We start from the raw sequence: 81,561 nt of genomic DNA on the forward strand, positions 1-81,561 counted from the left end.
CTTCCAGAGTGGAAGGGTTCCGACACCCTTACCGACGATGAATGAACTCCAATCGACTTACGTCGACTGTTGTGTCACTCAACAAGGTGAGGAGCATCAGTGGCGCGTTCGCTCGCCTCGGTCAGTGACCCGGCGGCGCCGCGCTCAGTGGTCGGGTTATAGGCCCCCCCGCCCGGGATTGTCAACGCCCATTGTCAACAAATCGTCGCACGGTGGATCATCGAAAAAAAATCCCGCGATTCCAGTCAATTAGAAGGGCCGCCAATGGCCGGATCAAAGCTGCACCGCAAAAAATCTCGAAAAAAGTTTGCCCGCCGGCCGGCTCCGGAGGGGGCTTTGGACGCCTCTCCAGGCACCCTCCCCCTGCGTCCTTCCAGACGCCCCCGGGGCCGGACAGGCGGAGGCCCATCCAGGCCGGACCGAGCCCTCGTCCATGGCAGACGAGCCCCATCCAAGGCTGGACCGAGCTCCACCCCAGGCCAAACCTAGTCCCCCGGACCCGGCCAGACGGGCTTCTTGCGCCCGGCCGTTCAGGAAACTTTTTCCATATTAGGCGCCGTACTAGAGCCACAATCCCGCGGCGTTCTGGTACAGACAAGCTTGAATCGCGGGATGCCAGTGGGGGCTGCCGGCGATTTTCATGGGGTCAGAGGAAGGCATCTTGCAGATGACGCGGCCTTCCTTCGACATTCGAGAGACATCGAGAGACCTTTACCCGTCCAGCTGTTCGTAATTTCGGCCGGCCCCATCGAGGGCCTTCTGAGCGCGGGCGCCTGTGCGGCTTGCCTTTTCCGGCGATCCCCCTTCAAGAGGGCGGCCAGGAAGGGTTCGAAAGCAGGCATCTTGGGTCGTTGATTGGGGGACTTGGTTTGAACCACAGGACGTCGCGCGGCGCTTACGGGCGTGAGACCGGGATCATCGATCTCGGCCACGAGCCGCCGCTGTCCGTCGATGGTTCCGAGGCCGCCGTCATCGATCGCCGCCGCGTTTCCGTGCAATGGTTCAGCGGGACAATTCTGACCGGACTCTGCGGCGCAGCCCTGATCGGCGGCGCCGTTTTCGCTTCTCTCGACGGTGAGATGACCTTCGCCAAGGTGCCTGAGCGCGTCGAAGGCGCGCTGCGCGGCGCATTCGGCGCGGCCGATCGCGCCGCCACGCTGCACAAGAGCGACCGCCTGCCGCCGCCGAACGAATCCACGGCCTCGCGCAACATCGTGCGCGTCTCCACCGTCGCCCGCGTCGGCAACCGCGACGTGATGCGAGTGCGCCCGTTCGTCCGGATCGCCGGCAATCTGTCGATGACGACGAGCGATCTGTCGGCGAAAATCCCGCCGTTCAACGCCCAGCGCCTGCTCACCGATGTCGGCTCCGATCCGAAGACCGCGGCGGAAGATCCGAACAATCCCGAAGCCGTCGAGCCCGATGCCGAAGTCTCCTTCGTCACCAAGGACCTGTCGCCGGTGCTGCCGAAGGCCAAGATTTCCGCCGTGGTGGCGCTCGACGACATCCTGATGCGGGTGCGCGACGCCGCCAACTGGCGCGGCAATGGCGGGGTGCGCTACGCCTCGCTCGCCAATGCCACCGCCGACGTCTCCGGCGCGACCGGCCCCTCCGACATGAAGATGGCCTACGCCACCGAAGCGTCGGCGTCCGATCCCTATGCCGGCTTCGAGACGCGCGTGGTGCCGGAAAACGTCACGCTGCTGCCGAAGACCAAGGAGCAGATCACCGGCGGCAATCCCAACGGCGAACGCGTCCACGTGGTCAAGAAGGGCGACAGCGTCGGCTCCGTCCTGCGCGATCTCGGCGCGACGGCCGAGGAGATCAAGGCGATCACCGCGACGCTCGGTCCGCGCGGCCGCGACGGCGGCCTGAAGGAAGGCGAAAAGCTCCGCATCCTGATGGCGCCCGCAAGCCCCGGCGCCCGCCTCCAACCCTATCGCGTCGTGGTTGCAAACGACACCATGGTCGAGGCGATCGCGGCGCTGTCCGATCTCGGCAAATACGTCGCGGTCGACGTCTCCAGCATGAACACCGTCGCCGATGCCGCGGCCAGCGCCAACAGCGACGACGATGACGACGATGACGGCACCGGCGTGCGGCTCTACCAGAGCATCTACGAGACCGCGATGCGCAACAAAGTCCCGATGCCGGTCATCGAGGACATGATCAAGATCTACTCCTACGACGTCGATTTCCAGCGCAAGGTCGCGCCGGGCGATTCATTCGACGTGTTCTACGCCGGCGAAGAAGAGGGCACGACGTCGAACGAAAAGAACGACGTGCTGTTCGCCTCCCTCACGGTCGGCGGCGAGACCAAGAAATACTACCGCTACCAGAGCCCCGACGACGGCGTCGTCGACTACTATGACGAGACCGGCAAGAGCGCGAAAAAATTCCTGGTCAGGAAGCCCGTCAACAACGCGATCATGCGCTCCGGCTTCGGCGGCCGCCGCCATCCGATCCTGGGCTATGTGAAGATGCACACCGGCGTTGACTGGGCCACCTCCTACGGCACGCCGATCTTCGCTTCCGGCAACGGCGTGCTCGAGAAGGTCGGCCCCGAAGGCGGCTACGGCAAATATATCCGCATCAAGCACTCCAACGGCTACGAGACCGCCTACGGCCACATGTCGGCCTTCGCCAAGGGCATGGAGATCGGCAAGAAGGTGCGGCAGGGTCAGGTGATCGGCTTCGTCGGTTCGACCGGCCAGTCGACCGGCCCTCACGTCCACTACGAAATCCTGGTCAACGGCCGCTTCGTCGATCCGCTGCGCGTGAAACTGCCGCGCGGCCGTTCGCTGGAAGGCACGGTGCTCGCGGGCTTCGAGAAGGAACGCGACCGGCTCGACGCCATGATGAGCGGCCGCAACGGCGCCATCGCCCGCATTTCGGACGCAACCGGCGGCCCGTTGCAGGTCACCAACCGCTGATCCCTAACCGGCCGAAATCGACCGGACATCTCTGGAAAACATGATCTGGATGCGACGTCGTTTCACGGCGTTACAACGTCAAGTTTCGTTTGCCAAAGCGGCATCAAGGCATCGCGCGCGGGAGCGACGGCAGGCTGATCGTGGCGGAAGTGGGCGCCAGGCGACTAATCGAGATCGCGCCGGACAGCGGCAAGGTCACCGAGATCGCTGCCAATCTTCCGATCGGGCTGATGGGCGCACCCGGGGGCCTGCCCAGCAACATCCCGACTGGCGTCGCCATCGGCGCCTCCGGCGTCATCTACTTCTCCTCCGATATCGAGAACGCGATCTACAAGGTCACCAGGAAGTAGCGCGGAGGAAACCAGCCCGGTGGAACCGGCACACGCGTTTCCCGGTTAAATGCTGACGGAAGCCGACCAACAGGAGGATCCCCATGCGGCGCCTCTCACGCGACGATGTCGTCAAGACCGTGGATCGAGCCGACGAAGTCACCATCGCCCAGATCATCGGAACCGGCGCGACGGTCGAGGAACTCGCCGAAGCCCAGGCCTGGCTCGCCAATGACGAGCCGATGATCAATGATTTGCGCCCGCTGGCGCACGGACGCGTGCGCGAGCTTGTCGACATCCTGTCGGAGCTCGATGAGGACAGCGACGAGCAAGGTCCAGCCGAACCCGGCTCAACATCCGCGGTCAACTAGAGCGAACCTCGTCAAAGCAATTCGCCCCGGAGAGTTGGCCTCTCCGGGGCGATTTTTCGTTTTGCAGTGAGCGCGACGATCAGTTCAATTTCCGCTTCGACACCGGCGCCTCGAACTGGGCGATCTCCGCGGTCTGCGGCGCGTTGCCGTTGAAGGTCAGCACGTTGCCTGCGGCGGAGATCGCGACCGTGTCGCCGTCCCTGATATCGCCAGCCAGAATCATTTCGGCGAGCGGATCCTGCACGTAGCGCTGGACCACCCGCTTCAGCGGCCTTGCGCCGTAGGCGGGATCCCAGCCTTTGGCAGCGAGCCAGTCGCGGCCGGCGGCATCGAGCGTCAGCACGATCTTGCGATCGGTCAGGAGCTTTTGCAGCCGGGCGAACTGGATCTCGACGATCCGGCCCATCTCGCTCCTCTGCAGGCGGTGGAACAGGATGATCTCGTCGACACGGTTCAGGAACTCGGGCCGGAAATGCCCACGCACCATTCCCATCACCTGTTCACGCACCGCTGAGGTGTCTTCGCCCTCCGGTTGATTCACCAAATACTCCGAACCGAGGTTCGAGGTCATGATGATCAGCGTGTTGCGGAAATCGACGGTGCGACCCTGGCCATCGGTCAGGCGGCCGTCGTCGAGCACCTGCAACAGGACGTTGAAGACGTCAGGATGCGCCTTCTCGATCTCGTCGAACAGCACCACCTGATAGGGCCGGCGCCGCACCGCTTCGGTGAGCGCGCCGCCCTCGTCATAGCCGACATAGCCGGGAGGCGCACCGATCAGCCGCGAGACCGAGTGCTTCTCCATGTACTCGGACATGTCGAGGCGGACCATCGCGGTCTCGTCGTTGAACAGGTACTCCGCCAGCGCCTTGGTCAGCTCGGTCTTGCCGACGCCGGTCGGCCCCAGGAACATGAACGAGCCGGTCGGCCGGTTCGGGTCCTGCAGGCCCGCACGCGAGCGGCGCACGGCGGTCGCGACCGCACGCACGGCCTCGGCCTGGCCGACGACGCGCTTGCCGAGCTGCTCCTCCATCTTCAGGAGCTTCTCCTTCTCGCCCTCCAGCATCTTGTCGACGGGCACGCCGGTCCAGCGCGACACCACCTGCGCGATGTGGTTGGCGGTGACCGCCTCCTCCATCATATCGCCGGAGCCCTCACGCGCCTCGATGTCCGCGAGCTGCTTCTCGAGCTGCGGGATCCGGCCATAGGCCAGCTCGCCGGCCTTCTGGAATTCGCCGCGTCGCTGTGCGTCGGCGAGATCGACACGCAGCGCGTCCAGCTCTGACTTCAGCTTCTGGGCGTTGGAGAGCTTGTTCTTCTCCGCGCTCCAGCGCGACGTCAGGGCCGCGGATTTCTCTTCGAGTTCGATGAGCTCCTTCTGAAGCCCCTCGAGACGGGTCTTGGAGCCGAGATCGCTCTCCTTCTTGAGAGCTTCCTGCTCGATCTTGAGCCGGATGATCTCGCGGTCGAGCGAATCCAGCTCTTCCGGCTTGGAATCGACCTGCATCTTCAGCCGCGCGGCCGCCTCGTCCATGAGGTCGATCGCCTTGTCCGGCAGGAAGCGGTCGGTGATGTAGCGGTTGGACAGCGTCGTCGCCGCCACGAGCGCGGAATCGGTGATCCGCACGCCATGGTGCTGCTCGTACTTATCTTTCAACCCGCGGAGGATCGAGATGGTGTCCTCGACGGAGGGCTCGCTGACGAAGATCGGCTGGAAGCGCCGCGCCAGCGCCGCATCCTTTTCGACGTGCTTGCGGTACTCGTCGAGCGTGGTGGCGCCGATGCAGTGCAGCTCGCCGCGCGCGAGCGCGGGCTTGAGCAGGTTGGATGCGTCCATCGCGCCGTCACCCTTGCCGGCGCCGATCAGCGTATGCATCTCGTCGATGAACAGGATGAAATTGCCCTCGCTCGCGGTGACTTCCTGGAGCACGGCCTTCAGCCGCTCCTCGAACTCGCCGCGGTACTTCGCACCCGCAATCAGCGCGCCGAGATCGAGCGAGAGCAGCTTCTTGTCCTGGAGGGTCTCGGGCACGTCGCCGTTGACGATGCGCAGCGCGAGGCCCTCGGCGATGGCGGTCTTGCCGACGCCGGGCTCACCGATCAGCACGGGATTGTTCTTGGTCCGGCGCGACAGCACCTGGATGGTGCGGCGGATCTCCTCGTCGCGGCCGATGACCGGGTCGAGCTTGCCGTCGCGCGCAGCCTGGGTCAGGTCGCGGGCATATTTCTTCAGCGCGTCATAGGCGTTCTCGGCGGTCGCGGAGTCCGCCGTGCGGCCCTTGCGCAGCGCCTCGATCGCAGCATTGAGATTTTGCGGGGTGACGCCGCCCTTGGCCAGGATCGTGCCGGCCTCGCTGGTCTTTTCCAGCGCAAGGCCGAGCAGCAGCCGCTCGACGGTGACAAAGCTGTCGCCGGCCTTCTCGCCGGCCTTTTCGGCGGCGTCGAAAGTGCGGGCGAGCTCGGGCGCCAGATAGATCTGGCCGGCGCCGCCGCCGGAGACCTTCGGCACCTTGTTGAGGGCGTCCTCGGTCGCCTTCAGGATGGCGCGGGAATTGCCGCCGGCGCGGTCGATCAGCCCGGCAGCGAGGCCCTCATTGTCGTCCAGCAGAACCTTCAGGACGTGCAGGGTCGAAAACTGCTGATGCCCCTCGCGTACCGCAAGCGATTGCGCGGACTGAACGAAGCCCCTGGAGCGTTCGGTGTACTTGTCGATGTTCATGTCTTTTCTTTCCCTCGGCCTGCCCCTGGAGCCCTCTAAGGCACTCCAAACGGCATCTTCATTGGGTTTCCGCTGGACGCGTTGACGTTCCTCAACCGGCAGCGGTCGTTATCAGCCGGCGCTGGCGCCGGCCTGACCCAGATGTGGGAAGCTTGGCCTCGGATCGGAAGAGGCGCGTTCACAATTTCGTGCACGGGTCCGCCTGCTTGGCGCCAGCAGGTCGAATCCCTTAAGTAGCGACATGACAGCCAGCCAGACCGCCGAAATCACCGGCCTTTACCGTTACCCGATCAAAGGCCTGACGCCGGAATCCCTGCCCCGGGTCCCCCTGCGGACCGGCCAGACCCTGCCCGCCGACCGCCGCTACGCCATCGAGAACGGACCGAGCGGCTTCGATCCGGAGGCGCCGGCCTGGAAGCCGAAAATCCAGTTCCTGATGTTGGCACGCAATGAGCGGCTGGCGTCCCTCGACAGCCGGTTCGAGGACGCGACCAACCGCCTGACCATCCGCAAGGACGGCCAGATCGTCGCCAGCGGGAACCTCGAGACCACTGCCGGGCGCGCCGCCATCGAGGATTATTTCACGGAGAATTTTCAGCCGGAGCTGAAGGGCCCGCCAAAAGTTCTGTCCGGCCGCGACCACAGCTTTTCCGACGTCGCCCGCAAGGTCGTGTCGATCATCAACCTCGGCAGTGTCCGGGCGATCGAGACCATGCTCGGCGGCGCCGCAGTCAATCCGCTGCGCTTCCGCGCCAATCTCTACGTGAAGGGCTGGCCGGCCTGGTCCGAGCTCGAGCTCGTCGGCGAGACGCTGGCGATCGGCGAGGCCCGGCTCAAGGTGGTCAAGCGCATCGTCCGCTGCCCGGCGGTCAACGTCGATCCCAAGACCGCGCAGCGCGATCTCGAGATACCGCCGACGCTGTCGCGCAATCTCGGCCACATGGATTGCGGCATCTATGCCGAGGTCATCGCCGATGGCGAGATCGGCGTCGGTGACGCGATCGCGGTGGAAGCGCCGAAGCTGGTGTGAGCCGTCCGCCGCTGCCGTAGTGTGGGCAAAGCGAAAGCGTGCCCACCACTCCGGTCCATCTAACTCCGTTGCACCGCCGGTGGGCACGACGCTTGCGCGCCTTTGCCCACCCTACGGCTCCGTCGTCAGTTCGGCATCACATACGCATAGATCCGGCCGCGCGAGACCGGCGCCTCGCGAACACGATTGCCGTTGTTGCCGGAAATCATGATCGGATTGCCCTGCGCGTCCACGCCGGTGATGATGCCGACATGGCCGCCCCGGCGACCGCGCGACATGACCGCGATGGCGCCGACCTGCGGACCGGAGACACGCGTGCCGTAGCGCGCGAACGAGCTCGCCATGTCGGAGCCGGTGCCCTGATGGCCGGTGTGCTGCAGCACCATGTTCATGAAGCGCGCGCACCACAGGCTGCCGCGCCCGGTCGGATTGCCGCCGATATAGCGACGCGCCTCGGACACGAGGCCGGATCCGCCGCCGAAGCCGCCACCGCTATTGGCCATTCCAGGATTGGTCATTCCGTTGTTGGCCATGCCGCCGACATTGGCGTTCGGATTGTAGCTCGCCTGGGTGTCGGCGAAGCCGCTCGCCTGCAACTGCGCCGCGCCGCGCTCGAAGCGCGAGCTGCGGGCATGGTGGCGATAATGACGGTAATGATGATGTCTGGCGTGATGCACGTAAGCGTGCCGCTCTGCGCTATGACGATGATGCGGCCGCGCTGAGGCCGGAGAAACGAACGCGGCAACCGCCGCGAAGAAAATCGCCAGCGCGACAACACAACGCGACAGGCGAGACGCAAACAACTCCAACATACTTCATCCTTCTTGACACCCCACTTCCCCAATCGGCCCGTGCGATGGCCGGCATCCGTCTGGCCGTTAAGCCGCCGGATGTGGCGAGAAAAAGACGCCACGCCCGCGAATAGCTGCGATGATTTTGTGCCGGTGCTGGCTTGAGGCTGCCGCATTGCGGACAACAACGTTAACTGCAATTCTCCAAAGGCGGCTTGAAGAGAGGGAAACAGTTAATGCCCCACGCCACGACCAGAGACGACGTCCGCATCTATTTCGAAGAAGCGGGTCAGGGAACGCCGATTATTTTTCTGCATGAGTTCGCGGCCGACTACACCAATTGGGAGCCGCAGATGCGCTACTTCTCGCGCAGCCATCGCTGCATCACCTATTCCGCGCGCGGCTACACGCCGTCGGACGTGCCTGATGGCGAGGTCTACACCTACAAGCATTTCTACACCGACGCGCTCGCGGTACTCGATCATCTCAAGATCGAGCGCGCGCATCTCGTCGGCCTGTCGATGGGCGCCTATTCGTCACTCCAGATCGGGTTGAACGCGCCGCAGCGCGCGCTGTCGATGACGCTGGCCGGCGTGGGCTCAGGATCGGAGATCGAGAATCTCGACAACTGGCGCAAGCAGTGCCGCGCCAACGCCGAGCAGTTCGAGACGCTCGGCTCCGCCGAGGTCGCAAAGGTCACGCGCGAGGCGCCGAGCCGGATTCCCTTCCTGGTCAAGGATCCGCGCGGCCATGCCGATTTCTACGCCGCACTGGCGCGCCACGATGCCAAGGGCTCCGCGAACACGATGCGCGGCTTCCAGGGCGGCAGGCCATCGATCTTTGCGATGACCGACGCGATCAGAGGCGTAGCGACACCGGCGCTGATCATCTGCGGCGACGAAGACGATCCCTGCGTCGGAGCAAGCCTGTTCCTGAAGAAGCACCTGCCCGCGGCGGGCCTCGCGATGTTTCCGAAATCCGGCCACGTGCTCAATCTCGAAGAGCCCGCGCTGTTCAACGAGAGCGTGGAGCGGTTCGTGACGCTGGTGGAAGCCGGGCGCTGGCCGGTGCGCGATCCGCGGTCGCTGGCGGCGCATTAGACTGCCAGCCGCTGTCATTCCGGGATGCGCCGACAGGCGCAGGCCCGGAATGACGGCAGCTACTTCCCCTGCCCGCGCGTGAGCAAGAACACACCCTGCTCGCCGAACATGTTCCACACCCACCACGGCAACCGCAGCCGCAATGGACGGCCGTAGAGATCCAGCGCCTCGGCGCGCTCCATCTTGACGTCGATCGCGTCGCAGAGCTCGACGAAATCCTTGATGGTGCAGAAATGGATGTTGGCGGTGTCGTACCAGGTCGCCGGCAGATTCTCGGTGCGCGGCATGTGGCCGCCGACCAGGAGCTGGAGCCGCATCTTCCAGAAGCCGAAATTCGGGAACGACACGATGGCGCGGCGGCCGATGCGCAGCAGATTCTCCAGCACGACCCGCGGCTGCCGCGTCGCCTGCAGCGTCTGCGACAGGATGACGTAATCGAAGGCGTCGTCGGGATAATTGACGAGATCGGTGTCGGCATCGCCCTGCACCACCGCGAGGCCCTTGGCGACGCAGCGATTGACGCCCTCGCGCGACAGCTCGATGCCGCGCCCGTCGATGCCGCGGGTCTCCAGAAGCTGGAGCAAATCGCCCTCGCCGCAGCCGACGTCGAGCACTTTCGAGCCGGGCTTGACCATCTCGGCGACCAGCAGATGATCGGCGCGAAACTGGCCTGACTGCTCCGTCGCAACGCCGCCCAGCGGCAGCACTTCCTGCACAGACATCGCTAGCCGTCCTTGTCAGTCAATCCTGCCGGTGAGCCCGCGCGCCTTCCCTGCCGATTGCAGGAAAGCACGGGCGATATCGAAGAATTCTGGCACGTCGAGCAGGAAGGCGTCATGGCCGCGATCGGTCTCGATCTCGGCGAACGACACCCGCGCGCTCGACGCGTTCAGCGCATGCACCAGTGCGCGCGATTCCGCGGTCGGGAACAGCCAGTCGCTGGTGAAGGAGACCACGCAGAAGCGCGTCTCGATGCCCGCGAACGCCTTCGCCAGCACGCCGCCATGGTCGCCGGCGATGTCGAAATAGTCCATCGCACGGGTCAGATAGAGATAGGAGTTGGCGTCGAACCGCTCGACGAAGGACGAGCCCTGGTAGCGCAGATAGCTCTCGACCTGGAAGTCGGCGTCGAACGAGAACGTCGGCAGCTCGCGGTCCTGCATGCGGCGGCCGAACTTGCGATGCAGCGCGGCGTCGGAGAGATAAGTGATGTGCGCGGCCATCCGTGCCACCGCAAGTCCGCGATGCGGATGGATGCCCTGATCCGTGTAGCGGCCGTTGTGCCAGTCGGGATCGGCCATCACGGCCTGGCGGCCGAGCTCGTGGAAGGCGATGTTCTGCGCCGAGTGCCGTGTCGAACAGGCAATCGCCAGCGCGGAGTACACGCGCTTGGGATAGGCCGCGGTCCATTGCAGCACCTGCATGCCGCCCATCGAGCCGCCGACCACCGCGAACAACGTGTCGATGCCGAGCCGGTCGATCAGCATCGCCTGCGCGCGCACCATGTCGGGAATGGTGATGACGGGGAAATCCAGGCCCCACACCTTGCCGGTCGCGGGATTGATCGAGGCCGGCCCGGTCGAGCCCATGCAGCCGCCGATCACGTTGGCGCAAATGATGAAGTAGTGCTGAGGATCAAGAGGTCGGCCGGGACCGACCAGCGTCTCCCACCAACCCGACTTGCCGGTGACGGGATGCACGTTGGCGACATGCTGATCGCCGGTCAGCGCATGGCAGATCAGCACCGCGTTGGAGCGATCAGCGTTGAGCTCGCCATAGGTCTGGTAGGCGATCTGGAACGGGGTGAGATCGATGCCGCAATCGAGCCGCAGCGGCTGCTCGGCGCCGAACTGCGCGACCTGCGAATTCGGATGATCCGCCTCATGCGACCGGTCGTCGGCACTGATCGCGGGACTCGGCACAGACTTGACGCCACCCATCTCTGACATCGCCCTCGTTTGCGATCAGACGTTCGATCGCAGTGACATCAGGCCATGAAAAACCCGGCCTGAACGATAGGTTCGGCCGGGATCGAAAGGGTCCCCGGCCTGTTTAGCGAGTTTTTTAACGTGGCTGCAAGCCGGCCGGCTCAAATGACCACGGAACAGGCAAAACCTACTGTCTTGGGCGGTTTTCGTCAAGTCGCGGTCCGGATTAGCCAAATTCGTCTCTGTCACATCAGCCCAAAAGGACGTCATTTCTCTTTGCTTTCGCCGCCCCGACTGCCTAATCAGGATATCGATCGCAGCGGATCCGAACCTACCAGCTTGCCTGGCCGATCCGCATTGGAACGCCTCTCAACAGTCCAGTCAGATATGTCCCACCGTCCGCCCGCGCCACCATCGCTCCAGGAATTGCGCAAGGAGATCGACGCGATCGACGAGGGCATGCATCGTCTCCTGATGCAGCGCGGCGACATCATCGACCGCCTGATCCAGGTAAAGCAGACCCAGGAGGTCGGCTCGGCGTTCCGCCCGGCGCGCGAGGCCGCCATGATGCGTGACATCGTCCAGCGTCATCGCGGCATCCTGCCGCTCGACACGGTCGAGAGCATCTGGCGCGTCATCATCTCGACGTTCACTTACGTCCAAGCGCCGTTCTCCGTGCATGCCGACATCTCGGTGAGCGAGCCGGCGATGCGCGATTCCGTGCGCTTCCATTTCGGCTTCACGGTGCCTTACGTCGCGCATTTCAGCGCGCAGGCCGCGGTCGAAGCGGTGGCGAAGTCCAAGGGCGATCTGGCGCTGGTCTCGGCGACCTCGAGCCGCACGCCATGGTGGCTGGAGCTGGAAGCGGACGGCGCACCGAAGATCATCGCGCGGATGCCCTTCGTCGAGCGCGCCGACCATCCGGCCGCGCTGCCGGTGTTCGCGATCTCCCGCGTCGCCGACAGCGCCGTGGTGACGGAGGTCGAGACCTTCAGCGTGCGCGTGTCCGGGTGGAACGCCGAGGTCGCGCGGGCGCTGTCGCCGCTCGCCGAGATCGTGGCAGTGCCCGATACCGCCTTCGACGGCGCAGCGCTGCTGGTCTCGGTCACGAGCGCGACCAGCATCGACAAGATCAAGGCTGCCCTGATCGAAGCGGGGGCCTCGGTGCGCTCCACGGCCCTCGTCGGCAGCCACGCAACGCGCTATACGGTGCCCTCGACCGGGTCGAAATCGTAGATCGCGAACCGCCTAAAGCTACTTCCGGAGTTGAAGATGTCCCGCCCCGTGCCGAATCCCGGCATTCTCGATATTGCGCCCTACACGCCCGGCAAGAGCCCGGTGGCTGAGCCGGGCCGCAAGGTGTTCAAGCTCTCGGCCAACGAGACGCCGTTCGGGCCCTCGCCCAAGGCGATCGAGGCGTTCAGGAACGTGGCGGCGCATCTGGAAGACTATCCGGAAGGAACCTCGCGCGTGCTGCGCGAAGCGATCGGGCGCTCTTTCGGGCTCGACCCCAACCGCATCATCTGCGGCGCCGGCTCGGACGAGATCCTCAATCTGCTCGCCCACACCTATCTCAGCCACGGCGACGAGGCGATCTCGACCACGCACGGCTTCCTGGTCTACCCGATCGCGACCATGGCGGTCGGCGCCAAGAACGTGGTCGCGCAGGAGACCAACCTCACCTGCAATGTCGACGCCATCCTCAAGGCGGTGACGCCGAAGACAAAGCTGGTCTGGCTCGCCAATCCCAACAATCCGACCGGCACCTATGTGCCGTTCGACGAGGTCAAGCGGCTGCGCGCCGGCCTGCCGTCGCACGTGCTGCTGGTGCTCGATGCCGCCTATTCCGATTACGTCTCGCGCAACGACTACGAGATGGGGATCGAGCTCGTCGCCACCACCGAGAACACCGTGGTGACGCACACCTTCTCCAAGATCCACGGCCTCGCCGCGCTGCGCGTCGGCTGGATGTTCGGTCCGGAGCACATCATCGACGCGGTCAACCGCATCCGCGGTCCCTTCAACGTGTCGACACCGGCGATGTATGCCGCGGTCGCAGCGATCGAGGACACTGCGCACCAGGCGATGTCGAAGCAGTTCACCGAGACCTGGCGCAACTGGCTCTCCGAGGAGATCGGCAAGCTCGGACTGAAGGTGACGCCCGGCGTCGCCAATTTCGTGCTGATCCACTTCCCGGAAAATGGCAAGACCGCGGACGAGGCCGACGCGTATCTTACCAAGCGCGGGCTGGTGTTGCGCGCGCTGAAGAACTACCGCCTGCCGCATTCGCTGCGCATGACCATCGGCACCGAGGAGGCCAACCGCCTCGTCGTCGAGGGCCTGCGCGACTTCATGGCCGGCAAATGAGCACCACACCGCACTTCCAGCGCGTTGCGCTGATCGGCTTCGGCCTGATCGGCGGCTCGATCGCGCGCGCTGCGAAGCTCCAGGGCTTGGCCTCCGAGATCGTCACCACCGCGCGCTCGGAGAAGACGCGCGCGCGGGTGCTGGAGCTCGGCATCGTCGACCAGGTCGTGGCGACCAATGCGGAAGCGGTGAAGGATGCCGATCTCGTCATCCTCTGCATTCCCGTCGGCGCCTGCGGGCCGGTGGCGCAGGAGATCGCTGCGCATCTCAAGCCGGGCGCGATCGTCTCCGACGTCGGCTCGGTCAAGGGCGCGATCGTCAGGGACATGGCGCCGCATCTGCCGAAGACCATTCATTTCGTGCCCGCGCATCCCGTCGCCGGCACCGAGCATTCGGGTCCCGATTCCGGTTTCGCCGAGCTCTTCATCAACCGCTGGTGCATCCTGACGCCGCCGGAAGGCGTCGATGCGGCGGCCACCGATCGTCTGCGCGCGTTCTGGGCGGCGATGGGCGCCAAGGTCGAGATCATGACGCCGGATCATCATGATCTCGTGCTCGCGATCACCAGCCACCTGCCGCATCTGATCGCCTACACCATCGTCGGCACCGCCGACGAGCTGGCGCAGGTGACGGAGTCCGAGGTCATCAAGTTCTCGGCCGGCGGCTTCCGCGACTTCACCCGCATCGCAGCGTCCGACCCGACGATGTGGCGCGACGTCTTCCTCGCCAACAAGGAAGCCGTGCTGGAGATGCTCGGCACCTTCACCGAGGATCTCGCCAAGCTCACCCGCGCGATCCGGCGCGGCGACGGCGAGGCGCTGTTCGACCACTTCACGCGCACGCGCGCCATCCGCCGCGGCATCGTCGAGATCGGCCAGGATTCGGCAGCGCCGGATTTCGGCCGGCCGCATGCGCAGCTCGGCAAGAAGCCGTAGCACCCCTCTCGCCTTCGTCATTGCGAGGAGCGTAGCGACGAAGCAATCCAGACTGTTTCCGAAGAGGAAGAGAAAGTCTGGATTGCTTCGCTTCGCTCGCAATGACGGGGATCAATACAGCGGCGGGATCTGCCCGACCTTGACCGGGCCGAGCAGCACGGCACCGTCGACGAACTTCAGCGGGAAGCTCCTCGCCTTCTTGCCTTCAAGCGTGCTCTCGGTGCCGATCGAATTGATGCCGGCCGCAACGCCGGCATTGGCGTTCTGCTTGATGACCTTGCCGAGGCCGGGAACGGCGCGGTCGAGGGCGCCGAACAGATTGTTGAGGTCCTGCGACTTCACGCCCGGCGCAACGCGGTCGAGGGTTGCCTGCGGCACCCCCTCCTCCAGCATCTTCTCGATGCCGAGCGCCGGGATCACGCGCTCGAGGCCGGTCACGGTCATCTGCAATTCGCCGTCGAGTCGGCCATTGGCCGAGAGGCCGAGCGTGCCGGCCGCAACCGCGATCATCTCGCCCTGCTGGACGCGCGACTGCACGATCTCGATGTGACCGCCGGCGGCCTGGATCTCGCGGAAGCGTTGCGGCCACGGCTTTGGGGTGAGGTCGGAGAGGCCCGTGATCTTCGCACGCGTATCCGCCTCGAACGGCTCGGCGAGCAAGGGATGAACGCCCTGGATGCTGCCCTGCGCGACGTGCAGCACGGTCTCGATCACAGGATGATCCGACCGCGACCCGTCTGCGAGGCGACCGTGCAGCTCGACCTGCTTGGCGCGCGCGAGCGGCACCTGCACGCTGCCGTCGAGACGATTGATGACGGGATCGTCGAACACGATGGAGGCGCGATCCGGCACCGCCGGCAGGCCGAACACGCTGCTGCGGCCCTTGCTCCAATTCACCACGAAGGTGTTTTGCGTGACGCCGTCGGTGAGCGTCGCCGGCGCGGAGAATTCGGCGATGACGCGCTTGGGATCGTAGACCTGGGCGACGACCAGGATGTTGTCGAGCTTCGCCGTGAACGGCGTCTTGCTGGCGTTCTGCGACACCAGGGCGACGCTGGCGCCGGAGCACTGGACCTCGAAGCGGAACGGGAAGCCGGCGATCGAGCGCTTGGCGCAATCATAGATGCGGCCGGACTTGGCCTCCTGCGCCCGCCAGGCGTCTGCGGCGATTTCGGCCTGCGAGGCCGCATAGAACCAGAAACAGCTCCACGCGACGGCGAGGATCAGGAGGATAATGGGGGCGATGAAAAGGCCCCAACGGGGGCGGCGGCCTGTGGCAACGGTCATATCTGACATGCGGCGACCCTTTGACCCCAGATTTTGTCAAATGTAAGCGGGGTTCGGCCGCGCCGAAAGGCCGAGAATTCGCTTCGCTTGGGGGCGTCGTTCTGGTAGCCGTGCCCGAAATGTCGGAAATCACCCTCCCCTCCGTCACCACAGCCAAGGGCGACCTCTGGGTGTTCGGCTATGGCTCGCTCATGTGGCGGCCGGGCTTCGAATTCAGGGAACGCGTCCCGGCGCGGCTGGTCGGCGAGCACCGCGCGCTGTGCGTCTATTCCTTCGTGCATCGCGGCACGCCGGAGCAGCCGGGCCTGGTGCTCGGGCTCGACCGCGGCGGCGCCTGCCGCGGCATTGCTTTTCGCGTCGCCGAGAAGGACCGCGCCGACGTCGTCGCCTATCTGCGGGCGCGCGAGCAGGTCACCTCCGTCTATCGCGAGGTGATGCGCTCGGTGTGGCTTGAGAACGATGCGCGACAGCGCGTCTCCGCGCTCGCCTATGTCGTCGATCGCGGCCACGTCCAGTATGCCGGCCGGCTGTCGCTCGCCGACCAGCATCGCCATGTCGTCCAGGGTCATGGCCAGTCCGGCGCCAACCGCGACTACGTGACGGCAACGGTGAAGGCGATCGAGGCCGAAGGTTTTCGCGACACGCAATTGCATCAGCTCGCGACCATGCTGCACGGTGATGCGCATTCGCTGCACGCGCCGGCTCCCGCAGAAGATCGAGAGAACCGCTAGCTCTGCGACGGCGCGTAGCTCGGCGACGAGCCGATCAACTGCTCCTGCTCTTTCCGGCCCGCTTCGACGAGGCGGCCGGTCGCGTCTTCGATGGCGGTTTGCACGCGCGAGAGAAACTCGTCTTTCGGAAGGCCTGATGGCAGCGGATCGAGGAACTCGACCACCAGCGTGCCGGGATAGCGCATGAAGGTGCGGCGCGGCCAGAACAGGCCGGAATTGAGCGCGATCGGCAGGCACCGCACGCCGCAGGACGAATAGATCTGCGCAAAGCCGGTCTTGTAATCGGGCGCGGCGCCGGGCGCCCGGCGTGTGCCTTCCGGAAAGATCACGAGCTGCCCGCCTGCGCGCACCGCGTCGCGCGCCCGCCGCGTCATGTCCAGCAGCGCCTTCACGCCGGCCTTGCGGTCGATCGCGATCATTCCGGTCTTGACCAGGAACTGGCCGAAGACCGGGATCTGCATGAGCTGACGCTTGAGGATGAAGATCGGACGGTTGAAGAAGCCCGGCAGCACGAACGTCTCCCAGAACGACTGATGCTTCGCCGCGATCACCAGTGGCCCTGCCGGAATCTTCTCCAGCCCACGGAATTCGACCTTGATGTTGCAGATCACGCGCATCAGGAACAGCGTCGCCTTCGCCCACCATTGCGCGATCGTCAGCATGGCGCGCGGCGGCAATGCGAAGGTCGGCAGCGCCACGATCGCGAGGCATACGAGCACGGCGTAGAACAGCACGTTGAACAGGAGCGAGCGCAGGAAAATCAAAAACATCGATGGTCCGATCAATTGGCCTGTGCCGTGGCGGGCCGCTTCGGCGCCACGCCAGCAGGCTGCTCCGACATCTCGGGGGAAAGGTCAATCCCGAAATCCTCCAGCCGCACCCTCAGCTCGGCGGCGATGTACTTGACGTATTCGGACAAGAGCAGCCGCAAGGTGGAGGCCGAGGTCCACCACGGCTCCTCACGCCATTTTTCGCCGACCACCGCGAACGGGATCAGCGTGGTCTCGGGCATCGCATGCGAGAACTCCACCAGCGCGCGCGGCATGTGATAGTTCGAGGTGACGACGATCAGCGATCTGAAGCCGCGCCCCTCGGCCCAGCGCCGCGCTTCCGCCGCGTTGCCGCGGGTCGAGACCGCAGTGCGGTCGAGATCGACACAGCAATGCATGAAGGACTGGTTCTCCGGCAGCGTCCGGGAAATGTCGCTCGCCGTCGAGGTCGGGTGCACGCCGGAGATCAGGAGCCGCTTGCCGTAGCCGGCCGCCAGGAGCTCCATCGCATCCGACACCCGCGAGGAGCCGCCGGTCAGGACCACGATGCCGTCCGCCTTGCGGTCCGGCGCGATCTCGGCGCCGCGCAATTGCGCCAGGAAGGCGATGAAGCCCGCCGCCGCGCCGACGAAGACGAACGCGATCGTCGATACCAATGCCGCGCGCAGCCAGCCGCGCGGCAATTTCGGCGATCGATCGTCGGTCGGCAAGGTCATATGATGTCGGTGATCCCTTCCCCGGATGATTTTAGGACGTTTTGAGGCGAAGTGGAGTCCGGTTTATCGGGCTCAATCGACATCATTCAGCGTCGCGAACAGCGTCTGGCGCGAAGCAACCGCGGTGATGGCGCCGATCAGCACCGCCTGCACCGCGAGCACGATGTAGCCCGACGGCCGCAGCGAAAAGGTGCCGAGCAGAGCTGCGAACTGGTCGCCGACGGGGGTCCCGGAAAACCAGCCGGCGATCGACTCGGAGAAGCCGAACACCAGCATGGCGGCGCCGCCGCCGATCACGCCACCCTCCAGGCCCAGCCTGAGGAAGTGACGCAGGAAGCGGTTGGCGATGTAACGGTCGCCGGCACCGACGAAATGCAGGACCTCGACGATCGGTTGGTTCGCCGCCATGGCGCCGCGGGTCGCGAACGAGACCGAGATGATGGTCGCGATGATGACGAGGGCGAGGATACCGATGCCGGCGAGCACGGTGGCGTTGGTCATCGAGCGCATCCGCTCGATCCAGGCGCGGTGATCGTCGACGCTGGCGCTTGGGGCGGCCTGGGTCACGCGCGCGCGCAAGGCGCCGAGATCGAGCGGCGTGCCGGGCTGCACGCGCGCGATGATCATCCGCGGCACCGGCAAATCGTCCATCGACAGGCCGGTGCCGAGCCAGGGCTCGAGCAGCTTGCCGCTCTCGTCCTTGGTGAACGGCTTGACCTCGATGATGCCGGCCTGCGCGCGGATGGCCTCCGTCACTGCCGCCGTGTCGCGATCGAGATCGCGGCCGGTCTGCGGGCGGACCTGGATGGTGATTTCGCTTGCAACGTCCGACTGCCATTCCGCGGCGGAGGCACTGACGAGCAGCACCGTGCCCGTGGTCATCGAGGCGAGGAAGGTCATGATGGCGACGACGGCAACCAGCGCGCGGCCGTGGATCGAGGCGCGCGGCACGATCGGCGACATGTTGCGCGCCTTGGGCGGAAGCTGCGGACGCTCCTGTCCGAGATCTACCAGCACGCCGCGGTCGTCGGGCCTACTCATAGACGTGCAGCCGCCCCTGGTGCAGCACGAAGCGTCGCGCCTCGTACTGGTCCATCAGGCCGATGTCGTGGGTGGCGATGATGACGGCGGTGCCTGATTTGTTGAGCTCGATGAACAGCCTCAGCAGCCGGCGGCCGAGCGTCGGATCGACGCTGCCGGTCGGCTCGTCGGCGAGCAGGAGTTGCGGCCGCGAGATCACGGCGCGCGCGATCGCCGCGCGCTGCTTCTCGCCGCCGGACAGGATCGGCGGCAGCGCGTCCATGCGGTCACCGAGGCCGACCCAGCGCAACAGGTCGATCACCTCCTTGCGATAGCTCGACTCGCTGCGGCCCATGACGCGGAACGGCAAGGCGACGTTCTCATAGGTCGTCATGTGGTCGAGCAGGCGGAAGTCCTGGAGCACGATTCCGATGCGCTTGCGCAAATCCGCGATCTCGTCCTTGCCGAGCTGCGAGATGTCGTGGCCGAACAGGTTGACGAGGCCGCGCGTCGGCCGGTGCGACAGGAACAGCAAACGCAGCAGCGAGGTCTTGCCGGCGCCGGACGGGCCGGTGAGAAACTGGAAGGAATGCGCCGGAATCTCGAAACTGAGGTCGCGCAGAATCTCCGGCCCCAGTCCGTAACGCAATCCGACATTTTCGAACCGAACCAAGCTCAGCTCCGTTCGAGAGGGGGCGCGGGCCGCGCTGCTGCGCTCCGCCACACGCGATCAACGGGTTTTGCGACCGTTATGGTTTCCGGTTCGTTAACGGTCGCTCTGTAGCATCTGGGATGCCCGGTTCTCCGCGACCGAAGCATCGTCAAGACCAGTCCGTGCATCAAGGCTCGTGTCCATGCATATCGTCTGCCCCCATTGTACGACATCCTACGCCATCAAGCCCGCGAGCCTGGGGGCGAACGGACGAACGGTCCGCTGCTCCCGCTGCAAGGAGACCTGGGTCGCCTATGCCGAGGATGCCATCGAGGAGGCGTCCGTCCCGGCCATGGCGGCCGCCAGCCAGGCCGACGACCAGTCCGACCTCGCCGATCAGTGGAACTCCTACGCCAGGGACGACGGCGCCGCTGACACGCCTGTCGTCGACAGCCCCTCGATCGCCAGCGACTGGCCGGCCGAGGACGCCCAGGCGACCGAGGACGAATGGTCAGCGGCGGCCCGCGCCGCCGAGGATGACGTCGTCGGCGCGCAGCACCAGTCTTGGTTCCGCAGCCTGTTCAGCCGCCGCGGGGCGCGGGTGAGGCGTCAGGCCCCCACCGAGGCTCCGCGAAAATCCCATTTCGGTCTGCCGACCGCCTGCGCCGCCATGGGCGCGCTGGTGCTGGCGCTGGTCATCTGGCGCGGCGACATGGTCCGACTGCTGCCGCAGACGGCGGCGTTCTACAAGATGGTCGGACTCGAAGTTAATTTGCGCGGGCTGGCGTTCAAGGACGTCAAGCTCTCCAGCGAGACCGTGGACGGTAAGCAGGTGCTGGTGATCGAGGGCGTGATCGTGGGTCAAAGCAAGAAGCCGCTCGATATCCCGCGGCTGCGCTTTGCGGTGCGCGACGCGCAGGGAGCGGAAATCTACGCCTGGAACACCGTGCTGGAGCAGACCGTGCTGCAGCCGGGTGAGCGCGCCTTCTTCCGCTCGCGCCTGGCCTCGCCGCCGCCGGAGGGTCGCAATATCGACGTTCGCTTCTTCAACCGGCGCGACATTGCCGGCGGCAGCGTATAATCGATTTTGCATATCCCGCACGGGAGGCTGGTCCCAAGATTGGTCTCAAGGTTGGTCTCATGCCGAAAATCCTGATCGCCGACGACGAGGACTCGATGCGCCAGCTGGTTGCGCGCGCTATCGCCATGGACGGCCACGAGACCGTCACCGCGCAGGACGGCGCCGAGGCGCTGGAAATCCTGACCCGCGAGAACGGCGCGTTCGATCTCCTGCTCACCGACATCCAGATGCCGGTGATGGACGGCATCGCGCTGGCGCTCTCCGCCGCGCGCGATTTCCCCGACCTGACCATTTTGCTGATGACCGGCTTTGCCGACCAGCGCGAGCGCGCCTCGAATTTGAATGCGCTGGTGCATGACGTCGTGACCAAGCCGTTCTCGGTGGCCGACATCCGTACGGCGGTCGCGGACGCGCTGGCAGCGAAGAAGGCGTAGCGGCACGGCGTATTCCGCTGTCATGCCCCGGCCTTGACCGGGGCATCCAGTACGCCGCGGCCTCTCATTCAATCACAACCGTTTCTGGAATACTGGATCGCCCGCCTGCGCGGGCGATGACACCGAGTGTGACGTCAAAAATCCTTCAGCAGACGCTCGAGGTAATCGAGCTCGATCTGCGGACGCGCGGGATCGCTCAGGCGGCGGCGGAGCTCTTCGAGGATGCGGCGCGCGCGCTGGGCATCGATCTCGCCGGGAATCTTGACCGTGTAGTCGTCGCTGTATTCCTTGCCGCGCAGTGGCCGGCCCAGCGGGTCGGTCCGTTCGCCGCCGCTCTGCTGGCGGCCGACAGCCTGACCGGGGCCGTCACCGTCGCCCGGATCCTGGCCTTCGCCGTTCTGCTGCCCGCCGAGCGCGTCGGCGAGATCCTGCATGCCCTTGCGCAGGGCGTCGATGGCCTTGCCCTGCGATGCCGTCGCACCGTCGGCATCGCCCTCGCCGATCTGATTGCCGGCATCTCCCATGGCGTTCTCGGCGGCGTCGAAGCCGTCATCGCCATCCTGGTCGCCGTCCTGACCCTGACCTTGGCCCTGCTGACCTTGTTGGCCCTGCTGCCCCGGCTGTTTCTGCCCGCGCTGGCCTTTCTGGCCATCCTGCTGCAAGCCCATCTCGGCGAGCTTCTTCTTGAGGGCCTCCAGCCGCTTCTTCAATTGCTCCTGCCGGCCCTGCGTATCCTGCGACCCTTCGCGCGACGCCGAGGGATCGTTCGGATCGGGATAGAGATACTTCTCCATGTCCCGGATCGCCCGGGACTGCTGGCCAATGCTCTCGTCCGAGTTCTTGTCCTTCAGGTTGTCGGCGGATTGCTTCATCGACCGCTCGGCGCTGTCGAGCAGTGCATCCAGACTCTTTTGGTCGGCGCGCGACGACTGGGCGAGGCCAATCGAAGCCGTGGAACAGGACAGCATAAGCACGAGACAAGCCGTGGCGAGCCTTCCGCGCGCGACCTTGCCGTTCTGCCAGATTGAGGTGTGTTTCATGAGCTATCTCGCTCCCTGGGATTCACGCCAGGTCCTGAGCTCTTCGCGCAAGGCGTCCTGCTGCCTTGCCAGGTCCTCCAGCTGATCGCTGGTCGCGCCGCGCGTCTTCTGCCGCAGCTCTCTCGATTTGCGCAGGATCTCCGCAACCTTGGGCGGCAGAGGCTTGGTACGTTGGCCGCGCTTGGAGTCCTTGCTCTGCCGGTCGGTTTCGTCGCGAAGCGCGTTCTGCTCCCGGAGCAGGTCGTTCAGCTCGCGCGCAATCTCGTCCATCTCTTTCTGCTCGGCGCTGGGCGGCCCCGGAGGATTTTCCAGCGCGCGGGCCAGGCGGTCCAGCTCGCGCGCCGCCGCTTCGCGATTGCCGCGCTGGATCAGCCGCTCGATGCGCTTCATCTGGTCGTCGAGGCCGATGGCCGGCCGCGCCAGCGGATTGCTGCGCATCTGCTGCGCGTACTGGCGCATGTAATTGTCGAGCGCGGTCCGCAGATTGTCCATGAGCTTCTTGAGCTCTTCGTCGCTGGCGCCGCGCTGAAGCGCCTGCTTGAGTGCGTCCTGCGCCGCGCGCAACGCCTTGGCGACGTCGCTGATGTTGCCGTCCTCGATCGTCACCGCAAGCGCCCACAGGCTCGCCACGACCTCACGCAGGGAATCGTCGGTGCGCGCCGCCTCGAGCTGGCGTGCGACGCTGTGCAGACCGAGATACTGCCCGGCTTCCGGCGTGAACATCTCGGGCGCGATCATCAGCGCGTCGAGCGCGGCGTAGACGTCGGAATTCTTGTTGGCGTCGAGCGCGAGGATGCGGCGCTGCTCGATCAGCGCGCGGGCGAGCGGCTTGGTGAACAGCCGGCCCGGCAAGCGCATGTTGAAGGGCTCGCTCTTCGCCTCGTTGCCGGCCTCGTCCTTGGCGGTGAGCGTCAGCGTCACGTCCGCACCGGAATAAGGATCCTCGCTGAGGTCCTTCACGGTCTGGCCGACGCCGTTGCGGGTCCGCGCATTGGGCAGGGTCAGCGCGAATTGCGGCGGCTGGAACAGCGGCCGCGCGGCCTTGCCGTCCGCGTCCTTGGTTCCGTCCTTGTCTTCGGTTGCGCGCGGAACGAATTGCGCGGCGGCGCCCGTGACGCCGTAATCGTCCTCGATCTTGTAGGAGAGCTGCAACGCGCCGTAGGCCTGACGCTCGGGATCCTTGGCGAGCGCGATCGTCGGCGGGCGGTCGGGCGTCGCCGCGAAGGCCCATTGCGGCTGGCCGGAGGGCGCGCGGACATGCGCGGTGCCGTCGCCGGTGATGGTAAAATGCTTCTCGTTGGTACCCTTCGGCGCGGCCTCGCTGGGCGCAACCTCCTTGAGGCCGCCGGAGGTGACGACATCGAGGCTGCTACCGGAGGAGCGCACGATCAGGGTCGAGCCGGCCGGAACTGCGAGTGGGCCGCTGGCAGGCAGCGCTGCGGCCTCCTTGTTGGCGGCCGACAGGATGACCGGCGGCTTGCCGGTGTAGAGCGGCGGGGTGATCCAGGCATCGACGCGGACGTTGGTCGGCGCCAGCACGCCGTTCCAGTCGAACGCGGCACCCAACCGCATCGCGCGTTCGTCGCCGGCGGCGAAGAAGGTCGCGACCAGCATCACCATGACCAGCGCGCGTAGCGCCCAGGGATCGTGCAGGGCGAGGCGCGGATGCGGCAAGCCGGCACGGATGCGCTTGAGCGAAGCCAGCGTGCGCTCGCGCTGCGCCTGCCACAGCGCCAGCGCAACCGGGTCTTTCGAGCTCAGCGTGTCCGTCAGCGTCGTCGCCGGGCGGTGACGGATACCGGAGCCACGGTCGAGCCGGCTCAGAGCCTCGTCGCGGCCCGGCCAGCGGAAACGAAGCAGCGGGACCAGAGCGGCGATTGCGGCGCCGGCAAAAACCACGAGACCGATGGCACGGATGACGGACGGCAGCGCCAGCCAGAGGCCGGCCCACGACACCACAAGGAACAGGCCAACGACAGTCAACACCCGCGCCAGATGTGGCCAGGCACGTTCCCACGCGATGGCATAAATAGCCCGATCGAGGGCCTGCGTCAGCTTCAGCCGCGACAGAGCGTCGCCATCGCGGATCGGGTCTGACGGGTCGGGGGTGACGCCGTTCAATCAATTCTCCAGGTTGCCCGGTAGAGAAGCGTATCACAACGGCAGCACTGAGGCATCCGTTCCGGTACGGGAGAGACCCCTTTTCCCGCATAACACGAGGACGTGACTGGCCGGGCGCAACCCCGTAATTTCCACGCGCCATTCCCAAGGGAAACGCAAGGGAAATAGAGGGAACGCCATGGACAAGAAGATGCACGACAAGGGCCTGGAAGTCCGCAAAGCGGTGCTGGGCGAGGCCTATGTCAACAATGCCCTGAAGAACGTCGACGATTTCAACCGTCCGTTCCAGGAGATGCTCAACGAATATTGCTGGGGCACCGTGTGGGGCCGCGAGGAGCTGCCGCGCAAGACCCGCAGCATGCTCAACATCGCCATGATCGCGATCCTCAACCGCCAGCACGAGTTTCGCGCGCATCTCAAGGGCGCGCTGACCAACGGCGTCTCCCGCGACGAGATCCGCGAGATCCTGATGCAGGTCGCGATCTATGGCGGCATGCCGGCCGCAGTCGACAGCTTTCGCATCGCGCGCGAGGTGTTCGCGGAGATCGACAGCAAGGCGTGAGGCCGACCTCTCTCCGCCGTCGTCCCGGGGGGTGCCGAGCGCGAGCCCGGGACGACGAGCGGAGAATGATCGCCGTTTCACATCCAACGAACAACGAAGAAGAAAGAAGGAAACACCATGCACATCGGATTCATCGGCCTCGGAAACATGGGTTTCCCGATGGCGCGGCGGCTGATCGAGGCGGGGCACAAGCTCGTCGTGTTCGACACGCGCAAGGAGGTCGTCGACAAGCTCGTGGCGCGCGGTGCCACCGCTGCAACCTCGCCGAAGGACGTTGCCGACCAGGTCGAGACGGTCATGGCGAGCCTGCCCTCGCTGCAGGCGTCGCTCGAGGTCGCCACGGGAGCAAACGGCGTGATCGAAGGGAGCCGCGCCAGACGCTTCATCGATCTCTCCACCGTCGGCTCGACGATGGCGGCGAAGATCCACGGCCTGCTGGCAAAACGCGACATCGTGCAGATCGACTGCCCCGTCTCCGGCGGCGTCGGCGGCGCCGAGAAGGGCACCCTGGCGGTGATGGTCTCAGGGCCCAAAGCCGAGTTCGAGCTGCTCAAGCCCGCGCTCGACGTGATCGGAAAAGTGTTCTTCATCGGCGAGAAGCCGGGCGCGGCGCAGACCATGAAGCTCGCCAACAATTTCCTGTCGGCGACCGCGATCGTGGCGACCTCGGAAGCGGTGGTGATGGGCGTCAAGGCGGGGCTCGATCCCGCCGTGATGATCGACGTCATCAATGCCGGCTCCGGCATGAACACCGCGAGCCGCGACAAGTTTCCGCGCTCGGTTTTGCCGCGAACGTTCGACTTCGGCTTCGCCACCGGATTGATGGTGAAGGACGTGCGGCTGGCGCTGGAGGAGATGAAGTCGCTCGGCCTGTCGATGGAGGTCGCGGACGCGGTCGGACGGCTATGGGAGACCGTAATCAGCGCGGAAGGCGCCGAGTCCGATTTCACCGCGGCGATCAAGCCGATCGAGAAGAAGGCGGGGGTTGTGGTTGGCGGCGCGAAAGGTGGATTGGCCGGGAAGTAGCGCCACACACTCAGCTCGTCGTCCCGGGGCGCGCGAAGCGCGAGCCCGGGACCCATAACCACAGGCTGATATGGTAACGGGGACTCGGAGTTACAGCTTAGCCAAACAACCACTTCTTGTGGTTATGGGTCCCCGCCCCCCGTGCGCAATTGCGCACTAGGCGGGGACGACAGCGAGGATGAGGCGCGGCCTTACCGCCCCTCAATCCCTCACAACCACGGCGCCGGCGTGTCCATCGCGATCAGCTGCTCGACCTCGATACGCGGGCGCACCACGGCGTATTGATCGCCCTTCACCAGCACTTCCGGCACCAGCGCCCGCGTGTTGTAGGTGCCGGCCTGCACCGCGCCATAGGCGCCCGCGGTCATGATGGCGATGAGATCGCCAGGCTTCGGCGTCGGCAGCGTGCGATCCAGTGCGAGATAGTCGCCGGTCTCGCAGACCGGGCCGACGACGTCGGCCATGATCGTGGCGGCGCCCGCGGCCGGCTGCGTCACCGGCAGAATGTCGTGATGCGCCTCGTACAGCGTCGGGCGGATCAAATCGTTCATGGCGGCGTCGATGATGACGAAATTCTTGCCGTCGCCGTGCTTCACATAGATCACCCTGGCGACCAGGATGCCGGCATTGCCGACGATCATGCGGCCCGGCTCGAACATCAGCGTGCAGCCGAGATTGTGGCTGACGCGCTTGACCATGGCGGCATAGGCGTCGGGCGCCGGCGGCGCCTCGCGGTCCATGTAATAGGGAATGCCGAGGCCGCCGCCGAAATCGACATGCGAGATGTTGTGGCCGTCGCTGCGCAGCGTCTGCACGAATTCGGAGAGGATACGGAACGCGGTCTCCATCTTGGAGAGATCGGTGATCTGGCTGCCGATATGCACGTCGGTGCCTGTGACCTCGATGCCCGGAAGTTTTGCAGCGCGCGCATAGACCTCGCGGGCATAGGCGATCGGAATACCGAACTTGTTCTCGGACTTGCCGGTCGAGATCTTGGCATGCGTGCCGGCATCGACGTCGGGATTGACGCGCACAGAGATGCGCGCGGTCTTGCCCATCTCGGTCGCAAGCCGCGACAACAGCTCGAGCTCGGGCTCGGATTCGACGTTGAGGCAGAGGATGTCGGTGGCCAGCGCGGCACGTAATTCGGTTTCGGTCTTGCCGACGCCGGAGAACAGGATCTTGCTGGCGGGGATGCCGGCGGCCAGCGCGCGCTTCAATTCGCCGCCGGAGACCACGTCGGCGCCGGCCCCGAGCTTGGCCAGCGTGCGCAGCACCGACTGGTTGGAATTCGCCTTCATGGCGTAGCAGACCAGCACCTTCTCGCCGGCGAAGGCGTCGGCGAAGACGCGGTAGTGCCGCTCGAGCGTCGCGGTCGAATAGCAATAGAACGGCGTACCGACGGTTGCGGCCAGCTCGGACAGGTTCACGGCCTCGGCGTGCAGCACGCCGTTGCGATAGTCAAAATGGTTCATGGCGTCGGCTCAGCTATCCCGGCTCATTTTTTGCCGGGAGGTTCGTCCAGGAGCGGGTCGAGGATAAACGATTTCTTCTTGCCCTTGGCGGCGGCAGGCGCTGCGTCCGCACCGTAGCCGGGATTGAACACGCTCGGCGTCCTCTGGGCTTCGGTCTCGGTGTCGGTTGGAGCTGCGACATTGGCCGTGGATGCACTGGAGGCGGTCGGCGGCAGATCCAGCGGGCCCTTGCGGCCGCAGCCGGCAAGCGCGAGCGCCGTCAGGCTCAAGACAATGATGGCCCACCCCGAGCCGGCCGGGCGAAACTTTGACGTCACGACGAAATCCCCACTACGCGGGCCGCACCATACAGAGATTGGCACGCTCTGGCGAGAGCCGGATGACCATGAAACATAAGCGAAATTTTGCCCTCAGCCCAATTTTCGCTCTTTTTCCAGCCGCTTCGCCCAGGCCTTGGCCTGCGACGCCACGTTCTTCGGCGCGGTGCCGCCGTAGCTGGTCCGGCTCTTCACCGACGATTCGACCGAGAGCACGCCGAGCACGTCCTTGGTGATTTTTGGCTCGATCGCCTGCATCTCCTTCAGTGGCAGCTCGTGTAGCGCCACGCCGCCCTCGGCGGCCTTCGCCACGATACGGCCGGTGACGTGGTGGGCGTCGCGGAACGGCATCTTCAGCGTCCGCACCAGCCAGTCGGCAAGGTCGGTCGCGGTGGCATAGCCCTCGCCCGCCGCCGCCCTCATCTTCGCTTCGTCGGGCACGAGATCGCGGACCATGCCGGTCATGGCGCGGATCGCGAGCGACAGGGCAGCAAAGCCCTCCATCGCGCCCTGCTTGTCCTCCTGCATGTCCTTTTGATAGGCGAGCGGCAGGCCCTTCATCACGATCAGGAGGCCGTTGAGCGCGCCGATGACGCGGCCGGTCTTGGCGCGCACGAGCTCGGCGGCATCCGGGTTGCGCTTCTGCGGCATGATCGAGGATCCCGTGGTGAACTTGTCGCTGAGGCGGATGAGACCGACCAGCGGCGAGGTCCAGATCACGATCTCCTCGGCAAAGCGCGACATGTGCACGGCGCAGATCGAGGCCGCCGACAGCGTCTCCAGCACGAAGTCGCGATCGGAGACCGCATCGAGGGAATTCGCCATCGGGCGGTCGAAACCGAGCGCCTTCGCGGTGGCGTGGCGATCGATCGGGAACGAGGTGCCGGCGAGCGCGGCGGCGCCGAGCGGCGATTCATTGAGCCGCTTGCGGGCGTCCTGGAAACGACCGCGGTCGCGCGCGGCCATCTCGACATAGGCAAGCAGATGATGGCCGAAGGTCACGGGCTGCGCGGTCTGCAGATGCGTGAAGCCGGGCATGACGGTCGCGGCATGTTCGAGCGCGCGATTGACGAGCGCGGCCTGGAATGCGGCGAGCGCGGCATCGGTCTCGTCGAGAACGTCGCGGACATAGAGACGGAAATCGGTCGCAACCTGGTCGTTGCGCGAACGCGCGGTGTGCAGCCGGCCGGCGGCGGGGCCGATCAGCTCGGACAGGCGGCTCTCGACGTTCATATGGATATCTTCGAGCGCGCGCTTGAACGTGAAGCCGCCCTTGCCGATCTCTGACAAAATCGTGTCTAGACCCTTGCCGATATTTTTCGCATCAGAGCCCGTGATGATGCCCTGCGCGGCAAGCATCGCGGCGTGCGCCTTGGATGCGGCAATGTCCTGGGCAAAGAGGTGACGATCGACGTCGATGGAGACGTTGATCTCTTCCATGATCTCATCGGGGCGCTCCGAGAACCGGCCGCCCCACATCTTGTTGCTCATGATCCCCTGCTCACGCCTTGCTTGCCGCTGCTGCCGCACGTTTGCTGGCCGGAGCCAGCCGTATTAAGAGGCCCCTGATAGCCATATCTGCGACCGGATGACAAACGATATGCTCGACAAGACGCCCTCCGCCACGCGCCGGATCCCCCTCGTCATCGCCACTGTGGCGATCGGGGGGCTGGCCGGCTTCGCCGCGCTGTACGGGCTGGGCCTGAACCGGGCGCCCTCAGGCGATCCGGCCTGCCGGGCCGCGGTGGCAACGGCGCAAAAAATCGCTCCCCTCGCCCATGGAGAATTGGCCGCCCTGACCGTGGCGAGCGCGCCGCTAAAACTGCCCGACCTTGTCTTCGAGGACGCTGACGGCAAGCCGAAGAAGCTGTCCGATTTCCGCGGCAAGACGCTGCTGGTCAACCTCTGGGCCACCTGGTGCGTGCCCTGCCGCAAGGAAATGCCGGCGCTGGACGAGCTCCAGGGCAAGCTTTCGGGCCCGAATTTCGAGGTGGTGGCGATCAACATCGACACCCGCGACGCCGAGAAGCCCAAGACGTTCCTGAAAGAGGCCAATCTGACCCGGCTCGGCTATTTTAGCGATCAGAAAGCCAAGGTTTTCCAGGATCTTAAAGCCATAGGCCGGGCCCTGGGCATGCCGACCTCGGTGCTGGTCGACCCGCAGGGCTGCGAGATCGCGACGATCGCGGGGCCGGCGGAATGGGCGAGCGAGGACGCGCTCAAGCTGATCCGGGCTGCGACGGGCAAGGCCGCCGCGTCGCTCTAGGCGGTGTGTCTTAAGCGGTGACGTTGAGGTTGCCGCCGACGCCGGCGCCGACATTGGCGAGCGAGGGCTGACCAGCGCCGAGCAGCGTCAGGACGGTGGATTTTTCCGCGTCCGCATTCTGCTTCATCAGCGTCGCCGTGATATTCGACTGCAGCGCGCCTTGCTGAGCGGCCAGCATGGTGCTGACCATCGCCATCATGTCCATTACGCAAACCCTCTTACCGGGCGCAGCCTAGGGGCGATGGGTTAATGCGACATGAATTGTCACGGTGCGGATGCGCGGCCGGAGGGCGAGAGCGCCGTAGGGTGGGCAAAGCGGCTTGTCCGCCGTAGCTCGAAGAGCGAAGGCGGAAGCGTGCCCACCAATTTCCACCGCATCATTGGAGAGATGGTGGGCACGGCGCTTTGCGCCTTTGCCCACCCTACGGCACCGGAAATTGGATCAGCGCGTCGGAACCGGCTTGGCGCCGCGGTAGTCGTAGAAGCCGCGCTGGGTCTTGCGACCGAGCCAGCCGGCCTCGACGTATTTCACCAGCAGCGGGCACGGGCGATATTTGGAGTCGGCGAGGCCCTCATGCAGCACCTGCATGATCGACAGGCAGGTATCGAGGCCGATGAAATCGGCGAGCTCGAGCGGGCCCATCGGATGATGCGCGCCAAGCTTCATCGCCGCGTCGATGGCCTCGACATTGCCGACGCCTTCATACAGCGTGTAGATCGCCTCGTTGATCATCGGCAGCAGGATACGATTGACGATGAAGGCCGGGAAATCCTCGGAGACCGCGACCTGCTTGCCGAGCTTGGAGACGAATTCCTTGGACGCCTCGAAGGTCTGGTCGTCGGTGGCGATGCCGCGGATCAGCTCGACCAGCTCCATCAGCGGCACCGGATTCATGAAGTGAATGCCGATGAAGCGCTCGGGCCGGTCGGTGGCGGCGGCTAGCCGCGTGATCGAGATCGAGGAGGTATCGGAGGCGACGATCGCCTCCGGCTTCAGCACCGCGCAGAGCTCGTGGAAGATCTTGCGCTTGACCTCTTCCTTCTCGACCGCGGTCTCGATCACGAGGTCGCAATCGGCGAGGTCGTCGAGCTTCTCGGCGAGCTTGATGCGCGCCATCGCCTTGGTCTTGTCGTCCTCGCTGACGGCCTTCTTGGAGACCTGGCGCGCCAGATTGCCATTGATGGTGGCCATGCCCGACTTGAGCCGGTCGGCCGAGACGTCGTTGAGCACCACGTCGAAACCGGCCAGCGCCGCGACATGCGCGATGCCATTGCCCATCTGACCCGCGCCGATCACGCCGACCTTCTTGATCACTGCCGCCATAATGTCATCCACCGGAACGGCGCGCAGATCGCGCCTGCCTCATCCCCCGAGCCGGGAGGTCCGATTTAATCAGAAACTCGATTAGATCAGAATCCTGGCTCGAAACCTAGATTGGATCGCTTCCCCGGCGTGCCCCACGCCAAAGAAAACGCCTTGAAAAAGAAAAACCGGCCGGAGTGTACCACTCCGGCCGGTGTTTTTAGCGCGTTTTTACTTGCCGAGCTTGGCGAGCGCTTCGGTGAGCTCAGGAACCGCCTGGTAGAGGTCGGCGACCAGGCCGTAATCGGCGACCTGGAAGATCGGCGCGTCCTCGTCCTTGTTGATCGCGACGATCACCTTGGAGTCCTTCATGCCGGCCAGATGCTGGATCGCGCCGGAAATGCCCACCGCGACATAGAGCTCGGGGGCCACCACCTTGCCGGTCTGGCCGACCTGCCAGTCGTTCGGCGCATAGCCGGCATCCACCGCCGCGCGCGAGGCACCGACGCCGGCACCGAGCTTGTCGGCGAGCGGCTCGATGTACTTGGCGAAGTTCTCGCGGCTCTGCATGGCACGGCCACCGGAGACGATGATCTTGGCCGAGGTCAGCTCGGGGCGGTCGCTCTTGGCGACTTCCTCGCCGACGAAGGACGACAGGCCCGGATCGGCCGCCGCAGCGACGTTCTCGACGGCGGCGCTGCCGCCTTCACCCGCCGCCGCAAAGGTCGAGGTGCGCACCGTGATGACCTTCTTGGCGTCCTTCGACTTCACCGTCTGGATGGCGTTGCCGGCATAGATCGGGCGCTCATAGGTGTCGGGGGCGACCACCTTGGTGATCTCGGAGACCTGCATGACGTCGAGCAGGGCTGCGACACGCGGCATCACGTTCTTGAAGCGCGAGGTCGCGGGCGCGACGATCGCGTCATAGCCGGAAGCCAGCGAGACGATCAGCGCGGCCAGCGGCTCGGCAAGATCGTGGGCGTAGGTCTCGCCCTCGGCAAGCAGCACCTTCTTCACGCCGGCAAGCTTGGCGGCGGCATCCGCCGCAGCCTTGGCGTTCTGGCCGGCCACCAGCACGTCGACATCCGCGCCGAGTGCGGCAGCCGCGGTCAGGGCCTTGTTGGTCGCGTCCTTCAGCGACGCATTGTCGTGTTCGGCAATCAGAAGCGTCGTCATCAGAGCACCCCGGCTTCGTTCTTGAGTTTCGACACCAGCTCGGCGACGTCCTTGACCTTGACGCCCGCCTTGCGGCCCGCCGGCTCCGTCGTCTTGAGAACCTCGAGACGCGCGGCGACGTCGACGCCGTAATCGGCGACGGTCTTCTCCGCGATCGGCTTCTTCTTGGCCTTCATGATGTTGGGCAGCGAGGCATAGCGCGGCTCGTTGAGACGGAGATCCGTGGTGACGATCGCCGGTCCCTTCAGCTTGACGGTCTGCAGACCGCCGTCGACTTCGCGGGTGACCTTGAAGTCAGAACCTTCGACCTCGAGCTTCGAAGCAAACGTCGCCTGCGACCAGCCGAGCAGCGCGGCCAGCATCTGACCGGTCTGGTTGCTGTCGTCATCGATCGCCTGCTTGCCGAGAATGATCAGGCCGGGCTGCTCTTCGTCGGCGATCTTCTTCAGAATCTTCGCGACCGCGAGCGGCTCGACGGTGCCATCAACCTTCACCAGGATGCCGCGGTCGGCGCCCATGGCGAGACCGGTGCGGATCGTCTCCGAGGCCTGCGCCGGTCCAATGGAAACCACGACGACCTCGGTGGCCTTGCCGCCTTCCTTCAGGCGCAACGCTTCCTCGACCGCGATTTCGTCGAACGGGTTCATCGACATCTTCACGTTGGCGAGTTCAACGCCCGATCCATCGCCCTTGACGCGGACCTTGACGTTGTAATCAACCACCCGCTTTACCGGCACCAAGACCTTCATCGATCCTCTTTCACTCAATTTGGGAGGGGGGTTATCAACTGGCGCGGAACCTAAAGGCCTGATCCGGCCCGGTCAACGCGCGACAGGGCCAAATTTTAGACCTTAGAAATATCGACCTCAATGGGTCAGCGATTCTGGCCCGGAACCCAGAGCACGTCGCCGGCACCATTATCGTTGGCGGCACGGCTGGCAACGAACAGGAAGTCCGACAGGCGGTTCATATACTGGATGCCAGCAGCGCCCACGGGCTCGCCGGGCCGGGCCGCCAGTTCCACCATCACGCGTTCCGCCCTGCGGCAAATCGTACGGGCAACGTGGAGGTAGGCGGCGGCCGGCGTGCCGCCCGGCAGCACGAAGGAGGTGAGCGGCGCCAGCTTGTCGTTGAGCGCGTCGATGTCGCGTTCGAGCCGCTCGACCTGGCTTGCCACCACCCGCAGCCGCTCGGCCTTGCCTTCACGCTCGGGCACCGCGAGGTCCGCGCCGAGGTCGAACAGATCATTCTGGATGCGGCCGAGCATCGCGTCGAACTCGGACATGTCATGGGTGTGGAGCCTGACAACGCCGATCGCGGCATTGGTCTCGTCCACGGTGCCATAGGCTTCGATGCGCAGATCGTATTTCGGACGGCGCTCGCCCGTTCCGAGCGCCGTCGTGCCGTCGTCACCGGTCTTCGTATAGATGCGATTCAGCGTGACCATTTTTAACGCCCCATCGCCCAGACCGAGAGCATGGCAATCACGATCGCCACGAACTGAAGCAGCACGCGCCAGCGCATCAGCTTCTGCGAGGTGTTTGGCGAGCCGCCGCGCATCATGTTGACGAGACCGAGCAGCAGCACCACCGCCACGGCGCCGGCCGCTACCGGCAGGATGAAAGTACTCAGGAGAGATGCCATTTGGGGTAGATAACACCGTGCTTGCGGATGCGCCATGGTGCCGCGGCAGCCGCCGCCGTCATTCCGGGGCGATGCGAAGCATCGAGCCCGGAATGACGGCGGGGGCGCTTCGCGATCTGGCTTTTAGGTCAATAATATCAGATGGTAGTGCGATGATTTCTGGTCTGCGCCAATTGCCCGGCTTTTTCGCCTCTCCCCGCGCACGGGGCGAGCGAGCGGCACCTGTCGTGTAGGTGGGCGCGTGAGGGCAATCCGCACCATCTACGTCGTCGTGGAAGACGCCTTCTACACCTTCCTCGCCGACGACGGCTGGGCGATCGCGAGCCATATCGCGCTGTCGACGCTGATGGCGCTGTTCCCGTTCCTGATCGTGCTGACCTCGCTCGCCGGCTTCTTCGGCTCCAAGGAACTTGCCGATCAGGCCGCAAGCCTGATGCTTCAGGTCTGGCCCAAGCAGGTCGCCGATTCGATCTCGGGGGAAGTCCACGACGTTTTGACCACGACCCGCACCGGCGTGCTGACGATCGGCGCAGCGCTGTCGGTGTATTTCGCCTCCAACGGCGTCGAGGCGCTGCGCGTCGCGCTGAACCGCGCCTATGCGGTGGTGGAGATGCGGCGCTGGTACTGGCTGCGCCTTGAATCGATCGGCTACACGCTGGTCGCGGCCTTCACCGCGCTCGCCATGGCGTTCCTGATCGTGCTTGGCCCGCTCTTCATCGAGGCGGCGCGGCGCCATATCCCGCTGGTCGTCGAGTCGAACGAGAGCATCCTCACCTGGCTGCGCTACGGCATCACCGTGGGTGCGCTGGTGGTGGCGCTGATCATCCTGCATGCCTGGCTGCCGGCGGGACGGCGCACCTTCCTCCAGATCCTGCCCGGCATCGTCTTCACCATCGTGGCGTCGCTGATCTCGGGCATCGTGTTCGGCCAATATCTGGCGCGCTTCGCCAACAACTACGTGACGATGTATGCGGGGCTCGCCTCGGTGATCATCGCGCTGGTGTTCCTGTATTTCATCGCCGCGATATTCGTCTACGGCGGCGAACTCAACGCCGCGATCATCAAGTCGCAGCTTCCTCACGGCGTTTCGCTTCAAGCAGCGCAGTCGCTAAAGCGCGCGGAGACACAGGCTTGACCAGGAAGGCGTCGGCGCCGGCCTCGCGCGAGGCCGCCTCGTCCTCGCCACGGCCGGACACGCCGATGATGGGGATCTGAGCCAGCGGCGCCGGCATGGTCCGGATCCGCCTGATGGCCTCGACGCCGTCGATGCCAGGCAGCACCATGTCCATCAGCACCGCATCGAACGCGCCCTGCGCGAGCCGGTTCACCGCGTCCTCGCCGCGCCCGATGAACTCGGCATGGTGGCCGAGCTCGGTCAGGATGGTGTTGAGCACGACGCGGCCGAACGGATTGTCCTCGACACTGAGCACGCGCAGCGCGGCTATCGCATCCGCCTCGGCTTCGCCCTTCGACTTGCGGGACTTGCGCGATTCCGTCGCGTCGAGCGACATCGTCAACGTGAAGGTGGCGCCGCCGCCGCGCCGCGGTGCGACCGTGATGTCGCCGCCCATCGCGCGCGCCAGTTGCTTGACCGAGGAAAGGCCCAAGCCGGCGCCGCCGAAGCGCGAGGCGATGGTGACATTGGCCTGGGTGAAGGGGCGGAACAGCCGCTTGATCTCGGCCATGGTCAGGCCGATGCCGCTGTCGGACACCGCGAAGGCGACGCCGACCTTGCCCTTCGCCTTGTCTCTGGCCTTGCCTTTGGCGGGACGCCAAGGCGCGACCGCGAGCGCGACACCGCCCTGCTCGGTAAATTTGACGGCATTGTCGATCAGGTTCTCGAGCGCGGCGCGCAGGCGGACGGAATCGCCGACCACCAGCCCCGGCAGCTTCTCGGAGATATCGACCTGGGCCTGGAGGCCCTTGGCCGCGGCGCGTCCGGCGAGCGAATCGCCGGCGCTGCGGGCGAGCGCGCGCAGATCGAACAAGTCCTGCCGCAAGGCACTTCCACCCTTGCCCGCCCCCTTGCCGGTCCTGGCGGCATCGACGAACAGGGTGGCAAGGCTCGCCAGATGCTCGGCACCGGCCTTGATGGTGTCGGCCCAGCGCCGCTCCCGCTCGCCGAGATCGGAGGTGGCGAGCAGGTCGCTGATCGCGAGAATGCCGGTCAGGGGGGTACGGACCTCATGGGCGAAGGCGGCGAGCGCGGCCTGGACCACGTCCGGCGCCACGGCCTTGGCGCTGCGCTTGCGCAACCGGCCGGTCGCCCCGGACCGCTTCCGAGGCGGTCGCCTGGACGTTCGCGTGGTGCGCGCTGAGCGCGTTTTCGCCGCCATGAATCCCTTCGAAGGGTCCCCTTCGATCCCCAGGCTCTCAAGCAAGCATCGCACGGCGGAACCCCTGGAGTCACGGCGGCGTTTCGCTAACCCCCAGAGAAACTTAACCTAATCCCACCAACCGGCGGATGCCGGCGGGCGTGGCGCCGGCAGCGCGCAGCTCGCGCAGGCCGGTCGAGCGACCCGATTTCGACAACTTCCGGCCCGCCTCGTCCAGAATCAGCGCGTGGTGGCGATAGGCGGGTTCCGGCAGATCGAGCAGGACCTGGAGCAGGCGGTGAACCGAGGTGGCGTGAAACAGGTCCTGCCCCCGCACGACCTCGCTGATGCCCTGGAGCGCGTCGTCGACGACGACGGACAAATGGTAGCTGGTCGGCGTCTCCTTGCGGGCCAGGATGACGTCGCCCCAGGCCTCCGGTCGCGCCGCGACGATGCCGCGCTCGCCATCGGGCCCCTCGCCAAGCTCGTTCCAGGTCAGACCGGCAACGTGTCGGCAGGCGGCCGCCATGTCGAGCCGGAGCGCGTAAGGCACGCCAGATGCAATGAGCCGGTCGCGCTCGCCGGCCGACAGCGATCTGGCGTCACCCGGATAAAGCGGCGCGCCATCGGGATCGCGCGGCCATGGCCCGGCGGCCTCGCGCGCGGTCACGAGCCTGGCGATCTCCGCGCGGCTTTCGAACGCGGGATAGACGAGACCAAGTGCAGAGAGTTTTTCGAGCGCGGCGCGATAAACCGCGAGATGCTCCGACTGCCGCCGCACCGGCGTTTCCCAGGCGATGCCGAGCCAGGCGAGGTCGTCGTAGATCGCCGTCTCATATTCCGGCCGGCAGCGCGTCGCGTCGATGTCCTCGATCCGCAGCAACAGCCGCCCGCCGGTCTCGCGCGCGCGGTCGAAATTGAGCAGCGCCGAATAGGCGTGGCCGAGATGCAAGAGGCCATTCGGACTGGGGGCAAAACGGAAAACGGGTGGCGCCATGCGGTGAAACTCGTCATGGCCGGGCATAGCCGTCCGAAGGGACGGCGTCGCTTCCGCTCGCCTATGTCCCGGCCATCCACGTTCTTCGGTGCGATACAGCGATCGTGTCAAGTCGTGGACAGATACGAACACTGTCACCCATGCTAGACATGTCGTGTGGTTAGAGAGACGTGGATGGCCGGGTCAAGCCCGGCCCTGGCGCCGGAGAGAGTTTGCCGACCCAAATGACCATCCACCTCGAAACCCAGTCCGATCTCGAAGAGGCCGTCCACGCGCTGATCAAGCGCGACCCGCGCCTCAAGCCCGTGCTCGAGATCGCCGGCATGCCCGCCTTGCGGCGGCGTGAGCCGGGTTTTACGGGGCTCGCCCACATCGTTTGCGGGCAGCAGCTTTCGACCGCGAGCGCCGCAGCGATCTGGGGGCGGCTGTCGGCCGCGTTCGATCCGTTCGACCATGAGGCCGTGAGCCGCGCCCGCACCGACCGGCTGGGACGGCTCGGCCTGTCCGCCGCCAAGATCAAGACGCTGAAACATCTCGCGCGCGAGATCAATGCGCAGCGGCTGAACCTCGACGTGCTCGCCGAGGAAGACGCCGAGGCCGCGCACCATACGCTGATCGCGCTGCCCGGCATCGGTCCGTGGACGGCCGATGTCTATCTGCTGTTCTGCCTTGGACACGGCGATGCCTGGCCGGCCGGCGACATCGCCGTGCAGGAGGGGATCAAAGTTGGCCTGGGGCTCAAGGCGCGGCCGACGGAAAAGCAGATGGCGCCACTCGCCGAACCCTGGCGTCCCCTGCGCGGAGCAGCCGCGCATCTGTGGTGGAGCTATTATCGCGTGATCAAGAAGCGCGAAGGTGTCATCGCAGGTCAGGCCTGACGACGACAGATAGGTCGTGTCCCGGACGCGGTGCGGCACGAAGTGACGCACCGCAGAGCCGGGACCCATGGGCTTGGCGAGTTGGAGCATGGGCCCCGGCTCAGCAGCGCATCACTGCGTGCTGCGCTGCGTCCGGGGCACCAGGCCCCCTAGCCTCGCAGCCGCTCGCGATCGGCGCGGGCGCATTCGGCCACGAAGTCGACGACGGCCCGCACCGCGGACAACTCGACCAGATCGGGATGGGCGAGCAGCCAGAGATCGGCGACGCTGACGAGTTTCTGCGGCGCGACGCGCACGAGGTCCGGATAGCTCTCCGCGACGAAGCAGGACAGCGCAGAGATTCCGATTCCGGCGCGCACCGCCGCCAGCATGTCGCCCTGCGACGAGCAGCGCATCACCATGGTGCCTTGCCGGGTGATCGCATCGCTCCAGCGCGCCAGCTGCGCGTTCGAATCCTGGTCGGCGAAGCCGATGACGCTGTGCCCCTTCCACTCGCTGCTCCGCTCCGGCATGGACCGGCCCGCGGCATAGTCGCGCGAGGCATAGAAGCCGGTGCCGAGGCGGCCGACCCTGCGACCGACCAGATTTTCCTCACCGCTGTCGACCGGGCGCAGCACGACGTCGGCTTCCCGGCGGCGCACGCTGGCCGGAAACGGATGGGTGATGATCTCGAGCCGAATGTGATCATGTGCGCTGAGAAAAGAGCGCAGCCGCGGCATCAGCCAGTGCGAGGCCAGCGTTGCGCCGATCGACAGCTTGACCGTGCCGCGCGCCTTACGCCCGCCGGCGCCTACGGCGGCTTCGGCGCGGAGCGCGGCAGCCGCCATCGCCTCGGCATGCTCTCGCAGCGTACGTCCATCGGCGGTAAGCACGAAGCCATCGGCGGCCCGCGCCAGCAGCTTGGTGCCGAGCTGCGCCTCCAGCGCCGCGATCTTGCGGCTGACGGTCGGATGGCTGGCGTGCAGGCGCTTTGCCGCCGCGGTGAAGCTGCCGGTGTCGGCGACCGCGACGAAGGTCTTGCAGAGATCCCAATCCACCGCCGGCTCCGTACAAATGTGAATATCCGCTTGTTCAATATTGAACGATCCCCTGCGCGCCGTCCAACCCTATAGTGGGGTCAAACACGCAAGCGGCGGACACCCCGCCGGCGCGACAATCGACATGGAAGCGCTCACCCCGGCCGGCAGGCCGTTGACGCGCGTCGTCAGGAGGATCGGATGGCACTGCCCGCTCTGCTCAAGAACAATCTGGAGCTGCCCGTGGTCGGCTCGCCCCTCTTCATCGTCTCCGGGCCGGAGCTGGTGATCGCCCAATGCAAGGCCGGTGTCGTCGGCTCGTTTCCGGCGCTCAACGCCCGTCCGGTGGAAAAGCTCGACGAGTGGCTGAGCCGCATCGAGGACGAGCTCGGCGAATACAAATCGCGCAATCCCGGCAAGAAGGTCGCGCCCTACGCCGTCAACCAGATCTGCCATGCCTCCAACGACCGCTTGATGAAGGACATGGAAACCTGTGTGAAGCACAGGGCGCCCATCATCATCACCTCGCTGCGGCCGCCCGCCGAGATCGTCGAGGCCGCGCACTCCTATGGCGGGCTGGTGTTCCACGATGTCATCAACGTCAAGCACGCGCGGAAAGCCGCCGAGCAGGGCGTCGACGGCCTGATCCTGGTCTGCGCCGGCGCGGGTGGGCATGCCGGCATGCTGTCGCCTTTCGCGCTGGTGCGCGAGGTCAAGCAATGGTTCGACGGCGCGATCCTGCTGTCGGGCGCAATCAGCGACGGTTTTGGTATCGCCTCCGCGCTGACGCTGGGCGCTGACCTCGCCTATATGGGCACGCGCTTCATCGCGACACAGGAAGCCAATGCCGACGAAGCCTACAAGTCCGCGCTGACGCAGCACGCCGCGCACGACATCGTCTACACCAACCTGTTCACCGGCGTGCACGGCAACTATCTCGGCCCCTCGATTGCCGCCGCCGGGCTCGATCCGGACAATCTCCCGGTTGCCGACAAGACGAAAATGAACTTCGGCTCCGGCGGCAACATGAAATCCAAGGCGTGGCGCGACATCTGGGGCTCGGGCCAGGGCATCGGCCAGATCCTGGATGCGCCGCCGGTGGCCGAGCTGGTCGACCGGATGAAGGGCGAATTCGATCAGGCCCGGCAGGATTTCCTGATGCGCGCCAGCGCCTGACGGCTTGGTCCGACAAGAAAATTGGACTGACAAGACAAACGGGAGGACATCATGAAGCTGACAGCCGCGCTGACAGGCCTGTCTTTGCTGACGCTTGCCGCCGGCAGCGCCGGTGCGGACGAGATCCGGATCGGGCAGACCCTGCCCTATAGCGGTCCGGCATCCGGCTTCGGCGCGATCGGACGGACGCAGGAGGCGTTCTTCGAGAAGGTCAACGCGGAGGGCGGCATCAACGGCCGCAAGGTCAAGTTCATCACGCTGGACGACGCCTACTCGCCGCCGAAGACGGTCGAGCAGACCCGCAAGCTGGTGGAGCAGGACGAGGTGCTGATGATGTTCGGCTCGCTCGGCACCGCCACCAACAGCGCCGTGCAGCGTTACCTCAACGCCAAGAAGGTGCCGCAGCTGTTCGTGCTCTCGGGCGCCACCAAATGGGCCGATCCGCAGAAGAATCCCTGGACGATGCCAGGCATGGCGGCCTACGAATCCGAGGGCGTCGTCTATGCCAAGTATATCTTGCAGGCCAAGCCCGACGCGAAGATCGCGATCCTGTCCCAGAACGACGATTTCGGCCGCGACTATGTCGCGGGCTTCAAGCGCGCGCTCGGGCCCAAGGCCGCAAGCATGATCATCGCGGAGGCGAGCTACGAGACCAGCGCGCCGACGATCAGCTCGCAGCTCTCGACGCTGAAAGCGTCAGGCGCCAACGTGCTGTTTGGCGTGGTGCTCGGCAAGTTCACCTCGCAGATGGTCAAGGGTGTAGCCGAGATCGGCTGGAAGCCGGAGCTGTTGTTCGTGCCGACCTCGGCCTCCTCGATCTCGTTCCTGGAGCCGGCGGGACTGGACAATGCGGTCGGGCTGATCTCGTCGAGCAACCAGAAGGACACGATGGACCCGCAATGGGCCGACGATCCCGGCGTGAAGTCATATTTCGCGTTCATGAAGCAATACATGCCGACCGCGGATCTCTCGAACTCCAACTACGCCGCGGGCTATCACTATGCCACGCTGCTGATGACGGTGCTGAACGCCTGCAAGGACGATGTCAGCCGCGACAACATCTTGAAGCAGGCCGCGTCGCTGAAAGAGGTGAAGCTGCCGCTGCTGTTGCCCGGAATGAGCGTGTCGACCGGTCCGGACGACTATCTGCCGTTCCAGCAGCTGCAGCTCCGCCGCTTCAACGGCAAGAGCTGGGTGCCGTTCGGCGGCATTCTCGATGACCGGTAGAGGACATCCCATGATCATCAGCGGCGAGCGCAGGATCGATTATGCAGAACTCCATGCGCGGATCAGGCGGGCCGCAGGCGGGATCAGCGCGCTCGGCGGGCGCGAGGGCACGCCGGTCGCCATGATGCTGCGCAATGACTTCGCCCTGTTCGAGGTGGTCGCGGCTTCCGCCGCGCTCGGCCGACCGGTGGTGCCGATCAACTGGCATCTGAAGGCTGCCGAAGTCCGCTATATCCTGGCCGACAGCGGCGCCGACATCCTGATCTGCCATGCCGACCTGCTGCCGCAGATTCGCGACGGCCTGCCGGAGGAACTGGCGCTGATGGTCGTGCCGACGCCGCCGGAGATCGCCGGCGCGTTCGACATCCCCGCTGCACTCGCAAAGGTGCCGGACGGATTGACCGATTGGGACAAATGGCGGGACAGCCAGGCGGAACTCACCCAGCCGCCACGCCGCAGCGCGCCGATGTTCTACACGTCGGGCACGACGGGCATGCCGAAGGGGGTGCGGCGCATGCCGATGCGCCCCGAGCAGGTCGCAGCCTCCGAGCGCGTCGGGGCGATCGCCTACGGTGTGAAGCCGAACGAGGATCAGGTCGTGCTGATGAACGGCCCGATGTACCATTCCGCTCCGCACTCCTACGGCATGCTAGCCTATCGCAGTGGCTGCACCATCGTGCTGGAGCCGCGCTTCGATCCCGAAGACCTGCTGCAACTGATCGAGCGCCATCGCGTCACGCACATGCATATGGTTCCGACGATGTTCGTCCGCTTGCTGCGGCTGCCCGACGACGTGAAGCGGCGTTACGACCTGTCGTCGCTGCGCTTTGTCGTTCATGGCGCGGCGCCCTGCCCGCCCGACGTGAAGAAGGCGATGATCGATTGGTGGGGTGGCGTCATCAACGAATATTTCGGCTCGACCGAGACCGGAATTCCGGTGTGGCACTCCGCGGCGGAGGCGCTGAAGAAGCCCGGCACCGTCGGCCGCGCCATCGAGGGCGGTGTCGTCAAGATCTTCCGCGCCGACGGCAGCCCGTGCGACGTCAACGAACCCGGTGAAATCTACATGCGGCAGGCCTCGGTGCCGGATTTCGACTATCACGGCAAGGCCGAGGCCCGCGCCGAGGCGGGCCGCGACGGTCTCGTCAGCGTCGGCGACGTCGGCTATCTCGACGAGGACGGCTATCTGTTCCTGTGCGACCGCAAGCGCGACATGGTGATCTCCGGCGGCGTCAACATCTATCCGGCGGAGATCGAGAATGCGCTGATCGGAATGCCCGGCGTGCGCGATTGCGCGGTGTTCGGTATTCCCGACGCGGAATTTGGCGAGCGGCTCTGCGCCTATGTCGAGCCGGAGCCGGGCGCAGCGCTCTCGTCCGCGGCGGTCCACTCGTTCCTGCGCGAGCGGCTTGCCAATTTCAAGGTGCCGAAGGACGTCGAATTCCGCGACGCGCTGCCGCGCGAGGCGACGGGAAAGATCTTCAAGCGCAAGCTGCGTGAGCCCTATTGGGCGGGCCACGCACGCGCCGGCGCGTAACGAACGGCTGCGAACGGCGTTTTAAACTATGTTGCTGTTGCAAAAAGATCATGGGTGAACGATGAAATGCCGGCGCAGACAGAGCCCGGATCAAAGCCATGACATCGATCGACTTCGTCGTTGCGAAAGATAACCTCGACCAGTGCAAGGTGGTCACGACCGAGCTTCCCGGCGCGGATACGCTGCCGCCTGACGCCCTGCTCGTGAAGGTCGACCGCTTCGCCTTCACCGCCAACAACATCACCTATGCGGTGATGGGCGACGAGTTGAAATACTGGCAGCTCTTTCCCGCGCCGAACGGTTTTGGCAACATTCCGGTATGGGGCTTTGGCGAGGTGCTCGCGTCCAGTCATCCGAACATCGCCGTGGGCGAGCGCCTGTTCGGCTATTTCCCGATGGCGACGCATCTCGTCATCGAGGCGACCGACGTGAGCAAGCGCGGCCTTCGCGACGGTGCCGCACACCGGCAGGGCGTGGCGCCGGTCTACAACGCCTATGCCCGCGTCAGCGGCGATCCCGCTTACGCCGGCCGGAAGGGCGATTACCAGGCGCTGCTGCGGCCGCTATTCATGCTGTCGTTCCTGGTCGACGACTTTCTGGCCAAGAACGACGATTTCGGCGCCCGCACCGTGCTGCTCTCCAGCGCCTCGAGCAAGACCGCGTTCGGCCTTGCGCATCTGTTGCACGCGCGCGGCCGCAAGGTGATCGGGCTGACGTCCGCCGGCAATGTCGACTTTGTCTCGTCGCTCGGTTGCTGTGACGAGGTCGTCACCTATGACCGCATTGCGTCGTTGCCATCGGGCGCGCCGATCGCCTTCGTTGACATGGCCGGCAACAGTGCGCTGCGCGCCGGATTGCATCGGCACTTCGGCGACCGGATGAAATGCTCCGTACGCGTCGGATTGACGCATCGCGCCACCGAGCCCGACGAAGGCGAGCTGCCCGGTGCAAAGCCGCGCTGGTTCTTCGCGCCCGACCAGATCCGCAAGCGCGCCAAGGAATGGGGCCCGGGCGGCATCGAGCAGCGCTTTGGCGCGGCATGGTCCGGCTTTGCGCCGCTCCTGGAGAGAAGCCTGACCGTGGTCGAGAGCCGCGGACCCGACGCGGTGCGGCAGGTGTTTCTCGATACGCTGAAAGGGCGTATTCCGCCGGAGCAGGGCCACATGCTCTCTCTGCTCGGGTAAACCGCTTTCGAGGCTCCTCGAACCGGTATAGCGTCAACCTCAGAGGAAACGCCGCGAAGACGGCCACGAGGTCGCGCATGCTGGACAAGACGAAGGATATTTCCGTCTCGGCGCAAGCCTGGCTCGATGAGTTCGAGCGCTCGCTCGGCAAGCCTGATCCGGCCGCACTGGACCATCTCTTCCTCGCCGACAGTTTTTGGCGCGATGTGCTGGCGCTGAGCTGGAACCTGCAAACGATCGCGGGCCACGACCGGATTGCCCAAGCGCTGAGGGCGCTCGCGCCACGGGCGGCGCCGACCAGCTTCACGATCGCGCCCAACCGCGCGGCGCCGCGCTGGGTTACGCGCGCCGGCACCAGCAATATCGAGATCATCTTCAATTTCGAGACCGTGATCGGTCGCGGCAGCGGCATCGTCCGGCTCGTGCCCGATACCGCCGATGGCGACCGGCTGAAGGCGTGGACGCTGCTCACCGCGCTCGATGAGCTCAAAGGCTTCGAGGAGCAACTCGGCACGTCGCGTCCGCGGGGGCAGGCCTATTCACGCGATTTCCGCGGGCCGAACTGGCTCGATTTGCGTAACGCAGCCCGCGACTACGCCGATCGCGATCCTGCCGTGCTGGTGGTCGGCGGCGGCCAGGCCGGCCTTGCGATTGCAGCACGGCTGAAGCAATTGAAGATCGACACGCTGATCGTCGATCGCGAGACGCGGATCGGCGACAATTGGCGCAAGCGCTATCACGCGCTGACCCTGCATAACCAGGTGCAGGTCAATCATTTGCCCTACATGCCGTTCCCGCCGAACTGGCCGACCTACATCCCGAAGGACAAGCTCGCCAACTGGTTCGAAGCCTATGTCGACGCGATGGAGCTGGATTTCTGGACCGGCGCCGAGTTCGAGGGCGGCAGCTATGACGACGCGAAGGGCTGCTGGACCGTCACGCTGCGGCGCGCCGACGGCAGCAAGCGCACCATGCGGCCGCGCCATGTGGTGATGGCGACTGGCGTCAGCGGCATCGCGAATGTGCCTGATATTCCGACCCTCGCCAATTTCAAAGGCACGCTGCTGCATTCGAGCCGCTACGAGGACGGCGAGAACTGGACCGGCAAGCGCGCCATCGTGATCGGCACCGGCAACAGCGGCCATGACATCGCGCAGGATCTCTGCTCCAGCGGCGCCGAGGTGACACTGGTGCAGCGCTCGCCGACGCTGGTCACCAATATCGAGCCGTCGGCCCAGCTCGCCTATGCGACCTACAACGAAGGCACGCTCGAGGACAACGACCTGATCGCGACCTCGATGCCGACGCCGCTCGCGAAGAAAACCCATGTGATGCTGACCGAGCAGTCGAAGGAGCTCGACAAGGAGCTGCTCGACGGCCTGCGCAAAGTCGGATTCAAGCTCGACTTCGGCGAGGCCGGCACCGGCTGGCAGTTCAAATACCTCACCCGCGGTGGTGGCTATTATTTCAATGTCGGCTGCTCCAACCTGATCGTCGAGGGCGCGATCGGGCTCAGGCAGTTTGCAGACGTCGAGAGCTTCACGGCCGAAGGCGCACGGATGAAGGACGGCGCGACCATTCCGGCCGACCTCATCGTGCTCTCCACCGGCTACAAGCCGCAGGAATATCTGGTGCGAAAACTGTTCGGCGACGGCGTCGCCGACCGCGTCGGCCCGGTCTGGGGCTTTGGCGACGGCCTGGAGCTGCGCAACATGTACGCGCGGACGAAGCAGCCCGGCCTGTGGTTCATCGCCGGCAGCCTCGCGCAGTGCCGGATCAACTCGAAATATCTCGCGCTCCAGATCAAGGCGATCGAGGAAGGGATTTTGGGGCGTGAGGCGGGCGCCGCTTAAGCCTCGTCATTGCGAGCGCAGCGAAGCAATCCAGGATCTTTCCGCGAAGACAGTCTGGATTGCTTCGCTGCGCTCGCAATGACAGTGTAGAGACGATCGCGCCGCTGAAACGAAGAAGAGGAAAAACAAATGCCTGCCATTCTCGGCACCAGCGAGCACCGCTACCGCGTCGTCGACAATTTTGCGAAGCTGCCCGACGGCTGGACGCTGACCGACGTCGCCTCGGTCGCCGTCGACAGCAAGGACCGCGTCTACGTCTTCAACCGGGGGGGCCATCCGATGGTGGTGCTGGATCGCGAGGGCAATTTCCTCCGAAGCTGGGGTGAAGGCCTGTTCTCCCGCGCGCACGGCCTGCACATCGATGCCGACGACAATCTCTACTGCACCGATGACGGCGACCACACCGTGCGCAAATGCACCACCGACGGCAAGGTCCTGCTGACGATCGGCATCCCCGAGAAGCCGTCGCCGTTCATGAGCGGCGATCCGTTCCATCGCTGCACCCATACCGCGCTGTCGCCGAAGGGCGATATCTACGTCTCCGACGGCTATGGCAATGCGCGCGTGCACAAGTTCACGCCGGACGGCAAGCTGCTCAAGAGCTGGGGCGAGCCCGGCACCGATCCCGGCCAGTTCAACATCGTGCACAACATCGCCGCCGACGCCGACGGTTTTGTCTATGTCGCCGACCGCGAGAACCATCGCGTGCAGGTGTTCGATGGGGAGGGCAGGTACGAGACGCAGTGGAACAACCTGCACCGGCCCTGCGCACTGTGCTGCTGTGGTGGCGGCAAGAGCCCGACATTCGTAATCGGCGAGCTCGGCCCGGGCCTCGCCGTCAACCGCAAGGTGCCCAATCTCGGCCCGCGGCTGTCGATCGTGGACGCACAAGGCAAACGCATCGCGCGGCTCGGCGGCGAAGAAGGGCCGGGTGTCGCCAGCGGAAAATTCCTGGCTCCGCACGGCATCGCGCTGGATTCGAAGGGCGACATCTATGTCGGCGAGGTCGGCGTCACCGACTGGAAGACGAGTTTTCCGGACCAGGAGATGCCGGCCGTGGTGCGCGCCACGCGGTGCTTGCAGAAGCTGGAGCGGGTGCGGGAATAGTTGGGCGGGCGAAGCCGCGATGCGCTGTCGGGCCGACCCTGCCTCCCCCCGGCGTCGTCCTCGCCCCCCAAATCACGGCGGTTTTGAGCGCTTTGCCACCCCGCCGCCGCATTGCGTGCATCTGAATAAGTCGCTCAACGGGCTTCACAATCCCGTCACGCTGCATGTAGTATGTCAGTACATGCTGCTTCGCAGCGTATATTGGAGGCCAGGAGCGTTACTTGAACGCACATGTCTCGCAAGGCAGTTGGCCGGTGTTGGTGCTGAATGCGGACTTCCGGCCGCTGAGTTACTACCCGCTGTCTCTCTGGTCGTGGCAGGACGCGATCAAGGCGGTGTTCCTCGACCGCGTCAACATCGTCGCGCATTACGATCAGGCGGTCCACAGTCCCACGCTGCAAATGCAGCTGCCCAGCGTCGTCTCGCTCAAATCCTTCGTCAAGCCGACCACGCATCCCGCGTTCACCCGATTCAACGTCTTCCTGCGCGATCGTTTTGCCTGCCAATATTGCGGCTCGCCCGAAGACCTCACCTTCGACCACATCGTCCCGCGCAGCAAAGGCGGCCAGACCACCTGGGAGAACGTGGTCGCGGCGTGCTCGCCCTGTAATCTGCGCAAGGGTAATCTGACGCCGGCGCAGGCAAAAATGTTTCCGCGCCAGAGCGCGTTCGCGCCGACCGTGCACCAGCTCCACCGCAACGGCCGCCTGTTCCCGCCGAACTATCTGCACGACAGCTGGCTGGATTATCTCTACTGGGATACGGAGCTGGATCCGTAGGGCGACGCTGTTCGCGCTCGGCCGTTCGTGCGACCTGCTGAAATCGAAAGATCGAGGACCCGTCGGGTCCTCGGTTCGTTTTATCGAACGTCACGCATTCTGCGCCAGCGAATGAGCCTCGATTCGTTGGCGGATATCGGGCGAATTGATCAGGTCGAACGGCTCCATGAGTTGCACGACATCCGAGAACGCGCGCTGGACCACCGGATCGGCCACGACAGCCCGGAATAGAGCGGCTTCGAACTGCCGGCTTTCCTCGTACCGCTCCGGGCGCTCGCCGCGCGTGGTTGGATAGGCGAAGTCAGCGTTCACGCCCATGTTCCAGGGTGCCTGAAGCAGCGCGCCCACTTCGGACATGAACCCAGCCTGGAGGGCCTCGATCGGGTCCGCCTCCCCGGCGACGCGATCCAGGATCTCGCGCAGCAACTTTGCCTCTCGCGCGGCGACCGTCATGCCCTGCCCGTAGACCGGATTGAACCGGCACAGCGAGTCCGCCACGGGGAGAATCCCGCGCGGCAGCCGCTTGAGCCGTTCAAAATGCCGCCAGCGGCTCGCGTCAAACACGAAATGCCGGAGGCCTCCGGGTGGCAAGAGCTTGTAGACTGCGTTGTAGATCGCCGGCGTCTTCAATTGGCGCGCAGCCGCAAGATAGTCCTCCCACGTGCCGGGGCAATTCGTCGCGCCGTGATGGGAGATCGATGTAAACCAGCGCCCGCCTTCGAGAGGAATGATCAAGCCGGCTGTCGCCGACGCGGCGGGATCGGGCAACGTGACCAGATTTTGCCAGTCGAACGAGGTTCGCCCCGGCCGCAGAACCGCGGTGGTGTAGCTGATGTCGACGCCCACGACGGTCTCCTGCGGCCGCTCCCAGCCAAGCACATCGAGCAGGCCGAGCGTCGGCGCGCCGCGGCCGGATGCGTCCACCACGAGATCCGCCTCGATCGCCGCACCAACGCCTGCGTCGTTCTCGAACTTCACCATCGGCCGGGTTGCAGCCGGCACAATCTCCATCACGCGGCTCTGCGATTGCACTTTGACATTGGCGATCGCAGTCACCTTTCGGCGCAGCGTATGCTCGATCAGCGGCCGCGAGCCGCACAGCAGCGACGTCCCGCAGTCGCGCCTTGGCAGCGCGCCGACATCTGGCCGCTCGTACTGGACGTCCTTGAAGACATTCACGGGAACTGCACCGGCGGCGGCAAGATCCTGCGCGAAACCCGGGAAAAGGGAGTCGAGGGCCTGCAGCCCACCGGCCAGAAGAAGATGCGGATGCCGATCCTGGGGAACGCCGGCGCGGGACATGATCGAAGCCGGCAGGACATCGCGTTCGAGAATGACGACTTCCTGGAAGGCGGAAGAAAGCGCACCGGCGGCAGACAATCCTCCAATCCCCGCTCCGATGACAACCGCGCGTTGCCCAAAATGACGGCTCATACTTATTCCTTTGGTTCGATTCACCACCTTTCTGTGCGTGGACCGCACTACGGGAATGTTTCCAATCGCGGGATCTTTGTTTCGATTGCAACGGAGCGGCCGCGATGCCCAAGCGTTACGACAGAACGCCGCGTTCAGCTGCGGTACTCGCCAGACTCGATGCGGCGCAATCTCTTAGGTTGCAACACCATGTTCTGACACGTTCTCGCCACGGATCATCGGTATTCGACCAAAATCGGAATACCGGGAAAGTCGCGATGGGTGCATGCAGCTGGTTCAGAGTCGCATTGTTTGTTCTCGCGTTCACGAATGGCGCGACTGCACAGGACATGCCGTCGGAGCTTACGCCTGTCGGCAAGGCCGTCCTTCAAGCCGAGATCGCGGCCAAGGACCGCTCGGGATCCGGCAAGCCGGTGGACTCTCCGTTGGCCGTGTGCACCTTCCCGGGCGGCCTGTGCGGCGCGGTTCGGCCTGACGGTTCGGTGGCCGTGCCGCCGCGATACGATTGGGTCGGCGACTTCTCGGACAAACGCGCCGCAGTTCGCAGCGGAGGACTGTACGGCTTCGTCGACGACGAGGGGCACGAGGTCGCCGCACCGCAATACGGCCTCGTGGACGACTACAAGTTTGGCTTTGCGCAAGTCGAGGTCGGGGGCAAGTCGGGCCTGATCGATCGTGACGGCAAGATGATCTTCGCGCCGACATACGGCTTCATCGAGGCGATCGGTCCCGACCGCTTCCGCGTGTCGGATTTTCCGCGACGCGGCGGAACCATTGGCGCCGAGGATTTCTCGGGGATAAGGACCACCTACACCTCAAACAGCGTCAGTGTCTCCGCCCCCTTCGAATTCAAGACGAATGGCGTGATCGATCTCTCCGGACAATGGATAGAACCGGCGGCGCCGCCATCGCGCGAATTCGACAAGACAAGTCCATCAGTTCGCTGGGTCGAAAGAGGCGGATTGTGGGGGTTGTTGCAAGCCGATGGAAGCTGGCTGGTCGAGCCGAAGTTTCAGCGGGCGGAAGCCCTAAGTGACGGCCTGGCGCGCGTGACTCTCAGCAGCAAGGTTGGCTTCATTGATGGCACAGGGAAATTCGCCATCGAGCCCGTCTTCGACACGGCCTGGCCGTTCAGGCTCGGCGTTGGGCGCACATCGGCAGAACGAGACGGCAGCTTCGGCGTGATTGACAAGTCCGGATCCTGGATATTCCAAACCAGTCACCAGCAAATTTATCTGGCGATTGCCCGTAACGAAGGCTCCTCCGAGGTGCCGTACGGATGGCACTTCAAGCAGGCGGACCACTGGGGTCTTCTGGACCTCGACGGCCGTACTGTGCTCGACGCAGCGTTCGATCAACCCGTCCAGCATTGTGAAGACAAGCGGCTGATCGCCTACAAGAACAAGCAATGGCTGTATTTCACGGAAGGCGGAAATCCTCTGCAACCTCCTGGAAGCCGGTTGATCGATGCGACATGCGGCGCCGCACCGCCGTACACCCTGCAAACCGGAGACACGTTCCAGCTTGTTGACGCACGCTTGCAGCCTATCGCGCCGATGCAGTTCGAGGCAGTCGTGCGAATTGGACGGGATGCCAGGAATGCCAAAGTCGATGGCAAATGGGGACGCATCAGGTCCGACGGGAGTTGGCTCGTCGAGCCCCGATTCGACTACCTTTCGACCAATCCCGATCCCTTTGTCGCGTCCATTGACGGTAAGCGCGGCGTCATGAAATCGGATGGGACATGGCTGATCGAGCCCAAATTCGACGCCGTTCGAATCCGACAAGACGGCACCGTCTTTGCTTCGACCGACGGAGCGACAGGCATCATGCGGCTCAAGGATCAATCCTGGGTCATGCAACCTCGCCCGGGCGTCATGTGCGATATCAGCAGCGCGCTCATGTCGCAGGCTGGCGGAAAGCGCGTGATCCTGTCTCCCGCCGGCGAGGTTTGGATCGACGCCGATGCCGAGCGCGTCGGCGCCAATCTCGACTTCGGACTTCTGACGTTCTTGAGAAACGGCAAATGGGGGCTGGTCGACACGGCAGGACACGTGATGGTCGAGCCGCAATATGACGAACCCGTCTATTTCGCGCCACGCAATCGTGGCATCGCCTGGGCCAGGCAAGAAGGTAGATGGTGCCCGATCGACCGGCGCAACCATTCGGTCCCGGGGATCGCATGCTCCGATGTCAATCCCGCGCCATCCCTGGCGCCCCCGTTCGAATGCAAGATCGAGCCGTAAGTTCGATGTGCGCAAGACGACGATAGAAGCGTCGCCTTCGGCTCACACCCCGATCGCATTCCGCATCACCACGTCGCGATAGAACGCCGCGCTCAGCTTCGGCACGCGCGCTTGGGTCTCGAAGTCGACCCGGTAGAGGCCGAAGCGCTTGCCGTAGCCGTAGATCCACTCGAAATTGTCCATCAGGCTCCACAGGAAATAGCCGCGAATCGGCACGCCCTCGGCGATCGCACGCTGCATCTGGGTCAGGTAATTGCGCAGGAACATGATGCGGTCGAGATCGTAGACCTGGCCGTCGGCGGAAATCTTGTCCTCGGACGAGGTGCCGTTCTCGCTGATATAGATGGTCTCGATGTTCCAGATTTTTGCGGCGAGACGCGGGGCCCAGTAGATCACCTCAGGGCCGACCCGCAGCCATTCCGAGTTCATGCGCGGGAACGAGGTTGGGAACGGCAGCACGCGGACGCCCGGCGCGCGATCAGAGGCCGTGACGTAGTATTGCGGCGCGTAGATGTTGAGCCCGACGAAATCGTTGGGCGTGCCGATGATCTTCAATTCCTCAGGGGTGAATTTCGGCGCATCCGCGCCGGCATAGGCGAGGAAGCCGTCGGTGTACTTGCCCTCCAGCACCACGCCAAGAAAGCCGGCGTTGAGCTCACGCGTCGCGATCTCGGCGGCGCGGATATTTTCCGGCGTTGCGATCGCGGGCACGCAGGCCGCGATGTTTTCGGCGGCACCGACGCGGGTGCCGGCGCGGCCCGACGCGCGGATCGCCTGCACGGCAAGCCCATGCGCCAGCGCGACGTGATGGCGCGCCTGGTTGAGCTGCGCCGCCGGCAGCTTGAGGCCGGGCGCGTCGATGCCCCAGCCATAGCCGAAATTTACGAAGCGCCCGACCTCATTCACGGTGAAGATGGTTTTGACGCGATCGGTCAGGCGCGCGGCGACATAGGCGGCGTAATCTGCAAAAGCCTTCGACGTGTCGCTCGACTGCCAGCCGCCGACGCGATCCTGGAGCACCTGTGGCAGGTCCCAATGATAGAGCGTCGCATAGGGCTCGATGCCGTTCGCGAGCAGCTCGTCAACGAGCCGGTTGTAGAAATCGAGCCCCTTCGGATTGGGCTGGCCCGATCCATCCGGAAACACCCGCGGCCACGCAATCGAGAAGCGGTAGGCCTTGACGCCGAGCGCCTTAATCAGCGCGACGTCGTCCTTGTAGCGGTGATAATGCTCGTTGGCGCGGTCGCCAGTCGAGCCGTCCTCGATCTTGCCGGGCGTGTGGCTGAAGACATCCCAGATCGATTGGCCGCGGCCGTCCTCATCGACGGCGCCTTCGATCTGGTAGGACGAGGTCGCTGTGCCCCACAAAAAGTCCTTGGGAAAGGGCGCGTGGCGATCGGCCGATGCGGGCGTCTCATTATCTGCAGCCTTGTTATCCGCAGCCTTGTTATCTGCAGCTTTGGCACCCGCCGCTGCACCAAGCGCGGCGAGCCCCGCGAGCTTCGCAAGATCGCGCCGCGAGACATCAGCTGACATCGCTATCTCCGAGCCTGCTCCATGTCGATCTGATAGGCGGAAATCCGGTCGATCTCGAATGCGACGGTGGGCGGTGATTCCGCATCGACCGGACCGACACCGAGAAAGAATTTCGATCCGATCGCGAGATTGACGATCATGTACATGGGATCGTCGAAGCCGATCGGCACCTTGATGTCGGAGACCGGCTTGCGGTCGATGAAATAGACCAGGCGATCCTCCTCCCACAGCACACCGTAATTGTGGAACACGCTGGAGGCATCGCCGACCGCATAGTCAAAGCCGCAGGACTGAATCTTCTGGGTCGACGGAATCCGCCAATGCGTCGTCATCACGAGATCGCCGGGCCGTTCGCCCCGGCCTTCCAGCACGTCGACCTCCGGCGGCCAGCCGCCGTCGTCCGCCAGCATCCAGAACGCCGGCCACACGGCGTGACCGACCGGCACCTTGGCGCGGATTTCGAAATAGCCGTGCTTCTGCGCGAACGTGCCCTGCGTGGTCAGGATTCCCGAGATGTACTCGTTGTTGAACAGAACGGACTTCAGTTCCGGCGGCGTGCGGCTGGCGACGATCGAGAGCACACCGTCTTTCACCTTGAACGGATCGAGCCCAAGCGGCATCCCCGCACGCCCCGAATAGCGCGGATCGACGTAGATCTGCTGCTCGCCATTGGCGCTGGTCTTGCGCTTGAAGTCGGAGCCGTCACCGCCCCAATAGCGCGCTTCCGGCCACGCCGCACCGCCGGCGTAATGCGGCACCCAGCGACCTGTCGCAAGCGGATGCTCGTCAAAGTCATCGTTGAAAGTCCGGCGCAGCGGCAGGAACGCGAGCAAGGCGGGATTGACCGTCTCAAGCTTGCGGCACTCGATCATGGAGGGATCGGTGGTCACTTGCAGCGTCATCGTGCCGGGCGCAGCATCGAGATCGTCCTGCGCGACGCCCGGCGCAGGCACGGCAGACAGGCCGATCGCAACCAGAGCGCCCTTCGTCCAACTGTCGATCATCACCGCACATCGAACTTGGCAGAAAGCTTCGCAGGATATGCGCAGGTTAGCTCGCCTGTCTTCGAGCGGGCAAGCACGGCCATCTGTGCCGGCGGGCGATTTCGAAATGGTCATCTCGACATCGCATTCGGGCCGGCCGGGAATCGCGTCACCCCGGCGCAAGATCGGCGGTTAACCGGGCCAGTTCCGCGCGCCCGGCTCCGCCAGAGGGGCGCCGGCGCCAAATCCTTCCGCATTCGTTACCGTCCCTTAAGCCTCCGATGGCAGTTTGGGCGGGATCCGCGGCCCTGCCCGCCCAACCGCCGATCCATCAGGTCCAAGGTCGTCGCTCATGTTTGCCGAGACGCTGGAAGCGGTTCAGTCCTCGCCGTCGAAGCGGACTGCCTATATCCGCTACGTGCTGGCGGCGCTGGCGTCGATCGCCGTCTTCAAGACCTTCTGGTTCGCACGTTTCGGCGGCTGGACGGATCGCGAGCTCGCCGATTTCGATGCCTTTCACATCGTCGCGCAGCACGTCTGGCGCGGCGATCTCGACCAAGTCTATCATTTCGATGCCCTGCTGAAGATGCAGATGGAGGCCGCCGGCGGCGCCACCGGTTTCATGCCCTGGACCTATCCGCCGCAATACGACCTCCTGCTCGCGCCGTTCGCATTCCTGCCGGTCGGCGTCGGTTATCTCCTCTTCACCGCCGCGACACTTGCGCTCTATCTCGTGACGCTCCGGGCGATCGCCGACCGGAATTTCGCGCAGGTGCTGGTGATCCTGTTTCCGGCGATGGCGATCACCATCGGCTGCGGGCAGAACGGCTTTCTGACGGGGGCGCTGATCGGGCTCGTCTGCCTCAACGTTGAGCGTCGTCAGCTGTTGGCCGGCCTCGCGCTCGGCGCCATGGTGATCAAGCCGCACCTGGCGATTGCCGCCGGCGTCTATCTGCTGGTGACGCGGCGCTGGATTGCGCTCGGAACGGCCGCGGCCGTCGTATTGACGAGCTCACTGCTCTGCACGCTCCTCTTCGGGTGGCAGATCTGGTTCGCGTGGCTCGGAGCGATCAGGGAATCGGCGGGCTATCTCGAGCAGGGCTTCTACCCACTCTTCCGCATGATCTCGACCTATGCGGCGCTGTACAAGGCCGGCCTTCCCGCAAGCGCCGCCTTCTGGGGACAGACGGCCGTTGCCGGGCTGGCCTTGTTCGCCGTCCTTCTCGGTGCGGCGCGGGGCGCTTCACCGGCCTTCACGCTCGGTGCCGCCGTAATGGTATCCGTGATGATCAGCCCCTATGCGTATGATTACGATCTGCCGATGGTCGGGATCGGCCTGGCCCTGATGCTGCCCGATCTCGCCAGGATGGCGAGCCCGCGCGAGCGGAGCGTCATATACGGGCTGATCCTGTTCGCCGGAGCCTATGGGCTGTTGCAATCGGGGCGGCTCGCAGTGCAATTCGGGCAGAAGGCCGATCCCGACCAACATTTCGCGCCCGCCCTGGGCGGCTTCGCCCTGATGGCGCTCCTGGTCCTGCTGCTGCGGCTGCTGTGGCGCGGGACGCAGTCGGCGCCCATCCTGTCGCAGGCCGCGGAATAACGCCTCTACGCCCGCTGCAACGCCAGCGTCACGCCGCCGAGCGTGAGCGCCATCGCCGCCCATTCGCGCAGGCCCAGCGGCTCGCCCAGGATGACCGCGGCGGAGACGACGCCGATCACGGGGACGATCAGCATGCCGGTCGAGGCGGAGGTTGGCGGCAGGCGGCGCAGCGTCTCGAACCAGGTGACGTAACAGACGCCCATCGGCACCACGTCATATAGACGAAGCAGCCGAGTCCCAGCGGGGTGATCGCGGTGATGTCGGGATGCTCGAACAGGATACCGAGGATCAGCATCGTGGCGCAGCCGAGCCCAACCTGCCAGGCGACGACCACGAGCGGCGGCATCGGCAGCGGCTTGCGGTTGAGCACATTGCCGAGCGCGAACAGGATGGCGCAGAGCAGTGCGAGCGCAATGCCGAGCAGCTTGTCGGCGCCGAACGCAAAGCCGTTGCCGCCGAGCAGCAGCGCGACGCCGGCGACACCGAGGACGAGACCCAAAATATCCCGCATGGTCGGCCGCGTACCCAGCACCGGCCAGGCGAACAGCATGGCCCAGATCGGCATCGTATAGGCGAGCAGAGCCCCCTCGCTCACGGTCACATATTTCATCGCGACCGTGCCGAGCCCCATCCAGGCAAGGACGTTGGTGAGGGTCGCAAACAACAGCCGCGGAATCGCCTCGCGCGGAACGGCGAAGGATTCCTTCCGGCTCAGTGCCAGCGCGCCGAGAATGAGCGAGGCGCAGACGCCGGCCAGCCCGCGCGCGAACAGCGGCGGCCATTGCTGGAGCAGCAGCTTCATCAATGGCCAGTTCAGCGCCCAGCCGAACGCCGTCACGCCGAGGCAGAGAGAGCCGATCGTCCTGTCGCGCCGCGCCGTATCCATGGACAGCGCTTAGCAGGCGGGTGCGGCGCACTCCACCTCGGCTGGCGCATGCGGGCCATGGCGGACGATGGAACCCGGAACGCCGGTACCCGTTCAAATGGGAGCGGGTGGCGGTGGTGCCGCAACGCAAACGAGGGAGACGTACCATGCCCACAGCCGAGTCGGATCACGTCTACAAGATCCTGGAGCTGGTCGGATCATCCGAGACCTCGATCGAGGATGCGATCAAGAACGCGATCAGCCGCGCCGCCAAGACCGTTCGCGAGATGAAATGGTTCGAGGTGGTGCAGACACGCGGTCACATCGAGAATGGCGCCGTCCGCCACTACCAGGTGACGCTGCGCGTCGGCTTCACGCTGATGGACTGACGCGGCAGACGCCGCACGAAACATCACGCCGCGGCGGCGTAGTTAACATCCGACGATGAGAGTCGATCAAAATATCGACGATCTCCTCCGGCTGACTACGGACGCGCAAAATCATCGCGGAAGTTGCAACAGGCCGTTAAGACCAAAGTGAGAGGTTTGCTCCGATTTGGAGCAAGCCGATGGTCACGGACCGCGAACTCGGCAAGACGCGCCTTCCGCTCTGGGCGGCGGGATTCGTCGTGCTGATCTGCGTGGCGATCCTCGGCTTGAGCGTCTGGCGCGAATGGGAAACGCACAACGCCGATCTCAGGAACGCCGAGATCGACGTCGCCAACCTCGCGCATTCGCTGGTCCAGCACGCGGACGACACGTTCGAGCTCGCCGATACGATCCTGGTCGGACTGGTCCATCGGCTCGAACTCGACGGAACCGGCCCGGACACGATCGCGAAGCTCCAGACTTACCTGCCGACCCGCAAATCATCGGAGCGCATCCGCGGCATCTTCGTCTATGACGAAACCGGCCGATGGCTTGCCACGACCGAGCATGTCGACTTCTCCAAGCTCAACAACAGCGATCGCGAATATTTCCGGCAGCACCGTGATTCCCCGGCGAAGGACACGCTGATCGGGCGGCCCATCAAGAGCCGCGCCGGCGGCCAGTGGATCATCACCGCGTCACGCCGGATCAACCACCCCGACGGCAGCTTTGCCGGTGTCGCGCTGCTCACGATCGACGTCGCCTATTTCGCGAAATTCTACGAGCGCTTCGACGTCGGGTCGAACGGCTCGGCATCGCTGCTCAACGACGCCGGTATCATGCTGGCGCGCAGCCACGACGAGAGCGGCGCCTTCATCGGGCGCGACCTCTCCAATGCGCCGCTGTTCAGGGAATGGAAAAGTCGCCCGGCGGCTGCGGTCTACTATTTCAAGTCGCCGCTCGATGGCGTGCAGCGGCTGAGCTACTATCAGCGCAGCAGCCGCTATCCGCTGATGGTGCTGGCGAGCAAGTCGCAGGACGACGTGCTGGCGCCCTGGCGACGCGCGGCAGCCGCACGCACGGCCTTCGTGCTCGGCCTCGTCGCGCTGATCGCGGTGATCGGCTTCTACCTGGTCCGCCAGCTCTGGCAGCGGCAGCGAATGGCGCAGGCCCTAGTCGCGAATGAAGCCCATTTCCGCCTGCTCGCCGAGCAATCCAGCGACATGGTATCCCGGATCGGGCTGGATAACCGGCTGCTCTACGTCTCTCCCTCGTGCGCGCGCATCACCGGCTGGTCTCCCGAGGAGCTGCTCGGCACGTCGGCGGTGGCCGGTATCCACGCGGACGACATGGAGCGGGTCGAGCAGGCTATCGCAGCGCTGAAGAACGGCGAGGCCGAGGAAGCGCGGTTCGTCTATCGCCAGCGCCATCGCGACAAGGGCGATATCTGGGCCGAGGCGGCCTTGCACGTGACCCGAGCCTCCGACAGCGGCGAGGTCGACGGTGTCGTCGCGGTCGTGCGCGACATGACCGAGCAGAAGGACTTGCAGGACAAACTGGCATCGCTCGCGACCACCGATGGCCTGACCGGCCTTGCCAACCGCCGCGCGTTCGACGAACGCCTCGCGGAGGAATGGGCGCGCGCCCGGCGCGACGGCACGCAGATCTCGCTCCTGTTGATCGACGTCGATCAGTTCAAGAAATTCAACGATCATTACGGACATCAGGCGGGCGACGGCTGCCTGCGCGCGCTCGGCCGGATCCTGTCCGCTCAGGCCAGGCGCCCGGCTGACCTCGCGGCGCGCTACGGCGGCGAGGAATTCGCCGTTCTGTTGCCGAACACCGGCCCGGATGGTTGCGCCGAAGTCGGCGAAGGGATTCGCGAGGCACTGCACGACCTCGCCATGCTGCATGCGCAGAATCCGCCCTCCCGGCTGGTTACGGCAAGCATCGGCGCTGCGACAAGCCTTCCATCTCAGACCGCGCTGGACTGCAACACGCTGGTCGCCGGCGCCGACCGCGCACTCTACGCCGCCAAGGACAGCGGCCGCGACCGTATGGTGATGTCGGGACAGGTCGTGCCCTGGCCCGCGAAGAGCGCGTGACGAATCCTGCCAGGCGTAGCGAACGCCGCCCTTTCCTGCGTAGCTGGCAAGCGCGGCTAACGCGGTGTGCACATGCGGCACGTCGGCGCGCGCCAATTCCTGCCCACCATCGCTTGCGCACTGATTTCTGAATGGCTACATCCCGAGGCGATGTTGGGGGGCCGCCGGACTTCGACGATCGGGTCCATGCGGCACGGCCTCATCGTGGGGCAATGCAGACGAGACGGCCGTGAACGAGACCATGCCGGCGGACATCCCGGGGCGCGGGGTGGACGCGCTGAGACAGTTGCGCGCCATGACAGCCGACATCTGCGATGTCGTTCCGCTCACCACGGAGGACGACTTCCATGTCACCACCGTGACGATGATGACCCGCAATGCGTTGCTGGTCGATACCCGCGCGACCGATCAGGAATACGACCGGACGCCCGCGCACGTCGCCCGCGGTGCGATGGACCACTTTCAGATCACCTTGTGTGTCGAAGGCGAGATGCGGTTCAGCTCGGGCCGGCGCGAGGTGACGATGGGGCCCGGCGCCATCTGCCTGATCGACATGGCGCAGCCGAACCGGACGGTGTTGCGCGGCGGCGGCAGTCGTACCCGCCTGATGGCGATCATCCTGCAACGCGCCATGCTGGCACCACGGCTTGCTCATCCGGATTCGGCGACGGCTACCTTGCTGCCGTCAAACCATCCTCATACGCGCCTGCTTGCCAGCCATTACGCGGCGCTTACGCTGCCACCCGAGCCCGAGGCGGGCAGCGCCGAGGCTACGATCGACGCGATCGCCGACATCGTTGCCGCGGCCGCCGGCGGGACCGCCGACATTGCGGCCGGAGTCGAACGCGCCGAGCGGCATCTTTATCTTGCGGTGATCAAGCGCCGCATCGCGGATAATCTCGAGACCGACGCGCTCACCGCAGACGAATTGTGCCGCCACTTCCAGATCTCGCGCGCGACCCTCTATCGGCTGTTCGAGGCGGATGGCGGGCTCTCGCACTATGTGAGGGAGCAGCGCCTCAATCTCGCTTTCCGCCAGCTGATATCGCCGTCCGCGGAGGACACGCGGCTGATCGACCTCGCCGTCGGCATGCGCTTCAGCAGCGATTCCACATTCATTCGCGCATTCCGCCGCAAGTTCGGCTTGACGCCGGGCGAACTGAGGGAGCTGGCCGACAATTGGCTCCGCGAGACCGGTGCGGTCCCGACCATCGACACGGTGCTGCATCAACTGGCCCGCCGCCGCACCTCGTAGCCATGAAGCTGCTACGCTCGACACCAGTATCGCAACGTCCGGCCTTTGTGCCCGGATTTGTCGCCCGCGTTCCAGTGGGATATGACTTTGAGCACGGCCGGATGTTTCGGTCCGGCCGGGAGCGTTCCCGTGCCTGACGAGATCAAGCTTGTCCTCTTTGATATGGACAATGTCCTCTGCGAATACGACAGAGGAAGGCGCGTCGCGTTTCTGGCGGAGCTTGCGGGGACCACCAGTGAGTTCGTCTACAAGGCGATCTGGGAGAGCGGATTCGAGCTTCTAGGCGACTCCGGCACCCTCGATGCCGCCGACTATTTGCGGGGATTTGGCGAGCGCATCGGCTATCCCCTGTCGCTCGATGAGTGGGTGGAGGCACGCCGCCGTTCGATGAAGGCCGATCGCGCGGTGCTGGAGATTGCCCGCCGCCTGCATGAAACCGTCGATGTTGCCGTCCTGACCAACAATACCACGCTGGTCGCCGACCATATCGACACGCTGCTGCCGGAACTGCGTCCGCTGTTCGGCTCCCGCATCTACACGTCGGCCCGGTTCAAGGCGGCCAAGCCGGACCCGCGCTGCTATCGCCTCTGCCTGTCGGAGCTACAGAGGACGCCGCAGACCGTTCTGTTCGTCGACGACCTCGCGGCAAATGTCGCCGGCGCGCGGGAAGCGGGCCTCTCCGCGCATCATCACACGTCGGTGGAGGCTTTCCGGCAGGCCCTTTCGGCGCACGGCCTGCTCAGGGACGGATGAACGGGCGCACCGCCTCGCGCGACGTCAGGCGAGGTGGCACGCCACGAAGTGCCCGCCCGCCCCTTCCTTCAGCTCGGGTGCGCTTTCCGCGCAGCGCGGCTGGGCGATCGGGCAGCGGGTGTGGAAGTGGCAGCCGGATGGCGGCTTCATCGGGCTCGGCACGTCGCCCTTGAGGCGAATGCGTTCACGCTTCAGCTTGGGATCGGGCACCGGCACCGCCGACAACAGCGCCCTGGTGTAGGGATGCTGCGGATTGCGGTAGAGATCGCTCGCTTTCGCCAGCTCGACGATCCGGCCGAGATACATCACGGCGACGCGGTCGGAGATGTGCTCGACCACCGACAGGTCGTGCGCGACGAACAGATAGGTGAGGTTCAGCTCCGCCTGGAGATCCTCCAGCAGATTGATCACCTGCGCCTGGATCGACACGTCGAGCGCGGACACCGGCTCGTCGCAGACGATCAGCTTCGGCTCGACCGCGAGCGCCCGCGCGATCACGATGCGCTGGCGTTGGCCGCCCGAGAATTCGTGCGGGTAGCGGCGCATGTGCTCGGCCTTGAGGCCGACCTTCACGAGCAGGCTGGCGACGCGCTCCTCGCGCTCCTTGGCCGACGACCCGAGCTTATGGATGATCAGGGCCTCACCGAGGATGGCGCCGACCGTCATGCGCGGATTGAGCGAGGCGAACGGATCCTGGAACACCAGCTGCATGTTCCGCCGCATCGCGCGCAAATCATTGCCGCTGAGCTGGCGCACGTCCTGGCCGTCGAACACGACCTCGCCGTCGGTCGGCTCGATCAGGCGCAGCACGCAGCGGCCGGTGGTGGACTTGCCGCACCCGGATTCGCCGACGAGGCCGAGCGTCTCGCCGCGGTTGACCGAGAACGAGACCCCGTCGACCGCATAGACGCTGCCGACCTGGCGCGACAACAGGCCGCCGTGCACGGGGAAATATTTCTTCAGGCCGCTGACGCGGAGCAAGGGCTCGGTCATGCCGTGCCTCCCAACTGCGTATCTCCCAAATGACAGGCCATGCGGTGGCCGGGCGCGATCTCGCGCAGCAGCGGCTCCTTCTCGGTGCAGACGTTCATGGCAAACTTGCAGCGCGGGGCGAAGCGGCAACCGACCGGCGGATTGATCAGGATCGGGACCGAGCCGCCGATCGCTTCGAGCCTTGTCTTGTGCTCGCTGTCGAGATCGATGCGCGGGATCGAGCGGATCAGGCCCTGTGTATACGGATGACCGGGATTGCCGAAGAGGTCGTCGACGAGCGCTTCCTCCACCACCTTGCCGGCATACATCACGACGACGCGCTGCGCGGTCTCGGCGACGACGCCCATGGCGTGGGTGATCAGCATCACCGCCATGCCGAAGCGCTCCTTCATATCCTGCAGGAGGTCGAGGATCTGCGCCTGGATGGTGACGTCGAGCGCGGTGGTGGGCTCGTCGGCGATGATCAGCTTCGGCCTGCAGGCAAGCGCCATCGCGATCATCACGCGCTGGCGCATGCCGCCTGAGAACTGATGCGGATAGTTGTGCACGCGGCCTTCGGCGTTGGGGATCTGCACCAGCTTCAGCATCTCGATGGTGCGCTCGAGCGCCTGCTTCTTCGTCACCGCTTCATGGCGGCGCAGGCTCTCGGCGATCTGCTCGCCGATGGTGAGCACCGGATTGAGCGAGGTCATCGGCTCCTGGAAGATGAAGCCGATCTCCTTGGCCCTGATCTCGTCGAGCTGACGGCTCGTCAGCGGCACGAGATCGCGGCCCTCGAAGATGATCTGGCCCGCCGCGATGCGGCCCGGCGGCATGGCGATCAGCTTCAGGATCGACATCGCGGTCACGGTCTTGCCGCAGCCGGATTCGCCGACGACACAGAGCGTCTCGCCCTTGTTGATGGAGATGTCGACACCGTCGACGGCCTGCAGGATGCCGTCGTCGGTCGAGAAGTGGGTTTTCAGCCCTTTGATTTCCAGCAGCGGCGCCATCAGATCACCCGTCGCGCATCGAGCGCGTCACGCAGGCCGTCGCCGATGAAGTTGATGGCGACCACCGCGATGAAGATCGCGCCGCCCGGAAACAGCGCCCAGTGCGGGCCGATGTCGAGGAAATCCTTGGCATCGTACAAGAGCCGGCCCCAGGTCGGCGTATCCGGCGGGAAGCCGAGGCCGAGGAAGGACAGCGTCGATTCCGCGATGATGGCGGCAGCGACGTCGATGGTGCCGGCGATGATCACGGGACCGAGCGCATTGGGCAGGATGTGCCGCACCACCTGGCGCACCGGACTTGCGCCGAGCGCACGGGCGGCCTCGACGAACTCCTTCTCGCGGATCGACAGGAACTGTGCGCGCACCAGCCGCGCGACCGGCATCCAGCGCAAGCCGCCGATCACGAGCACGATCAGGATGAAGATGCCGCCCTCGGGACCGAACATCTGCTTCAGCCCGTCGCGGAAGAGATAGATCAGCAGCAGCAGCAGCGGAAGTTGCGGCAGGGACAGGAAGAGATCGGTGAGCCACATCAGGCCGTGGCCGAGCGCGCCGCGCGACATGCCGGCGAGCGCACCGATCAGGACACCGATAAAGACCGAGACCAGCATCGCGGCAAGGCCGACCGCGAGCGAGATGCGGCCGCCATAGATCATGCGGGCCAGGATGTCTTGCCCGAGATCGTCGGTGCCGAACGGATGGGCAAGCGACGGCCCCTGCATGCCCGCCACGATATCGATGTCGTCGATCTTGACCCGCCAGACGAAGGGGCCGGCCACCACCGCCAGGATCAGAATGAGGAGCAGAAACGCACTGACCACGGCGAGCTTGTGGCGGCTGTAGCGCCGCCACATCTCGCGCCAGGGCGAGTAGACGCGCCGCTCAGCGGAGGGAGATGCGAGGGTCAAGCCAGCCATAAAGGACGTCCGCGATGAGATTGAACAGCACGACGAGGCACGCGAAGACGAAGGTAACGGCCATCACCACCGGCGTGTCGTTGGAAAGGATGGAGGAGATCAGCAGCGAGCCGATGCCGGGGATGCGGAAGATCTGCTCGGTGACGATGGCGCCGCCGAACACGGCCGGCATCTGCAGCGCAATCAGGGTGACGACCGGGATCATCGCGTTTCGCATCACGTGCTTCACGATGACCGTGGCCTGTCCGAGGCCCTTCGCGCGCGCCGTGGTGACGTAGTCGAGCCGGATCACGTCGAGCATCGCCGAGCGAACGAAACGCGTCATCGACGCCGCCTGAAACAGACCGAGCACCGCCACCGGCATGATCGCCTGCCGGATCATCTCCAGCACCCAATGGATGCCGGTGCCCTTGATGTCGGTCGTATAGACGAAAGGCAGCCAGTCCAGCGTAACCGAGAAGATCAGGATGAACAGAATGCCGGTGAAGAAGGTCGGCAGCGAGAAGCCGACGAAGGCGAGCGTATTGGCGATCTGGTCGAACAGCGAATAGGGCTTTGTTGCCGCATAGACACCGACGGGGATCGCGATCAGCAGCGCCAGGATCTGCGCCGAGCCGATCACGTAGAGCGTCGCCGGCAGACGCTGGAGGATCAGCGTGTCGACATTCATCCGGCTGACGAAGGAGAAACCCCAGTCGCCGTGCAGCATCGCGTTGAGCCAGTGCAGGTAACGGAGGTGGATCGGATCGTCGAGGCCGAACTTGGCCCGAAGTGCGGCCTGCACCTCGGGCGGGACGTTCGGGTTCGTCGCCAGTTCCGAGAACGGATCGCCTGGCGCAAGCGCCAGCACGACGAACAGCACAACCGAGATTCCGAGAAGACTCGGAATCGCGATCAGGAGGCGACGCAGGACGTACTGACTCATAGGGAAAGACCCCGTCTAGAGCTGGGGGATCATTCCTCGCGGTACCAATCGTGCAGATTGTCGGTTTCGTTGGCCCAGCCGCTGATGATCGGGCGCAGATTGTTGGCTGCCGCTTCCACCTTTAGGCGATGCTGCGCCGGGATGAACACGGTGTCCTGGAACATGAGGTCGTTGGCCTTGATATAGTGCGCCGCGCGCTTGACCGGATCCATTTCGCCTTCGGCTGCTTCGATCGCTGCGTCATAGTCCTTGTTGACCCAGCGCGGGAAGTTCGTGCCCTGCCACTTGTTCTCCTTCGTGGCGACGTTGGTCGACAGATAGCGGCGCATATGCTGAGACGGATCCGGCTGGCTCAGCGGGATCTGGAACATCTGGAGATCGGCGTAGAAATGCGCGTAGGTGTCGGGGTTGGCGACATCGGAGGAGAAGAACACGGACGCCACCACCGACTTCAGCTCGACGTCGATGCCGGCCTTCTGACAGGCCTGCTTGACGATCGCCTGGGTCTTCTGACGCGGTCCGTTGATCGAGGTCTGGTACAGAAGCTTCAGCTTCTTGCCGTCCTTCTCGCGGATGCCATCCGCGCCGGGCTTCCAGCCGGCGTCGTCGAGCAGCTTCGAGGCCTTCTCGATGCTGAATTCCCAGGTCGTGTTCTTGGAGACGAACTTCTCGGGACCGTTGAGGAAGTTGGCGGTGGTGCGGCCGGCGCGGCCGTAGATCGCCTTCTTGATGGACTCGCGGTCGACCAGCATCGACAGCGCCTTGCGTACCGCCGGATCGGAGAACAGCGGATGCTTGGTCTTCATCGAGGAGCGCTCGCCATCGACCTCGGTGTTCGGATCGGTGAAGTTGAGCGCGATGAATTCGGTGTCGCCGCCCACGGCATAAACGGTCTTGCCCTTGCCGCCCTTTTCGAGGCGCAGCAGCACGTCGTCCTCGACCTGGATGTTCCATCCGAAATCATATTCGCCGGTCTGGATCACCGCGCGCGCCGCAGAGACGGCGTCGCCGCCGCCCTTCATCTCGACCGTGTCGAAATAAGGCCGGTTCGGCATGTGGTAATCGGGATTGAGCTGGCCGCGGACGAGATCGCCCGGCTTGAACTCGACGAACTTGTAGGGGCCAGTGCCGACCGGCGAGAGGTTGGTGGGCGCTTCCCGCGATTTGGACCCCTTGTAGTCGGCGAACAAATGTTTGGGGATGATGGTGTTGGGAGCCCCGACAAAGGCGTCGGCCCAGAACGGCGTCGGCTTGTTAAAGAGGATGCGAACCGTGAGGTCATCCACCTTCTCGACCGTGATGTCGCGGAGCGTCGCGATGGTCAGGGCGGAGGTCGCCGGATCCCTGGCATATTCCCAGTTGAACACGACGTCATCGGCGGTGAACGGCTTGCCGTCATGCCATTTGACGCCTGGTTTGAGCTTCCAGGTCACCGACTTGCCGTCGGCGGCGAGGCCGCCGTTCTCGATCGAGGGAATTTCGGCCGCCAGAACCAGCTTCATGTTGCCGTCGGGATCCCAGCAGGCGAGGGGCTCGTAGAACAGGCGCGCGCCGTCCTGGTCCTTGGTGCCGGTGGCGAAATGCGGATTGAGCAGGGTCGGCCCCTGCCACCACAGCAGCTTCAGCGCACCGCCGCCGCCGCGCTTGGTCGGCTTGTAGGTCTGGGCACCTTCCGCCATGGCGACGCCGCCGAGCGCGAGGATCTGGTTGGCGAGGGGGGCGGTGAGGCCGACCGCGGCCATACGCATGATGAAGGCACGGCGGTCCATCCGGCCGTCCTTCACGTCACCGATCATCGAACGCAGTTCTTTATCCAGCATGGTTGTCCCCCGTCTGGTTCCCGTATGGATGCAGGCAGCCGCACCGCGGCCGCCGGGTTTTTGCTGGCGGTAGATGGCACACCGAATAGGCCGCGCGTCAACTGCGACCATGTGTATGCAAACGGTGTTCTGGCTGTCTGTTGGGCAAAACTCTGTTCCGCAGCCCAAGCGTTCGGCAATCCGGCGCTAAATCGCGCCGGAATCCACGTTGCACTGCGGAAAATTTGTTCGCGGCATCAGACGAAGTATCGAGGCGAAATTCTACGCCACGGACATGGTCAGCGGCGGCGCGACGTGGTCCGGCAGCGGGCAGACATAAGGTGTCTTGGCGGTCCGCTTCTGCAAGTCCGCTTTCGCGGCCTTGATCAGCTCCGGATCGGTCAACGCCTTGATGCCGATCCCGGCCATCGCCTTGGCCGCCTGCACCATGGCCTTATGAGCGTGTCCGCTCTTGCCCTGCGCCACCACCTGCCAGGTGTGGAACGGCGTGCCGATTGCAACCGTCGGTGCGTGAACCTGCACGGTCGGCACCACCCAGCTCACGTCGCCGACGTCGGTCGAGCCGACCAGCGGGTTGCGCTTGGCATCGAGCGGCACCAGGAAGTCGGCCAGCGGCCGATCGGTCGGCTCCATGCCGATCGCGTAATAGACCGACGCGATGTCCTTGTCGCTGAGCGTCGCGCGGATCTGGCTGGCAAACCCCTTGTCGGCGTCGTCGAAATGCGGCGGCCCCAGCTCTTCCATCACCCGGTGCAAGGCCTGCTCCAGCGGCGTATTCGGCAGGATGTTGGAGACCGCGGAGATGATCTTCATCTCGACCTTGGTCTCGGTCATCAACGCTGCGCCTTCTGCGATCTTGCTGACGCGTCCGACCAGCTCGTTCATGCCGGGCAGATCGCGGGCGCGGATCGAATAGCGCACGCGCGCATGTGCCTGCACCACGTTGGGAGCGATGCCGCCGGTGTCGAGCACGGCGTAATGCACGCGGGCGTCGCTCGGCATATGCTCGCGCATGTAGTTCACGCCGACATTCATCAGCTCCACCGCGTCGAGCGCGGAGCGGCCGAGATGCGGCGAGGCCGCCGCGTGCGACGTACGACCGGTGAAGATGAAATCCGCACGCGTGTTGGCGAGCGACGGCGTTACCGCGACTTCCCAGAAGCTATGCGGATGCCAGGTGATGGCGATGTCGGCGTCTTCAAACACGCCCGAGCGCACCATGAAGGCCTTGGCTGCGCCGCCCTCTTCCGCCGGGCAGCCGTAATAGCGAACGCGGCCGGGCACCTTGTTCTCGGCGAGCCAGTCCTTCATCGCGGTCGCGGCGAGCAGGGCCGCGGAACCAAGCAGGTTGTGGCCGCAACCATGGCCATGGCCGCCGGTCTCGACCGGACGGTGCTCGGCGACGCCGGCCTCCTGGCTAAGGCCCGGCAACGCGTCATATTCACCCATGAAGGCAATGACCGGACCGCCCTCACCCCACTCGCCCATCACCGCGGTCGGGATGCCCGCGACGTTCTCGGTGACGCGGAAACCCTGGTGGCGGAGCTCGGCGAGATGCTCGGCGGCGGACCGCGCCTCGGTGTAGCACACCTCGGGCATGCCCCAGACCCTGTCGCTGAGGTCGATGAAACGCGCCTTGATCGTGTCGACGCCACGCCAGATGTCGCTGCGGTTATCCATGCTTCGGTCCGTGATCTCTTGGTCAAACGAAGCGGCAATGGTTAGCAGCTTCATTGCACCCCGCCTAGCACGTCGCGGGACAGCAGCCATGCGGCCGGTGCTGGATCGCGCGGCCGCTTGCCACCTGTGCGGGCGTCCTGTGCCTGTCGAAGATTTCACGCGGCGATCTCCGGAATAGTTGGGAACGAGGCTTTCAAGACGGCCTCCTCCAGCCTAAATTATGAGTGCTTCGCGCGTCGTTCCGCCGGCCAAGGCGGAGCAATGCTCTCAGCCAGGAGAACTCCATGCCCGCCCTGACCGAATGGAGAGTGCCGCCGGCCAATCAGCCGCGCGCGAGCGACTACGGTTTCGATCTCGACCGCTCGCTCGCGTCCGTCGTCGGCCTGCACGCCATCATCCCGCCCGACGCCTTCAGTGCCGAAACGCTGGGCACCGAACGCGCCGGCAACGGCGTCGTGATCGACAACGGGCTGGTGCTCACCATCGGCTACCTCATTACCGAGGCGGAATCGGTGTGGCTGCATCTCGCCGACGGGCGCGTCGTCGAAGGGCATGCGCTCGGTTTCGATTCCGTCACCGGCTTCGGCCTCGTGCAGGCGCTCGGTCAGCTCGACGTCGAACCCTTGCCGCTCGGCAACTCGGCGAAAACAAGGGTCGGCGACCGCGTCGTGGTCGGCGGCGCCGGCGGGCGCACCCGATCGGTCGCGAGCCAGATCGTGGCCAAGCAGGAATTCGCCGGCTATTGGGAATATCTGCTGGACGAGGCCGTGTTCACCTATCCCGCACATCCGAACTGGGGCGGCACGGCGCTGCTCAACGAGCGCGGGGAGCTGATCGGCATCGGCTCGCTGCAGCTCGAACGCGAACGCGAAGGCAAGGCCGAGCACGTCAACATGATCGTGCCGATCGACCTGTTGAAGCCGGTGCTCGACGATCTGCGCAAATTCGGCCGCGTCAACAAGCCGTCGCGCCCCTGGCTCGGGCTCTATTCGACCGAAATCGACAACCGCCTGGTGGTGATCGGGATTTCCACCAACGGCCCGGCCGCGCGCGCGGAGCTGAAGACCGGCGATGTCATCCTTGCGGTGGACGGCCAGGAGGTGACGAGCCAGACCGCCTTCTACAAGACGATGTGGGCGCTCGGCGCCGCCGGCGTCGACGTGCCGCTGACCGTGCATCATGAAGGTGTCACCTTCGACGTCACGGTGACGTCGACCGACCGCTTCAAGCTCTTGAAGGCGCCGAAGCTGCACTGACGAGATCGAACCGACATCAGGCAAGGAAAGCGGCGATGAGCGAGGCCGTCGTTGACGACATCGTGACCGTGCTGCCGCCGCTGCTCAACGCGCTGGAAGCACTCGGCTTCTTCACCCGGAATCTGCATCCGCCGGCCTTTGCCTCGGTGATGAATGCGATCGGCGCGCCCGACGCGGCGCTGCAGGCGGCGCACGCTGCGATCGGCGCCTGGCCCGAGCAGTTCACGGGGCTGCGCGAGCGGCTCGACCGCGCCTGCAACGAGACGCTCGCCGCCTTTGCCGGCATACGCGAGGTCGAGCGCGGCAATGGCGATCTCGTCGCGGTCTTCCGCGCGCTACGCCATCTGCCTCGTGCGCAGGAGGCGCTGTATCCGCTGTCGACCCAGTTTCCGCCGGTGAGCAGCTTCTTCCTCAATGCCGCCAATCGCGAGAATGACGATCTGCTGGCGCGGCTGGAAGCCGGCGCGGGCGAACACACCGGCATCTTCCACGACCACAACGAGCCCGGCAGCCGCGGCGGCTTCTCGGTCTATGTGCCAGAATATTATTCGCCGGAGCGCGCCATGCCGCTGGTGATGGCGCTGCATGGCGGCAGCGGCAACGGCCGCGGTTTTCTCTGGAGCTGGCTGCGCGATGCCCGCAGCCTTGGCGCGATCCTGGTGGCGCCGACCGCGACCGGCCCGACATGGGCGCTGATGGGCGACGATAGCGACACGCCGAACCTCATGCGCATTCTCGATACGGTGCGCAGCCGCTGGACCATCGACGGCTCGCGCCTGCTGCTGACCGGCATGAGTGACGGCGGCACCTTCTGCTACGTCACCGGGCTCGACGGCGCCTCGCCCTTCACGCATCTCGCGCCGGTGTCGGCGACCTTCCATCCGCTGATGGCGGAGATGGCGGACGCCGTGCGCCTGCAGGGGCTGCCGATCTTCATCACCCACGGCAAGCTCGACTGGATGTTTCCGGTACAGACCGCGCGCCAGACGCAGGCGGCCCTCTCCGCCACCGGCGCCGATGTCACCTATCGCGAGATCGACGACCTCAGCCACACCTATCCGCGCGAGATCAACGCAGAGCTGCTGGAGTGGCTGAACCGCGGATGAACGGGTCGTCCTTATCTGCGCCGTACTGCCGCGGAACCATCACTCCGGGCCGACGTTATCGCCCGTCACCGGAGGTTCGCAGATGCAGACGTTTTTCGGAATGATTTTGGGCGCGCTGCTGCTCGGTTGCGGCGTGTACGTCTATGACTCCATGCAGACGTCGTCGGTCGCCAATGGCGAGGTCGCGACGTCCAATCGCACCATCGTGAACTGGGACGTCGCCAAGGCCGATTGGGATGCGCTGCGCGATCGCGCGCACAAGGACTGGGTCCGCATCTCGTCGAAGTAACGACGCCGTATCACGAACAAGGCGCCGTCGCGGGTCCGCGGCGGCGCCTTTGTATTGACGGCGATCGATGCGGTCGCGTCAGTTCATCTTGGCCTTGCGGGCATCGGCGATGACCTGCTCGAACTCGGTCATGCTGAGCACGCCCGGCACGCGATACTTGCCGACGATGAAGGAGGGGGTACCGCTAAAGCCGAAGGCTTCGGCCTGCTCGTTGTTGCGCTTGAGGACGGCGTCGATGTCCTTGGCACGGTCGGTGAGATCGCGCTTCAGGCGGTCCATGTCGACGCCGGCGGCCGCGAGCAGCTCGTTGATGCGCGGCTCTGTCAGGCGCGAGCTGACACCCATCATGGCATCATGCGCCTGATGGTATTTGTCCTGGAATTTTGCCGCGAGCGCGATCCGCGCCGCGGTGACCGAGACCGGCCCGAGGATCGGCCAATCCTTCATCACCAGCCTCACCTTGCCGTCGTCCTGGACCACCTGGCGCAGCTCCGGTTCGAGCTTGCGGCAATAGGGACAATTGTAGTCGGACCATTCGATAATGCTGATGTTGCCGTCGGGATTACCGGCGACGGGAACATCGGGGTCGCGCAACACCTTGGCTTCGGTCAGCACCTCGTCATCGGCGGCGGCCGCGCGCGCAGAGGTGATCCGACCTGCCGCAAGGGCACCAGCCCCGATCAGCGTCAGCGCCGCACGCCGCGTCGCCACGAGGCCCTTGTTCCTGAATCCAGCCATATCTCGTCCCGTTTCGGTCCCATCGCTGCAAATACGGTTCGCGACCGGGACCTGTTACGCGTCATATAGAGCGTTGCGGGCGCGATGTCATCGCCATGCTATGCGCGGATCGCCGCCGGCGCTGGCGAAGCCGCCGCGCGGGGCAGCATCGCCATCAGCGTCCCGGTCATGGTGGCGATCAGCGTGGTGTTACCCTCGTGCTCGGCAAAGGCCCGGGCCTCGCAGAAGGTGAGCGTGCGGCCGGGCTTGACCACCTCGGCCTTGAAGACGAAGCGCGTGCCGCGGGCGGGTGCCAGCAGCGTGGTCTTGAACTCGACGGTCAGGATGTCGGCCTCGCGCGGCATCAGGGTGAAGGCGGCGACGCCGCAGGCATTGTCGAGGCCTGCCGTGATGATGCCGGCATGGACAAAACCGTTCTGCTGCGTGAAGGCCGCCGAATGCAGCATGGCCAGTTCGACCTCGCCCGGCGCGAGGCGGACGATCACGATGCCGAGCGTGCGCATCGCCGGCTGGCCGTCGAACATGGCAATGGTAGCAGCGCGATAGCCCGGATTTTTCGGCTCGAACGCGGCCATGGCTCAGGCCTCGGCCGGCTCGGCAAGATGCTGCAGAGCGACCGCGCGGATCGCATCCGTGAATGGCGCCGACTTCCGCTGGCTGCGGTCCATGTGCACGCCGGTGATGTCGCAGAACGCGGCGATCTCGCCGGTCTCGGCATTGGTCATGTCGTGCCGGAAGCGGATCGACTTGTCGCGGACCTCCAGCAAATGGCTGCGGATCTCGACGATGTCGCCGGCAAGCAGCTCCCGCCTGTAGGTGATGTTCTGCTGCACGGCGGCCATGCCGCGGCCGGAAGAGCGCAGATAGCTCGGCGTCAGCCCGAGGCGGGCGAACAGATTCCAGTTGGCCTCGTCGAACTTGCCGACATACCACATGATGTTCATGTGACCGACATGATCGCACTGCCACGGATAGACCGTGCCGCGATAGGTCGCCTCCTGCATCGCAATTCCTCCTGCTGTTTTTCCACCCTCTGATCATTGATACGGTAGCGTATCAGCGCCTCCTCGCGTTAGCAATACGGCACCGTATCAAGAACCGGTGAGGCTTCCTTCATGAACGACGGCAAGGGCGATGTCTGGGTCGAGGCAGGGTTTACCGAGCTTGCCCGCTCGGGGGTCGAGGGTGTCAGGGTCGAGGTGCTCGCCAAGAATCTCGGCGTCACCAAGGGCGGCTTCTACCGCCGCTTCGCCGACCGTGCCACGCTGCTCGATGCCATGCTGGAACGCTGGCGCGAGGGACGCGCGGCGTCGATCGCGCAGCAGACAAGCCTCGATGGACAAGAGCCCCGCGAGCGGCTGAAGGCGGTGATCCAGCTCTATTCCGAGCGGCTCAATCCGGAGGGTATGGCGATCGAGCTCGCGATCCGGCAATGGGCCCGCTCGGACGAAAACGCCGCCACGGCAGTCGCGAGCGTGGACGCGGCGCGGCTCAAGCACGTCGCCGAGCTCTACCGCGCCACCGGCCTCGAGGCCGAGGCGGCCGAGGCGCAGGCCTTCCTTTTCTATTGCTTCATCTTCGGCCAGAGCTTGCTGTTCGTCGAGCGCGGTCCGCGCAAACGCTCGCAGCTCGTGGCGAAGTCGGCCGAGAAGCTGTTGGGCTAATGGCCGGAGCTTTGCTCCGGCCATCGCATCATGTCGAAGCTCAGGCGGCGCCCTTCAGCTTCTTGTTGCACTCGCTGTAATAGCCGCCGCCCTTCTCGATCCACTTCATGCCGCCATTGCCGTTGGTGGTCTTGTTGGCGTTGTACTGGTCGACGCAGGTGTGGAGGCGCGCCTTGCCGGCGGTCTCCTTGGCGTATTTCGGATCGACGGCGTTCGGATAGATCGCAGGTCCGGCCGGCAGGGTTGGCGCGGCAGCGGGGGCCGCCTCCTTCTTCGCCTGCTTCGGCTCGGCGGGAGCGGCGGGCGCAGCCGGAGCAGCGGCGGCCGGCGCGGCGGCAGGCGTCGCATCCGCTCCGCACTGGGCCTTGCGGAAGTCATTCCACTTCGTTGTGCCAAGCGAGCCGTCCTTCTTGGCGGCCTGGTATTTCGCACTGCACTCCTGCGAGGTCAGCGCCTGCGCCGGCGCGCTCGCGACCAGCGCGGCAAAGCCCGTCAATGCAACCGCACACAGCAATTTTGATTGAATGGTCATCCTTGGTCCTCCTCCTTGGTCTTCCCCGACGGAAGCGAAACGAGGATTGCTATCCTAGCGTGCCGCCCGGCCGCGACAAGGAAGCGATGGCGCCTGCCGCCAAAATATAGTGATCCCCCCGGTTCGGATTATTCATGTCGCGTTCAGCAAGGCGAGCCGACGTTCCCAACCCTCCGCAATCTCGCAAGAGTGCACCACCATGACCTTCACGTCTCGCCTCGCCATCGTCGCCCTGACCTCCCTGCTCGCCACCGGCACCGCCTTCGCGCAGACCGCCGCGCCGGCTGCCAAGACCGACGCCAAGACCACAACTGCCGCCGCCCCCGCCGACAAGAAGGCGTCGAAGGAGCGCTCGGCGGAGTCGCTCGAATGCTCCAAGCAAGCGGACGCCAAGGCACTGAAGGGCAAGGAGCGCAAAAAATTCCGCCGTGAGTGCATGAAGGAAGCGAAGGCCGGCACCGCCGCCCCCGCCGCCGACAAGAAGTAAATCCGTCACACTACGGCTCGCGAGCATCCGTGAGAGGCGCGCGCATTGCGGCATGACGAGGCTGCAATTGTGCGCCTCTCGTTGATTTGCGATAAGGTGGCGTGAAGCAAATCACCGCCTCCCTGCCGTTCGAATGGCCAAGCCGTGCCAAGATCTTGAGCACGGTGGAGACGCTCGTCATCGGCACCGCCGGCGGCCTCGTGTTTCTGGTCGCCGGACTTCCCGGGGGACTGATCTCGGGCTCGATGATCGCGGTCGGGATCGCCGCGATCGCCGGCCGCCAGCTGGCACTGCCGCCGATCCTGACCCAGACCGTGCTGGTGCTGCTCGGCATTTCACTGGGCTCGGTCGTCTCGCGCCACCTGCTGCAACAGGTCAGCGCCTATCCCCTCACCATCGGCCTGCTTGCGCTCGCGACCTTCTGCTCGACCTTCGGCTCGAGCTATTACCTCCAGCGCATTCATGGCTGGGACCGCACCTCGGCCTTCCTCGCCGGCAGCCCCGGCGCGCTGTCGCAGATCACGATCCTGGCGGTCGAGCGCGGCGCCGACCTGCCCGGCATCGCGGTGGTGCAGACCCTGCGCGTGATCATCCTCACCGCGGCGCTGCCGATGGTGCTCGCGTTCGCGGGCGTGGCGCCCTCCGTCGCGCCGTCGCTGACGACGACGATCGCCTCGCCGCTCGAGCTCGTGGAGCTGGTCGCGGCCTCGCTGGCCGCGGCGCTCCTGCTGCGGCTGATCAAGTTTCCGGCGAGCTGGATGTTCGGCGCGATGATCGCCTCCAGCGTGCTGCATGGCGCAGGCTGGGTCGAGGGCGGCCTGCCGAACTGGGTGCGCGGCGTGGCGCTGATCGGCATCGGCGCGCTGATCGGCAGCCGTTTCGCGCGGATGCGGATCAAGACGCTCGCCGGCCACATCCATGCGGCGCTGGGCTCGTTTGCCGTGGCCATCGCCGTCTCGGCCATCTTCGTCGGCATCGTCGCGCTCACCGCGCAGGTGAAATTATCGGATGTCGTCGTCGCCTTCGCGCCGGGCGCGATGGATGCGATGCTGGCGCTCGCGCTCACGCTGCACATCGACCCGATCTTCGTCGGCGCCCATCATTTGTCGCGCTTCGTGTTCGTGACGATCGCGACCCCGGGCATCGTGCACCTGTTCGGCCGCACGCAGGACGATGTGGATGATTAGCGAAGCGCCGCAGTCGTAGCGGAGCTCCGGTCTCGTAGGATGGGCAAAGGCGCGCTAGCGCCGTGCCCACTATGCTCCCGCAATATCGCTAAAAATGGTGGGCACGCTTCCGCCTTCGCTCTTCGAGCTACGGCGGACAAGTCGCTTTGCCCACCCTACGGCAGCTTACCTAACGCCTCGCCGTCCGCAAAAATCCCCACGCCGCGATCGCGGCCATCAACAGCGAGATCAGCACGTTGTAGCCGGCGAGCGAAAGGCCGAGAAACCGCCACTGCACCTCGTCGCAGCGCACCACCTTCACGGTATCGAGCTTGGACAGAAGGTCGGCGGCATTGCCGAGATTGATGACGGGACCGGAGCAATCGGTCGGGCCCTTCCAGAAACCCCATTCGACGCCGGAGTGGTAGGTGCCGAGGCCGGCATTGGCGAGTGTCGCCAGCGCGAGGATCGCAAGGCCCGCGAGCAGCAGCGGCCGCGGCGCCCCGCTCCGCGCCGCAAGCGCCGTGAGCACACCGACCGGGATCGCGAGATAATAGGCGTAGCGCTGCTCCAGGCACAGCGGACAGGGCAGGATCTCCAGCACGAGCTGGAAGAACCAGGCGCCGGCGATGGTCGCGGCGGCAATCAGCGTGACGAGCACCGAGGCGGTCAGCGCGGGACCGGTCCCAGCCGGCCTGAATGCAGGTATTGCGGCACTCTGGGTCGTCACGGCAGCCTCTTCCGGATGGGTCGCTTTCTTAAGGCTCTAACCCCGGCCCAGGCGGCTGTCGAGAACGGCCGGGATCACTTTGGCGCGGGTTGACCCTGCCCTGTCCATGGCTATAGTCCGCCCGCTTTGCGAGGCCCTTTTCCAGGGGCCGACCGGGAGCCCCTGTGGCGGAATTGGTAGACGCGCTCGACTCAAAATCGAGTTCCGCAAGGAGTGCTGGTTCGATTCCGGCCAGGGGCACCAGTCGAGCATCCGTCCCCATCCGCCAACGTTCACTTTACTCTACAATAAAAGGCACAAGCCGCATTTTGGTTTGCGTAGCCATTCGTCTATTTTTGCTGGCATCCGGCCGATTTGTTGGTATCTTTGTTGGTAGATCCTAGGGGTGTTGGTATCGCGATTTTTGGGGGAATCGAACCCTTGCCGGCCAAGAATGACACCTATTTTCGGCACCTGAAACCAGTCGAAAGTGACTACAAGCGATCCGACAGTGGCGGGCTTTTCATGCTCGTCACCAAGACCGGATCGAAGCTCTGGCGCTTCAGCTATCGCTTCGATGGCAAGCAGAAGCTGCTCGCGCTTGGCCAATATCCCACCACTGGTCTCGCGGACGCGCGGATCACGCGCGACCAAGCCAAGAAGCTCCTCGCTGAGGGTATCGATCCCTCCGTCGACCGCAAGGAAGAACGCCGAAATGCTCGGATCGCACGTGCCAATACGTTTGAAGCCGTGGCCAAGGAGCTGATGGAAAAATTCGAGGCGGAAGGAGATGCCTCGACCACTCTGAAGAAGAAGCAGTGGCTCCTAGACTTCGCCAACAAAGAATTCGGTAAGCGGCCGATTGCGGAGATCAAGGCTCCTGAAATCCTTGACGCATTGCGGAAGATCGAAAAACGCGGCCGGCATGAGACCGCGACTCGCACGCGGAGCACAGTGGGCGCCGTATTTCGCTTTGCTATCGCAACAGGTCGGGCTGAACGGGACCCAACCGCCGACCTCCGGGGCGCGCTGATAACCCCAACAGTCACCCATCGAGCAACAATCGTCGAACCGAGAGCTGTCGGGGCGTTACTGCGGGCAATTGATGGTTTCGAGGGGCACGCTGTAACGAGGCACGCCCTAAAGTTGGCACCGATCGTCTTTGTGCGACCTGGTGAGCTCCGTCAAGCTGAATGGGCTGAATTCAATCTGGCCGACGGCGAATGGCGTATACCTGCGAAGAAGATGAAGATGAGACGGCCGCATAGGGTGCCGCTGGCGCCTCAAGCGCTCGCTGTTCTTTGCGAACTGCAGGACATCACTGGTGGATCAAGATACTTATTTCCGTCCGTGCGATCCTGGCATCGTCCCATTAGCGACAACACGCTCAACGCAGCCCTACGCCGACTGGGATATGAAAAGACCGAGTTGACGGTCCACGGCCTGAGATCCACCGCGTCAACGCTTTTGAATGAAAGCGGAAAATGGCATGCGGATGCGATCGAGCGTCAGCTTGCGCACCAGGAGGCGAATGAAATCCGTGGCGCTTACACTCACGCTGCAGAATTTTGGCAAGAACGCGTACGAATGATGCGCTGGTGGGCAGATGAGTTGGATCGGCTGAAAGACATTGGTCGCATCGTCAAAATGAGCGCCTAACGAGAAGCCAGCAATCGGTTACTCCGACATAGTCGTGTCCAGAAGCGCGAGAAGTGATCGCACCATCACCAAGCGCCGGCGTCCGATCGTTGTAGTGACGAGTTGGCCAGATCCGATCAATTCGTAAAGCTTTGTGCGTCCCAAGCCTGTTGCCTCGCAGGCTTCGTCGATCGTACAGCTGAGCCGCTCGGCAAACGGGAGCGACCTTGCCTCGCGACCATTCGTAGACGAGACAACGCCTTTCGCCTGTCCTCGTCTTTCGTTCTCCAATTGATCGCCCGTCATAGACTCTCCTTGTCGCGAAAAAGTCGCCTGGTCGCAGCGTGATGTAAGACAGCGCCGGATGAAACAAAGTGCAGGAATCAAGAAACTTCAATAGACTCACATTTGCAAAGATGAACGACGGCCATTTCAATCCAGTCGTTCACATGCTCGTCAAGCTGTGGCAAATTTGGACGCACGTGACGAAGCCGTACAAAAAGCCGTGAGCGGTCAAGGGCGATATTGATCCTGAGAAGAAGTGCTATTGCTGAGCCTGAAGCGGTCCTCGTCTGCCCCGTCAATTGACCGCTCATAACGGTGGTTGCAGGTTCGAGTCCTGCCGGGCCCACTAAGAATATCAATATCTTGCTTGCTCTCCGCTGCCCTCAGCGCGACGAGCGCACCAGAAACCGCACCAGATACATCCACTATTCGTTCACGCGCGAGTTCACGAAGGCGTCGAGCAAGCTCCTATGCCGGCGAGAGGATACGGCAGTGCATCCACGTTCCTCGCCTTTCCGGCCGACGGAAGCGATCTCTGCATTTGGTGATGATGTCGGTTATCTCCGGTAAAGCGGAAGTTAGCCACAACGTTAATCACGTCCGCTAAGGGCCGATTGTGTTGCAAAAGTCGAAAGTTGCAGGGCTCAAGATTTTTCGCGAAAACACTAAGCAGCGAGCGATCGCTGATTCGTATGACCTCAATCGCGCTACCGAAGTCGCCTGTGAATTTTGCGTGAGGCCGTGAGGTCCCCCGCATCTTGTACGCGAAAGTCGCGCCCACGGCCCGCAGAATTTTGGTCATCGGCGAAAATCGACTTTTGCAACAATATCGGCCAGAAGCGGAAGCACTCCACTGAGTGAGATTTCGCTTCCAGGTGTAGTCTTCAGCTTCGGGCCGAGGTTGCAGGCAATCAGGTTGAGGAGGAAGTCGGTGGCGACGCGAGCGAGGCCTCGATGTTTCGTCATTGCTCGCCTCGTGCTAGACTTTGCCTGCCCGATCAGGGAGAACAGCCATGACCGCCGAGTTCGATGAAGACCGCTTCAATATGGCTATCCGTAAATTTCTGAAGCGTGTCGGAGTTACATCGCAGCGTGAAATTGAGAACCTAGTGCGTAGCGGAGAGGTGAAGGGTGGCAAGCTCAAACTGCGAATGACCTTGTCCGCGGAGGGGACGCCGCTGAACCATGTGGTCGAGGAAACAGTCGCGCTCTGACGATTGTCCCGGCTGTGGGAAGCCATGGCCCTGATCCTCACGAAGGCTACCATTGCGGTCGCCGGCCGAACGTCGCCTTCGGGTCAAGCTCGGAAGTCGGCGGGTCCATGGTAGATGGTCTGCTCTGCCACTGTGAGCGGACATCACCGGATCCGCGGTTCAGGTCCGAGTTGGGTCACACGGCGACATGCCGAGTTCGCGCCACGTGACGGCTACATGCCGTAGCCTGCTCTTCCTGGCGCGGCTCCGAGACCCATCAATTCCCAATAGCGCAACAGCACGGCTTCGCGTAGCGCACGGCTTGAGCTCAATACGGAGCCGACTCCTAAGACGATCAGCAGCAAGCCCAACCAGGTCACCGCCCAGCCCCTCCCCTCATCGCCGGCCCCCCTAGGGCCCATGCCCACCGGCAGAACCGGGGGCATCGAGGCGGCAGCGGCGTCACTCGCAGCCGCAAGAAGCTTCTCTACGTCAACTTGGGGCGGCACGGAGAACTCCGACGTGAGCTGGTTGGTACGCCGATGCAGGTCGGGTACCGCTGGTATCGGGGCCGTCGTGCTCGTTCCAAGTTCGGAAGCAGCCTCAGCTACTTTCAATTCAGGGACAGGGGGCTGAGACTGCTCGGCCGGTCTGGGCCGCAGCAACTCTGCGCGCGCGTCAACGACCGGGCTCCGCTTACGACTAGCCACGGGATCTTTAGCTATGCGAGAACGAACGGGCTTCTTCACCGTCGCAATGCCCTCGGCCAGGAACCAACATTTGCGGCGACCATCGACTCGATAGACCCAATGCTGGCCATCGGGGACCGAGTCGCCGGGCCGCGCCAAGCATTCCGCTCGCGCCGGATCGGTCGGAGCACGTGCGCGCGGAGCGATATTGAACAAGTCGTCAAGAGGGTCGGAGGACGCGGGCGTCGTTGAAAGAATTCCAGCGAGAGCAAAACCAGCGAAGCAAAATCTCAAATAACCGGACATCGAAAACTCCCGGTTTGTCGCCCCCACCCCCTCGACCCTTCGCGCCGACATGGCGGCCATACGGCTCAAAACTGGCGGCGCAAGGGATTCATTGTGTTCGTGACTAGTCCCGGTCCTAACCAGCCGCAGCTGCGAAGTGCAGCAGCCTGCCAAATCTCTTTCGCCGCGGCGCTCGGACCGTGGCTTACGACCGTGGAAGAGCTGAGAATTTGGCCGATCAATTGCCATATCCCTTTGCTCGCGCGGAAGAATGCGGCCGGGGTGCGAAGGAGTTCGGCGAAGTCGTGAGAAAACCATAGACCTGATGCGGCCCTGGCACCGGCTTCGACTTCGTGCCGCGATCACCGTTGAACGTGGTCCAGATGCCAGCGAAGGCGAACAGCGGTCGATCGTCATTGAGTGCGAACCAGACCACATCCTTTTTCTTGGTCTCCGGGTTGGGCTCCGGCGCGTACTCGGCGAAGCTGTTGAACGGGACAAGGCACCGGTTCTCCGGCTTGAGCCAGCCTCGCCAATGTGGTGACGATGTGTTGCGGATGTTGGTGACCGGCGGGCCACCTGTGCGGAGGGGCGGCGGCATGCCCCAGCGCATCAGCACCATTTCGCTTCCGACATCGGTGTTGCGGATCACTGGAGCCGGATAGTCAGGAAAGACGCCCGGCATCGGCGCGAGGTTGCCGACGTAGCGCTTGACGAAACGAAACAGCGCAGCGATGGCGACTTGGTTCGTGGTGATGCTGTAGATGGGGTGATTGCGGTTGCTGCTCGAAAGGCTCAGCCTGGAAGGGAAGCCGGCGAGCCGGTGGCAGCAGGAGCGGGAACATGAAGCACTATGTCG

The 81,561-nt window shown here is 64.8% G+C and carries 75 protein-coding genes, 1 tRNA gene, 3 pseudogenes and 1 riboswitch; of the genes and pseudogenes, 39 read left to right on the forward strand and 40 right to left on the reverse strand.

Annotated elements, in window-relative coordinates:
* Positions 1–869 precede the first annotated feature (869 nt).
* From CT676_RS32995 to CT676_RS33005, 3 genes and pseudogenes are all read left to right on the forward strand, one after another.
* Positions 870–2,933: a M23 family metallopeptidase gene (locus CT676_RS32995; RefSeq protein WP_085401948.1), complete on the forward strand. Its 2,064-nt coding sequence runs from the start codon at positions 870–872 to the stop codon at positions 2,931–2,933.
* 104 nt (positions 2,934–3,037) lie between these two features.
* A pseudogene (locus CT676_RS33000) lies at positions 3,038–3,283 on the forward strand (hypothetical protein); the annotation flags it as partial.
* Between the two features lie 83 nt (positions 3,284–3,366).
* Positions 3,367–3,633 carry a hypothetical protein gene (locus CT676_RS33005; protein ID WP_071909352.1) on the forward strand — a complete coding sequence of 89 codons (267 nt, stop codon included), beginning with the start codon at positions 3,367–3,369 and terminating at the stop codon, positions 3,631–3,633.
* 79 nt (positions 3,634–3,712) lie between these two features.
* On the opposite strand, the gene clpB is transcribed toward CT676_RS33005, so the two are convergent.
* Positions 3,713–6,352, reverse strand: coding sequence for an ATP-dependent chaperone ClpB (gene clpB, locus CT676_RS33010; RefSeq protein ID WP_085401946.1), 2,640 nt, complete (start codon positions 6,350–6,352; stop codon positions 3,713–3,715).
* Between the two features lie 241 nt (positions 6,353–6,593).
* On the opposite strand from clpB, the gene CT676_RS33015 reads away from it, so the two are divergent.
* On the forward strand, positions 6,594–7,382 hold the full coding sequence (locus CT676_RS33015; protein WP_085401945.1) for an MOSC domain-containing protein: 789 nt from the start codon (positions 6,594–6,596) through the stop codon (positions 7,380–7,382).
* Between the two features lie 125 nt (positions 7,383–7,507).
* On the opposite strand, the gene CT676_RS33020 is transcribed toward CT676_RS33015, so the two are convergent.
* On the reverse strand, positions 7,508–8,194 hold the full coding sequence (locus tag CT676_RS33020; RefSeq protein WP_063985774.1) for a TIGR02594 family protein: 687 nt from the start codon (positions 8,192–8,194) through the stop codon (positions 7,508–7,510).
* Between the two features lie 215 nt (positions 8,195–8,409).
* Here CT676_RS33020 and CT676_RS33025 point away from each other — a divergent pair, with 215 nt between their 5' ends.
* Entirely contained in the window at positions 8,410–9,273 is an 864-nt protein-coding gene (locus CT676_RS33025; RefSeq protein WP_085401944.1) for an alpha/beta hydrolase, read from the forward strand.
* 59 nt (positions 9,274–9,332) lie between these two features.
* Here CT676_RS33025 and metW read toward each other — a convergent pair whose 3' ends face one another.
* A complete protein-coding gene (metW, locus tag CT676_RS33030; RefSeq protein ID WP_014491669.1) occupies positions 9,333–9,995 on the reverse strand; it encodes a methionine biosynthesis protein MetW in 663 nt (220 codons plus the stop codon).
* 15 nt (positions 9,996–10,010) lie between these two features.
* Positions 10,011–11,213 (reverse strand): homoserine O-acetyltransferase, encoded by a 1,203-nt coding sequence (locus CT676_RS33035; protein ID WP_085401943.1) that lies wholly within the window; start codon positions 11,211–11,213, stop codon positions 10,011–10,013.
* 91 nt (positions 11,214–11,304) lie between these two features.
* Positions 11,305–11,384, reverse strand: a riboswitch (SAM riboswitch).
* A gap of 204 nt (positions 11,385–11,588) precedes the next feature.
* On the opposite strand from CT676_RS33035, the gene CT676_RS33040 reads away from it, so the two are divergent.
* Genes CT676_RS33040 through CT676_RS33050 form a run of 3 tightly spaced genes read left to right on the forward strand, consistent with a single transcriptional unit; the run spans position 11,589 to position 14,503 of the window.
* A complete protein-coding gene (locus CT676_RS33040; protein ID WP_085401942.1) occupies positions 11,589–12,437 on the forward strand; it encodes a chorismate mutase in 849 nt (282 codons plus the stop codon).
* A gap of 36 nt (positions 12,438–12,473) precedes the next feature.
* Positions 12,474–13,568 carry a histidinol-phosphate transaminase gene (locus CT676_RS33045; RefSeq protein ID WP_063986730.1) on the forward strand — a complete coding sequence of 365 codons (1,095 nt, stop codon included), beginning with the start codon at positions 12,474–12,476 and terminating at the stop codon, positions 13,566–13,568.
* Positions 13,565–14,503 (forward strand): prephenate/arogenate dehydrogenase family protein, encoded by a 939-nt coding sequence (locus CT676_RS33050; protein ID WP_014491665.1) that lies wholly within the window; start codon positions 13,565–13,567, stop codon positions 14,501–14,503. Before CT676_RS33045 ends, CT676_RS33050 begins: the two co-directional genes overlap by 4 nt.
* Positions 14,504–14,614: 111 nt before the next feature.
* Here the strand turns inward: CT676_RS33050 and CT676_RS33055 are convergent, their stop codons facing one another.
* Positions 14,615–15,799, reverse strand: coding sequence for a DUF2125 domain-containing protein (locus tag CT676_RS33055; protein WP_085401941.1), 1,185 nt, complete (start codon positions 15,797–15,799; stop codon positions 14,615–14,617).
* A gap of 110 nt (positions 15,800–15,909) precedes the next feature.
* Between CT676_RS33055 and CT676_RS33060 the strand changes: the two genes are divergently transcribed.
* Complete coding sequence (locus tag CT676_RS33060; protein ID WP_028147288.1) at positions 15,910–16,521, forward strand: gamma-glutamylcyclotransferase; 612 nt, start codon at positions 15,910–15,912, stop codon at positions 16,519–16,521.
* Here CT676_RS33060 and CT676_RS33065 read toward each other — a convergent pair.
* From CT676_RS33065 to ftsE, 4 genes are all read right to left on the reverse strand, one after another.
* Positions 16,518–17,291 (reverse strand): lysophospholipid acyltransferase family protein, encoded by a 774-nt coding sequence (locus CT676_RS33065; RefSeq protein WP_085401940.1) that lies wholly within the window; start codon positions 17,289–17,291, stop codon positions 16,518–16,520. The genes CT676_RS33060 and CT676_RS33065 overlap by 4 nt on opposite strands.
* A gap of 11 nt (positions 17,292–17,302) precedes the next feature.
* The gene (locus tag CT676_RS33070) at positions 17,303–18,007 is read right to left on the reverse strand and encodes a YdcF family protein (protein ID WP_085401939.1); all 705 of its coding nucleotides are present in this window, start codon (positions 18,005–18,007) and stop codon (positions 17,303–17,305) included.
* 72 nt (positions 18,008–18,079) lie between these two features.
* A complete protein-coding gene (locus tag CT676_RS33075; protein ID WP_063985782.1) occupies positions 18,080–19,048 on the reverse strand; it encodes an ABC transporter permease in 969 nt (322 codons plus the stop codon).
* A complete protein-coding gene (gene ftsE / locus CT676_RS33080; protein ID WP_014491659.1) occupies positions 19,041–19,700 on the reverse strand; it encodes a cell division ATP-binding protein FtsE in 660 nt (219 codons plus the stop codon). The genes CT676_RS33075 and ftsE overlap by 8 nt, the downstream gene beginning before the upstream one ends.
* 181 nt (positions 19,701–19,881) lie before the next feature.
* On the opposite strand from ftsE, the gene CT676_RS33085 reads away from it, so the two are divergent.
* Positions 19,882–20,760, forward strand: coding sequence for an MJ0042-type zinc finger domain-containing protein (locus tag CT676_RS33085; protein ID WP_085401938.1), 879 nt, complete (start codon positions 19,882–19,884; stop codon positions 20,758–20,760).
* A gap of 59 nt (positions 20,761–20,819) precedes the next feature.
* Positions 20,820–21,194, forward strand: coding sequence for a response regulator (locus tag CT676_RS33090; protein WP_028147294.1), 375 nt, complete (start codon positions 20,820–20,822; stop codon positions 21,192–21,194).
* A 134-nt stretch (positions 21,195–21,328) separates the two neighbouring features.
* On the opposite strand, the gene CT676_RS33095 is transcribed toward CT676_RS33090, so the two are convergent.
* The gene (locus CT676_RS33095; protein WP_071909343.1) at positions 21,329–22,234 is read right to left on the reverse strand and encodes a DUF4175 family protein; all 906 of its coding nucleotides are present in this window, start codon (positions 22,232–22,234) and stop codon (positions 21,329–21,331) included.
* A gap of 3 nt (positions 22,235–22,237) precedes the next feature.
* The gene (locus CT676_RS33100; protein WP_085401937.1) at positions 22,238–24,355 is read right to left on the reverse strand and encodes a TIGR02302 family protein; all 2,118 of its coding nucleotides are present in this window, start codon (positions 24,353–24,355) and stop codon (positions 22,238–22,240) included.
* A 178-nt stretch (positions 24,356–24,533) separates the two neighbouring features.
* Here CT676_RS33100 and CT676_RS33105 point away from each other — a divergent pair, with 178 nt between their 5' ends.
* Both CT676_RS33105 and CT676_RS33110 read left to right on the forward strand, forming a co-directional pair.
* Positions 24,534–24,917 (forward strand): carboxymuconolactone decarboxylase family protein, encoded by a 384-nt coding sequence (locus CT676_RS33105; RefSeq protein ID WP_135216223.1) that lies wholly within the window; start codon positions 24,534–24,536, stop codon positions 24,915–24,917.
* A gap of 117 nt (positions 24,918–25,034) precedes the next feature.
* A complete protein-coding gene (locus CT676_RS33110) occupies positions 25,035–25,943 on the forward strand; it encodes an NAD(P)-dependent oxidoreductase (protein ID WP_085401936.1) in 909 nt (302 codons plus the stop codon).
* Positions 25,944–26,152: 209 nt separating this feature from the next.
* Here the strand turns inward: CT676_RS33110 and lysA are convergent, their stop codons facing one another.
* From lysA to argH, 3 genes are all read right to left on the reverse strand, one after another.
* Complete coding sequence (lysA, locus tag CT676_RS33115; RefSeq protein ID WP_085401935.1) at positions 26,153–27,418, reverse strand: diaminopimelate decarboxylase; 1,266 nt, start codon at positions 27,416–27,418, stop codon at positions 26,153–26,155.
* 23 nt (positions 27,419–27,441) lie between these two features.
* The gene (locus CT676_RS33120) at positions 27,442–27,735 is read right to left on the reverse strand and encodes a lipoprotein (RefSeq protein WP_063985789.1); all 294 of its coding nucleotides are present in this window, start codon (positions 27,733–27,735) and stop codon (positions 27,442–27,444) included.
* Between the two features lie 93 nt (positions 27,736–27,828).
* A complete protein-coding gene (gene argH, locus CT676_RS33125; RefSeq protein ID WP_135216224.1) occupies positions 27,829–29,226 on the reverse strand; it encodes an argininosuccinate lyase in 1,398 nt (465 codons plus the stop codon).
* A 109-nt stretch (positions 29,227–29,335) separates the two neighbouring features.
* On the opposite strand from argH, the gene CT676_RS33130 reads away from it, so the two are divergent.
* Positions 29,336–30,001: a TlpA disulfide reductase family protein gene (locus tag CT676_RS33130; protein WP_063985791.1), complete on the forward strand. Its 666-nt coding sequence runs from the start codon at positions 29,336–29,338 to the stop codon at positions 29,999–30,001.
* A 10-nt stretch (positions 30,002–30,011) separates the two neighbouring features.
* Here the strand turns inward: CT676_RS33130 and CT676_RS33135 are convergent, their stop codons facing one another.
* From CT676_RS33135 to CT676_RS33160, 6 genes are all read right to left on the reverse strand, one after another.
* On the reverse strand, positions 30,012–30,206 hold the full coding sequence (locus tag CT676_RS33135; RefSeq protein WP_014491648.1) for a hypothetical protein: 195 nt from the start codon (positions 30,204–30,206) through the stop codon (positions 30,012–30,014).
* A 237-nt stretch (positions 30,207–30,443) separates the two neighbouring features.
* Positions 30,444–31,325, reverse strand: a complete 882-nt coding sequence (locus CT676_RS33140) for a 3-hydroxybutyryl-CoA dehydrogenase (RefSeq protein WP_063985792.1) — start codon at positions 31,323–31,325, stop codon at positions 30,444–30,446.
* 210 nt (positions 31,326–31,535) lie between these two features.
* Positions 31,536–32,480, reverse strand: coding sequence for an FAD-binding protein (locus tag CT676_RS33145; RefSeq protein WP_063985793.1), 945 nt, complete (start codon positions 32,478–32,480; stop codon positions 31,536–31,538).
* A complete protein-coding gene (locus CT676_RS33150) occupies positions 32,480–33,229 on the reverse strand; it encodes an electron transfer flavoprotein subunit beta/FixA family protein (protein ID WP_071909337.1) in 750 nt (249 codons plus the stop codon). Before CT676_RS33150 ends, CT676_RS33145 begins: the two co-directional genes overlap by 1 nt.
* Positions 33,230–33,354: 125 nt before the next feature.
* Entirely contained in the window at positions 33,355–33,927 is a 573-nt protein-coding gene (locus CT676_RS33155; RefSeq protein WP_085401934.1) for a cob(I)yrinic acid a,c-diamide adenosyltransferase, read from the reverse strand.
* A gap of 2 nt (positions 33,928–33,929) precedes the next feature.
* A complete protein-coding gene (locus tag CT676_RS33160; protein ID WP_085401933.1) occupies positions 33,930–34,124 on the reverse strand; it encodes a twin transmembrane helix small protein in 195 nt (64 codons plus the stop codon).
* A 241-nt stretch (positions 34,125–34,365) separates the two neighbouring features.
* On the opposite strand from CT676_RS33160, the gene CT676_RS33165 reads away from it, so the two are divergent.
* Positions 34,366–35,259, forward strand: a complete 894-nt coding sequence (locus CT676_RS33165; protein WP_085401932.1) for a YihY/virulence factor BrkB family protein — start codon at positions 34,366–34,368, stop codon at positions 35,257–35,259.
* On the opposite strand, the gene CT676_RS33170 is transcribed toward CT676_RS33165, so the two are convergent.
* Both CT676_RS33170 and gluQRS read right to left on the reverse strand, forming a co-directional pair.
* Complete coding sequence (locus CT676_RS33170; RefSeq protein ID WP_085401931.1) at positions 35,186–36,460, reverse strand: ATP-binding protein; 1,275 nt, start codon at positions 36,458–36,460, stop codon at positions 35,186–35,188. The genes CT676_RS33165 and CT676_RS33170 overlap by 74 nt on opposite strands.
* A gap of 103 nt (positions 36,461–36,563) precedes the next feature.
* The gene (gene gluQRS / locus CT676_RS33175) at positions 36,564–37,436 is read right to left on the reverse strand and encodes a tRNA glutamyl-Q(34) synthetase GluQRS (RefSeq protein WP_085401959.1); all 873 of its coding nucleotides are present in this window, start codon (positions 37,434–37,436) and stop codon (positions 36,564–36,566) included.
* A gap of 224 nt (positions 37,437–37,660) precedes the next feature.
* On the opposite strand from gluQRS, the gene CT676_RS33180 reads away from it, so the two are divergent.
* Positions 37,661–38,314 carry a DNA-3-methyladenine glycosylase gene (locus tag CT676_RS33180; RefSeq protein ID WP_085401930.1) on the forward strand — a complete coding sequence of 218 codons (654 nt, stop codon included), beginning with the start codon at positions 37,661–37,663 and terminating at the stop codon, positions 38,312–38,314.
* A 149-nt stretch (positions 38,315–38,463) separates the two neighbouring features.
* On the opposite strand, the gene CT676_RS33185 is transcribed toward CT676_RS33180, so the two are convergent.
* Positions 38,464–39,351 carry a LysR family transcriptional regulator gene (locus CT676_RS33185; protein ID WP_085401929.1) on the reverse strand — a complete coding sequence of 296 codons (888 nt, stop codon included), beginning with the start codon at positions 39,349–39,351 and terminating at the stop codon, positions 38,464–38,466.
* A gap of 180 nt (positions 39,352–39,531) precedes the next feature.
* Here CT676_RS33185 and CT676_RS33190 point away from each other — a divergent pair, with 180 nt between their 5' ends.
* From CT676_RS33190 to CT676_RS33220, 7 genes are all read left to right on the forward strand, one after another.
* Positions 39,532–40,506: a nitronate monooxygenase family protein gene (locus CT676_RS33190; protein ID WP_085401928.1), complete on the forward strand. Its 975-nt coding sequence runs from the start codon at positions 39,532–39,534 to the stop codon at positions 40,504–40,506.
* Positions 40,507–40,557: 51 nt separating this feature from the next.
* Positions 40,558–41,733 carry an ABC transporter substrate-binding protein gene (locus tag CT676_RS33195; protein WP_085401927.1) on the forward strand — a complete coding sequence of 392 codons (1,176 nt, stop codon included), beginning with the start codon at positions 40,558–40,560 and terminating at the stop codon, positions 41,731–41,733.
* Between the two features lie 10 nt (positions 41,734–41,743).
* Positions 41,744–43,270: an acyl-CoA synthetase gene (locus CT676_RS33200; protein ID WP_135216225.1), complete on the forward strand. Its 1,527-nt coding sequence runs from the start codon at positions 41,744–41,746 to the stop codon at positions 43,268–43,270.
* Positions 43,271–43,368: 98 nt separating this feature from the next.
* The gene (locus tag CT676_RS33205; RefSeq protein ID WP_135216226.1) at positions 43,369–44,454 is read left to right on the forward strand and encodes a DUF2855 family protein; all 1,086 of its coding nucleotides are present in this window, start codon (positions 43,369–43,371) and stop codon (positions 44,452–44,454) included.
* A 77-nt stretch (positions 44,455–44,531) separates the two neighbouring features.
* Positions 44,532–46,307, forward strand: coding sequence for an NAD(P)/FAD-dependent oxidoreductase (locus tag CT676_RS33210; protein WP_085401924.1), 1,776 nt, complete (start codon positions 44,532–44,534; stop codon positions 46,305–46,307).
* Positions 46,308–46,436: 129 nt separating this feature from the next.
* Positions 46,437–47,414 carry a peptidyl-alpha-hydroxyglycine alpha-amidating lyase family protein gene (locus CT676_RS33215; protein ID WP_135216227.1) on the forward strand — a complete coding sequence of 326 codons (978 nt, stop codon included), beginning with the start codon at positions 46,437–46,439 and terminating at the stop codon, positions 47,412–47,414.
* Positions 47,415–47,635: 221 nt separating this feature from the next.
* Positions 47,636–48,193: an HNH endonuclease gene (locus tag CT676_RS33220; protein WP_063985805.1), complete on the forward strand. Its 558-nt coding sequence runs from the start codon at positions 47,636–47,638 to the stop codon at positions 48,191–48,193.
* A 90-nt stretch (positions 48,194–48,283) separates the two neighbouring features.
* Here the strand turns inward: CT676_RS33220 and CT676_RS33225 are convergent, their stop codons facing one another.
* The gene (locus tag CT676_RS33225) at positions 48,284–49,675 is read right to left on the reverse strand and encodes a squalene monooxygenase (RefSeq protein ID WP_244623343.1); all 1,392 of its coding nucleotides are present in this window, start codon (positions 49,673–49,675) and stop codon (positions 48,284–48,286) included.
* Between the two features lie 56 nt (positions 49,676–49,731).
* Between CT676_RS33225 and CT676_RS33230 the strand changes: the two genes are divergently transcribed.
* Positions 49,732–51,873 carry a WG repeat-containing protein gene (locus CT676_RS33230; protein WP_135216228.1) on the forward strand — a complete coding sequence of 714 codons (2,142 nt, stop codon included), beginning with the start codon at positions 49,732–49,734 and terminating at the stop codon, positions 51,871–51,873.
* A 42-nt stretch (positions 51,874–51,915) separates the two neighbouring features.
* On the opposite strand, the gene CT676_RS33235 is transcribed toward CT676_RS33230, so the two are convergent.
* Together CT676_RS33235 and CT676_RS33240 are read right to left on the reverse strand one after the other, a co-directional pair.
* Positions 51,916–53,409, reverse strand: a complete 1,494-nt coding sequence (locus CT676_RS33235) for a GH1 family beta-glucosidase (RefSeq protein WP_135216229.1) — start codon at positions 53,407–53,409, stop codon at positions 51,916–51,918.
* 2 nt (positions 53,410–53,411) lie between these two features.
* Positions 53,412–54,413: a glycoside hydrolase family 16 protein gene (locus CT676_RS33240; protein ID WP_085401919.1), complete on the reverse strand. Its 1,002-nt coding sequence runs from the start codon at positions 54,411–54,413 to the stop codon at positions 53,412–53,414.
* A 331-nt stretch (positions 54,414–54,744) separates the two neighbouring features.
* On the opposite strand from CT676_RS33240, the gene CT676_RS33245 reads away from it, so the two are divergent.
* On the forward strand, positions 54,745–55,992 hold the full coding sequence (locus CT676_RS33245) for a glycosyltransferase family 87 protein (protein WP_085401918.1): 1,248 nt from the start codon (positions 54,745–54,747) through the stop codon (positions 55,990–55,992).
* Between the two features lie 5 nt (positions 55,993–55,997).
* Here the strand turns inward: CT676_RS33245 and CT676_RS33250 are convergent.
* Positions 55,998–56,878, reverse strand: a pseudogene (locus tag CT676_RS33250) (DMT family transporter).
* Positions 56,879–57,024: 146 nt separating this feature from the next.
* Here CT676_RS33250 and CT676_RS33255 point away from each other — a divergent pair.
* The 4 genes from CT676_RS33255 (at position 57,025) to CT676_RS33270 (ending at position 61,338) form a co-directional block, all read left to right on the forward strand.
* Positions 57,025–57,246: a dodecin gene (locus CT676_RS33255; protein WP_085401916.1), complete on the forward strand. Its 222-nt coding sequence runs from the start codon at positions 57,025–57,027 to the stop codon at positions 57,244–57,246.
* A 179-nt stretch (positions 57,247–57,425) separates the two neighbouring features.
* The gene (locus CT676_RS33260; protein WP_085401915.1) at positions 57,426–59,330 is read left to right on the forward strand and encodes a diguanylate cyclase; all 1,905 of its coding nucleotides are present in this window, start codon (positions 57,426–57,428) and stop codon (positions 59,328–59,330) included.
* A 229-nt stretch (positions 59,331–59,559) separates the two neighbouring features.
* Positions 59,560–60,585 (forward strand): helix-turn-helix domain-containing protein, encoded by a 1,026-nt coding sequence (locus tag CT676_RS33265; RefSeq protein WP_085401914.1) that lies wholly within the window; start codon positions 59,560–59,562, stop codon positions 60,583–60,585.
* Positions 60,586–60,666: 81 nt separating this feature from the next.
* Positions 60,667–61,338 carry an HAD family phosphatase gene (locus tag CT676_RS33270; protein WP_085401913.1) on the forward strand — a complete coding sequence of 224 codons (672 nt, stop codon included), beginning with the start codon at positions 60,667–60,669 and terminating at the stop codon, positions 61,336–61,338.
* 24 nt (positions 61,339–61,362) lie between these two features.
* Here CT676_RS33270 and CT676_RS33275 read toward each other — a convergent pair whose 3' ends face one another.
* From CT676_RS33275 to CT676_RS33300, 6 genes are all read right to left on the reverse strand, one after another.
* Positions 61,363–62,331 (reverse strand): dipeptide ABC transporter ATP-binding protein, encoded by a 969-nt coding sequence (locus tag CT676_RS33275; RefSeq protein WP_071909320.1) that lies wholly within the window; start codon positions 62,329–62,331, stop codon positions 61,363–61,365.
* On the reverse strand, positions 62,328–63,323 hold the full coding sequence (locus CT676_RS33280) for an ABC transporter ATP-binding protein (RefSeq protein WP_014491616.1): 996 nt from the start codon (positions 63,321–63,323) through the stop codon (positions 62,328–62,330). Before CT676_RS33280 ends, CT676_RS33275 begins: the two co-directional genes overlap by 4 nt.
* Entirely contained in the window at positions 63,323–64,240 is a 918-nt protein-coding gene (locus tag CT676_RS33285; RefSeq protein WP_014491615.1) for an ABC transporter permease, read from the reverse strand. Before CT676_RS33285 ends, CT676_RS33280 begins: the two co-directional genes overlap by 1 nt.
* Positions 64,206–65,165 carry an ABC transporter permease gene (locus tag CT676_RS33290; RefSeq protein WP_063985816.1) on the reverse strand — a complete coding sequence of 320 codons (960 nt, stop codon included), beginning with the start codon at positions 65,163–65,165 and terminating at the stop codon, positions 64,206–64,208. Before CT676_RS33290 ends, CT676_RS33285 begins: the two co-directional genes overlap by 35 nt.
* Positions 65,166–65,194: 29 nt before the next feature.
* Complete coding sequence (locus tag CT676_RS33295; RefSeq protein ID WP_085401912.1) at positions 65,195–66,985, reverse strand: peptide ABC transporter substrate-binding protein; 1,791 nt, start codon at positions 66,983–66,985, stop codon at positions 65,195–65,197.
* Positions 66,986–67,246: 261 nt separating this feature from the next.
* Positions 67,247–68,665: a M20 family metallopeptidase gene (locus CT676_RS33300; RefSeq protein ID WP_085401958.1), complete on the reverse strand. Its 1,419-nt coding sequence runs from the start codon at positions 68,663–68,665 to the stop codon at positions 67,247–67,249.
* Between the two features lie 284 nt (positions 68,666–68,949).
* Between CT676_RS33300 and CT676_RS33305 the strand changes: the two genes are divergently transcribed.
* From CT676_RS33305 to CT676_RS33315, 3 genes are all read left to right on the forward strand, one after another.
* The gene (locus CT676_RS33305; RefSeq protein WP_085401911.1) at positions 68,950–69,921 is read left to right on the forward strand and encodes a S1C family serine protease; all 972 of its coding nucleotides are present in this window, start codon (positions 68,950–68,952) and stop codon (positions 69,919–69,921) included.
* A gap of 35 nt (positions 69,922–69,956) precedes the next feature.
* Complete coding sequence (locus CT676_RS33310; protein WP_085401910.1) at positions 69,957–71,027, forward strand: phospholipase; 1,071 nt, start codon at positions 69,957–69,959, stop codon at positions 71,025–71,027.
* Positions 71,028–71,109: 82 nt separating this feature from the next.
* On the forward strand, positions 71,110–71,316 hold the full coding sequence (locus CT676_RS33315; protein WP_085401909.1) for a hypothetical protein: 207 nt from the start codon (positions 71,110–71,112) through the stop codon (positions 71,314–71,316).
* 78 nt (positions 71,317–71,394) lie between these two features.
* On the opposite strand, the gene CT676_RS33320 is transcribed toward CT676_RS33315, so the two are convergent.
* The 3 genes from CT676_RS33320 to CT676_RS33330 all read right to left on the reverse strand — a co-directional run bounded on the left by CT676_RS33320 (position 71,395) and on the right by CT676_RS33330 (position 73,058).
* Complete coding sequence (locus CT676_RS33320) at positions 71,395–72,054, reverse strand: DsbA family protein (RefSeq protein WP_028147336.1); 660 nt, start codon at positions 72,052–72,054, stop codon at positions 71,395–71,397.
* A 98-nt stretch (positions 72,055–72,152) separates the two neighbouring features.
* Positions 72,153–72,629 carry a PaaI family thioesterase gene (locus CT676_RS33325; protein WP_085401908.1) on the reverse strand — a complete coding sequence of 159 codons (477 nt, stop codon included), beginning with the start codon at positions 72,627–72,629 and terminating at the stop codon, positions 72,153–72,155.
* A 3-nt stretch (positions 72,630–72,632) separates the two neighbouring features.
* Positions 72,633–73,058 (reverse strand): acyl-CoA thioesterase, encoded by a 426-nt coding sequence (locus tag CT676_RS33330; RefSeq protein WP_014491606.1) that lies wholly within the window; start codon positions 73,056–73,058, stop codon positions 72,633–72,635.
* Positions 73,059–73,169: 111 nt separating this feature from the next.
* Between CT676_RS33330 and CT676_RS33335 the strand changes: the two genes are divergently transcribed.
* Complete coding sequence (locus CT676_RS33335; RefSeq protein WP_085401907.1) at positions 73,170–73,718, forward strand: TetR/AcrR family transcriptional regulator; 549 nt, start codon at positions 73,170–73,172, stop codon at positions 73,716–73,718.
* Positions 73,719–73,758: 40 nt separating this feature from the next.
* Here CT676_RS33335 and CT676_RS33340 read toward each other — a convergent pair whose 3' ends face one another.
* Positions 73,759–74,250, reverse strand: a complete 492-nt coding sequence (locus tag CT676_RS33340) for a hypothetical protein (RefSeq protein ID WP_063985822.1) — start codon at positions 74,248–74,250, stop codon at positions 73,759–73,761.
* Between the two features lie 199 nt (positions 74,251–74,449).
* Between CT676_RS33340 and CT676_RS33345 the strand changes: the two genes are divergently transcribed.
* Together CT676_RS33345 and CT676_RS33350 are read left to right on the forward strand one after the other, a co-directional pair.
* Positions 74,450–74,737, forward strand: a complete 288-nt coding sequence (locus CT676_RS33345) for a PsiF family protein (RefSeq protein ID WP_085401906.1) — start codon at positions 74,450–74,452, stop codon at positions 74,735–74,737.
* Between the two features lie 101 nt (positions 74,738–74,838).
* Positions 74,839–75,924 (forward strand): AbrB family transcriptional regulator, encoded by a 1,086-nt coding sequence (locus tag CT676_RS33350; RefSeq protein ID WP_085401905.1) that lies wholly within the window; start codon positions 74,839–74,841, stop codon positions 75,922–75,924.
* A gap of 169 nt (positions 75,925–76,093) precedes the next feature.
* Here CT676_RS33350 and CT676_RS33355 read toward each other — a convergent pair whose 3' ends face one another.
* Complete coding sequence (locus CT676_RS33355; RefSeq protein WP_085401904.1) at positions 76,094–76,633, reverse strand: disulfide bond formation protein B; 540 nt, start codon at positions 76,631–76,633, stop codon at positions 76,094–76,096.
* A 158-nt stretch (positions 76,634–76,791) separates the two neighbouring features.
* Between CT676_RS33355 and CT676_RS33360 the strand changes: the two genes are divergently transcribed.
* The 3 genes and pseudogenes from CT676_RS33360 (at position 76,792) to CT676_RS44450 (ending at position 78,881) form a co-directional block, all read left to right on the forward strand.
* A tRNA-Leu gene (locus tag CT676_RS33360) sits at positions 76,792–76,876 on the forward strand.
* Between the two features lie 177 nt (positions 76,877–77,053).
* Positions 77,054–78,271 carry an integrase arm-type DNA-binding domain-containing protein gene (locus tag CT676_RS33365; protein WP_085401903.1) on the forward strand — a complete coding sequence of 406 codons (1,218 nt, stop codon included), beginning with the start codon at positions 77,054–77,056 and terminating at the stop codon, positions 78,269–78,271.
* 531 nt (positions 78,272–78,802) lie between these two features.
* A pseudogene (locus CT676_RS44450) lies at positions 78,803–78,881 on the forward strand.
* A gap of 452 nt (positions 78,882–79,333) precedes the next feature.
* Here CT676_RS44450 and CT676_RS44455 read toward each other — a convergent pair.
* Positions 79,334–79,501: a hypothetical protein gene (locus tag CT676_RS44455; RefSeq protein ID WP_161495847.1), complete on the reverse strand. Its 168-nt coding sequence runs from the start codon at positions 79,499–79,501 to the stop codon at positions 79,334–79,336.
* A 47-nt stretch (positions 79,502–79,548) separates the two neighbouring features.
* Between CT676_RS44455 and CT676_RS33375 the strand changes: the two genes are divergently transcribed.
* A complete protein-coding gene (locus CT676_RS33375) occupies positions 79,549–79,749 on the forward strand; it encodes a DUF6494 family protein (protein WP_085401901.1) in 201 nt (66 codons plus the stop codon).
* A gap of 1,191 nt (positions 79,750–80,940) precedes the next feature.
* On the opposite strand, the gene CT676_RS33385 is transcribed toward CT676_RS33375, so the two are convergent.
* Entirely contained in the window at positions 80,941–81,468 is a 528-nt protein-coding gene (locus CT676_RS33385) for an SOS response-associated peptidase family protein (RefSeq protein WP_167768237.1), read from the reverse strand.
* Positions 81,469–81,561 lie beyond the last annotated feature (93 nt).

It is taken from the genome of Bradyrhizobium sp. MOS001 (assembly GCF_004634465.1).
Classification (GTDB): domain Bacteria; phylum Pseudomonadota; class Alphaproteobacteria; order Rhizobiales; family Xanthobacteraceae; genus Bradyrhizobium; species Bradyrhizobium barranii.

Coding starts and splice junctions, on each gene's coding strand:
- CT676_RS33005 (WP_071909352.1), top strand. CDS start 3,367: ATGCGGCGCCTCTCACGCGACGATGTCGTCAAGACCGTGGATCGAGCC.
- clpB (WP_085401946.1), bottom strand. CDS start 6,352: ATGAACATCGACAAGTACACCGAACGCTCCAGGGGCTTCGTTCAGTCC.
- CT676_RS33015 (WP_085401945.1), top strand. CDS start 6,594: ATGACAGCCAGCCAGACCGCCGAAATCACCGGCCTTTACCGTTACCCG.
- CT676_RS33020 (WP_063985774.1), bottom strand. CDS start 8,194: ATGTTGGAGTTGTTTGCGTCTCGCCTGTCGCGTTGTGTTGTCGCGCTG.
- CT676_RS33025 (WP_085401944.1), top strand. CDS start 8,410: ATGCCCCACGCCACGACCAGAGACGACGTCCGCATCTATTTCGAAGAA.
- metW (WP_014491669.1), bottom strand. CDS start 9,995: ATGTCTGTGCAGGAAGTGCTGCCGCTGGGCGGCGTTGCGACGGAGCAG.
- CT676_RS33035 (WP_085401943.1), bottom strand. CDS start 11,213: ATGGGTGGCGTCAAGTCTGTGCCGAGTCCCGCGATCAGTGCCGACGAC.
- CT676_RS33040 (WP_085401942.1), top strand. CDS start 11,589: ATGTCCCACCGTCCGCCCGCGCCACCATCGCTCCAGGAATTGCGCAAG.
- CT676_RS33045 (WP_063986730.1), top strand. CDS start 12,474: ATGTCCCGCCCCGTGCCGAATCCCGGCATTCTCGATATTGCGCCCTAC.
- CT676_RS33050 (WP_014491665.1), top strand. CDS start 13,565: ATGAGCACCACACCGCACTTCCAGCGCGTTGCGCTGATCGGCTTCGGC.
- CT676_RS33055 (WP_085401941.1), bottom strand. CDS start 15,799: ATGTCAGATATGACCGTTGCCACAGGCCGCCGCCCCCGTTGGGGCCTT.
- CT676_RS33060 (WP_028147288.1), top strand. CDS start 15,910: ATGTCGGAAATCACCCTCCCCTCCGTCACCACAGCCAAGGGCGACCTC.
- CT676_RS33065 (WP_085401940.1), bottom strand. CDS start 17,291: ATGTTTTTGATTTTCCTGCGCTCGCTCCTGTTCAACGTGCTGTTCTAC.
- CT676_RS33070 (WP_085401939.1), bottom strand. CDS start 18,007: ATGACCTTGCCGACCGACGATCGATCGCCGAAATTGCCGCGCGGCTGG.
- CT676_RS33075 (WP_063985782.1), bottom strand. CDS start 19,048: ATGAGTAGGCCCGACGACCGCGGCGTGCTGGTAGATCTCGGACAGGAG.
- CT676_RS33085 (WP_085401938.1), top strand. CDS start 19,882: ATGCATATCGTCTGCCCCCATTGTACGACATCCTACGCCATCAAGCCC.
- CT676_RS33090 (WP_028147294.1), top strand. CDS start 20,820: ATGCCGAAAATCCTGATCGCCGACGACGAGGACTCGATGCGCCAGCTG.
- CT676_RS33095 (WP_071909343.1), bottom strand. CDS start 22,234: ATGAAACACACCTCAATCTGGCAGAACGGCAAGGTCGCGCGCGGAAGG.
- CT676_RS33105 (WP_135216223.1), top strand. CDS start 24,534: ATGGACAAGAAGATGCACGACAAGGGCCTGGAAGTCCGCAAAGCGGTG.
- CT676_RS33110 (WP_085401936.1), top strand. CDS start 25,035: ATGCACATCGGATTCATCGGCCTCGGAAACATGGGTTTCCCGATGGCG.
- lysA (WP_085401935.1), bottom strand. CDS start 27,418: ATGAACCATTTTGACTATCGCAACGGCGTGCTGCACGCCGAGGCCGTG.
- argH (WP_135216224.1), bottom strand. CDS start 29,226: ATGAGCAACAAGATGTGGGGCGGCCGGTTCTCGGAGCGCCCCGATGAG.
- CT676_RS33130 (WP_063985791.1), top strand. CDS start 29,336: ATGCTCGACAAGACGCCCTCCGCCACGCGCCGGATCCCCCTCGTCATC.
- CT676_RS33135 (WP_014491648.1), bottom strand. CDS start 30,206: ATGGACATGATGGCGATGGTCAGCACCATGCTGGCCGCTCAGCAAGGC.
- CT676_RS33140 (WP_063985792.1), bottom strand. CDS start 31,325: ATGGCGGCAGTGATCAAGAAGGTCGGCGTGATCGGCGCGGGTCAGATG.
- CT676_RS33145 (WP_063985793.1), bottom strand. CDS start 32,480: ATGACGACGCTTCTGATTGCCGAACACGACAATGCGTCGCTGAAGGAC.
- CT676_RS33150 (WP_071909337.1), bottom strand. CDS start 33,229: ATGAAGGTCTTGGTGCCGGTAAAGCGGGTGGTTGATTACAACGTCAAG.
- CT676_RS33155 (WP_085401934.1), bottom strand. CDS start 33,927: ATGGTCACGCTGAATCGCATCTATACGAAGACCGGTGACGACGGCACG.
- CT676_RS33160 (WP_085401933.1), bottom strand. CDS start 34,124: ATGGCATCTCTCCTGAGTACTTTCATCCTGCCGGTAGCGGCCGGCGCC.
- CT676_RS33170 (WP_085401931.1), bottom strand. CDS start 36,460: ATGGCGGCGAAAACGCGCTCAGCGCGCACCACGCGAACGTCCAGGCGA.
- gluQRS (WP_085401959.1), bottom strand. CDS start 37,436: ATGGCGCCACCCGTTTTCCGTTTTGCCCCCAGTCCGAATGGCCTCTTG.
- CT676_RS33180 (WP_085401930.1), top strand. CDS start 37,661: ATGACCATCCACCTCGAAACCCAGTCCGATCTCGAAGAGGCCGTCCAC.
- CT676_RS33190 (WP_085401928.1), top strand. CDS start 39,532: ATGGCACTGCCCGCTCTGCTCAAGAACAATCTGGAGCTGCCCGTGGTC.
- CT676_RS33195 (WP_085401927.1), top strand. CDS start 40,558: ATGAAGCTGACAGCCGCGCTGACAGGCCTGTCTTTGCTGACGCTTGCC.
- CT676_RS33200 (WP_135216225.1), top strand. CDS start 41,744: ATGATCATCAGCGGCGAGCGCAGGATCGATTATGCAGAACTCCATGCG.
- CT676_RS33205 (WP_135216226.1), top strand. CDS start 43,369: ATGACATCGATCGACTTCGTCGTTGCGAAAGATAACCTCGACCAGTGC.
- CT676_RS33210 (WP_085401924.1), top strand. CDS start 44,532: ATGCTGGACAAGACGAAGGATATTTCCGTCTCGGCGCAAGCCTGGCTC.
- CT676_RS33215 (WP_135216227.1), top strand. CDS start 46,437: ATGCCTGCCATTCTCGGCACCAGCGAGCACCGCTACCGCGTCGTCGAC.
- CT676_RS33230 (WP_135216228.1), top strand. CDS start 49,732: ATGCCCAAGCGTTACGACAGAACGCCGCGTTCAGCTGCGGTACTCGCC.
- CT676_RS33235 (WP_135216229.1), bottom strand. CDS start 53,409: ATGTCAGCTGATGTCTCGCGGCGCGATCTTGCGAAGCTCGCGGGGCTC.
- CT676_RS33240 (WP_085401919.1), bottom strand. CDS start 54,413: ATGATCGACAGTTGGACGAAGGGCGCTCTGGTTGCGATCGGCCTGTCT.
- CT676_RS33245 (WP_085401918.1), top strand. CDS start 54,745: ATGTTTGCCGAGACGCTGGAAGCGGTTCAGTCCTCGCCGTCGAAGCGG.
- CT676_RS33255 (WP_085401916.1), top strand. CDS start 57,025: ATGCCCACAGCCGAGTCGGATCACGTCTACAAGATCCTGGAGCTGGTC.
- CT676_RS33260 (WP_085401915.1), top strand. CDS start 57,426: ATGGTCACGGACCGCGAACTCGGCAAGACGCGCCTTCCGCTCTGGGCG.
- CT676_RS33270 (WP_085401913.1), top strand. CDS start 60,667: ATGACTTTGAGCACGGCCGGATGTTTCGGTCCGGCCGGGAGCGTTCCC.
- CT676_RS33275 (WP_071909320.1), bottom strand. CDS start 62,331: ATGACCGAGCCCTTGCTCCGCGTCAGCGGCCTGAAGAAATATTTCCCC.
- CT676_RS33280 (WP_014491616.1), bottom strand. CDS start 63,323: ATGGCGCCGCTGCTGGAAATCAAAGGGCTGAAAACCCACTTCTCGACC.
- CT676_RS33285 (WP_014491615.1), bottom strand. CDS start 64,240: ATGGCTGGCTTGACCCTCGCATCTCCCTCCGCTGAGCGGCGCGTCTAC.
- CT676_RS33290 (WP_063985816.1), bottom strand. CDS start 65,165: ATGAGTCAGTACGTCCTGCGTCGCCTCCTGATCGCGATTCCGAGTCTT.
- CT676_RS33295 (WP_085401912.1), bottom strand. CDS start 66,985: ATGCTGGATAAAGAACTGCGTTCGATGATCGGTGACGTGAAGGACGGC.
- CT676_RS33300 (WP_085401958.1), bottom strand. CDS start 68,665: ATGGATAACCGCAGCGACATCTGGCGTGGCGTCGACACGATCAAGGCG.
- CT676_RS33305 (WP_085401911.1), top strand. CDS start 68,950: ATGCCCGCCCTGACCGAATGGAGAGTGCCGCCGGCCAATCAGCCGCGC.
- CT676_RS33310 (WP_085401910.1), top strand. CDS start 69,957: ATGAGCGAGGCCGTCGTTGACGACATCGTGACCGTGCTGCCGCCGCTG.
- CT676_RS33315 (WP_085401909.1), top strand. CDS start 71,110: ATGCAGACGTTTTTCGGAATGATTTTGGGCGCGCTGCTGCTCGGTTGC.
- CT676_RS33320 (WP_028147336.1), bottom strand. CDS start 72,054: ATGGCTGGATTCAGGAACAAGGGCCTCGTGGCGACGCGGCGTGCGGCG.
- CT676_RS33325 (WP_085401908.1), bottom strand. CDS start 72,629: ATGGCCGCGTTCGAGCCGAAAAATCCGGGCTATCGCGCTGCTACCATT.
- CT676_RS33330 (WP_014491606.1), bottom strand. CDS start 73,058: ATGCAGGAGGCGACCTATCGCGGCACGGTCTATCCGTGGCAGTGCGAT.
- CT676_RS33335 (WP_085401907.1), top strand. CDS start 73,170: ATGAACGACGGCAAGGGCGATGTCTGGGTCGAGGCAGGGTTTACCGAG.
- CT676_RS33340 (WP_063985822.1), bottom strand. CDS start 74,250: ATGACCATTCAATCAAAATTGCTGTGTGCGGTTGCATTGACGGGCTTT.
- CT676_RS33345 (WP_085401906.1), top strand. CDS start 74,450: ATGACCTTCACGTCTCGCCTCGCCATCGTCGCCCTGACCTCCCTGCTC.
- CT676_RS44455 (WP_161495847.1), bottom strand. CDS start 79,501: ATGACGAAACATCGAGGCCTCGCTCGCGTCGCCACCGACTTCCTCCTC.
- CT676_RS33375 (WP_085401901.1), top strand. CDS start 79,549: ATGACCGCCGAGTTCGATGAAGACCGCTTCAATATGGCTATCCGTAAA.